The 113362-nt window shown below is 70.1% G+C and carries 107 protein-coding genes, 1 tRNA gene and 4 pseudogenes (2 of these 112 running past the window's edge); 63 read left to right on the top strand and 49 right to left on the bottom strand.

Annotated features, from left to right (window positions below):
* On the bottom strand, positions 1-733 hold the 5' portion of the coding sequence (locus KI388_RS15055; RefSeq protein ID WP_215087373.1) for a bifunctional oligoribonuclease/PAP phosphatase NrnA. The gene continues 812 nt to the left of window position 1, outside the view; only the first 733 of its 1545 coding nucleotides appear in the window; it begins with the start codon at positions 731-733; its stop codon lies off the left edge, out of view.
* Between the two features lie 73 nt (positions 734-806).
* Positions 807-3404 (bottom strand): dihydropteroate synthase, encoded by a 2598-nt coding sequence (gene folP, locus KI388_RS15050; RefSeq protein ID WP_215087372.1) that lies wholly within the window; start codon positions 3402-3404, stop codon positions 807-809.
* Positions 3405-3922: 518 nt separating this feature from the next.
* Here folP and KI388_RS15045 point away from each other — a divergent pair.
* From KI388_RS15045 to KI388_RS15030, 4 genes are all read left to right on the top strand, one after another.
* Positions 3923-4987, top strand: coding sequence for an ABC transporter ATP-binding protein (locus KI388_RS15045; protein ID WP_215087371.1), 1065 nt, complete (start codon positions 3923-3925; stop codon positions 4985-4987).
* Positions 4984-5739: an ABC transporter permease gene (locus tag KI388_RS15040; protein ID WP_215087370.1), complete on the top strand. Its 756-nt coding sequence runs from the start codon at positions 4984-4986 to the stop codon at positions 5737-5739. The genes KI388_RS15045 and KI388_RS15040 overlap by 4 nt, the downstream gene beginning before the upstream one ends.
* Before the next feature lie 105 nt (positions 5740-5844).
* Positions 5845-5988 carry a zinc ribbon domain-containing protein gene (locus tag KI388_RS15035; RefSeq protein ID WP_215088806.1) on the top strand — a complete coding sequence of 48 codons (144 nt, stop codon included), beginning with the start codon at positions 5845-5847 and terminating at the stop codon, positions 5986-5988.
* Between the two features lie 80 nt (positions 5989-6068).
* Positions 6069-7082, top strand: a complete 1014-nt coding sequence (locus KI388_RS15030; RefSeq protein ID WP_215087369.1) for an aldo/keto reductase — start codon at positions 6069-6071, stop codon at positions 7080-7082.
* 14 nt (positions 7083-7096) lie between these two features.
* Here KI388_RS15030 and hisH read toward each other — a convergent pair whose 3' ends face one another.
* The 7 genes from hisH to KI388_RS14995 form a co-directional block, all read right to left on the bottom strand.
* Positions 7097-7756 carry an imidazole glycerol phosphate synthase subunit HisH gene (gene hisH, locus KI388_RS15025; RefSeq protein ID WP_215087368.1) on the bottom strand — a complete coding sequence of 220 codons (660 nt, stop codon included), beginning with the start codon at positions 7754-7756 and terminating at the stop codon, positions 7097-7099.
* 90 nt (positions 7757-7846) lie between these two features.
* Positions 7847-8815, bottom strand: coding sequence for a phosphonate ABC transporter, permease protein PhnE (phnE, locus tag KI388_RS15020; RefSeq protein WP_215087367.1), 969 nt, complete (start codon positions 8813-8815; stop codon positions 7847-7849).
* The gene (locus tag KI388_RS15015; RefSeq protein WP_215087366.1) at positions 8812-9657 is read right to left on the bottom strand and encodes a phosphonate ABC transporter ATP-binding protein; all 846 of its coding nucleotides are present in this window, start codon (positions 9655-9657) and stop codon (positions 8812-8814) included. Before KI388_RS15015 ends, phnE begins: the two co-directional genes overlap by 4 nt.
* Positions 9658-9685: 28 nt before the next feature.
* Positions 9686-10693, bottom strand: coding sequence for a PhnD/SsuA/transferrin family substrate-binding protein (locus KI388_RS15010; protein ID WP_215087365.1), 1008 nt, complete (start codon positions 10691-10693; stop codon positions 9686-9688).
* 96 nt (positions 10694-10789) lie between these two features.
* On the bottom strand, positions 10790-11422 hold the full coding sequence (locus KI388_RS15005; RefSeq protein WP_215087364.1) for a uracil-DNA glycosylase: 633 nt from the start codon (positions 11420-11422) through the stop codon (positions 10790-10792).
* A gap of 49 nt (positions 11423-11471) precedes the next feature.
* A complete protein-coding gene (locus KI388_RS15000; protein ID WP_215087363.1) occupies positions 11472-12038 on the bottom strand; it encodes a DUF99 family protein in 567 nt (188 codons plus the stop codon).
* Positions 12039-12221 carry a DUF5786 family protein gene (locus KI388_RS14995; protein WP_007995123.1) on the bottom strand — a complete coding sequence of 61 codons (183 nt, stop codon included), beginning with the start codon at positions 12219-12221 and terminating at the stop codon, positions 12039-12041.
* Between the two features lie 134 nt (positions 12222-12355).
* Between KI388_RS14995 and KI388_RS14990 the strand changes: the two genes are divergently transcribed.
* The gene (locus KI388_RS14990) at positions 12356-12997 is read left to right on the top strand and encodes an MBL fold metallo-hydrolase (protein ID WP_215087362.1); all 642 of its coding nucleotides are present in this window, start codon (positions 12356-12358) and stop codon (positions 12995-12997) included.
* 235 nt (positions 12998-13232) lie between these two features.
* Here the strand turns inward: KI388_RS14990 and KI388_RS14985 are convergent, their stop codons facing one another.
* Both KI388_RS14985 and KI388_RS14980 read right to left on the bottom strand, forming a co-directional pair.
* Positions 13233-13382 carry a 50S ribosomal protein L40e gene (locus KI388_RS14985; RefSeq protein WP_048078454.1) on the bottom strand — a complete coding sequence of 50 codons (150 nt, stop codon included), beginning with the start codon at positions 13380-13382 and terminating at the stop codon, positions 13233-13235.
* 141 nt (positions 13383-13523) lie between these two features.
* Positions 13524-13793: a thioredoxin domain-containing protein gene (locus tag KI388_RS14980; RefSeq protein WP_006111654.1), complete on the bottom strand. Its 270-nt coding sequence runs from the start codon at positions 13791-13793 to the stop codon at positions 13524-13526.
* Positions 13794-13946: 153 nt separating this feature from the next.
* Here KI388_RS14980 and KI388_RS14975 point away from each other — a divergent pair, with 153 nt between their 5' ends.
* From KI388_RS14975 to hisE, 3 genes are all read left to right on the top strand, one after another.
* The gene (locus tag KI388_RS14975) at positions 13947-14108 is read left to right on the top strand and encodes a preprotein translocase subunit Sec61beta (RefSeq protein ID WP_004598786.1); all 162 of its coding nucleotides are present in this window, start codon (positions 13947-13949) and stop codon (positions 14106-14108) included.
* Between the two features lie 94 nt (positions 14109-14202).
* Positions 14203-14796 carry a pyridoxal 5'-phosphate synthase glutaminase subunit PdxT gene (pdxT, locus tag KI388_RS14970; protein ID WP_215087361.1) on the top strand — a complete coding sequence of 198 codons (594 nt, stop codon included), beginning with the start codon at positions 14203-14205 and terminating at the stop codon, positions 14794-14796.
* Complete coding sequence (gene hisE / locus KI388_RS14965; RefSeq protein WP_303646318.1) at positions 14793-15149, top strand: phosphoribosyl-ATP diphosphatase; 357 nt, start codon at positions 14793-14795, stop codon at positions 15147-15149. Before pdxT ends, hisE begins: the two co-directional genes overlap by 4 nt.
* A 4-nt stretch (positions 15150-15153) precedes the next feature.
* Here the strand turns inward: hisE and KI388_RS14960 are convergent, their stop codons facing one another.
* Positions 15154-15549 carry a hypothetical protein gene (locus tag KI388_RS14960; RefSeq protein ID WP_215087360.1) on the bottom strand — a complete coding sequence of 132 codons (396 nt, stop codon included), beginning with the start codon at positions 15547-15549 and terminating at the stop codon, positions 15154-15156.
* 165 nt (positions 15550-15714) lie between these two features.
* On the opposite strand from KI388_RS14960, the gene KI388_RS14955 reads away from it, so the two are divergent.
* From KI388_RS14955 to KI388_RS14940, 4 genes are all read left to right on the top strand, one after another.
* A complete protein-coding gene (locus KI388_RS14955) occupies positions 15715-18027 on the top strand; it encodes a hypothetical protein (RefSeq protein ID WP_215087359.1) in 2313 nt (770 codons plus the stop codon).
* Between the two features lie 121 nt (positions 18028-18148).
* Complete coding sequence (gene leuS / locus KI388_RS14950) at positions 18149-20881, top strand: leucine--tRNA ligase (RefSeq protein ID WP_215087358.1); 2733 nt, start codon at positions 18149-18151, stop codon at positions 20879-20881.
* A 70-nt stretch (positions 20882-20951) separates the two neighbouring features.
* Positions 20952-22385, top strand: coding sequence for a kynureninase (kynU, locus tag KI388_RS14945; protein WP_215087357.1), 1434 nt, complete (start codon positions 20952-20954; stop codon positions 22383-22385).
* 168 nt (positions 22386-22553) lie between these two features.
* A complete protein-coding gene (locus KI388_RS14940) occupies positions 22554-25514 on the top strand; it encodes a PAS domain-containing protein (protein WP_251133171.1) in 2961 nt (986 codons plus the stop codon).
* 92 nt (positions 25515-25606) lie between these two features.
* On the opposite strand, the gene KI388_RS14935 is transcribed toward KI388_RS14940, so the two are convergent.
* Positions 25607-25987: a hypothetical protein gene (locus tag KI388_RS14935; RefSeq protein ID WP_215087356.1), complete on the bottom strand. Its 381-nt coding sequence runs from the start codon at positions 25985-25987 to the stop codon at positions 25607-25609.
* A 136-nt stretch (positions 25988-26123) separates the two neighbouring features.
* Between KI388_RS14935 and KI388_RS14930 the strand changes: the two genes are divergently transcribed.
* The 3 genes from KI388_RS14930 to KI388_RS14920 all read left to right on the top strand — a co-directional run bounded on the left by KI388_RS14930 (position 26124) and on the right by KI388_RS14920 (position 31028).
* Entirely contained in the window at positions 26124-29039 is a 2916-nt protein-coding gene (locus KI388_RS14930; protein WP_215087355.1) for a DEAD/DEAH box helicase, read from the top strand.
* Between the two features lie 72 nt (positions 29040-29111).
* Complete coding sequence (locus KI388_RS14925) at positions 29112-30617, top strand: stage II sporulation protein M (protein WP_215087354.1); 1506 nt, start codon at positions 29112-29114, stop codon at positions 30615-30617.
* Between the two features lie 57 nt (positions 30618-30674).
* Positions 30675-31028 carry a hypothetical protein gene (locus KI388_RS14920; protein ID WP_215087353.1) on the top strand — a complete coding sequence of 118 codons (354 nt, stop codon included), beginning with the start codon at positions 30675-30677 and terminating at the stop codon, positions 31026-31028.
* A gap of 441 nt (positions 31029-31469) precedes the next feature.
* Here the strand turns inward: KI388_RS14920 and KI388_RS14915 are convergent, their stop codons facing one another.
* The 4 genes from KI388_RS14915 to KI388_RS14900 all read right to left on the bottom strand — a co-directional run bounded on the left by KI388_RS14915 (position 31470) and on the right by KI388_RS14900 (position 35832).
* Positions 31470-31859: a DUF6276 family protein gene (locus KI388_RS14915; RefSeq protein WP_215087352.1), complete on the bottom strand. Its 390-nt coding sequence runs from the start codon at positions 31857-31859 to the stop codon at positions 31470-31472.
* A gap of 141 nt (positions 31860-32000) precedes the next feature.
* Positions 32001-32705, bottom strand: coding sequence for a V-type ATP synthase subunit D (locus KI388_RS14910; RefSeq protein ID WP_215087351.1), 705 nt, complete (start codon positions 32703-32705; stop codon positions 32001-32003).
* A gap of 314 nt (positions 32706-33019) precedes the next feature.
* Complete coding sequence (locus KI388_RS14905) at positions 33020-33748, bottom strand: hypothetical protein (protein ID WP_215087350.1); 729 nt, start codon at positions 33746-33748, stop codon at positions 33020-33022.
* Positions 33745-35832 carry a DUF4198 domain-containing protein gene (locus tag KI388_RS14900; protein ID WP_251133170.1) on the bottom strand — a complete coding sequence of 696 codons (2088 nt, stop codon included), beginning with the start codon at positions 35830-35832 and terminating at the stop codon, positions 33745-33747. The genes KI388_RS14905 and KI388_RS14900 overlap by 4 nt, the downstream gene beginning before the upstream one ends.
* Before the next feature lie 179 nt (positions 35833-36011).
* On the opposite strand from KI388_RS14900, the gene KI388_RS14895 reads away from it, so the two are divergent.
* Entirely contained in the window at positions 36012-37169 is a 1158-nt protein-coding gene (locus tag KI388_RS14895) for a helix-turn-helix domain-containing protein (RefSeq protein ID WP_215087348.1), read from the top strand.
* A 51-nt stretch (positions 37170-37220) separates the two neighbouring features.
* Here KI388_RS14895 and KI388_RS14890 read toward each other — a convergent pair whose 3' ends face one another.
* The 8 genes from KI388_RS14890 to ahaH form a co-directional block, all read right to left on the bottom strand.
* Positions 37221-38642 (bottom strand): V-type ATP synthase subunit B, encoded by a 1422-nt coding sequence (locus tag KI388_RS14890; RefSeq protein ID WP_215087347.1) that lies wholly within the window; start codon positions 38640-38642, stop codon positions 37221-37223.
* Positions 38643-38644: 2 nt separating this feature from the next.
* Entirely contained in the window at positions 38645-40408 is a 1764-nt protein-coding gene (locus tag KI388_RS14885; RefSeq protein ID WP_215087346.1) for an ATP synthase subunit A, read from the bottom strand.
* Position 40409: 1 nt separating this feature from the next.
* Complete coding sequence (locus KI388_RS14880; protein WP_215087345.1) at positions 40410-40739, bottom strand: V-type ATP synthase subunit F; 330 nt, start codon at positions 40737-40739, stop codon at positions 40410-40412.
* Positions 40736-41782 carry a V-type ATP synthase subunit C gene (locus KI388_RS14875; protein WP_215087344.1) on the bottom strand — a complete coding sequence of 349 codons (1047 nt, stop codon included), beginning with the start codon at positions 41780-41782 and terminating at the stop codon, positions 40736-40738. Before KI388_RS14875 ends, KI388_RS14880 begins: the two co-directional genes overlap by 4 nt.
* Entirely contained in the window at positions 41779-42354 is a 576-nt protein-coding gene (locus tag KI388_RS14870; RefSeq protein WP_215087343.1) for a V-type ATP synthase subunit E, read from the bottom strand. Before KI388_RS14870 ends, KI388_RS14875 begins: the two co-directional genes overlap by 4 nt.
* Before the next feature lie 21 nt (positions 42355-42375).
* On the bottom strand, positions 42376-42630 hold the full coding sequence (locus KI388_RS14865; RefSeq protein WP_004598766.1) for a hypothetical protein: 255 nt from the start codon (positions 42628-42630) through the stop codon (positions 42376-42378).
* Positions 42631-42828: 198 nt separating this feature from the next.
* Entirely contained in the window at positions 42829-45042 is a 2214-nt protein-coding gene (locus KI388_RS14860) for a V-type ATPase 116kDa subunit family protein (protein WP_215088803.1), read from the bottom strand.
* 4 nt (positions 45043-45046) lie between these two features.
* Entirely contained in the window at positions 45047-45403 is a 357-nt protein-coding gene (gene ahaH, locus KI388_RS14855) for an ATP synthase archaeal subunit H (protein WP_215087342.1), read from the bottom strand.
* Positions 45404-45569: 166 nt separating this feature from the next.
* Here ahaH and KI388_RS14850 point away from each other — a divergent pair, with 166 nt between their 5' ends.
* Positions 45570-47297 (top strand): P-loop NTPase, encoded by a 1728-nt coding sequence (locus KI388_RS14850; RefSeq protein ID WP_215087341.1) that lies wholly within the window; start codon positions 45570-45572, stop codon positions 47295-47297.
* 70 nt (positions 47298-47367) lie between these two features.
* Here KI388_RS14850 and KI388_RS14845 read toward each other — a convergent pair whose 3' ends face one another.
* Positions 47368-48339, bottom strand: coding sequence for a transcriptional regulator (locus KI388_RS14845; RefSeq protein ID WP_215087340.1), 972 nt, complete (start codon positions 48337-48339; stop codon positions 47368-47370).
* 259 nt (positions 48340-48598) lie between these two features.
* Between KI388_RS14845 and KI388_RS14840 the strand changes: the two genes are divergently transcribed.
* Both KI388_RS14840 and KI388_RS14835 read left to right on the top strand, forming a co-directional pair.
* Positions 48599-50008 (top strand): tRNA(Ile)(2)-agmatinylcytidine synthase, encoded by a 1410-nt coding sequence (locus tag KI388_RS14840; protein ID WP_215087339.1) that lies wholly within the window; start codon positions 48599-48601, stop codon positions 50006-50008.
* 63 nt (positions 50009-50071) lie between these two features.
* Positions 50072-50425 (top strand): VOC family protein, encoded by a 354-nt coding sequence (locus tag KI388_RS14835; RefSeq protein WP_215087338.1) that lies wholly within the window; start codon positions 50072-50074, stop codon positions 50423-50425.
* Positions 50426-50461: 36 nt separating this feature from the next.
* Here KI388_RS14835 and KI388_RS14830 read toward each other — a convergent pair whose 3' ends face one another.
* Both KI388_RS14830 and KI388_RS14825 read right to left on the bottom strand, forming a co-directional pair.
* Positions 50462-50692, bottom strand: coding sequence for a hypothetical protein (locus KI388_RS14830; RefSeq protein ID WP_215087337.1), 231 nt, complete (start codon positions 50690-50692; stop codon positions 50462-50464).
* A gap of 102 nt (positions 50693-50794) precedes the next feature.
* A complete protein-coding gene (locus tag KI388_RS14825; protein WP_215087336.1) occupies positions 50795-50971 on the bottom strand; it encodes a hypothetical protein in 177 nt (58 codons plus the stop codon).
* Between the two features lie 93 nt (positions 50972-51064).
* On the opposite strand from KI388_RS14825, the gene KI388_RS14820 reads away from it, so the two are divergent.
* Both KI388_RS14820 and KI388_RS14815 read left to right on the top strand, forming a co-directional pair.
* Positions 51065-52225 (top strand): Xaa-Pro peptidase family protein, encoded by a 1161-nt coding sequence (locus KI388_RS14820; RefSeq protein ID WP_215087335.1) that lies wholly within the window; start codon positions 51065-51067, stop codon positions 52223-52225.
* 297 nt (positions 52226-52522) lie between these two features.
* Positions 52523-52825: a DUF5789 family protein gene (locus KI388_RS14815; RefSeq protein WP_215087334.1), complete on the top strand. Its 303-nt coding sequence runs from the start codon at positions 52523-52525 to the stop codon at positions 52823-52825.
* A 494-nt stretch (positions 52826-53319) separates the two neighbouring features.
* Here the strand turns inward: KI388_RS14815 and KI388_RS14810 are convergent, their stop codons facing one another.
* Together KI388_RS14810 and KI388_RS14805 are read right to left on the bottom strand one after the other, a co-directional pair.
* A complete protein-coding gene (locus KI388_RS14810; protein ID WP_215087333.1) occupies positions 53320-54555 on the bottom strand; it encodes a cation:proton antiporter in 1236 nt (411 codons plus the stop codon).
* Positions 54556-54637: 82 nt separating this feature from the next.
* Entirely contained in the window at positions 54638-55120 is a 483-nt protein-coding gene (locus tag KI388_RS14805) for a TrkA C-terminal domain-containing protein (RefSeq protein ID WP_215087332.1), read from the bottom strand.
* Between the two features lie 195 nt (positions 55121-55315).
* On the opposite strand from KI388_RS14805, the gene KI388_RS14800 reads away from it, so the two are divergent.
* The 4 genes from KI388_RS14800 to KI388_RS14785 all read left to right on the top strand — a co-directional run bounded on the left by KI388_RS14800 (position 55316) and on the right by KI388_RS14785 (position 58675).
* On the top strand, positions 55316-55780 hold the full coding sequence (locus tag KI388_RS14800) for a hypothetical protein (RefSeq protein WP_215087331.1): 465 nt from the start codon (positions 55316-55318) through the stop codon (positions 55778-55780).
* Positions 55781-55804: 24 nt separating this feature from the next.
* Entirely contained in the window at positions 55805-56743 is a 939-nt protein-coding gene (locus tag KI388_RS14795; protein WP_251133169.1) for an E3 ubiquitin ligase family protein, read from the top strand.
* Between the two features lie 109 nt (positions 56744-56852).
* Entirely contained in the window at positions 56853-58154 is a 1302-nt protein-coding gene (locus KI388_RS14790; protein WP_215087330.1) for a ribonuclease R family protein, read from the top strand.
* Between the two features lie 38 nt (positions 58155-58192).
* Complete coding sequence (locus KI388_RS14785; protein ID WP_215087329.1) at positions 58193-58675, top strand: hypothetical protein; 483 nt, start codon at positions 58193-58195, stop codon at positions 58673-58675.
* Between the two features lie 131 nt (positions 58676-58806).
* Here KI388_RS14785 and KI388_RS15525 read toward each other — a convergent pair whose 3' ends face one another.
* Both KI388_RS15525 and KI388_RS14780 read right to left on the bottom strand, forming a co-directional pair.
* Positions 58807-58935: a hypothetical protein gene (locus KI388_RS15525; protein ID WP_256441501.1), complete on the bottom strand. Its 129-nt coding sequence runs from the start codon at positions 58933-58935 to the stop codon at positions 58807-58809.
* A gap of 452 nt (positions 58936-59387) precedes the next feature.
* Positions 59388-59459: transfer RNA gene (locus KI388_RS14780), tRNA-Ala, on the bottom strand.
* 257 nt (positions 59460-59716) lie between these two features.
* Here KI388_RS14780 and KI388_RS14775 point away from each other — a divergent pair.
* From KI388_RS14775 to KI388_RS14765, 3 genes are all read left to right on the top strand, one after another.
* Positions 59717-60475, top strand: a complete 759-nt coding sequence (locus tag KI388_RS14775) for a DUF120 domain-containing protein (RefSeq protein WP_215087328.1) — start codon at positions 59717-59719, stop codon at positions 60473-60475.
* Positions 60475-61224, top strand: coding sequence for a 3,4-dihydroxy-2-butanone-4-phosphate synthase (ribB, locus tag KI388_RS14770; RefSeq protein WP_215087327.1), 750 nt, complete (start codon positions 60475-60477; stop codon positions 61222-61224). The genes KI388_RS14775 and ribB overlap by 1 nt, the downstream gene beginning before the upstream one ends.
* Positions 61225-61760: 536 nt before the next feature.
* On the top strand, positions 61761-62690 hold the full coding sequence (locus KI388_RS14765; RefSeq protein ID WP_215087326.1) for a branched-chain amino acid transaminase: 930 nt from the start codon (positions 61761-61763) through the stop codon (positions 62688-62690).
* Positions 62691-62765: 75 nt separating this feature from the next.
* On the opposite strand, the gene KI388_RS14760 is transcribed toward KI388_RS14765, so the two are convergent.
* The 3 genes from KI388_RS14760 to KI388_RS14750 form a co-directional block, all read right to left on the bottom strand.
* Positions 62766-64010, bottom strand: coding sequence for an RNA-guided endonuclease TnpB family protein (locus KI388_RS14760; RefSeq protein ID WP_215087325.1), 1245 nt, complete (start codon positions 64008-64010; stop codon positions 62766-62768).
* A 176-nt stretch (positions 64011-64186) separates the two neighbouring features.
* Positions 64187-64915, bottom strand: a complete 729-nt coding sequence (locus KI388_RS14755; RefSeq protein WP_215087324.1) for a DUF502 domain-containing protein — start codon at positions 64913-64915, stop codon at positions 64187-64189.
* A gap of 86 nt (positions 64916-65001) precedes the next feature.
* Positions 65002-65841 carry a proline dehydrogenase family protein gene (locus KI388_RS14750; protein WP_215087323.1) on the bottom strand — a complete coding sequence of 280 codons (840 nt, stop codon included), beginning with the start codon at positions 65839-65841 and terminating at the stop codon, positions 65002-65004.
* A gap of 142 nt (positions 65842-65983) precedes the next feature.
* Here KI388_RS14750 and KI388_RS14745 point away from each other — a divergent pair, with 142 nt between their 5' ends.
* The 5 genes from KI388_RS14745 (at position 65984) to KI388_RS14725 (ending at position 70473) form a co-directional block, all read left to right on the top strand.
* A complete protein-coding gene (locus tag KI388_RS14745) occupies positions 65984-66526 on the top strand; it encodes a CDP-2,3-bis-(O-geranylgeranyl)-sn-glycerol synthase (protein WP_215087322.1) in 543 nt (180 codons plus the stop codon).
* A 151-nt stretch (positions 66527-66677) separates the two neighbouring features.
* Positions 66678-66860 carry an HVO_0416 family zinc finger protein gene (locus KI388_RS14740; RefSeq protein ID WP_215087321.1) on the top strand — a complete coding sequence of 61 codons (183 nt, stop codon included), beginning with the start codon at positions 66678-66680 and terminating at the stop codon, positions 66858-66860.
* Positions 66861-66962: 102 nt separating this feature from the next.
* Positions 66963-67121 carry a hypothetical protein gene (locus KI388_RS14735; protein ID WP_166377302.1) on the top strand — a complete coding sequence of 53 codons (159 nt, stop codon included), beginning with the start codon at positions 66963-66965 and terminating at the stop codon, positions 67119-67121.
* A gap of 107 nt (positions 67122-67228) precedes the next feature.
* Positions 67229-69073, top strand: a complete 1845-nt coding sequence (locus KI388_RS14730; RefSeq protein WP_215087320.1) for an ATP-dependent helicase — start codon at positions 67229-67231, stop codon at positions 69071-69073.
* On the top strand, positions 69070-70473 hold the full coding sequence (locus tag KI388_RS14725; protein ID WP_215087319.1) for a M24 family metallopeptidase: 1404 nt from the start codon (positions 69070-69072) through the stop codon (positions 70471-70473). The genes KI388_RS14730 and KI388_RS14725 overlap by 4 nt, the downstream gene beginning before the upstream one ends.
* 10 nt (positions 70474-70483) lie before the next feature.
* Here KI388_RS14725 and KI388_RS14720 read toward each other — a convergent pair whose 3' ends face one another.
* Positions 70484-70825 carry a hypothetical protein gene (locus KI388_RS14720; RefSeq protein WP_215087318.1) on the bottom strand — a complete coding sequence of 114 codons (342 nt, stop codon included), beginning with the start codon at positions 70823-70825 and terminating at the stop codon, positions 70484-70486.
* Positions 70826-70970: 145 nt separating this feature from the next.
* Here KI388_RS14720 and KI388_RS14715 point away from each other — a divergent pair, with 145 nt between their 5' ends.
* Positions 70971-71600, top strand: coding sequence for a riboflavin synthase (locus KI388_RS14715; protein ID WP_215087317.1), 630 nt, complete (start codon positions 70971-70973; stop codon positions 71598-71600).
* Between the two features lie 28 nt (positions 71601-71628).
* On the opposite strand, the gene KI388_RS14710 is transcribed toward KI388_RS14715, so the two are convergent.
* Both KI388_RS14710 and KI388_RS14705 read right to left on the bottom strand, forming a co-directional pair.
* Entirely contained in the window at positions 71629-72336 is a 708-nt protein-coding gene (locus tag KI388_RS14710; protein WP_215087316.1) for a phosphoglycerol geranylgeranyltransferase, read from the bottom strand.
* Between the two features lie 89 nt (positions 72337-72425).
* The gene (locus KI388_RS14705) at positions 72426-73505 is read right to left on the bottom strand and encodes a tubulin/FtsZ family protein (protein ID WP_215087315.1); all 1080 of its coding nucleotides are present in this window, start codon (positions 73503-73505) and stop codon (positions 72426-72428) included.
* A 74-nt stretch (positions 73506-73579) separates the two neighbouring features.
* Between KI388_RS14705 and KI388_RS14700 the strand changes: the two genes are divergently transcribed.
* From KI388_RS14700 to KI388_RS15520, 12 genes are all read left to right on the top strand, one after another.
* Positions 73580-74233 carry a hypothetical protein gene (locus KI388_RS14700; RefSeq protein ID WP_215087314.1) on the top strand — a complete coding sequence of 218 codons (654 nt, stop codon included), beginning with the start codon at positions 73580-73582 and terminating at the stop codon, positions 74231-74233.
* Between the two features lie 7 nt (positions 74234-74240).
* Complete coding sequence (locus KI388_RS14695; RefSeq protein WP_215087313.1) at positions 74241-74705, top strand: hypothetical protein; 465 nt, start codon at positions 74241-74243, stop codon at positions 74703-74705.
* A 74-nt stretch (positions 74706-74779) separates the two neighbouring features.
* A complete protein-coding gene (locus KI388_RS14690) occupies positions 74780-76759 on the top strand; it encodes an ATPase, T2SS/T4P/T4SS family (protein ID WP_215087312.1) in 1980 nt (659 codons plus the stop codon).
* Entirely contained in the window at positions 76756-78555 is a 1800-nt protein-coding gene (locus KI388_RS14685) for a type II secretion system protein (protein WP_215087311.1), read from the top strand. Before KI388_RS14690 ends, KI388_RS14685 begins: the two co-directional genes overlap by 4 nt.
* Before the next feature lie 83 nt (positions 78556-78638).
* Positions 78639-79133: a hypothetical protein gene (locus tag KI388_RS14680; protein ID WP_215087310.1), complete on the top strand. Its 495-nt coding sequence runs from the start codon at positions 78639-78641 to the stop codon at positions 79131-79133.
* Positions 79134-79137: 4 nt separating this feature from the next.
* Positions 79138-79602: a hypothetical protein gene (locus KI388_RS14675; RefSeq protein WP_215087309.1), complete on the top strand. Its 465-nt coding sequence runs from the start codon at positions 79138-79140 to the stop codon at positions 79600-79602.
* Positions 79599-80306 (top strand): hypothetical protein, encoded by a 708-nt coding sequence (locus KI388_RS14670; protein ID WP_251133168.1) that lies wholly within the window; start codon positions 79599-79601, stop codon positions 80304-80306. The genes KI388_RS14675 and KI388_RS14670 overlap by 4 nt, the downstream gene beginning before the upstream one ends.
* Complete coding sequence (locus KI388_RS14665; protein WP_215087307.1) at positions 80300-83518, top strand: hypothetical protein; 3219 nt, start codon at positions 80300-80302, stop codon at positions 83516-83518. The genes KI388_RS14670 and KI388_RS14665 overlap by 7 nt, the downstream gene beginning before the upstream one ends.
* Positions 83519-83607: 89 nt before the next feature.
* Positions 83608-84033 (top strand): DUF5791 family protein, encoded by a 426-nt coding sequence (locus KI388_RS14660; protein WP_215087306.1) that lies wholly within the window; start codon positions 83608-83610, stop codon positions 84031-84033.
* Positions 84030-84932 (top strand): NAD-dependent epimerase/dehydratase family protein, encoded by a 903-nt coding sequence (locus KI388_RS14655; protein WP_215087305.1) that lies wholly within the window; start codon positions 84030-84032, stop codon positions 84930-84932. The genes KI388_RS14660 and KI388_RS14655 overlap by 4 nt, the downstream gene beginning before the upstream one ends.
* Positions 84933-85054: 122 nt before the next feature.
* The gene (locus KI388_RS14650; protein WP_215087304.1) at positions 85055-86230 is read left to right on the top strand and encodes a DHHA1 domain-containing protein; all 1176 of its coding nucleotides are present in this window, start codon (positions 85055-85057) and stop codon (positions 86228-86230) included.
* A gap of 97 nt (positions 86231-86327) precedes the next feature.
* On the top strand, positions 86328-86459 hold the full coding sequence (locus KI388_RS15520; RefSeq protein WP_256441500.1) for a hypothetical protein: 132 nt from the start codon (positions 86328-86330) through the stop codon (positions 86457-86459).
* A gap of 82 nt (positions 86460-86541) precedes the next feature.
* Here KI388_RS15520 and KI388_RS14645 read toward each other — a convergent pair whose 3' ends face one another.
* Positions 86542-87759: a proteasome-activating nucleotidase gene (locus KI388_RS14645; RefSeq protein ID WP_215087303.1), complete on the bottom strand. Its 1218-nt coding sequence runs from the start codon at positions 87757-87759 to the stop codon at positions 86542-86544.
* A gap of 184 nt (positions 87760-87943) precedes the next feature.
* Between KI388_RS14645 and KI388_RS14640 the strand changes: the two genes are divergently transcribed.
* From KI388_RS14640 to KI388_RS14620, 5 genes and pseudogenes are all read left to right on the top strand, one after another.
* The gene (locus KI388_RS14640) at positions 87944-88207 is read left to right on the top strand and encodes a helix-turn-helix domain-containing protein (RefSeq protein ID WP_004598708.1); all 264 of its coding nucleotides are present in this window, start codon (positions 87944-87946) and stop codon (positions 88205-88207) included.
* A 69-nt stretch (positions 88208-88276) separates the two neighbouring features.
* Complete coding sequence (locus KI388_RS14635; protein ID WP_215087302.1) at positions 88277-88666, top strand: hypothetical protein; 390 nt, start codon at positions 88277-88279, stop codon at positions 88664-88666.
* Positions 88663-90016, top strand: a pseudogene (mre11, locus tag KI388_RS14630) (DNA double-strand break repair protein Mre11). The gene KI388_RS14635 and the pseudogene mre11 overlap by 4 nt, the downstream one beginning before the upstream one ends.
* Positions 90013-92706, top strand: a complete 2694-nt coding sequence (gene rad50 / locus KI388_RS14625; RefSeq protein ID WP_215087301.1) for a DNA double-strand break repair ATPase Rad50 — start codon at positions 90013-90015, stop codon at positions 92704-92706. Before mre11 ends, rad50 begins: the two are co-directional and overlap by 4 nt.
* Before the next feature lie 30 nt (positions 92707-92736).
* Positions 92737-92931 carry a hypothetical protein gene (locus KI388_RS14620; protein WP_215087300.1) on the top strand — a complete coding sequence of 65 codons (195 nt, stop codon included), beginning with the start codon at positions 92737-92739 and terminating at the stop codon, positions 92929-92931.
* Positions 92932-93048: 117 nt separating this feature from the next.
* Here KI388_RS14620 and KI388_RS14615 read toward each other — a convergent pair whose 3' ends face one another.
* The 3 genes from KI388_RS14615 to KI388_RS14605 form a co-directional block, all read right to left on the bottom strand.
* Positions 93049-93516: a hypothetical protein gene (locus KI388_RS14615; protein ID WP_215087299.1), complete on the bottom strand. Its 468-nt coding sequence runs from the start codon at positions 93514-93516 to the stop codon at positions 93049-93051.
* A gap of 26 nt (positions 93517-93542) precedes the next feature.
* Entirely contained in the window at positions 93543-93980 is a 438-nt protein-coding gene (locus KI388_RS14610) for a hypothetical protein (RefSeq protein WP_215087298.1), read from the bottom strand.
* Positions 93981-94084: 104 nt separating this feature from the next.
* Complete coding sequence (locus tag KI388_RS14605) at positions 94085-94258, bottom strand: hypothetical protein (protein ID WP_215087297.1); 174 nt, start codon at positions 94256-94258, stop codon at positions 94085-94087.
* Between the two features lie 76 nt (positions 94259-94334).
* Between KI388_RS14605 and KI388_RS14600 the strand changes: the two are divergent.
* The 8 genes and pseudogenes from KI388_RS14600 to KI388_RS14565 all read left to right on the top strand — a co-directional run.
* Positions 94335-95318: pseudogene (locus KI388_RS14600) on the top strand (3'-5' exonuclease); the annotation flags it as partial.
* 169 nt (positions 95319-95487) lie between these two features.
* A complete protein-coding gene (locus tag KI388_RS14595; protein WP_215087296.1) occupies positions 95488-96396 on the top strand; it encodes a hypothetical protein in 909 nt (302 codons plus the stop codon).
* A gap of 441 nt (positions 96397-96837) precedes the next feature.
* A pseudogene (locus tag KI388_RS14590) lies at positions 96838-98480 on the top strand (DNA-directed DNA polymerase); the annotation flags it as partial.
* 133 nt (positions 98481-98613) lie between these two features.
* Complete coding sequence (locus KI388_RS14585; protein ID WP_215087295.1) at positions 98614-99540, top strand: ABC transporter ATP-binding protein; 927 nt, start codon at positions 98614-98616, stop codon at positions 99538-99540.
* A 52-nt stretch (positions 99541-99592) separates the two neighbouring features.
* Positions 99593-101023, top strand: a complete 1431-nt coding sequence (sufB, locus tag KI388_RS14580) for a Fe-S cluster assembly protein SufB (protein ID WP_215087294.1) — start codon at positions 99593-99595, stop codon at positions 101021-101023.
* 1 nt (position 101024) lies between these two features.
* Positions 101025-102238, top strand: a pseudogene (gene sufD / locus KI388_RS14575) (Fe-S cluster assembly protein SufD).
* Positions 102239-102393: 155 nt separating this feature from the next.
* The gene (locus KI388_RS14570; RefSeq protein ID WP_215087293.1) at positions 102394-102879 is read left to right on the top strand and encodes a ferritin-like domain-containing protein; all 486 of its coding nucleotides are present in this window, start codon (positions 102394-102396) and stop codon (positions 102877-102879) included.
* Between the two features lie 40 nt (positions 102880-102919).
* The gene (locus KI388_RS14565; protein WP_215087292.1) at positions 102920-103363 is read left to right on the top strand and encodes a metal-dependent transcriptional regulator; all 444 of its coding nucleotides are present in this window, start codon (positions 102920-102922) and stop codon (positions 103361-103363) included.
* A gap of 28 nt (positions 103364-103391) precedes the next feature.
* On the opposite strand, the gene prf1 is transcribed toward KI388_RS14565, so the two are convergent.
* From prf1 to KI388_RS14540, 5 genes are all read right to left on the bottom strand, one after another.
* Positions 103392-104642, bottom strand: coding sequence for a peptide chain release factor aRF-1 (gene prf1, locus KI388_RS14560; RefSeq protein ID WP_215087291.1), 1251 nt, complete (start codon positions 104640-104642; stop codon positions 103392-103394).
* A gap of 105 nt (positions 104643-104747) precedes the next feature.
* Positions 104748-105008, bottom strand: coding sequence for a glutathione S-transferase N-terminal domain-containing protein (locus tag KI388_RS14555; RefSeq protein ID WP_215087290.1), 261 nt, complete (start codon positions 105006-105008; stop codon positions 104748-104750).
* Between the two features lie 82 nt (positions 105009-105090).
* The gene (gene argS, locus KI388_RS14550; protein WP_215087289.1) at positions 105091-106899 is read right to left on the bottom strand and encodes an arginine--tRNA ligase; all 1809 of its coding nucleotides are present in this window, start codon (positions 106897-106899) and stop codon (positions 105091-105093) included.
* Positions 106900-107492: 593 nt separating this feature from the next.
* Positions 107493-108428, bottom strand: a complete 936-nt coding sequence (locus KI388_RS14545) for an NAD-dependent epimerase/dehydratase family protein (RefSeq protein WP_215087288.1) — start codon at positions 108426-108428, stop codon at positions 107493-107495.
* 81 nt (positions 108429-108509) lie between these two features.
* A complete protein-coding gene (locus KI388_RS14540) occupies positions 108510-108950 on the bottom strand; it encodes a DUF302 domain-containing protein (RefSeq protein ID WP_215087287.1) in 441 nt (146 codons plus the stop codon).
* Between the two features lie 157 nt (positions 108951-109107).
* Here KI388_RS14540 and KI388_RS14535 point away from each other — a divergent pair, with 157 nt between their 5' ends.
* The 4 genes from KI388_RS14535 to KI388_RS14520 all read left to right on the top strand — a co-directional run bounded on the left by KI388_RS14535 (position 109108) and on the right by KI388_RS14520 (position 112544).
* A complete protein-coding gene (locus KI388_RS14535) occupies positions 109108-110391 on the top strand; it encodes a M20/M25/M40 family metallo-hydrolase (protein ID WP_215087286.1) in 1284 nt (427 codons plus the stop codon).
* Positions 110392-110524: 133 nt separating this feature from the next.
* Complete coding sequence (locus KI388_RS14530) at positions 110525-110761, top strand: sulfurtransferase TusA family protein (protein ID WP_215087285.1); 237 nt, start codon at positions 110525-110527, stop codon at positions 110759-110761.
* Entirely contained in the window at positions 110758-111903 is a 1146-nt protein-coding gene (locus KI388_RS14525) for an FAD/NAD(P)-binding oxidoreductase (RefSeq protein ID WP_215087284.1), read from the top strand. Before KI388_RS14530 ends, KI388_RS14525 begins: the two co-directional genes overlap by 4 nt.
* 2 nt (positions 111904-111905) lie before the next feature.
* Complete coding sequence (locus KI388_RS14520; RefSeq protein ID WP_215087283.1) at positions 111906-112544, top strand: DUF1641 domain-containing protein; 639 nt, start codon at positions 111906-111908, stop codon at positions 112542-112544.
* 144 nt (positions 112545-112688) lie between these two features.
* Here KI388_RS14520 and KI388_RS14515 read toward each other — a convergent pair whose 3' ends face one another.
* Together KI388_RS14515 and KI388_RS14510 are read right to left on the bottom strand one after the other, a co-directional pair.
* Positions 112689-113276, bottom strand: a complete 588-nt coding sequence (locus tag KI388_RS14515) for a DsrE/DsrF/DrsH-like family protein (protein ID WP_215087282.1) — start codon at positions 113274-113276, stop codon at positions 112689-112691.
* A 2-nt stretch (positions 113277-113278) separates the two neighbouring features.
* A protein-coding gene (locus KI388_RS14510) for a sulfurtransferase TusA family protein (protein WP_215087281.1) crosses the window boundary here: on the bottom strand, positions 113279-113362 show its 3' portion. 162 nt of this gene lie beyond the right edge of the window; the window shows 84 of its 246 coding nt (coding positions 163-246); its start codon lies off the right edge, out of view — the gene reads right to left on this strand; the stop codon is at positions 113279-113281.

Genomic DNA, 113362 nt, shown 5'->3' with positions numbered 1-113362 from the left:
CGAACGACCGGAGGCCGATGTCGAGGAGGTTCACCATCGCCCGGTTCTCCTGATGGGCGATCTCCCCGCCGTAACAGGCGTCGGCGTCGACGCCGATCGAGTCCGCGATCCGCGCCAGCCCGAGCGCGCTCGCGATGGCGTCCGGGTCGGGGTTGTCGTGCGCGACGACCAGCAGCGGTCCCGAGAGCGCCCGGAGCGTCGCGAGCAGCCGGGCCGGCCGCTCGTCGTCCGGGGTCTGCGAGCGGTCGCCAGCGGGATTCGGGGCGGCGCCGCTCGGCTCGTCGGCGCCGCCCGCGCCGCCCGCGTCGACCGCACCAGCGCCGTCAGCCGCGTCGCCGTCGAGACCGATCGCCTCGCAGACGCGGTCGGTGACGGCCTCGACGGGGTCGACCACGCGGTCAGCGACCGCCGCGATCGCCGTCCGTTGCTCGTCGGTCGGCGCCGTCCCGAGGTACGCGACGATCATCGCCTCCGGGTAACGGGTCCGGGCCGCGTGCGCGGCGGCGACGTTACGGGCGGCGTCGTCGCTCGCGACCAACACGATCGCCGCCGAGTCGGGATACGCCTCGGCGTCGGTCGGGTCGGACTCGACGGTGGCGACGTTGCGGTCGCGCAGCGTCGACGCCCAGCCCGTGTCGTCGGTGATCGCCACCAGGTCGCCGCGCTCCTCGCGGGTGCGCTCGGCGAGGGCGTTCCCGACCGCGCTACAGCCGAGCAGCAGGCGCCGGGTCATACGCACGCGACGGGGTCGCGAGGCAAAACGCTGCCGTCGGCGCCCTCGACTCGACGGGCGGATTCCGACCGCGTCACTCCGACCTCTCCGCGACGTCGTCCGCCTCGCGGAGCGACCCGTTCGCCGCGGCGGCGACGTCGACCGCCGCGCGGTTCTCCGCGACGTCGTGGACCCGGACGATGTCGGCGCCGCGGTCGGCGGCGAGCGCGGTGCCCGCGACCGTCGCGTGCTCGCGGTCGTCCGCGTCGCGCCCGACGGCGCCGTACAGCGACTTGTGCGAGTGGCCGACGAGGACCGGGCAGCCGAGCGCCGCGAACTCCCCGCAGCGCGCGAGCAGTTCGAAGTCCTCCGCCGGCGACTTGCCGAACCCGATCCCGGGGTCGACGATGACGCGGTCGCGGTCGATGTCGGCCGTGTCCGCCAGCGCGAGTCGCTCGCGTAAGGCGTCGACGACCTCGCTCACCACGTCGTCGTACTCGGGGTCGGCGTCCGGGTCGACCGGCGCGTCGAGGCTGTGCATCACGATCACCGGACAGTCCGCGTCCGCGACGACCGACCGCATCTCGGGGTCCTCCAGCCCCGTCACGTCGTTGATGATGTCCGCGCCCGCGTCGAGCGCCGCCTCGGCGACCGCCGGCTTCCGCGTGTCGACCGAGACCAGCACGTCGCCGGAGCCGACCGCCGGTACCGACTGGATCGCCTCGATAGTGGGGACGACCCGGTCTATCTCCTCGTCGACCGGAACCGGCTCGGCGCCCGGGCGGGTCGACTCCCCGCCGACGTCGACGATGTCGACCCCCGCCTCGACCATCCGCTCGACGCCCGCGACCGCGTCGTCGAGGGCCGCGTGGCGCCCGCCGTCGTGGAACGAGTCCGGCGTGACGTTGAGCACGCCCATCACGGCGGTGCGGTCGGTCCACGGGAAGTCGGGGTCGTCGCCCGCGTCGCCCTCGCCCGCCCCGCCGATCCCGATTGCTCCGGCGAGGTCGCTCGCCACCCCGCCGAGTCCGCCGCGATCGGCCGCGTCGAGCCGGTCGACGAGCGCTCGGAGCTCCGCGACCGTCCCCGCGACGGTGACGGGCACCCGCTCGCCGCCGGCGCCGCGGTCCTCGTCCGCGCCGAGCCCGCCGAGCGCCGCGTCGCCGCCGACCGCCCGGGCCTCGCTCGCGACGCGCTCGGCGCGGTCGCCGCGCAGCCGGAGCGTGAGGACGCGGTGGTCGACGCCGTCACGGTTGGCCGCGACGCCCGTCGGCGGGACTCCGGCGGTGTCGAGCGCGTGGGCCGCGTCGTCGGCGCCGCGGACCGACCGCTCGCGGACCGTTCGGGTGTGCGCCGCGCGCGCCTCCGCGACCGCGAACAGCGAGCCGACGAGCAACACGCAGTCGTCCTCGTCCGCGGCCTCGACCGCGGTCGCGAGCGCGTCCGACACGTCGTCGCCGGCCGTCACGCGGTCGACGCCCGCGGCGCGCAGCGCGGCCGCGAGCACGTGCGGGTCCTCCGCACGGTCGATCGCGGGACGGCAGGTGATCGCCGTCGCCGCGTCGGGGAGCGCCGCCGCCGTCTCCGCGTGGTCCTTGTCGTGCATCGCGGCGTAGACGAGGTGGAGGTCGCCGTAGTCGTACTCGTCGAGCGTCGCCGCGAGCGTGCGGGCGGCCGCGGGGTTGTGCGCGCCGTCGAGGACGGTCAGCGGCGCCGTGTCGACCACCTCGAACCGCCCCGGCCACGTCGCCCGCGCGAGGCCGTCGCGCAGGGCGCGGTCGGGGAGGTCGGTCCCCAGCGCGGCCGCCGTCCGGTCCGCGAGCGCGACGGCGACCGCCGCGTTCGTCGCCTGGTGGCGGCCGACGAGGGGGATCCGGTAGGTCCCCTCGCGCTCGCCGGCGAGCGAGACCTCGGCGTCGGTGGCGCTGACGCGGCCCCCGTAGGTCGCCGCGAAGGCGGGCGGGTCGGCGGGATCGGCGTCGGCGGACTCATCGGCGTCGGCGGAGCTCCGCTCGTCCGCGTCCCCCTCGCCGGTCACGCGGGTCACCGGCGCGCCGGCCTCGCCCGCCACCTCGCGGACGACGTCTAGCGCCTCGCCCTCGCAGGCGGTCACGAAGGGCGCGTCGGAGCGGGCGATCCGGGCCTTCGTGCGGGCGATTTCGCCTATCGTGTCCCCGAGGACCGCGGTGTGTTCTAAGGAGACGTTCGTCACGGCGGTCGCGACGGGGTCGACCGCGCTCGTCGCGTCGTACTCGCCGCCGAGCCCGACCTCCAAGACCGCCACGTCGACGTCGCGGCGCGCGAACTCTCGGACCGCCATCGCCGTCACGACCTCGAAGAAGGTGAGCGGCTCGCCCGCGGCCGCCCGGTCGACCAGCCACGGGCGCACCTCCTCGACGAACGCCGCGACCGCGGCCTCGGTCATCTCCCGGCCGTCGACGCGGACGCGCTCCGCGAGCGCGGAGAGGTGCGGCGAGGTGTACAGCCCCACCGACAGCCCCGCCTCCCGCAGGACCGACTCCGTCATCCGCGCCGCGCTTCCCTTCCCGTTCGACCCGGCGATCTGGACGAACGGAACGTCTTCTTGGGGGTCCCCGAGGTGCGCTAACAGCGCCTCCACCCGCTCCGTACCGGGCTTGACCGAGAAGCGGCGGAGGTCGAAGAGGAACGCCGCCGCCTCGTGGTAGTACATACGCCGTGAATCGGGAGCGCGTCGCTTAGGGGTAACGGACCGGGACGGGGGAGGCGATCGCGCGGAGAGCGGGTGAGACTCGGTCGGTGTCGAGAGCGCAATCGTCGGCGCTCTGAGCGCGAGACCGGACTAGGTCGGTCTCGGAACCACGACGACGGCCGAAGTCCCAATCACCCGCTTAAAAACGGCTGACTGTGGACCAGCGGCGAACATCTCCAAAGCCCCAGCTGCGAGGCGGGCGCACGCTCGCTGCGCTCCTCACTCGTTCGCTGTGCTCACTCGTTGCGGTGCTTGTGTCGCCTGCGCCCGCCTCGCGACTGCCCCTTTGAGTCCCACCCCGCACGGCACCGCCCCGCACCTCACGCCTCCCCAGCCTCGCCGCTCGCTCCGCTCGCGGCGTCCCTCGCGCGTGCGACTCGCGCCCTGCGGGCGCTCGTCGGCACGCGCCGAAGTTGATTGATCGGGCCGTGTCGCCGCCGAAGAGCAACCCTTACGCGCACCGCGGCCGCAGTCGGGCCATGGACGAGACAGCGACCGACGCCGCGGTCGACGCGGCCGGGGGAGCCGCCGCGGCGGATCCCTCCGCCGGCCCCGCGGCCGACCCCGTTGTCGGCGGTGAGGGCGTTCGGAAGTCGTACGGCGACGTCGACGCGCTCGACGGGGTCGACCTCGACGTCGCGGCCGGCGAGGTGTTCGGGCTGATCGGCCCGAACGGCGCCGGGAAGACGACGCTGGTGCGCGCGCTGACGGGGACCACCGAGGCCGAGGGCGACCTGCGCGTCTTCGGGGAGCGGCCGCGGGACGTCGACCCCGCCCGGATCGGGCTGCTCCCGCAGTCGTTCGACCCGCCCGCGCGGCTCACGGCCCGCGAACTGGTCGACTACTACGGCGGGCTGTACGACGCGGCCCGCGACACCGAGGCGGTCCTCGAAGACGTGGGAATGGCCGACGACGCGGATGCCTGGTACGAGACGCTCTCGGGCGGCCAGAAGCGCCGGACCTGCGTCGCGACCGCCGTCGTCAACGACCCCGACCTGCTGTTCCTCGACGAGCCGACGACCGGGATCGACCCCGCCGGCCGGCGGGCGATCCACCGGCTGATCGAGCGGCTCGCGGCCGGGGGGACGACGGTCTTCCTCACGAGCCACGCGATGGACGAGGTCGAGCGGCTCGCGGACCGGGCCGCGCTGCTGCGCGACGGCCGAGTGATCGCGAGCGGGGCGCCGGACCGGCTCGTCGCGGAGCACGGCGGCGACCCGCGACTCGACGCCACGACCGCCGCGCCGGCGACCGACGGGGTCGTCGAGGCCGTCGCGGCCGGCGTCCGCGACCGCCTCGGGACCGATCCGACCGTCGAGGCGACCGAGGAGGGGCTTCGGGTGCGCGGCGTGCGGCCCGAGTCCATCGGCGCCGCGGTCGACGCGCTCGACGGCGCCGGGGTCGCGTTCGACTCGCTCTCGTGGTCGGAGCCGTCGCTGGAAGACGTGTACCTGCGGCTCACCGGCGAGGAGTACGCGCGCCGGGGAGACGGGGGAGCGCTGACCGAGAGCGCCGAGAGAGCCGATGCGGAGGGCGAGCGATGAGCCGCCTCGGCCGGATCCGGACGGAGGCGGTCGCGGCGGCGCGCTCGTTCACCCGGCGCCGGACGGCGGTGTTCTTCACGTTCTTCTTCCCGGTCATCCTCGTCGTCATCTTCGGCGCGCTGGTGCGGACCCAGCCGACCGGCGGCGGCCTCTTCGCGGAGCCGGCGGGCTACTACATCCCCGGCTACCTCGCGGTCGTCGTCCTCTTCACGCCCCTCTCGCGGGTCGGCTCCGAGATAGCGCGCCACCGCGACGGCGGGCGGTTCGAGAAGCTGGCGACCACGCCGCTCTCCCGCGCCGAGTGGCTGCTCGCGCACACGCTCGTCAACGTCGGTATCATCGGGGCCGCGAGCCTGCTCATCCTCGGTCTCGTCCTCGCGGTGACCGACGCGACGCTCGTCGTCTCGCCCGCGCTGGCCGCCCTCCCCGTCTTCGTCGCGGTCGCGGTCGGGCTGTTCTGCGGGCTCGGGGCGATCCTCGGCGCGCTCGCGGACTCGCAGGACGGGGTGATCGCCGCGAGCAACACGGTCGCGCTCCCCCTCCTCTTCCTCTCCGAGACGTTCGTCACGCCGTCGCTTTTGCCCGAGTGGTTCCTGCCCGCGGTCGCCGCCTCGCCGCTGACGTACTTCGCTCGCGGGACCCGAGCGATCACCTTCGAGGGCGGCGCGTGGGCCGCCGACCTCGCCGTGTTGACCGCGCTCGCCGCCGGGTTCCTCGCCGTCGGCGCGTACGCGGTGCCGCGGACGGAGTGACCGGGCGGCGCTCCGCCGGCCGCGGGACCGCGGCGGACGACGACGCCCCGGAACCGTCCATTTATGTTCACAGCCCGCGTGCCGCAGAAACGAGAGGCCAAGCCGTTGACCACCGTTCATTTCACTTGTCCGGACTGCGAACAGACCATCGAGGTCAACGACGCGATGCGGGAGACGATACTCGACGCCGGGTGTCCGGTGTGCACCGCGGCCGCGGCGGAGGAGCACTTCGCCGTTGCGTGCGAGTAGTCGCCCGGAGAGAGAGACGCGTTCCCACACCGCATCCGGTTGCTGAGGCTTTTTGCGTCGACCGCGAGTAGCGTTCGTCGATGACGCCTGAACTCGACGAGATCGATCTGGGAACCGTGCCGCTCGGCCGGACCGGCCTGCGGACGAGCGAACTCCAGTTCGGCACGTGGCGCTTCGGCCGCGTGACCGAGGCGGGGAACGTGGAGATCGACGAGGAGCGGGCCCACGAGCTGCTCGACGCCTACGAGACCGCCGGCGGGCGCTACATCGACACCGCCGACGTGTACGGCGGCGGCGACTGCGAGCGCTGGATCGGGGACTGGCTGGCCGAGCGCGACCGCGAGCGCTACACGGTCGCCTCGAAGGTGTACTGGCAGATCCGCGACGGCGACCCGAACAGCCGGGGCACGAACCGCAAGAACGTCCGCCACCGCGTCGACGCCCTCTTAGACCGGCTCGACACCGACTACATCGACGTCCTCTACATCCACCGCTGGGACGACGAGACGCCCGCCCGCGAGCTGATGAAGACGCTGAACGGGCTCGTCGAGTCCGGGAAGGTCCACTACCTCGGCGCCTCCACGCTCCGCCCGAACGCCTGGAAGGTCGCCCGGGCCAACGAGATTGCGCGCAGCGAGGGCTGGGAGCCGTTCACGGTGCTCCAGCCGCGCTACAACCTCGTCGACCGCGAGGTCGAGGGAGATTACTTGGAGTTCGCGCGCCAGCGCAACCTCGCCGTCTCCCCGTGGAGCCCGCTCGGGCAGGGCTTTTTGACTGGGAAGTACGACCGCGACGCTGACCTGCCGGACGACTCGAAGGCCGCCGAGTCCAGCCGGTTCCAGGAGGCGTACCTCACCGAGGCAAACTTCGACGTCCACGACGAGTTGGACGCCGTGGCCGACGAGGTCGGCGCCTCCCCGGCGCAGACCGCGCTCGCGTGGCTCGCGCACCGCGACGGCGTCACCGCGCCCATCGTCGGCGCCCGCACCGTCGACCAGCTCCGCGAGAACCTCGCGGCCGCGACGATCGACCTCTCGGACGAGCAGGTCGACCGGCTGACCGCGGCCAAGCCCGGCCCGTACGACGAGTTATAAAGAGACCCCGCGGCCTACCGCTCCGCGCAGTACTCGACGAAGTTCCGCAGAATCCGCAGCCCCGTCTCGCCGCTCTTCTCGGGGTGGAACTGCGTCCCGAACACGTTGCCGGCCTCGTTGGCGACGACCGCCGGGAAGTCGACGCCGTAGTCCGCGGCCGCGACGACCGCGTCCGGGTCGTCCGGCTCGGCGTAGTAGGAGTGGACGAAGTAGGCGTACTCGCCGTCGACGCCATCGACGATCGGGTGGTCGCGCGCGATTTCGAGCTCGTTCCATCCCATGTGGGGCACCTTGCGGTCCACCTCGAACCGGACGTTGGTCCCGGGCACCAGATCGAGCCCCGTCACCTCGCCTTCGCCTTCGTGGTCGGCCTCCTCGCTCGTCGTCAGGAGCATCTGCATCCCGAGACAGATCCCGAAGAGGGGCCGGCCGGCCTCGGCGTGGTCGGTCAGCGCCTCGCGCAGCGGGCCGGCGTTCTCCATCCCCTCGCGGAACGCGCCGACGCCCGGGAGGACGACGCCGTCGGCGGCCGCGAACGCTTCCGGGTCGTCGGTGATCTCGACGGCCGCGCCCGCCCGCTCCAAGCCGCGGGTCGCGGACCGGAGGTTCCCGAGCCCGTAGTCGACGACGACGACGTCCGCCAGCGTCTCCGCGGGCGGTTCGAAGGTGCTCATACCTCCTCTCGGAGGGGGACGAAAAAGTCGGTTTCCCTTGCGACAGCCGAGCCGCGCGGGCGGAGAGCGGGCGGACCGACCCCGCTCACCTCACTTCAGCGCCGCCTCGGCCATCCGCTGCGGGAAGCCCATGAGCAGCGCCACGATCCCCTGCGCCTCGTCGCCCTCGCGGAGCGTCGAGCGGATCCGCTGTGAGAATATCTCCACCGAGATGATCAACACGAGGATGACGAGGATCGTCGCCATCATGTTGGTGAACGCGAACAGCCCCTGCTGGACGGAGAGCACCTGTCCGAGCCCGCCGCCGCCGATGATGCCGAGCGAGACGGCGATCCGGACGTTGATCTCGAAGATGTACAGCGTCCACGCGATAAAAGGCGTCGTCACCTGCGAGAGCATCCCGAAGGTGATCGTCTGCGGCTTGTTCGCGCCGGTCGTCTCCATCGCCTCGATCGGGCCGTCCTCGATCTCCTCGAGTTCGTCGGTGAACAGCCGCCCGAGGTTGCCCACGGTGTCGGTCGCGATCGCGAGCGTCGCGGTGACGGGACCGATCCCGCCGAGCGGGATGTAGATGAGCCCCCACACCAGCGCCGGGATGGCGCGGATGGAGGACATCAGTCCGCGGAAGATGAAGTTGAAGGGGAACGGGGTGACGCGGCCGGAGCCGAGGATCCCGAACAGCAGCGCGAGCGGGAACCCCATGACCGTGCCGGCGAACCCCATCGCGAGCGTGATGCCGGCCTCACCGAGGAGCGGCGTCTCGCCGCCGAACCCGCCCCAGATGAGGTTCCGTTCCTGGATGAACGACCAGTAGGCGACGAAGCCGCTCGGGTCGATGAACGGGAACGACGACGCGAGGAACGGGAAGAAGTCGCGGAGCGCGTCGAGGAAGTTCGGGAGGTAGTCCGGGATGTTCGCCTCGAAGAAGCCGACGGACGTGAGCGCGTAGTAGAACACCGCCGCGAGGACGATCAGCCCCACGCCCATCACGAGGGCCTTGACGCGGCGGGCGAGCACGATCGCCTCGTAGCGGTCGCGGACGGCGTCGTCGTAGCTCACTGGCCCATCCCCCCGCTGGAGACGCCGCGCTTCGACGAGGCGTCGTCACCGGAGCCGCCCTCGGCGGCCGACTCGCTCTCGTCGTCGATGTCGCGGTCCTCGTCGGGCGCGAACATTCCCTCCGTGTCGATGTCCCCGTAGATCTCGTCGATAGTGTCCATGTCGAACTCGTCGCGGTAGCCGTCGAACACCTTCTTCCCGTCGCGGAGGCCGATGAAGCGCTCGCCGAACTTCCGGGCGAGGTTCACCTGGTGGAGGCTGATGACGGCCGTCAAGTCGCGCTTGCGCGCGGCGGTGCGAAGGTACCCCATCACCTGCTGTGAGGAGCCCGGGTCGAGGCTGGCGACCGGCTCGTCGGCCAGCAGGATCGTCGGGTCCTGTACCAGCGCCCGAGCGATGCCGACCCGCTGTTGTTGGCCCCCTGACATGCGCTTCGCGCTCTGTTGGGCCTCGTCGAGCAGGCCAACGGTTTCGAGCGCCTCCAGCGCCTGCAGCTTGTCCCCCTCGTCCTGTAGCTGGAGCAGCGAGTCGAGGAACGAGTTCCGGTTGAGCGACCCGGTGAGCGCGTTGGAGTACGCGGTCATCTGGTCGATGATGTTGTGCTGTTGGAAGATCATCGCGATGTCGTCACGGGGACTCGTGACGGGGTCGTCCCCCACTCTGATCTCGCCCTCGGTGGGGGTTGCGAGCGCGTTCATACACCGAAGCAGCGTCGACTTTCCGGACCCGGAGACGCCGAGAACGATGACGAACTCGCCCTGCGGAACCTCGAAGGAGACGTCGTCGAGCGCGACGGTCTCACCGAACCGCTTCGTCACCCCGTCAACTGTGATGCGACTCATTAGCTATGGGAGAAGGTTGAGAGGGTGGTTACGAAAGGTCTTCGAACTCGAGACCGAGCTCGTCGAGCACCGTCGCGATCGGGTCGTAGTCGTCGATGCTTCCCTCCTGAACGCCGGTGAACCAGAGCGGCTCCCCGTCGTAGTCGTCGCCGTGACTGAGGTCGTCCTCGGACACGTTCAGGATGGCCTCCTCGAGCTCGGACTTGACGGGGCTGTCCCAGCTGGACCGGGTCGCGAGCGGAGCCCGCGGGAGCGGGTCGGAGACGGAGAGCAGCTGGAGCTCGGTGCCGGACGACTCGATCTCGTCGCCGGCGCCCTCGTACTCGGCGGAGATGTCGACGAAGTCCTGCGACATCTCCTCGAACTGCGCCTGCGGGACGTAGGGAGCGGAGGAGAACGCGCCGGTCGTCGCCGCCATCACGTCGTCGCGCTCGACCATCTGTTCGCGCGCGGTGGTGTGGTCCGAGTACTCCGCGTTGAAGTCGTTCGCGTCGCCGTCGGGCGCGCTGCCGACGTCGAGACCGGCGTCCTGAAGGACGGTGAGCGGGACGAGCGTCCCGGACACCGAGAGGATGTCCCCCATGTAGATGAGCTCCCCTTCGAGGTCGGAGAGCGACTCGATTCCGCTGTCGGGCGTCGTCGTGATAGTCGAGAAGTACTGCGCCGCGCCGTACGCGATTCGGATGCCGACCACGTCGATCACGTCCTCGCCGGCGATGACGGCCGACGGGGAGATGTCAGCGATCTCGCCCTGGTCGTTCCGCATCGACTGGAGCGTCGCGGTGTAGCTCTCCGCGCGGTCGGCCTCGATCTCGACTTCGACCTCGGACTCGAGGTACTCGAACATCGGCTGGTACTGCTGTTCGATCTCGACGTCCGCCTCTGCGGGGTTCAGGATGAACTGGGCCGTCGGGGTCCCGTCGGTCTCGCCCGACGTGCCGCCGTTACCGGAACATCCCGCGAGACCGATCGCGCCGGCCGCGCCCGCTGTTTTGACAAACGTTCGCCGGTTCGCCGACCACCTGTTGTCGGACATACAGACTACACTTCCGCTCGGGTGACTAATCGTTTTCTATGTTTTCTATATAGATCGTGGACGACCGTCTCAGTCGGGCGGGCGCCGACCGACGGATCAGAACTCACCCAGCCGCGACTGACCGTCGGCGTCGTCTCCCGCCCGGTCCCCGACGCCGCTCAGCTCGGCGGCCCGGGCTATCGTCTCGAAGAAGCCGTCGCGCTGGCTGCGGTCGTACAGCGTCGCCGCCGGGTGGACGGATAAGAGCACCCGCCGCGACTCGCCGGCGAGGCGCGCGTCGACCACGTCGCCCGACTCCGCGGTGATCGCAACCGACCGGTCGAGGAGGTGTTCGCTCGGCACCTTCCCGAGCGTCACCAGCAGCTCGGGGTCGAGCCGGTCGATCTCCGCTTCGAGGTGGCCGCGGCAGTTCGCCAGCTCCTCGGTCGTCGGGTCGCGGTTGTCGGGCGGCCGGCAGCGCACGCAGTTCGTGATCCGCACGTCTGCCCGGGCGAGCCCGGCGTCGCGCAGCGCGTCGTCGAGCACGTCGCCGGACCGCCCCACGAACGGCTCGCCCTCCTCGTCCTCGGTGGCGCCGGGACCCTCACCGACGAACAGCAGGTCGGCGTCCGTCGGGCCGACGCCGTCGACGATCCGGCTCCGCGACTCGACCAGCGCGGGACACCGCTCGCAGGCAGACAGGCGGAGCTCCTCGTCGAGACCGGCGCCGTCGCCGCCGTGTTCGCTCATACGCGGGATCCGAGCGCGGTCGTCTAAGGTGCGTCGGTCGATCCGAAGCTCACTCGCCCGCCGCCGCCTCGCGGTGCGCGCTCGCCGCGAGGGCGGCGATCCGGAGCGGCTCGCAGCGCCGGAAGCCGTCGCGGGTGAGCCCCGTGACGGCCGCGGCGGCGCGCTCGGGGTCGACCCCGACGGCGCGGACGAAGCGGGGATCGCCGGACTCCGGAGAGTCGACCGGGACACGGGGCGGGAGCGACCGGTACGTCGCGAGGCGGTCGTGGAGCGCGTCGCCGTCGAACGCCTCGCGGAGCGCCGGTTCGAGCCCGGGGCTCGCCTCGTAGCTCACGGCGTAGACGGGGCGGTCGAGCGCCTCGCGGAGTCGGTGGAGGTCGAGGAGGTTGAACCACGCCGGCGCGACGCCCGCGCAGGCGACGTGGCGGACGTCCTCGCGGTCGAGCGCGCGCCAGCAGTCGACGACCGCGTCGGTCGCGTCCGTGCCGCCGACGGTGCACCGCGCGAACGCGAAGCCGTCGGGCGTCCCGTCGGCGCGGACAACGACGCCGGCCGCGCGGCTCGCGTCGCGGTCGTCAGAGAAGGCGACGCCGAGCGTGCGGCTCGGCGCGGTCACTCACGCGTCCTCGGACTTGATCTCTTGGAGCCGGTCGAGAAGCTCGTCGTTCGAGGCGCCGGGCTCGTAGTCGACGGACCCCTGATGGGTCTCCTGAGCAGCCCGGACGCCGTCGTCGTCGTCGAAGTCCGCGTCCAGGTCCTGATTCTCCTGTTCGGACTCATCGTAGCTGCCGAAGCCCATTTGTGTGTGTGATTAACAGGGGATGACTCATAAATCCACGGCCGCCGGCGGACCCGAGCGCGGCCGGAACCGGTGACGGGACCGGCCGCGGGGCCCGACTGTAGGCTTTTGTCGCTCCGCGAGCGAGTACGGCCATGGAGCCAATCGCCGTCACCGCGGACGCGGAGGAGTTCACCTGCAACGCGTACCTCGTCGTCGGGGACGCGACGACGCTCGTCGACGCGGGAACGATGCCCGGCGTCGACGACGTGATAGCCGACGCGCTCGACGACGCCGGCGCCGACGGACTCGACCGGGTCGTGGTGACCCACCAGCACTACGACCACGTCGAGGAGCTAGACGCCGTGGTCGACCGCTTCGACCCGCGGGTGTTCGCGTACGCCGACCACCCGCACCGCGACGTCGCGCTCGAAGACGGCGACGAGATGCTCGTCGGCAACGAACCCTGCGACGTCGTCTACACGCCGGGTCACGCCGACGACCACGTCTCGCTCGTCGGCGAGGAGCGACTCTACTCGGGCGACGTGGTCGTCTACAACGACGGCGCCTTCGACGACGGCTCGTTCGGTCGCACCGACATGGACGGCCAGTCGCGCGAGCGCCTGATCGAGAGCCTTCACGAGATTCTCGACCGCATGCCCGACACCACGGAAGCCATGTTCCCCGGTCACGGCGACGCCTACCGCGCCGCCGACGGCCCGGACACCGTCCGTGAGGTGATCGAGCGCGCGACGGAGCGCGCCGAGCGCCGCGAGCCGAAGTATCCCGACGAGTGAGCGGGGTCTATATTTAAAAGCGAGCGACGACGAGACCGACCGCCCACATCGGCGCGCCCCCGAGCGGCCGTTTTTAAACGGCCGCGAGGGGTCCGCGAGGGAGGCGGCGGCCCGGCGCGGCTCCGCCCGCGCCGGGACGCCCGCCGAGGCTGGGGAGGCGCGAGGCCCGCGCGCGGCTGGCCGTCGAACGGGAACGTGCGGGAGAAGGGCCGAAATCGGCCCGGAATCGCCCGGATTACGCGGCGCGGCGCTCGGTCGCCTTCGGGCGGAGGTTGGTGTAGCCGCACTTGCGGCAGCGCTCGGCCTCGGAGGCGTTGCGGGCGTTACAGCGCATACAGATCTGTCGGTCGAGCATGCGGCGTTCGGCGGCGTCGAATTTGGCCATACAGCTACTGGGCGTGCGGTGCTGTAAAAGGTTGCGAGACGCCGCGGCGGCCGGGTGCGCGTTTCCGCGCCGTCCGTCGACGCGGGACGGGAGGCGGAAGCGCCGGCCGCGGAGAAATCCGAGGGCGAGTGAGAACCGGGGTTAGGCGCCCGCTTCGGAGAGGGCGGCCTCGATGTCCTCGCGCTGCGTGACGCCGACGAAGCGGTCGACGACGCCGTCGTCGTTCTCGACGATGAGCGTCGGGAGCGAGCGGACCTGGTACTGGTTCGCCACGTCCTGCTCCTCGTCGACGTCGACCTTCTGGAGCTCGAACGCGTCGCCGAGGTCCTCCTGAATCTCCTCTAGGATAGGGTCTTGGGTCTTACACGGGCCGCACCACTCGGCGTGGAAATCCAGCAGTCGAACGGTCATAGTCGGCGTCAACTATCGCCGGCCCGCGCATAAGGGTTTCCCACTCGTGTGCGCGCGCGGTCAACGCGACCCGCCGACGGCGCGTCGAAGGCGGTCACGCCGCCGCGAGCGGCGAACGAAACGTTTAGAACGCGGCGCGGTCCAGAAACGGGTATGAGTGGTTCCAACTCCGGCGGGCTGATGTCCAGCGCGGGACTGGTCCGCTACTTCGAGAACGAGGACCGGAACGCCATCGCGATAGACCCCAAGACGGTCGTCGCGTTCTGCGTCCTCTTCGGCGTGTTCGTCCAGATCCTCTCGCTGACCGTCGCGTAGGCTCCCCGCGTCGCCCCGTTTCGCGACGGCGGGACCGAGGAGCGACCGACCGCGTAGCGCGCCCTTTTTCCACGCGCCCGCCCCACAGATCCGTATGAAAGCAGGCGTCATCGCCGTTCAGGGCGACGTGGCCGAGCACGCGGCCGCCGTCCGCAACGCCGCGGCCGCCCACGACGAGTCCGCGGAGGTCGTCGAGATCCGAGAGGCGGGGATCGTCCCCGACTGCGACGTCCTCCTCATGCCGGGCGGAGAGTCGACGACCATCTCGCGGCTGATCCACCGCGAGGGGATCGCCGCCGAGATCGAGGACCACGTCGCGAGCGGGAAGCCCGTCCTCGCGACCTGCGCCGGGCTCATCGTCTGCTCGAACGACGCGAAAGACGACCGGGTGGAGCCGCTAGGGCTGGTCGACGTCTCCGTCGACCGCAACGCGTTCGGCCGGCAGAAGGACTCCTTCGAGGCGGCGATCCCGGTCGACGGACTCGACGACCCGTTCCACGCCGTGTTCATCCGCGCGCCCGCCATCGACGACGCCGGCGACGGCGTCGAAACGCTCGCGACGGTCGACGGGCGCCCCGTGGCGGTTCGCGACGGCCCGGTCGTCGCCACCGCGTTCCACCCCGAACTCACCGACGACCCGCGGATCCACGACCTCGCCTTCTTCCCCGAGCGGGAGGTGGTCGCGTGAGCGAGCCGACCGAGGGCGACGGCGGGGCGGCGGTCGACCCCGAACCCGGCGAGGACCCGGACGTGCCGTCCGGGGCCGTCCTCGACGAGCTGTTCGCCACCATCGAGTCGCGGAAGGAGGAGCTTCCCGAGGGGTCGTACACCGCCTCCCTCTTCACCCACGAGAAGGGCGAGAACGCCGTCTTAGAGAAGATAGGCGAGGAGACGACCGAGGCCATCCTCGCGGCGAAGGACGACGACCGCGAGGAGCTGACCGCGGAGAGCGCGGACCTCGTCTACCACCTGCTCGTCCTGCTCGCGATGAAGGACCTCGAGGTCGACGACCTGCGCGAGGAGCTCCGAGACCGCTTTTAGTTCCTCAGCGTTCCCGTTCGAGTTCGCGGTCGATGTCATCGACCTCCTCGGTCTCCAACTCCTCGCCGATCCGGCGCTCGAACTCCGCCTCGCTGATCTGTCCCTCGACGTACTGCTGTCGGAGGCGGTCCTGCCGGCTGCTGCCGGTGTCGACCGAGGTCGACCCCGAACCGATCGAGTCGAGCGAGTCGAGCGACGCGTCGTCGTCGCTTCCGAAGAACCACGCTCCGGTCTTGAGCGCGACGTAGCCGATCCCGAGGAGGACGGCGAGCGTGACGATTCCGGAGACCACCGCGGTGGCGAGCCCGATGATCGCGGATATCACCGACAGCACGACGCTGATCCCGATCAGCACCGCGATCGCGATCGCCGCGTAGTAGAGGGCCTTCTTCCCGTCCATGCCCCGGCGTCGGGCGGCCGGCCGCAAATACCTTCTCCCGCGGCGGGGTCGGCGCGGTCGCGGCGGACCCCTCTCGCGGCCCTCAGGGGACGTGACAGACGAGTGAGAGTGTCGTCCCGTGGGGCGGCAGAAGCGTTATTCGTTCGGGTCTCGTCGCCCGAGAGGATGAATCGGGACGCCGACGCCGGGAGGGACGCGAGGGGGACCGATCCGGCCGCCACGAGCGACGGACCGCTGGGAGACCGGATCGACCGACGGACGGTGCTCGGCGCGCTCGCGGGCGCCGGGAGCGCCGCGGTCGCCGGCTGCGGCGGCTCGGGACCGGACGACGCCGCGACGACCGGCCTCGACGCGGACCGGCTCGACGAGCTGGCGGCGCGGTTCGCGCCGACGCTGTACTTCGACGCCGCGGAGCCGTGGTTCCCGACCGACCCGCGGCCGTACACGGCCGAGGAGGACGGCGAGACGGTCGTCGACGGGTTCGCGGCGTTCGACGGCTACCACGAGCGGTACGACGAGGCGGGCGAGCCGCCGGACCCGACAGTGTTCTACAACGGGATGCGGTACGAGGACTCCCCGCTCGCGGTCGTCCAGTTCTGGCTCTACTCCGCGTTCGACCAGTTCACCGCGAACTTCCATTGGCACGACTGGGAGGTGCTCCACGTGTTCGTCGACCTCGACACGGGCGAGCCGCAGCTGTACGTCGCCAGCTCGCACTCCCGGAGCGTCCCCAACAACGAGTTCCTCGACCCGGACCCGGACGTGGTCCCGCGAATCCTCCCCGAACTCGGCTCGCACTCCAGCACGCTCTCGGTGAACGAGGTCCCGGACGGGTTCCGTCGCGTCGGGGAGGAGGGCCTCCTCGCGGACATCACGAACACGACGATAGACACCGTCGAGGACCTCCTCGGTGTCCCGATCGCGTACGGGCTCCCTCGCGACGAAGGGGCGCGGCTCCCCTTCGTCGTCCCCGAGTACGAGGGCGAGCCGATCTACGACCACCCCGACCTCCCCGCCGTCAGCGAGGCGTCGCTCGTCGACGGCGCCCTGACGATCCGCTCGCTCGACGCGCTGCGCTCGCCGCCGACCGACCTCCCGCTCCGGGAGACGGGGCTCGCCTTCCGACACGCCGAGCGCCCCGACGACGGCGACGACGCCGCGCTCGCGGCGGAGGCGGCCGAGTCGGTCGTCGAGTACGGCCTCGTCGAGAGCGCCGAACTCGAGGACATCTCGGCGTTCACCGGCCCGCAGCTCAGCTACGAGTTCGCGGTCCCGCAGGCGGTCGAGGACGCCGTCGCGGGCCACATCACGACCACCGGCGTCCCGTGGGAGCAGCCCCGGTACGGGAACCCCGCGCTCGACGTCACGGCCGGGAACCACCGGTCGGAGCTCGCGGCCCGGTACGACGCCATCGCCGCCGAGGAGTCGTTCGGGGACGGCGCGGCCGGCGCGCTCGATTCCGTCGTCGCCCGCGTGACGCGGGCGACCGAGACCGACGAGGCGCCCGACGGCGAGGGGCTGACGACGACCGAGGCGGGCGTCGAGTCGTTCGTCCTGATCGAGAGCGACCCGGAGGCGCTCCCGACGTTCGCCGGCGGGGTCGCGGTCGCGAACGGCGTCCCCGAGGGCGACCACCGCTTCACGGTCAACGGCGCCGGGCGCGCGCCCCACAGCGAGGAGCTGACCGTCTCGTCCGACGACTCGGTGACGACTGCCGGCGTCGACGGCGAGATTCCGCTCGTCGCCCGCGAGAACGCGCGGAAGATCGAGCTGTCGGACGCGGAGAGCGACGTCGATCTGACCCGGACCGCGATCGAGGACGACTTCGCCGGCCGGATCTACGACTCCGCGATCGACGGGAGCGACGCCGCCTACGTCCACGCCGGCGGCGCGTACACGACCGAGGTCCGCGACGCCGACGACGAGGTGGGCGCGTACCGCGTCAACCCGGACCCGCTGGGGTCGGGAGGCGACGACTCGGACGACGGGGACGACGGCGAGGGCGGGGGCGACGGGGACGAGGCGCCCGGAAACGGCCCGATCCGGATCGAGCGGCCCGAGACCGGAGCGGCCCCCCTCGCCGGCTACGTCGCGGACGTGGCCGAGGAGACCCGCGCCGCTGTCGCGGCCGCGGCGGCGGAGAGCGACGACGATGACGACGGCGACGACGGCTCGGACGACGAGAGCGGGGGCGAGGGAGGCGGCTCCGGCGGCCCGTCGAACGCCGTCAACGGGCTGGAGCGGGCCCTCGCGGCCGCGGTCGACCAGGCGAGGCGGGCCGAGGAGCGCGCCCGCGAGGGCGACGCCGAGGGGACGGACCGGCAGCTGGCGAACGTGCTCGACCGGATCGCCCGGATCGAAGAGCGGCTGGCGGCCGCCCGAGAGGGACTCCCGCCCGGGCTCGCGAACGCGACCGGAAAGCGGGTCGAGCAGGCGACGAAGCGCGTTGAACAGGCGCGGGACTCCGGGAAGCTCTAGGGGCCCCGACCGGGGTGTCGGCGGCGGCGTCACCGCGCTCTCTCCCGGGAGGCCGCGTGTCACCGCTCACCAACGGATGGAAAGTTATACGACGCCGAGCCGACCACGAGCATATAAACAGATGTCTCAGGAGGGATACGACCACGCGACGGTCGAGGAACGCTGGCAGGAGGCGTGGGACGACGCCGACGTCTACCACGTCCCGGACGACGCCGCGGACCCGACGTACGTCCTCGGGATGTACCCGTACCCGTCCGGGAAGCTCCACATGGGCCACGTCCGCAACTACACGATCACGGACGCGTACGCCCGCTACCGCCGGATGCGCGGCGACGACGTGCTCCACCCGATGGGGTGGGACGCGTTCGGCCTGCCCGCCGAGAACGCCGCGAAGGAGCGGGATACCAACCCCCGCGACTGGACCTTCGACTGCATCGACACGATGCGCGGGCAGATGAAGTCGATGGGGTTCGGCTACGACTGGGACCGCGAGGTCACCACCTGCACGCCCGACTACTACCGGTGGAACCAGTGGCTGTTCCGCCGCTTCCACGAGGCCGGCCTCGTGGAGCGCCGCGACGCCGAGGTGAACTGGTGTCCCTCCTGTGAGACCGTCTTGGCCGACGAGCAGGTCGAGGGCGACGACGAGCTGTGCTGGCGCTGTGACACGCCCGTCGAGACCCGCGAGCTGGACCAGTGGTTCCTGAAGATAACCGAGTACGCCGACGAGCTGCTGGAGGCCATCGACGACCTGGAGGGGTGGCCGGACTCCGTCCGCCAGATGCAGCGCAACTGGATCGGTCGGCAGTACGGGAGCGAGGTCGACTTCGAGGTCGGCGAGGCGCGGAGCGCCTCGAACGGAGGCGGCGAGGGGACCGAGCCGCGGGAGTACGGCGCAGTTACCGCCTTCACGACCCGCGTCGACACGATCCACGGCGCGACGTTCTTCGCGATCGCGCCCGACCACCCGATAGCGGAGGAGCTGGCCGCGGAGGACGCCGACGTCCGCCGCTTCGTCGAGGAGGAGGCCGACCCCGACGGCGACGAGCCGAACGGCGTGGAAACCGGCCTCACGGCCACGAACCCCGTCACGGGCGAGGAGATCCCCGTCTACGTCGCGGACTTCGTCCTCTCGGACGTGGGGACGGGCGCGCTGATGGCGGTGCCCGCCCACGACGAGCGCGACCACGCGTTCGCGACGAAGAAGGACGTCGAGATCCGCCCGGTCATCGCGCCGGAACCCGACGACTGGGACGGGGAGACGGTCCCCGACGCCCCCGACGTGGAGGAGGAAGCGTTCACCGAGGACGGCGTCGTGATCGACTCCGGCGAGTACAGCGGGCTCGACAGCGAGACCGCCCGGGAGAAGATTACGGCCGACGTCGACGGCGCGAGCGAGGCGACCCAGTACCGCCTGCGCGACTGGGGCATCTCCCGGCAGCGCTACTGGGGGACGCCGATTCCGATCGTGAACTGCGACGACTGCGGCGCGGTGCCGGTGCCCGACGAGGACCTGCCCGTCGAGCTGCCCGAGTTCATCAACACGACCGGGAACCCGCTGGACGCCGCCGACGAGTGGCAGGCGACGACCTGCCCGGAGTGCGGCGGGCCCGCGACCCGCGAGACGGACACGATGGACACGTTCGTCGACTCCTCGTGGTACTTCCTGCGGTACGTCTCGCCGGACCTCGAGGACGCCCCCTTCGACCTCGACCGCGCGAACGACTGGATGCCGGTCGACCAGTACGTGGGCGGCATCGAACACGCCGTGATGCACCTGCTGTACTCGCGCTTTTTCACGAAGGTGTTGGCCGATGAGGAGGAGTTAGAACACCGCGAGCCGTTCACGAACCTGCTGGCGCAGGGGATGGTCCAACTGGAGGGCGAGAAGATGTCCAAATCGGTGGGGAACGTCGTCTCGCCGCAGCGGATCGTCGACGAGTACGGCGCCGACACCGCGCGGCTGTTCATGATGGAGGCCGCCCAGCCCGAGCGCGACTTCGACTGGTCTGAGGAGGGCGTCAGGTCCACCCACCGCTTTTTAACCCGCCTCAGCGACCTCGTCGAGGCGTTCGCCGCGGGCGAGGTGGCGCTCGCCGGGGACGGCGACGCCGGGGCCGCCGACCGCGATGAGATCGACGACTACGTGGCCGACGAGACCGACGCCGCGGTCGCCATCGCGGGCGCGGAGTACGACGACCTCACGTTCAACGTCGCGCTCCGCGAGGCGCAGGATCTCGTCCGCACCCTCCGGAGCTACCGCGAGTACGCCGACCCGCACCCCGCCGTCTTCGAGCGCGGCGTCGGCGTCGCGGTCCGCCTGCTCGCGCCGGTCGCGCCCCACCTCGCGGAGGAGCTATGGGAGACGCTCGGGCGGGACAGGTTCGTCGCGGAGGCCGAGTGGCCGACCGCGAGCGTCGACCGCGACACCGTCGAGAAGCGGCGCCGGCTGGTGACTAACACCCGCGAGGACGTGCGCGACATCGTCGACGTCGCCGGCATCGACGACCCCGAGCGGATCGACGTGGTCGTCGCGCCCGACTGGAAGTACGACGCCCTGTCGATCGCTATCGACAGCGACGCCGACAACCTGATCTCGGAGCTGATGGGCGAGAGCCACATCCGCGAGCGGGGGGACGCCGCCGCCTCGTACGGGCAGGACCTTCAGGCGAACCGCGAGGCGTTACGGGAGACGCTCGGCGGCGACGCCGAGTACGACGCGCTGCGCGCGGCCGCGTGGCTGATCGAGCGGGAGTTCGACGCGCCGGTCCGCGTCGAGCGCGCCGCGGACGCCGACGAGAGCGTGGTCGCCAAGGCCGAGCCGGGACGCCCCGCGATCGACATCGTCGAGTAGCGCTCGGTCGGATTTTTAAACTCCCGCCCGACCCCGGAAACGCTTAGTCGCCGGCGCGGCGCCCTCGTGTATGGACGATCCGTACGCTCCCGCGCGGGACGCGCTCGCGGGCGAGGGGCTCGGTTGGGAGGGCGACGGCGGGGGAGCGGCCGGCGACGCTGACGCCGATCCCGCCCGCCTCGCTGCCCGGCTCGACGAGGACGACCCGCTCTCCGGGTTCGCGGACCGGTACCGCGTGCCGGACGACCTACTGTACATGGACGGCAACTCGCTCGGGCCCGCGAGCGACGCGGCCCTCGCGAGCCTCGACCGCGTCGTCGACGAGTGGCGCGACCTGCTCATCGCGGGGTGGACCGACGCCGACCCGCCGTGGTTCGAGGTCGGGGAGCGGCTGGGCGACGCGCTCGCGCCGCTCGTGGGCGCGGCCCCCGAGGAGGTGGTCGTCGGCAACTCGATCACGGTGAACATCCACACGCTCGTCGGCACCTTCCTCGACGAGCTGCTGGCCGGGAACGGCCCGGACCGCGAGGAGTTCGAGGCCGCCGACGGGGAGTGGGCGCCGGACGGCGACCCCGACGCGGACCCCGCGGTCCTCGTCAACGAACTCGACTTCCCCTCCGACCACTACGCGATCCGGGCGCAACTGCGCCAGCGCGGGATCGACCCCGACGAGAAGCTCCGAGTCGTTCCGAGCCGCGACGGCCGGACGATCGACCCGCGAGACGTCGAGGCCGCGCTGGCGGCGCACGAGGATATCGGGGTCGTCTTCATGCCGACCGCGCTGTACCGCTCCGGCCAGCTGTTCGACGTGGAGCGGATCGCCGCGGCCGCCCACGAAGCGGGCGCGTACGCCGGCTTCGACGCGGCCCACTCCGCGGGCGCCGTCCCGCACGAGTTCGACGCGGCGGGCGTCGACTTCGCGGTGTGGTGTACGTACAAGTACCTCAACGCCGGCCCCGGCTCGATCGGCGCGCTGTTCGTCGCGGGGCGCCACCACGGGCTCACCCCCGCCCTCGCGGGGTGGTGGGGCCACGAGAAGGCGACGCAGTTCGAGATGAACGCCGCGTTCACCCCCGCCGACTCGGCGGGCGCGTGGCAGATCGGCACCCCGCCGCTGCTCGCGGCCGCGCCGCTCGAAGGCTCCGTCGAACTACTCCGGGAGGCCGGGATCGAGCGCTTACGCGAGAAGTCGCTCGCCTTGACCGACTTCCTCATCGCCCTCGTCGACGACCGGCTCCCCGAGGTGTCGGTCGGCACGCCCCGCGAACACGCCGGCCGGGGCGGTCACGTCGCCCTCGAACACCCCGAGGCCGAGCGACTGAGCGAGGCGCTCAGGGACCGGGGCGTCGTCGTCGACTTCCGCCCGCCGAACGTGGTGCGCGTCTGTCCGGCGGCCCCCTACACCTCCTTTGCCGACGTGCTGGAAGTCGTCGACGTGACCGAGGCGATCCTCGAATCGGGCGCACACGAGGCGTACGCGACGGGCGACGGCGGCGTGACGTAGCGGGCGCGGCGCCGTGAGGGGCCGCGAGCGGGGTCGACGGGCGGCCCGTTCCCCGCGTTGACATCCGCACTATTATTACTCTCAGTAACGTAAGGAAAAAGCAGCGAGATTATGGGAGGAGGTTCATCTACGAACGGTGCCGATCGGTTCGGATCTGACGGCGGCGAGGTGACAAGCGTTTACGAGGCGATGTTTCAGGAGGCTGACGACGCGATCTTTCTCGTTGACGTGGCGCGGACGGACGGCGAGTACGAGTTCACGTTCAGGCAGAACAACACCGCACACCAGCGACAGACCGGGCTGACCGAGGACGCGATGTTCGGGAAGACGCCGCGAGAGCTCCTCGGAGAGCAACAGGGGGCCGCGGTCGAGACGAACTATCGGCTCTGCGTCGAGCGGGGGACGACGATCGAGTACGAGGAGCAGCTCGAGTTCCCGGGGGGGACGACCGACTGGCAGACGAAGCTTACCCCGGTCGTCGACGACGGAACGGTGACGCGGATCGTCGGCGTCGCCCGCGACGCCACGGAGCGGAAGCGCCGGGAACGGGAGCTCCGCCGCACGCACCGCCGGTTCCAGACCGTGTTGGAGACGATGTCCGCGGCGGTGTTCCTGAAGGACACCGACGGGCGGTACCTCCTGATGAACCAGGCGTGCCGCGACGTGTTCGACGTGGACGAGGACCCGGTCGACATGACCGACGAGGAGCTCTTCCCGGAGGCCGTCGCGGCGCAGGCCCGGTTGGACGACCGCCGGGTCGTCGAGGACGGCGAACGGATCGAGATCGAAGAGACGATCCCGACGCCCGACGGAGAGACCGTTCGGCTGACGCGGAAGTCTCCCGTGTACGACGAGGAGGGGACGATCCGCGGAGTGTGCGGCGTCTCGACGGACATCACCGAGCAGCGGGAGCGGGAGCGGGCGCTCGAACAGCTCAAAGACCGGCTCGAACTCGCGGTCGAGGGGGCGCAACTCGGCGTCTGGGACTGGGACATGACCACGGACGAGGTCGAGTTCAACGACCAGTGGGCGGCGATGCTGGGCCGCTCGCTCGACGGGATCGAACCGCACCTCGACGCGTGGGAGCGGCGCGTCCACCCCGACGACGTGGAGTCGGCCGAGGCCGCCCTGTCGGAGCATATGGCCGGCGAGACGGAGTACTACGACGCGGAGCATCGGATGCGCACCGCGGCGGGCGAGTGGAAGTGGATCCGCACCGTCGGGAAGGTCGTGGAGCGCGACGAGGACGGCGAGCCGGTCCGAGCGGTCGGGATTCACCTCGACGTCGACGAGCAGAAGCGGCGGGAGAAGGAGCTGATACGGACGCGACGGCTCATCGAGCGGACGCAACAGAGCGCGTCGATCGGCTGGTGGGAGGTGGACCTGGTCGACGAGTCGGTGACGTGGAGCGACGAGGTGTACCGGATCCACGAGGTGCCGACCGACGAGCCGATCGATCTGGAGGACGCGTTGGACTTCTACCACCCGGACGACCGCGACACCGTCGAGCAGGCGTTCGGCCGGCTGACGGAGACGGGCGAGTCGTACGACCTCGAACTGCGGATCCTCACGGCGTCCGGCGGGACTCGATGGGTCAGGACCGTCGGTGACCCGCAGTACGATGAGACCGGTGAGATAGTCGGCGTGTTGGGGCTGTTTCAGGACGTCACCGATCGGAAGGAGCGGGAGCGGGCGCTCGAGGAGACGAAACAGCGCCTGACGGTCGCGCTCGACGCCACGAGGACCGGCGTCTGGGAGTGGGACCTGAGGACCGACGAGGTGATCTGGACCGAGTCGATGGAGCGGCTGTTCGGGCTCGAACCGGGAACGTTCGAGGGGACGTACGAGGCGTTCGCCGAGTACGTCCACCCGGACGACCTCCAGACGTTAGAGCGGGCGATCGAGCGGGCGAAGTCGACCGACGAGCCGCTCAAGACGGAGTACCGGATCCGGACCGCCGACGGCGAACAGCTGTGGGGCGAGGTGCGCGCCGAACTCGTCGAGTCCGAGGACGGCTCGCGGCGGCTGGTGGGCGTGTTCTCCGAGGTCACGTCGCGGAAGGAGTACGAGATGGCCCTCGAGGCGACGCGCGAGGAGCTCCGGAAGATCATCGACCTCGTGCCGGACCTGGTGTTCGTGAAGAACCGCGAGGGCGAGTACCTCCTGGCGAACGAGGCGACCGCGTCGGCGTACGGGCTGACGCCGGAGGAGGTCGAGGGGAGGTCCGAAGGCGATATCATCCCGGACGCCGACGACTCCGCGGCGTTCCGACAGGACGATCTGGAGGTGATCGAGTCCGGCGAACCGAAGGCGATCGGTGAGGAGACCCTGACGACCGCCGACGGGGAGACGCGCGTCCTCCAGACGACGAAGATCCCGTACGAGATCCCGGAGACCGGCGAGGACGCGGTGTTGGGATACGCCCGCGACGTCACCGACCTCAAGCGGTACGAGCGGACGCTCGAGGAGCAGCGCGACAACCTCACGCTGCTCAACCAGGTCGTGCGCCACGACATCCGGAACCAGCTGATGGTCGTCGAGTCGTACACCGACCTGCTCGCGGACGCGCTCGTCGACGATCAGAGCCAGACGTACGCCCGGACGGTCATCGAGGCGGCGAGGCAGGCGATGGAGATTACTGAGACGGCCAGAGACGTCACCGAGGTGTTGCTACAGGTGGGAGCCGACCGGTCACCGATGAACCTCCGGGCCGAACTCAACGCGCAGATAGCGCAGATCCGTTCGGATCAGGACCGGGCGACGGTGGCCGTGGACGGACCCATCCCGGACGTGACGGTGTTGGCCGACGAACTGCTGGAGGCGGTGTTCCGGAACCTGCTGACGAACGCGGTCGTCCACAACGACAAGGACGTGGCCGAGATAGCGGTGTCGACGCGGGTCTCGGCCGACACCGTCCGCGTGCGGATCGCCGACAACGGCCCCGGCATCGCGGACGACCACAAGGAGGACATCTTCCAAGAGGGCGAGAAGGGCCTCGAGAGCGGCGGGACCGGCGTCGGGCTGTACCTCGTCAAGACGCTCGTCGACAGGTACGGCGGCGACGTCTGGGTCGAGGACAACGAACCGACGGGCAGCGTGTTCGTCGTCGAACTGCCGGTCGCCAACTGAGCGGAGCGCTTGGGATCGTGTCCGGGCTTCGGAGGCGTCCGCCGACGGCGCCAGACCGGCCCGACGGTTCGGCCGCGCCGCTGCCGCTCCCGTCAGCCTCGGTCGGAGAACGGTATCGCGTCCCCGGTTCCCAGGTCGGACTCGTACACCGGTTCCGCGAGGAGCGCGACCCCGACGGCGACGGGGAACACGTACCGTTCGTACGCGGCCAACCAGCCGCCGAGGATCCCGGGGACTGCGAGGGCGATACCGACGGCGTACGCGGTGAATCCGACCCGCCAGAGCCGCCCGACGTTCAGGTCCGGATCCCGCCGGAGGAGCGCGACCGCGACGCAGAGCGCGAGGAGCGGACCGGCCAGCACCTCGGCGGACCTCGGGAGGGACGACGCCGCACCGGCGGCGATCCGCGCGAGGGTGCCGACGGTCAACAGCAGCGCGAACCACGTCTCGAACGCGCGGAACGGGGAGGGCATACGCGGGGTTGATCGGCCGCGGTTGAAATATTTTTCCGCCCGGTGTGTTTTCCAAAACAACCGGAACCGTCTTACAGCCGACCTCGCACAGCGACGGGCTTAATCGCCCGAGCGCCCAACGTCCAACGATTACATAATGGCGGAACAGTCGGGGATGGGCGCGTTCGCGCACCTCGGGAGCGAGGTCCGCGAGGCGCTCTCGGACCGGGGCTTTGCCACGCCGACGGAGCCCCAACGCGAGGCGATCCCGCCGCTCGCGGCCGGGCGGAACGCCCTCGTCTTGGCCCCGACGGGCACCGGGAAGACGGAGACCGCGATGCTCCCCGTCTTCGACGCGATCGTCGAGGCCCGGGATTCGCCCGGCGACCAGCCCCGCGACGGTATCTCCGCCCTCTACATCACTCCGCTGCGCGCGCTCAACCGCGACATGATGGACCGGCTGGAGTGGTGGGGCGACCGCCTCGACGTCGAGGTCGCGGTGCGCCACGGCGACACCACCCAGTACGAGCGGTCGAAGCAGGCCGACGACCCCCCGGACGTGCTGATCACGACGCCGGAGAGCCTCCAAGCAGTCTTGACCGGCTCGAAGATGCGGGTCGCCCTGGAGGACGTCGCGCACGTCGTGATCGACGAGGTCCACGAACTCGCCTCGGCCAAGCGGGGCGCCCAGCTCACGGTCGGCATGGAGCGGCTCCGCCGCGTCGCCGGCCCGTTCCAGCGCGTCGGGCTCTCCGCGACGGTCGGCGACCCGGAGGAGGTCGGGCGCTTCCTCGTCGGGACCGGGAAACGCGACCCGGACCGCCCCGGCGACCGCGGCTTCGAGACAGTGGAGGTCGCCGCCGGGACGCGGACCGACGTGCGCGTCCTCGACCCCGAGATAACCGACCGCGACGCGACGCTCGCGGGCGAGCTCGCGGTAGACGAGACGACCGCGAGCCACGTCCGGACGATCCGCGGAATCGTCGCGGACCACGAGTCGACGCTGATCTTCGTCAACACGCGCCAGACCGCGGAGGCGCTCGGGTCGCGGTTCAAGACGCTCGCTGAGAAAGAGCGTGAGGGGGGAACCGACGACCCCACCGAGATAGAGCTCCACCACGGCTCGCTCTCGAAGGAGGTCCGGGTCGACGTGGAAGACCGGTTCAAGTCGGGCGATCTGGACGGCCTCGTCTGTACCTCCTCGATGGAGCTGGGGATCGACGTGGGCCGCGTCGACCACGTCGTCCAGTACGGCAGCCCCCGCGAGGTCGCCCGCCTGCTGCAGCGCGTCGGGCGCGCGGGCCACCGCCGCGACCTCGTCTCCGAGGGGACCGTCGTGACGCAGGGCGGCGACGACACGCTCGAAGCGATGGCCATCGCGCGCCGCGCGGGCGAGGAGCTCGTCGAGCCGGCGAACATCCACCACGGGAGCCTCGACACGGTCGCGAACCAGATCGTCGGCCTCGTGATGGACGAGGGGGGGGTCCACGCCCGCGAGGCGTACGAGACCGTCACGAACGCCTACCCGTTCAGGGACCTCTCGGAGCCGCGGTTCCAGGAGGTCGTCCGCGAGCTGGACGGCAACCGCCTGCTGTGGCTCGACGAGGAGACGGACACCGTAGAGAAATCGGGGGGGACGTGGCAGTACTTCTACGCGAACCTCTCGATGATCCCCGACGAGTCCACCTACGAGGTGTACGACATGTCCTCGCGGCGGGGTATCGGGACCTTAGACGAGCAGTTCGTCGTCAACTTCGCCGGGCCGGGCGAGACGTTCGTCCAGCGCGGCGAGATGTGGCGGATCACCGAGGTCGACGAGGAGGAGGAGCGGGTGAACGTGACGCCGATCCCCGACCCGACCGGCGAGGTACCGTCGTGGGTCGGTCAGGAGATCCCCGTCCCGAAGCCCGTCGCGGAGGAGGTCGGCCGAATACGCGGCGAGGCCGCGGCCGCCTTGGAGGCCGGCTCCACCCCCGAGGCGGTCGCCGCCGACCTCGCGGATCGGTACCCGACCGACGAGGAGACGGTCGCCGCCGCGCTGAAGTCGGTCGTCGACCACGTCGAGGCCGGCCACCCCGTTCCCACGGACGAGCGGATCGCGATCGAGGGGAGCGCGCGGACCGTCGCGGTCAACGCCGCCTTCGGCCACGAGGTCAACGAGACGCTCGCGCGCCTGCTCGCGGCGCTCGTCGGCCAGCGCGCCGGCTCGTCGGTCGGGATGGACGTCGACCCGTACCGGATCGAGTTCGAGGTGCCCCACGATGTCGACCCGGGGACCTTCCGCGAGGTACTGGAGACGACCGACCCCGACCGCCTTGAGGCGTACCTCGAACTCGCCGTCAAGAAGTCGGACGCGCTGAAGTTCACGCTCGCGCAGGTCGCCGCGAAGTTCGGCGCCGTCAAGCGGTACAAAGAGGGTCGCGGGCGGTTCGGCGGCGACCGCCTGCTCGCCGCCCTCGAAGACACGCCCGTCTACGACGAGGCGCTCCGCGAGGTGTTCCACGCCGACCTCGCGGTCCGGGAGACGGCCGACCTGCTCGCTGGGATCCAAGACGGCTCCCTCGGCCTCGCGATCGCCCGGGAGCGCACCCCGCTCGGCACCGCCGGGCGCTCCGCCGGCACGGAGTTCCTCGTGCCCGACAACGCCGACGCCGACGTGATCGAGACGGTCAGAGAGCGGATTCAGGACGACCGGGTGATCCTCTTTTGTCTCCACTGCGCGGACTGGAGACACACGACGAAGGTCCGTCGCGTCCGCGACCAGCCCGAGTGTCCCGAGTGCGGGTCCACCCGGGTCGCGGCGCTCAACCCGTGGGACGACGAGACGGTCGCGGCGGTGCGCGCGAGCGAGAAGGACGACGAGCAGGAGCGCCGCACCGAGCGCGCCCACCGCGCCGCGAGCCTCGTCCAGACGCACGGCAAGCGGGCGGTGATCGCCCTGGCCGCCCGCGGCGTCGGGCCGCACAACGCCGCGCGGATCATCAACAAGCTCCGCGAGGACGAAGACGAGTTCTACCGGGACGTGCTCCGACAGGAGCGCGAGTACGCGCGCACGCAGTCGTTCTGGGATTAGCCCCGACTCCCGTCCGCGTCGGGGATCGGCTCGGACTCCCGTTTTTAAGTATCGGACGACCGAACCGACCCCATGGACCTCTCCGCCGCCGTTACGGCAACGACAGCGACCCTCCGTCGGCGCCCCGCCGACCTCCTCCCCTTCTACCTCCTCGGCACCGCGGTGCCGGTTATCTCCCGTCTCGGCGTGTTCGCCGCGCTGGCGGGAATCTACATCCATCTCGAAGTTACCGGACGGCTCGCGGCCGCCCGCGACGCGCTCGGCGGCGTCGAGCCGCCGCCGGAGACGCAGGACCCGGAGGCGCTCCAGGCGTGGGCCGAGGGGTTAGCGCCCGCGTTCGAGCCGCTGCTCACGCCGACCGTCGGGACCCTCTTCAGCGCCGGCGTGCTCGTGACCGTCGTCCTCGCGGTCCTCACGTACGCCGTCGTCTCGGCCGGACAGCTCTCGGCGGTCGTCGCCGGCCTCCGCGACGAGCGGGGGCTCGTCGGGGGGATCGCCGGCGCCCGCTCCCGCTGGGTCACGTTCCTCGGCCTGTACGTCGCGGAACTCCTCCTCTGGATCGGCGTCGTCGCGCTCGGGTCGGTCGCGGTCGGCGCGGCGTTCCTCGCGAACCCGTTCCTCGGCGCCGCCGTCGCGGTCGGCGCCCTGCTCGCTGGGTTCGTCGCCCTCGTGCTCGTCCGGATCCTCTTCGCGTTCGCGCCGGTCGCCGTCGTCGTCGACGACGCCGGCGTGGTCGCGGCCGTCGAGGGCGCGGGCGGCTTCGTGCGGTCGAACCCCGTCGACGCCGCCGCCTACCTCGTGGTCGCGATCGGCGCGCTGGTCGGCGTCGCGTCCGTCGCCTCCGCGGTGGCGTTCCTCGGCGGCGGCGCCGTCGTCGCGCTCGCCAGCGCGGTCGTCGTCGCGCCCGCGCTCGACCTGCTGAAGACCGTCCTCTACGGCGCCTACCGCGGGACGGTCGACCCCGTCTCGCCGCCCGAGGTGGGTCTCAGGGCCCAGTTTGTCGGCGGGCTCCGCCGCGGCTGGCGCGAACTGGGCGGGTTCGTGCGGTCGACGCCGGCGCACCACGCGCTCGCGCTCGCGACCGCGGTCGGGTTCGGCGCGGTCGGCTGGCTGGCCGTCGAGCCGTTCGTCGGGGCGGTCCCGACCTCGATCGAGGGACGGATCGCCGGACAGATCCCGCCCGTGGCGGCGCTGACGTACTTCGGCAACAACTGGGGAGTCGCGATCGCGACCGCCTTCTCCGGGGTCGGACTCGGCCTCCCGGCGCTCTCGTCGCTCGCGTTCAACGGCGTCGCGCTCGGCGCCACCGCCGCCTTGGAGGAGAACCTCCTCGCCCTCGTCGCGTTCGTGGTCCCGCACGGGATATTCGAGATCCCCGCGCTCGTCGTCTCGGGCGCACTCGGCGTCCACCTCGGCGTCGTCTCGTGGCGGACGTTCCGCGGCCGCGCGAGCCGCGAGCGCTTCGCGGACGCCTTAGAGACCGCCTTCTGGGTGACCGTCGGACTCGGGATCTTACTCGCCGTCGCCGCCGTCATCGAGGGGTTCGTCAGCCCGTACTACTGGGAGCCGTTCCTCTAGGCCGCGCCCGAGCGGCCTCCGCCCGCAGCCTTATTACTACGCACCCGAAGCGACGGTATGCAGCCGCTCGTCGCCGTCATCCTCGTCGGCGTCCCGCTCGCGTGGCTCGTCGGCTTCGCCGCCTACGCGTACGTCGACGCGCCCAAGTACGGCATGAACCCGCGCAAGTGGGCGCTCATCTCCTTTGCCGTCCCGCTGTTCGGCTTCCTCGCGTACGTCTTCGAGCGCGACGAAGTCGACTACGACCCAGAGACCGACCCGTACGCCGGCGGCGACGACGGCCGCACCGGCGGCTTCGCGGTTCACGAGTCCCGACAGGGAGAAAAGCGGCTCGGCCCGGCGGGGACGGAGGCGGAGGACGACGAGGACGCGGACGACGAGTGGAACGACCCGGACGGCGTCGACCTCTGACGGAACGACCGAGCCGGATCCCGGTCAGCACGGAGACAGGGGTAAGTGAGACGTTTTTAAATGGCTGTGAGGGGTGGCGTCAGTTGCTTATAAAGAACGATGCGGTGGCGCGTGCCTCCGAGCGCCCGCCGGGCGCGAGGAGCACGCGCGAGGGAGTCGGGCGGCCGGAGCGAAGCGGAGGCCGGCCGACGAGGCTGGGGAGGCGTGAGGCTGCGGTGCTGTGCGGAGCGGGGCGGGACTCAAAGGGGCAGCCACGAGGACGGCGCAGACGACGTAAGCACCGCAGCGAGTGAGCGGAGCGAACGAGCGAGGAGCGCAACGAGCGTGCGCCGTCCTCGCGGCTGGGGCTTTGGAGGTGTCGTCTGTCGACCGGGTAGCAGCGATTTATAAACGATCACCGTCAACGTCACCGTTCGACGAAAGCGATCAGTCGTAACGGTCCTAAATAGCGTCGTGGAGCGCCGCCCGCCGTCGGTCCAAGTCGAACGCGGCGTCGGGCGCGTCGAGCCGATCAAAAAACGCGAACGCGTCCGCGCCCGCCTCTTCCGCGTGGCGGACCAGCGCCTCGATCGACGCTCGGTTCAGCGCGAACGACTCCAGTTTGCCACAGCAGAGCGCCAGCGCGACGCCCGCCTCGCCGGAGGGGAACGCGGGGTCGACCGCCGACAGGTCCGGGTCGGCGGGGGCGTCGCCCTCGAACCCAGCCTCGGCGGCCGGAACGACGCGCAGACACCGGGTACAGATCGCGGCCGCGTCGGCCGGGGCGTGCTCGCGGAGCGCGGGCGGGGCGGCGAACGCGACCGCGTCGGCCTCGCAGTGTGGACAGGACACGCTCGGAGATAGGCGGCGCTCGGAACTTAAACGCGACCGTCTCCGGGGCGCGGTGAGAACGAACGACGAGCACAGAAACGACGACGACAGTCCAGAGGATCCGTAGCGAGAGAGCGGACGCGGCCGACGCGCGGCGATACCTCAGTCGGCGGGCTCCGGCTCCTCGGTCTCCGCGGCCGCGACCTCCGCGGCCGCCTCCTCGGCCTCCTCGGCGGCTTCCTCTTCTTCTTTTTTGGCCTTGATCTTCTTCATGCGGAAGATCTCCTCGCGCTCCTGCTCTTCGAGCTTCTGTTCGATGTACTCCTGATTCTCGTACAGCGTCGGGAGCAGCGTGAACTCCAAGGCGTTCACGCGGCGCTTCGTGGTCTCGATCTCCGTGAGCATCTTCTTCATCGCCGTCTCGACCTCGGCGGCGAGGATGATCTTCTCTAACAGCTCCTCGTAGGCGTCGGCCGCCTCGTCGATCCGTGCCGAGGAGCCGAGCAGGCCGTACCCGCGCTCGTCGAGGCTCTTTTGCACCTTCGAGGACTCGATCTGCGGGACCACGACGCCCATGATGTTCTTCGACTGGGTCGTGATCTCGGGGTGCTCTTTCAGCGCCGCGGCCGCGCCGCGGACGGCGACGTCGCCCTCCATCGCGCGGGCCATGTCGATCTTCCGCTGGGCCGTCTCGTAGTTCTCGGAGACCTCGGACCGGACGTCCTGCGCCTGGTCGAGGATGTCCATGAACTCCATGATGAGCCCGTCGCGCTTCTGTTCGAGCGTGTCGTGACCGCGCTCGGAGAGTTCGATGCGGTCCTCTATCGCCATCAGGTTCTTGCGCGTCGGTTTGACGTCCTTGGCCATCTTGGGGGAAGGTTCCGCTCCGAGGCGGTTAATTCTTTTCAGTCGTGACGTGTTGGCGGAGGGGAACGGCGCCTGTACGGCGTGGAATCCGGCTGCCGTCGAAGATGGCTGAAAAGTTCCGAAAGGATCGTGTGCCTCTGGCTGCTGCGGACGGTCGCTTCCGACGGCGGGTTCGGAGCGGCGACTCCCGCTCGGGTCCGGCGGGGGCGGCGGCGGGGACGCGACCCGGTGGGACCCGTGGCGATCCGTCGCGCGGATCGCGATATTCGTCGCGCGAGTGGTTCGCCCCGCGAGACTCGTTTCGCTCGCTCCGACTACGCTCGTCGCCAGCCGGCGTAGCCGAGCAGGCCGGCGGCGAGGAGCGCCAGCGTCGGAGCCAGCGGCGTCGGCAGCGAGCCGTCGGTGACGCCGCCCTCCGCAGGCGCGAGCGTAACCGAAAAGCCCGCCAGATCCGTGCCGGGACGCCACTCGGCGCTCGCGGCGCCGGTTCCGGATGCCGGGGTCGTCGCGTCCGCCTCGACCGTGGCGTCGGCGAGCGCGTAGCCGTCGGGCGCGACGAGCACGAACGGGCGGTCCGGCCGGAACGCGCTCTCGAACGGCTCGCTCACGACCAGTCGGTCCCCGTCGACCGCGGCGAGATTCGTCCAAGTCGCAGAGATCCGGACGACACCGGTCCCGCTCGTCGACTCGAACTCGGTCCCCACGTCGGAGACGCCCATCTCACGGTCCGTCTCGGTCGCGGTCCGGTCTGCGATCCGCGTCAGCCGGTCACCGAACCGGGCCGTGACGTTCTCCGGGCGATCGCGAAGCCCCTCGAACGCCGCCTCGTCGGCGGCGTCCGCGAGATCGTACGTCAACACGAGCGTGACCGTCGCGTCGCCGTCGGCGTCGAGCGCGACGACGAACGACGACCCCTCCTCGACCGCCGGCTCCGTTCCCGGCCCGTCGAGCGCCGCGGCACTCGGCGCGAGGAACGCGCCGATCACCGCGACCGACGCGACGGCGGCGGCGAGGGCGACGACTCGACCGCGGGAACGAATCACTCGTCGTCCTCCGCGTCGTCATCGTCGTCTTCCTCGTCCTCGTCGTCGTCCTCCGCCTCTTCCGCATCCTCCTCGTCGTCCTCGTCGTCGCTCTCGTCGTCGACGTCGGCGTCTCCCTCCTCGGCACCATCAGCGTCGTCCGCGTCGAACTCGATCTCGAGTTCGCCCTCGCGGTCACCGTCTTCGGTCTCGATCTCGGCCTCGTCGCCGTCGGCCGGGAGCGTCACCGCGATCCGTCCGTCCGCGTCGGTCGTTCCGGCGGACTCGCCGTCGACCTCGACGGTCGCGCCCTCGACGGACTCACCGTCGGCGCCGGTCACTTCGACCGTCACGGTCGCACCGGGAGCGGGGTCACCGGAGACGACGGCGACGGAGAGGTCGTCCGCGTCCCCGCCCTCGTCCTCCGCGTCCTCGCCCTCGTCCTCCGCGTCCTCTCGTTCGTCCTCTACATCCTCGCCTTCATGGTCCGCGTCGCGCTCGTCGACGTCGATGTCGCCGGCCGCGAGCGTGCCGTCCGCACGGACCTCGAACTCGAGATCGGCCTCGAACGCGCCCTTCACGAGCGCGACCTCGAACTCGTCGGCGTCGGCGGGCGCGTCGAACGAGAGTGTCCCGTCCGCGTCGGTCGTCCCGACGGACTCGCCGTCGACGGAGACGGAGACGCCCTCGACGCCCTCGCCGTCGTAGGTCACCGAGACGTCGACGGTCCCGTTCTCGACGGAGCCGTCCACGGAGAGGCGGTCACCGAGGTCGTCGTCGCGGTCGTCTTCGGCGTCGGAGCGGAGCGCGAGCTCCAGTTCGCCTTCGCGGTCGCCGTCCTCGACCTCGATGTCGACCCCGTCGTCGTCGGGCAGCGTCACCGTGACCCGCCCGTCGGCGTCGGTCGTCCCGGCGTCCCGATCGTTCAGTTCGACCGTCGCGCCCTCGACGGGCTCGCCGGCGGCGGTCACGCGGAGCGTCACCGTCGCGCCCGGGTCGGCCGTTCCGTTGGCGACCGAGACCGAGAGGGGGACCTCGTCGGCGTCGTCATCGTCGTCCGCCTCGCGCGGTTCCGTCTGCTCCTCGAACTCGAACACCTCGCCGGTCTGTCCGTCGACGCTCACCTCGGCCTCGCCGGTGGTCTCCGGGCCGAAGAAGGTGAACTCGAACTCGTAGTAACCGTCCTCGTCGCGGTCGGCGGACCGGAGCGTCCACTCGCCGTCGGCGTCGGTCGACAGCTGTGCGGTGGCCGCGGTGAGCGCCTCGCTTTGGGTCACGTTGAAGCTCCCGTCGCCGGGCTGGTCGCGCTCGATCTCGCGCGACCGCTCGCCGTCGTCGCTCTCGACCTCGATGGAGACGCCGCCGTCGACCTCCAGCGAGAACTCGCCGTCGCGCTCGCCGGTGTACTGCGCGAGCAGCGCGCTCGCCCCGGTTCCCGTCACGCGAGTGAGTCGCTCTCTGGCGTCCGCGTTCGCGCCCCGGTCGTAGCCCGCCGCGCGGAGCTCGATCCCGGAGGTGTCGCCGGCGCCGTCAGCGACCCGCTCGAAGCCGCGGTCGACGGTCCGGGCCTGTCCGGCGAGGACCGCGAGCCGCTGGGCGAACTCGCCGCGGGTTATCTCGCCGTCCTCGTAGGCGACGCGGGCCTCGCGCTGGTCGGTGACTATCTCGTCGGCGCGCTCGCGGAGCGTCGCGGACCGCTCCGCGAGGAGGGCCGCGCGCTCGGACTCGTTCGCGTCCTCGAGCGCCCCGTCGAGCGACGACGCCGCCACGTCGCCCGACACCTCGTCGTCGGTGACGGCGATGACCGTCGCGAGCTGCTGTCCGACCGTCGCCCGCGACGCGCCGTCGCCGCCGTTCGCGGCGTCGGCCGTCGCGTTCGAGCCGTCACCGTCCGTCGCGGTTCCATCGCTCGTCGTGTTTTCGTCGTCCGTCGCGTTCCCGTCCGTCTGTGCCGAGACGGTCGAGGGGTCAAGGCGCTCGGTCGCCGCGTCGGACGCGCCGACGTCCGCCTCGGCGGCGCCGGCCACTCCGAGCGCGCCGCCCGGGATAGAGCCCAGAACGAGCCCCAGCGCCAAGAGAACCGTCAGGAGTCGTGTGCCGTACATTACGGATACGCCGACGAGCGCTACCCACATATATCGGCCAGACCGTGGCGGTCGGTTGCGGACCGTTTCGCCGCGTTTCGCCTTGGTACCCGACCGTTGCACCGATTTGCGCCGGATTTCCCGGCCCCACCGCGAGACTATCTGTGGGTTTAATTCGACCGGCTGGAAACCGTACGCCAATGAGTCGACGCGATCGGGCGACGGTGTCGATCGCGACCCTCCTCGTCGCCGCCTGCTGTCTGGCGGCGGTCGCGGTCGCCGCTCCGGCGGACGCGCAGTCTGTCGGGGTCCCGCAGACCGACGACCAGCCCGCCCCGGACAACACGATCACGCGGATCGATCTGGCCGCGAACGGCTCGGCGACGTGGGAGATAACCCTCCGGACCCGGCTCGAAAACGACTCCGCCGTCGCGGAGTACGAACGGTTTCAGGGGGATTTCAGGTCGAACACCAGCCGATACCTCGACCCGTTTGCCGACAGGATGTCCGGCGTCGTCGCGGCCGCGAACGACTCGTCGGACCGCGATATGCGCGCGCTGGCGTTCGAGGCCGAGACCGGGATACAGGAGGTCCCGCGCCGCTGGGGGGTCGTCAGCTTCCGGTTCACGTGGACCGGCTTCGCCGCGGTCGACGGCGACGCCGTCGTCATGGGGGACGTCTTCGCCGGGGGGTTCTTTATCGACCGGGACGACGCGCTGGCCGTCTCGGCACCTGACGGGTACGCGGTCGAGTCGGTCGATCCGGAGCCGGACGACACGAGCGACGGGACGGTCGAGTGGCGCGGCCGCGAGGACTTCGACGACGGTCGACCGAGCGTCCGCGCCGTACCGACGACGGGCGACGGCGGTTCGCCGGTCGACGGCGACGACGGCTCCGGAACCGGGGTCAGCGAGGGCGGCCTCCCGGTCGGTGTGCTTGTACTCGCCGGTGTCCTACTCGCCGCGCTCGCCGGCGCGGCGTACGCGATCCGGACCGGACGCGTGTTGTCGGACCGAACGGCCGCCGCCGGAGGCGCGCCGGGAAGGCCGGGCGGAGACGACACGGGTGACCCGACGGCGGACGGCGAAAGCGTCGAATGCGCTGCCGCTGCCGCCGGCGGCGACGACACGGTCGGCGGAGCCGCAGCGGACCCGGACCTCCTCACCGACGAGGACCGCGTTCGGCGTCTCCTGCGCGAGCGGGAGGGCCGGATGAAGCAGTCGGCGATCGTCGACGAGCTCGGGTGGTCGAAATCGAAGGCGTCCCGCGTGCTCTCGGGGATGGCTGACGAGGGCGAGGTGGAGAAGCTTCGGATCGGCCGCGAGAACGTGATCGATCTGGTCGACCGCGAGGAGTAAGCCGCCGGCGCGGCCGCTGAGAGCGGGCGAAAAGTGGAAGAAAACGCCGACTCAGTCGGCCGCTTCGACGACTTCGCGCTCGGCGTCGTCCTCGCGGTAGTGCTCTTCGATGAACTCCTCGTCGATCCGGTTGAGGGCGTCCTTCGGCAGCATCGAGAGGAGGTCCCAGCCGATCGAGAGCGTCTCCTCGATGTCGCGGTTCGTCTCGAAGCCCTGATCGATGAACTCCGACTCGAACGCGTCCGCGAAGTCGAGGTACTTGTTGTCGAGCTCCGACAGCGCCTCGCGACCGACGATGTTCACGAGGTCGCGGAGGTCCTCGCCCTCCGCGTACGCCGCGAACATCTGGTCTTTCACGTCGGCGTGGTCCTCGCGAGTGAGCCCCTCGCCGATCCCGTCGTCCATCAGCCGCGACAGGCTGGGGAGGACGTTGATCGGCGGCTGCAGGCCCTGGCTGTTGAGGTCGGGGTCGACGTAGATCTGCCCCTCCGTGATGTACCCGGTCAGGTCCGGGATCGGGTGGGTGTCGTCGTCGCCCGGCATCGTGAGGATCGGGATCTGCGTGACCGAGCCGTCGCGGCCCTTGATCCGGCCCGCGCGCTCGTACAGCTGCGCCAGGTCGGTGTACATGTACCCGGGGTACCCGCGGCGGCCGGGCACCTCCTCGCGGGCCGCCCCGATCTCGCGGAGCGCCTCGCAGTAGTTGGTCATGTCCGTCAGGATGACGAGGACGTGGTAGTCCTTCTCGAAGGCGAGGTACTCGGCGGTCGTCAGGACCATCCGCGGCGTGACCGTCCGCTCGACGGCGGGGTCGTCCGCGAGGTTCATGAAGACCACGGAGCGCTCTAGGGCACCGGTGCGCTCGAAGTCCTCCATGAACTCGTTGGCCTCCTCTTGGGTGATCCCCATCGCGCCGAAGATGACGGCGAACTCGGAGCCGTCCTCGTCGTCGCCCTCCTCCTCTTCGGGCACGCTGGCCTGCCGCGCGATCTGCATCGCGAGCTCGCTGTGCGGCTGGCCGGAGCTGGAGAAGATCGGGAGCTTCTGCCCGCGCACCAGGGTGTTCATCCCGTCGATGGCGGAGACGCCCGTCTCGATGAACTCCTCGGGGTACTCCCGGGAGTACGGGTTGATCGCCGCGCCGACGATGTCCTGCCGCTCCTCGGGAACGATCTCCGGGCCGTCGTCGATCGGGCGGCCGGAGCCGTCCAGTACCCGCCCGAGGAGGTCCTCGGTGACGGGCATCTTCATCGTCTCGCCCAGGAAGCGGACGGACGCGTCTCTGTCGATGCCTGAGGTGCCCTCGAAGACCTGGATCGCGACCACGTCCTCCGAGGATTCGAGCACCTGCCCGCGCAGCGTCTCGCCCTGTGCCGTCTCGATCTCGACGATCTCGTCGTAACCGATCGCCTCGTCGACCTCGGCGTACACGAGGGGACCGCTGATCTCGGTGATGGTTTGATACTCTTTCATGGTCAGTAGAGGCTCCGGAGCTCCTCGGTGATCTCCGCTTTGAGATCCTCGACGTACTCCTCGTAGTCCTCTTGGACGCCGATACGGTTAATCCGCGGGGCCGACTCGATGTCGACGATCTCCTCGACCGGGACGCCGGCGTCGAGCGCGTCGAACGCCTCGTCGTTGAACTTCTGGATCGTCGTCAGCATGAGGTACGTCTTCTCCGGCGGACAGAACGTGTCGACCGGATGGAACGCGTTCTGCTGGAGGTACGCCTCGCGCAGGTAGCGCGCGACCTCTAAGGTGAGCTGCTGGTCGTCGGGCAGGGCGTCCTTCCCGACGAGCTGGACGATCTCCTGCAGCTCCGTCTCCTCGTCGAGCACGTCGACCGCCCACTGGCGCCGCTCGGCCCAGTCGTCGGCCACTTCGTCCTCGAACCAGGGGTCGAGCTGATCTTTGTACAGCGAGTAGGACTCGTTCCAGTTGATCGACGGGAAGTGGCGGCGCTCCGCCAGGTCCGCGTCGAGCGCCCAGAACGTCTTCACGATCCGCAGCGTGTTCTGGGTGACCGGCTCGGAGAAGTCGCCGCCGGGCGGCGACACCGCGCCGATCGCGGAGACCGAACCCTCGGTCCCGTTGATGTTCTCGAAGTAGCCGGCGCGCTCGTAGAACTGCGCCAGACGCGCGGCGAGGTACGCGGGGTACCCCTCCTCGCCGGGCATCTCCTCTAGCCGGGAGGAGATCTCGCGCATCGCCTCCGCCCACCGCGAGGTGGAGTCGGCCATCAGCGCCACGTCGTACCCCATGTCGCGGTAGTACTCGGCGATCGTGATCCCCGTGTAGATACAGGACTCGCGCGCCGCGACGGGCATGTTCGAGGTGTTCGCGATGAGCGAGGTGCGGGCCATCAGCGGGTTGCCGTTGGCCGGGTCCTCAAGCTCGGGGAAGTCCTCGATGACCTCGGTCATCTCGTTGCCGCGCTCGCCGCAGCCGACGTAGACGATGATGTCCGCGTCGGCGTACTTCGCGAGCTGGTGCTGGGTGACCGTCTTCCCGGAGCCGAACGGCCCGGGGATCGCGGCCGTCCCCCCCTTCGCGATGGGGAACAGGCCGTCGAGGATGCGCTGCCCGGACACCAGCGGCGTCCGCGGCGTCTTCTTGTCGTTGGCGGGGCGGGCCTCGCGCACCGGCCACTCCTGGTGCATCGAGACCTCCTCGCCGTTGTCGAGTTCGACGACCGTCTCCGTGACGTCGAAGCTGCCGGCCTCGGCGGCGACGACCTCGCCGCCCTCGTAGTCCGGCGGCACCATGACCTTGTGGTCGATGGTGACCGTCTCCTCGACGACGCCGACGATGTCGCCGGGCTCGACGACGTCGCCCGCCTCGACCGCCGGCTCGAACTCCCACTCCTCTTCGAGGTCGATACCGGGCGCGTCGACCCCGCGGTCGAGGTACGGACTGCCCATCTTGCCCTCCAGCACGTCCAGGGGACGCTGAACGCCGTCGTAGATGGCGTCCAGCATCCCCGGGCCGAGGTCGACCGACAGCGGCTCGCCCGTGTTCTCGACGGGTTCGCCGGGGCCGACGCCGGAGGTCTCCTCGTACACCTGAACGGTCGTGAGGTCGCCCTCGATCTCGATCACTTCGCCCATGAGCCCTTCGTCGCCGACGTAGACGACGTCGTTCATGCGGGCGTTGAGATCGCGGGCGGTCACGACCGGACCGCTCACGCTCTGAATGACGCCGTTGTCTGTCTCGGCGTCGGTTGTGTCTGCTTTGCTCATATTAGTCGTCTTCCTCCATCAGGTCGATGCCGATGGCGCGTTTGATCTGGTCGCGCAGCCCGCCGCTGCCGGCACCGGAGCCGCCCAGCGTCACGAGAACCGGCTCGATGCTCCCCTCGACCGCCTCGCGGGTCCCCCGCGAAAGGTGGTCGAGGTCGTCGTCGTACATCACGATGATGCCGACGCCCTCGTCGTCGAGCGTCCGCTCGACGGCGTCGTCGAGCTTCTCGTCTTTCTCGTCGTCCGGCACGTTCTCGAACGCCCGAACGCCGGCGAGGCGGAATCCGGTCGTGAACTCCGGGCTGCCGACGACCGCTATCTCCTGGCTCATGTTATCACCAGCTCCGATTCGATCTCGTCGGGCGAGAGGCCGGCCTCCTTCCCGCGGGCGATCGCCCGGATGTTCTCCGTCTCGCGCTCCTTCGCGAGGATGTACGAGATCACCGGGGTGACCGACACGGGGTGGATCGTGCCGAGCCGGTCGCCGTAGGCCAACAGCGCGCCGTCGATCGCGTGTTCGAACGCGATGAGGCTGTCCGCCTCCTCGAGCTCGCGCAGCGCCGGTCCGAGCTCGTCGCCGTACTGGCTGTCTCCGATGTACTCGACCAACTCGTCGAGGTTCTGCGCCAGCCGCGCGAGCGACGACCGGGTGAACAGGTCGCCGCCCTCGATGAAGTACGCGGCGGGGTCGATGTCAGCGCCCGAGCGGGCGAGCCGGAGCGCGTTCGTCGCGTTCCGGAAGTCGACCTCCGCCACGAGGAACGCCTCGTACTGCCGGGTCGGCTCGTCGCCGCCCAGCCCGGAGAGGAGCCGCTCGTAGAACGCGCGGTCGACCGCGTTCTCCAGCGGCACCAGCACGCCCGTCTCCTCGTACTCGGCGTACGCCTCGCGCAGCGGGTCCCCGTAGATCGTGTCCTCAAGGACCTCGATCACGCCGTCGATCGAGTCCGCCTCCAGCAGGCGGCGGATCCGGCGGTCGTCGAACTCGCCGGCGCGGATCAGGTCGACCTCGACGGCCGACTGCTCCGCGTCGGTGTAGACGCCGCGGATGACCGTCTTCACGTTCCACGCGTCGAACTTCCGGAGGTACCGGGCGATCAGGTCGTACAGCGACCCCTCGCTCCAGTCGAGGATCGCGTCGAACTGCTCCGCGAGGTTCCGGTTCAACGCGTACTCGATCAGGTCCACGCCGCCGTGGCGGCTCCCCAAGGCGTTGATCTCCTCGCCGTAGCTCGACTCCTCCATGAACCGGGCGATCTCCGCCGGTCCCATCCGGGTGAGCTTACGGTACTCCTCGTCCCCGAAGAGGTTACCGCGGCGGGCGCGAACCCGCGCGACGACGTACTCCGGGTTCGGGCTGCCGGCGGCGCTCATTGGTCGAACAGCCGCTGCGAGATGTTTTTCAACTCGTCGTCCCAGACGGACTCCAGGACCGAGTCGAACGTGTTGTTCACGCGAACGCGGGAGGTGTCGCTCTCCGCGACGACGCCGCCGAGGCAGTCGACCTCGCCGTCGACTTCGGCGTTGCGGTCCGCGACGAGCGCTTCGAGCAGCTCGATGTCCTCGGCACGGGTGTAGACGGCGACGTCCTCGTCGTCGAACTCCGCGAGGCTCGCGTCGAGTAGCGCCTCGGTGAGCTCGCGGCGGTCGTCGCCGTCGAGGGCCGCTATCGCCGCCTCGACGTCGTCGCGGACGTCCTCTAAGACGTCGCGGCGAGCGCCGAGCCGCTCCTGTTTGGCCTCGAGCTTCGCCGACGAGAGCGTCTGTTCGCGCTCCTGGTCGATCTGGCTCTCGGCTTCAGCGAGCCGCTCCTCGCGGATGCGCTCCGCGTCGGCCTCCGCGTCGGCGACGATCTCGTCCGCCTCGGCCTCGGCCTGTTCGCGGATCTCCTCCGCACGCGCGCGGGCTTCGTCTCGAACGTCCTCAACGACGGTTTCCAAACTCATTGGTTGAAAAACGCTGGAGAGTTACCCGACGATGAAGACGACGACGAGCGCGAGGATGACGATCGTCTCGGGAAGGACCGTCAGGATGAGCCCGTTGACGAAGAGGTCGTCGTCCTCGGCCATCGCGCCGACCGCGGCCGACCCGATACCGCGCTCCGCGTAGCCTGCGCCCAGCGCCGCGAGCCCGACGGCGAGCGCCGCCGCGGCGTTGGGGTCAGTCAGCGTTCCACCGGTCGACAGTACGAGGTTCCCGAGTTCGTTGGTAGCTTCAAACATTGGTAGTAGTTGCTGTTGCTCGTCTCCGAACGGTTGGTATTTGCCCCTACAGGAGTCATAAAGCTTCCCAAAACGACCGAACGGAATTCCGGGAGAACGGCGGGGAAAGCGGGCGCTATCCGCGTCAAAACCCGACGTGATTGCCGGGTTCGACCGCACGCGAAGCGGCGAGACCGAGCGGCGACCGACGGCGGGTCGTCAGTCGTCGCGAGTGTACTTCCGGTCGCGGCCGAACGGCAGGTACGCCCGACCGCCGCCCTCGTAGAAGTTCCCGAAGAACTCCACGTACTCGAGGCGGACCGCCTGAATGCCGGCGGACGTGACGCCGAGCAGCAGGACGACGATGTGGCCGACGACGGCCACGACGATGCCGCCCACGAGCGCGACGACGCCGACCGCGCCGATCGAGGCCGGGTCGAACGCCGTAGTGATCCCCGCGAAGACGAGCTCGTAGTCCGCGGTGTTTTGCACCTTGTCGAGGTAGTCGGCGCTGAAGATGAAGTGGAAGCTCCCGTCGCCGCCGTCGTCGATGTACGCGCCGAACGCGAGCAGGTTGACCGCCAGCGCCATCCCGCCCTTCGCGAGCAGGACGGCCATCAGCCGAGCGTACGAGATGACGTTGACGACGGGCGAGAGGAACTCCGCGAGCTCCGGCGGCTCACCGATCCCGAGCAGGACGAGCCCGAGCAGCGCGGCGACCGCGCCGGCCCAGCCGACCGCGACCGGGAACCCGCTGAACGAGACGGCGCCGAACGTCAGCACCGAGACCGCCTCGAACAGGAAGTCGGGCTTCGCGTTGGGGAACACCTGACTGAAGATCCAGATCCACGCGCCGTTGAGGATCAGCAGCCACGAGCCGGCCTCGTAGACGGCGTGTTTCACGTCGTGCTGCTGGAGCGTGCTCACGAACGAGAGCACGTGGCCGACGTTGAGGTGGACGATCCCGAACACGACGCTCACGACGAGGAACGACAGCCCCCAGTCGAGGTCGGCGGGCGAGAGGCCCTTCCCCTCGACCGGCCAGTGGATCCCGAGCAGCTGGTAGGCGTGGTAGCCGAACAGGTCGATGCCGTAGTAGATGCCGAACAGTATCGTGAAGCCGCCGGCCCACATCGCGACCGAACCCAGCTCGCGGAACGCGCCGTCGAACTTGGTGTACATGAAGACCCCGATGGCGGCGTACAGCACGCCGTACCCCACGTCGCCGATCATGAACCCGAACATCGCCGGGAACGTGAGGAAGACGAGGAGCGTCGGGTCGAACTCGGAGTACTTCGGTCGGCCGAACGCCTGAACGAGCAGTTCGAAGGGGCCGGCCGCGCTACCGTTGCTCTGGACGACCGGCGGGTCGTCGGTGCCGTGCCCCGCGTGGCCGCCGTCGGTGGCCGCCTCGCGCTCGGCGGTCGCGTCCTCGGCGTCGTCGGTGACGCTCGGCGTGGGGGCGCCGCCCGCGCCTCCCTCGTCGACCGGCTCGGCGTGGTGGTCGCCGTCGGGAGTGAACGAGGCGCGTTCGTGCTCTTCGACCTCGACGCGGTCGCCCACCGCGTCGACGACCGCCGCCTCGAAGTCGGGGTAGGTCTCGGTCGGCACCCACCCTTCCGCGACGAAGGCGTTCTCGGTCGTCGCAAAGGAGAGCGGCGCCTCCTTCTTCTCGGCCTCGATGGTGAGCTGTTCCTCGGCGCGAAGCAGGAAGCCGGCCGCCTCCTCTTTCACCGACTCCAGCTCGGTCTCGATCCCGGCGAGTTCGTCGCGGAGGTCGGCCTGCTCGGCTTCCAGCTCCGCGACGTACTCGTCGGGGCTCGCGTCCGCCTCCGGCACGTCGAGCAGCGCGATGTCGACGCCGACGAGCGCGTCCTGAACGACTCCCTCCGCGTGCGAGTCGGTCGGCCGCGCGACGATGGCGACCACGTCGCCCCCGACGAAGACGTCGAAGGCGTCGATCGAGTCGGCGTCTCCGAGCGCCGCCTCGACGGCGGCGGGCTTGGCCTCGCCGACGACGACCTCGACCGAGTCGTAGCCGCGCAGGTACTCCAGGTCGATCCCGAGCTCCGCGAACGGCTCCATCCGGTCGATCTCCTCCTGCCGGTCGCGGATGGCGTCCTGAAGCTCGTCGCGCTGGTCGTTGAGCTCGTTGACCCGCTCGCGGACGCGCTCAAGCTCGGAAACGAGCTCGTCGTCGTCCAGCGACCGGGCGACCTCGGCGTCGTCCTCGCTGACGTCGAGGATGCTCTCGAGCGACCGGACCGTCACGAGCCGCTCGTTGACGGTTTCGGCGCCGTCGAGCGAGGTCCCCGGCTCGAACCCCTCGTATCGCTCGTCGTAGTCGGTGACGTGCAGGGAGTGGTGGGCGTACGCCGCCTCGATGACGTCGTCGATGACGCGCTTCGAGCCCGTCACCGACACCCGGCTCATCTGCTCAGGCCTGAGCATCCACCGCCTCCTCGGCCTGGTCGTGAACCGCCGCCTCGAACTGCTCGACGGCGTAGTCGACGGCCGATTCCACACGGTCGCGGGCCTCGCGTTCGAGCTCGTCGCGGTCGGAACGCCCCGATTCGAGGATCTCCTCGCGCCGCTCCTCGATCTCCGCGCGGGCCGTTTCGAGCCGCTCTTGGGCCTCGGACTCCGCCTCCTCTTCGGCCTCCGCGCGGATCTTGTCCGCGCGCTCCCGAGCCTCCGCGAGGCGCTCCTCGGCGTCCGACTCCGCCTCCGCGATGATCTCGTCCGCCTCCCGTTCGGCCTGCTTGATCGAGTTGAGCACCTCTGGTCTCGCCATGCTACTAATCGCCTGAAACTCTAGAAGCGACGTATAAGGTGTTTGCGAAAGCCCGCGGGGGTTCGGCGGCGATTCCCGGGGGATTCCGGCGGAACTCGGCCTGCGCGTCGGCCGGCTCCGGGCGTCGCCGCCTACATTTAAGTAGCAGTCGCCGGACCCACACCGTATGGCAACGGTGTATGCGATCGCGTCGGCGAAGGGTGGCGTCGGGAAGACCACCACGACCGCCGCGCTGGCGACGATTCTGGCGGATTCGGGCGCCGACGTCGTCGCGATCGACGCCGACCTCGGGATGGCGAACCTCGCGGGCGCCGTCGGGGTGACGCCCGGCGAGACCACCCTCCACGACGTCCTCGCCGGCGCGGCGGAGCCGGCGGCGGCGGTCCGCGAGGGACCGGCCGGGCTCCGGGTCGTTCCGGGGGCGACCGACCTCGACGCGTACGCGGCCGCGGACCCGTCGGAGCTCCGCCGAGTCGTCGGGGCGTTCGACGGCGCCGACTACGTGTTCGTCGACGCGGGGGCGGGGCTGTCGCACGACTCCACGCTCCCGCTCGCGATAGCCGACGAGACGCTGCTCGTCTCGACCCCGGAGCGGAGCGCCCTCGGCGACACCGAGAAGACGCGACAGCTGACCGAGCGGCTCGGCGGCACGGTCGCCGGCGCCGCGATCACCCGCGTGACGGACGACACCGACGAGGTCGTCACGGCCCTGCTCGACGCCACGGTCCTCGGGCGGATCCCGGACGACGGGGCCGTGGCGCGGGCAGCGGCAGCGAACCGTCCCCTGCTGGCCGTCGCGCCCGACGCGCCGGCGACGCGGGCGTACCGCGACCTCGCCCGGGCGCTGACCGGCGCCGACGTCGACGGCGCGGGACTCGACGAACCCGCGGCCGACGCGGCCGGCGGCGCCGGAGCGCGCGGAGTCGAAACCGAGGCCGAAGGCGGGGGCGACGACGAGGAGAGCGGGGACGGCCGCGAGAGCGGCGGTGACGGGGGCGACGGCGAAGACGACGAGGAGAGCGAACCGGAGACGGCCGACGACGACGCGGTGATCGTCGACGACGGGCCGGGAACGGCTGCGGGCGACGCGGCCGGCGGCGACCGCTCGGAGGCGGGCGGAGAGGAGGCGGTCGTCGAACGCGACGACGAGGAGGGAACCGCCGAGGACGACGAGTCGGACGGCGGCGGGACCGACGGAGACGAGGACATCATCGTCGCGGACCCCGACCCGACCGGGGTCGCGGAGCCGGGCGACGGCGACGACATCATCGTCGCGAGCGAGGACGAGGCCGGCGAGAAAGCGACGGACGCCGGCGGCGACGCCGACGGCATCGTCACCGGCGACGACGATACCGAAGTCGACGACGATACCGGGGTCGACCGCGACGAGGGTACGGTCGACGGTGTCGGTAGCGAGGTCGACGGGGAAGGTGTCGACCCCGGCGACGAGGACGGTATCGAGGTCGACGATGGCGATACCGAGACCGAGGAGGACGATACCGAGACCGAGGAGGACGATACCGAGACCGAGGAGGAGGGTACCGATTCCGGCGAGGAGGGTGTCGACCGCGACGACGACGACCCGGCCGATGACGAGGGGGACGCGATCCCCGGCGCGGACGAGACGGCGCGCGAGGCGGCCGCCGAGCGCGACGAGGAGGCGGAGCCGACGGGCCGAGAGCCGGCCGATTCGAGCGGGGCCACGGAGGACGTCGACGAGGAACTGGCCGGCAGCATCCCGTTCCGCGACGACGACACCGGAACGATGAACACCGTACTGGCGGAGGAGGACGCCGAAGAGGGGGCGGACGGCGAGAGCCGGGCCGGCGAGGAGTCGTCGGACGAGGACGACGACGAGGACGGCGGGTTCTTCAGCCGACTGCTCGGTCGCTGAGACCGGCTAACGGGGAGGCGTTTTTCATGAAAGAACGGACGCGCGAACCCGTCGGACCGCGGCGGCGCGGTCAGGCCTCCGAGGGGGCGCGGGCGCGGTCGCGGATCAGCTCGCGGATCTCCTCGGGGTCGGTGACCGCGGCGAGCTCCTCACAGGAGACGAGGGCGGTGCCGTCGACGGACTCGCGCTTCTCGTCCTCCTCGGTGAAGTACACCGAGCGGGTCTGCGCCACTTCGCCGATGGAAGACATGATCCGGGCGCGCTTCTCGGCCGCGGCGGTGAACGCCGAGTGGCCGGTGAGCACGCGGCTCGCCGGGCTGTCCTCGTCCTCCGAGACGGCCTTGAACGGGGCGCGGGCGGTCGGGTGGACGGTGAAGCCGGCGCTCGTGAGCACGTGGAGGACGTGCTCGTCGTCGGGGTCGGCCTCCGGGGCCGACGGCGTCGGGTCCGAGTCGCGGACGTCGTCCGCGCCGTCGAGCACGTCGACCGGGCTGGAGAACGGCTGGTCGAACAGCTCCTCCAGCTGGATCGCCACCTCGATGGAGGCGTTCATCCCGTCCTCGTACTTCGAGACGGTGCGGCGAGAGACGCCCAGCTCGTTCGCGAGCCGGCCGAGCGACCAGCCGCGCTCCTCGCGCTCGTCGGCCAGCAGGTCGCCGTCGAGGCTGACGTACAGCCCGCCGGGGGCGGCGTAGATGAGCGGGGGCATCCCCTCGACGAACAGGTCGTAGGCGGTGTCCGGGTTGATCACCGGCACGCCGTGTCTGAAGTAGACGACGCCGGGTTTCAGCTCCTCGTCGCGGGTGCGGACCCCGATCACCATCGGCGTCCCTCGGAGGTACTCCCCGAGCCGGCGCATCTCCGCGCCGGTCTCTGCGTCGAGCGCGTCGACGTTGCCGAGGATCTTTAACAGGAGGAGGTCCTCGTCGCGCCGGGCCGCCACGTCGAAGCTCTTGGGCCGGACCGCACACCGGTCGCTGACGAGGAAGCCCGCGTCCTCCAGCATCGCGGTGACGTTCTCGATGAGCGCAGTCCGGGACATAGCCGGAACAAGCGTCTCGGCGTATATATGCGTTGTGTCGTCCGTTTCCCGACGAAACTGCCGCCCGCCTGCGATTTTCGCCGTTCGGAGCGGGAAACGGTTAAATACTCGACCGGCGTCGAATCGCGTTGATTGGAGGCGGGGTCGATCCGAGGCGGGTCGATCCGAGGCGGGGGCGACCCGTGGCAGGTCGATCCGAGGCGGGGGCGACCCGGTCGCCCCCGAAAGGGGCTTGACCCGCCGCCGCGAACCGCGTCGCATGCCGATCGTCGCCGTCGACGACACCGACTCCCGCGAGCGCGGGATGTGCACGACGTACGTGGCGACGCGGATCGCGGAGCGCCTCGCGGACGCCGGCGGCCGGGTTCGGCGGCGGCTGCTCGTCCGCCTGAATCCGGCGGTGAAACACAAGACGCGGGGGAACGCCGCGGTCGCGCTCCACGTCTCCGGCGTCGACGCGGGAGGGGCCGAGGCGGTCGCCGTCGAGGCGGTCGAAGAGTTCGCCGCCGCGTCGGACCCGCGGACCTCGCCGGGCGTCGTCGTCGCCGGTCTCGACGCCGCCGGCGACCCGTTCGACGCGACCGGGTCCCCGATCCCGGAGGCGGTCGCCGCGTTCGCGCGGCGCGCGCTCCGGGAGCGGCTCTCCGTCGCGGAGGCGGTCGGGTTGGCCGACGAACACGGGTTCCGACACGCCGCCGTCGGCCCGGCGGGCGGGGCAGACGCGACCGAGGCGGTGGCGGGACGCGGGCGGATCGGCGCGCTCGCGGCGGTCGGCGCGACGGCCGCGTTCGACGACTGGACCTTCGAGCGGATCGCCTACCGCGAACTCGACCGGTGCGGGACGCCCCGCGAGGTCGGCGTCGAGAGCGTTTTCGCCGCCGCAGAGGAGGGGTACCCGACGGTCTGGGACACCGTCGACCGCGAGACCGGCGCGGCCGTCTGCGTCCCCAACGCTCCCGGCCCGATCCTCTACGGGATCCGGGGCGACGACGCGGACGCGTGTCGGGCGGTCGCGGCCGCCGTCGACGGCGAGCGCGTCGACCGCGCCGCGACGTTCCTGACGAACCAGGGCACCGACGCCCACCTCGCGCCCGGGCGGATCGGGGACCTCCGCGACGGCGCCGGCTACCGCGTCGTCGGGGTGGTTGCGAGCGCGACGGAGACGAAGCGGGGGGGTCACGTCCACGTCGAGGTCGCGGGCGACCGCGGCGCGGTCGGGGCGGGTTCGGGCGAGGCGGGTTCGGGCGAGGAATCCGACGCCGACCGCCTCCGCGCCGTCGCGTTCGCGCCCACGGGTCGGTTTCGGGACCGCGTCCGGGCGCTCCGACCGGGCGACCGCGTCACGCTCTGCGGCGAACACGAGGTGCGGGACGACGCGGACGGGCCCGAAAGCACCCTGAAACTGGAGAAGTTCGCCGTCCGCGACCTCGTCCGGACCGCACCCGCGGTGCCGGCCTGTCCCGAGTGCGGCCGCTCGATGTCCTCTGCGGGGAGGGATCAGGGATACCGGTGTCGCGACTGCGGGACGAGCGCGCCGGGGAAGATCGAGGAACCGATCGAGCGCGACCTCGAGGCGGGGTGGTACGAGGTGCCGCCGAGCGCGCGTCGCCACGTCGCGAAGCCCCTCGTCCGCGGCGGGTTCGACGCGCCGACGCACCCGGAGCGGTGAGTCTAGCCGGAGCGGAGAGGGCCACCCGGAGCGGTAAAGTGGTCGCCGCGCGAGCGGACCGACGTGACCGGAATCGTCTTCCACGCGACGGAGCGGCGCGACGCGGTCGTCGAGTTCTACCGCGAGCGGCTGAACGCGACGGTGCGACTCGAACAACCCGACTGCACGATATTGGAGTTCGACGGCTTCCTGTTCGGGTTCTGCGAGCGCGAGGCGGCCGACGACTGCGGGATACTGACCTTCGTCTACCCGGACCGCGAGGAGGTCGACGCCGCCGCCGAGCGGCTCGGGGAGGCGGTCGTGACGGAACCGCGAGAGAACGAGACGTACGACATCTACCAGTGCTTCGCTCGGGATCCCGAGGGCCGGACCGTCGAGTGTCAGGTCTTCGTAGGCGACGGCGTCGACATCGAGTAGCGCGTCCGGCTACTCGTCGGGGTCCCCAACGTCGCGCTACTCGTCGGTCTCCCGAGCGTCGCGCCACTCGGCCGCCCGGTCCTCGGCGGCCTCGCGGTCGTCGAAGCGTACCCGCTCGTAGGCCGACTCGTCGGTCGCCTGCTCCATCACGTCGAGGCGGACGACGAAGCCGCCGGCCGCGCGCTCGCGGAGCCTGACCGTCGCGTACCCGTCAGATCGCTCCCACTCGGTGACCGTACCGTCGTCGCGCTCTAGCGACCAGCTCATGTCCCGCCGGACGGGCCCCGCGGCTAAAGCGGTGCGGTTCCGGGGGCGCGGCGCCCCGCGAGCGAACGGGGTCGGCCGGGCTCAGTTGAGGGTCCGCCGGGTTCAGTCGCCCGCGCTGGGCGAGCGGTCCGCGCTCGCCGTTCCCTCGGCCTCCGGCGTGGCCGCGTACCCGCACACCGGGCAGACGACGTAGCCGAGCGAGTCGTACGGCACCGACGTCGAGGGGGCGGTCACGTCGCACTCGGGACAGTCGAACGTCGCGGCGTTCTCGGTCGACATGGTACCGGATAGCGTCCGATCGCCCCTAGTTATGCGTCGCTTGCGGTCCCCTCAACGCCATCCTACTTATATACCGAGACCGAACCCCGGCCCGTGACCGACGACGCACACGCGGGCGGGTCGGCGGAGAGCGGGTCGACGCGACCGCACGAGCGACGACGCGAACGGGCCGCGAACCGGCTGGACGCGGTCGGCGCGGCGGGGCTGGTGGCGTTCCCGAGCCGGAACCTCCAGTACCTCACCGGCTTCGCGGAGGAGCCGGGCGAGCGACACTTCTTCCTCGTCGTGCCGGCCGCGAGCGCCGCAGAGTCGGAGCCGGCCCTGCTCGTGCCCGCGCTGTACGAGACGCAGGTGCGGGAGGCGACGACCGTCGCGGAGGTCCGGACGTGGAGCGACGGCGACGACCCGGTCGCGGCGACGCGCGACCTGCTCGCGGACAGGGGGCTCGACGCGGGGCGGCTCCTCGTCGACGACGCGATGTGGGCGACGTTCACGCAGGACCTCCGCGCGGCGGCGCCCGACGCGACGTGGGGGCTGGCGAGCGAGGCGCTCGCGGACCTCCGGGTGCGGAAAGACGAGAGCGAGTTGGCGGCGCTGCGCGAAGCCGGCGAGGTCGCGGACGCCGTCGTCGGGGACCTCCGCGAACTGGGCGGCGACGCCGTCGGCATGACCGAGGCCGCGCTTGCCGACTGGGTCGCGGACCGGCTGGCCGAGCGGGGGGGTCGCGGGGTCAGCTTCGAGACGGTCGTCGCGGCGGGCGAGAACGGCGCGAAACCCCATCACGGCCACGGCGACCGCGAGATCCGGGCGGGCGAGCCGGTCGTCCTCGACTTCGGGACGCGCGTCGACGGCTACCCCTCCGACCAGACGCGGACGCTCGTCTTCGACGGGGAACCGACCGAGGCGTACGCGGAGGTCCACGAGGTCGTACGGGAGGCGCAGGCGGCCGGGGTCGAGGCGGTCGGACCCGGCGTCCCGGCGTCAGCCGTCGACCGCGCCGCCCGCGAGGTGATCGAGGCGGCGGGGTACGGCGACGCGTTCGTCCACCGGACGGGCCACGGCGTGGGGCTGGAGGTCCACGAGGAGCCGTACCTCGTCGCCGGCAACGACCGCCCGCTGGAGCCGGGGATGGTCTGCTCCGTCGAGCCGGGAGTCTACTTGGAAGGGCGCTTCGGCTGTCGGATCGAGGACCTCGTCGTCGTCACCGAGGACGGCTGTGAGCGGCTGAACCGCACCGACCGCGGGTGGGAGTGACGCGCCGAGACCGGCGGCTCGCGGTCGAGTCGAGCGAAGGGTGCGACGGAGAAACGCGGAGACCGGTGCGTCGACGACCGACGCGCGAGTACGGGAGTCGTGTGCCTGCGCCCCCAACCGGAAATTACGGCCGCATAATATAACGGTATTACCGAATTATTTTGGGTGTGTTCGCGGAGTCGGACCGAGGGCGCGTGGGCGTCCGGGGGGCGCCGGGCGTCGTCGGGGGACGCGGGGCTCGGCGAGCGGCCGAGCGGCATCGAAACCATTAGTGTCGCCCGAGCGGAACCGCGAGACATGAGCGACACCGATGCGGACGAGGAGGGCGAGGAGGCCGAGGCGGGGCCGGCCGTCGAACTCGGTGAGGGACCGGACGTGGCCGGCGAGCCGGTCGCCCGCGTCGCGTCGCGGCTCACCTGGCCCGCGACGCGCAGCGACGTTCGCGAGCAGGAGGGCGACGCCGAACTCCGGACGCCCGACGGCCCCCGCGTCCTCGACGACGTGCTCGCGGACAGCGAGGTGCCCCTCTTCGAGAGCCGGAGCGATTTCGTCCAAGAGGTCGAAGACATCGTCGGCCGCGGCCCGGTCGCGACCGAGTAAGCGTCGAGCGCGACGATTCTTTTTATAACCATCCGCCGAGGCGACGAGAACTACTTATAAATCGGCGGTCGGCGCGTGCCTGCGAGCGGCCGGTAGGCCGCGAACCAGCACGCGCGAGGGAGCCAGTCGCCGGAGCGAAGCGGAGGCGGCTGACGAGGCTGGGGAGGCGTGAGGTGCTGTGCGGGGCGGGACTCAAAGGGGCAGTCGCGAGGACAGCGCAGGCGTTCACGAGAGCGAAGCTCTCGTGAGCCAATCAGAACGCTTTGCGTTCTGATGACGACGTAAGCACCGCAGGAGCGAGTGAAACGAGCGACGAGGAGCGTGGTTCGAGAGAGCGAAGCTCTCTCGTCATCCCGAAAATCTCCGATTTTCGGGCGACAGCGAGCGTGCGCTGTCCTCGCGACTGGGGCTTTGGAGTGGTTCGTCGTCGATCCGTTGACGATTACTTATAAATGAACGAACAGAGAGTCGAAGCCGATCCCTGCGCCGAAATCCTATCCACCCATCCCGCCCTCAGCCGATCCGTCGCGGTCCAGCCACGAGGTCGCGACCGCCTCGAACGGCGCGGAGTAGCCCATCAGCGTCGTGCCCAGCACCGCCATCACGAGGACGTAGCCGACCGCGAACGCGTTGATCGTCCCCGCCAAGGCCGGGTCGAACGTCCCCGCGTTCGCGCCGGTGACCGCGACCGTGGCGATGATCAGCGAGAACTCGCCGCGGGTGGTCATCCCGAGACCGACCCGCGTCGACCGGCGGGCGTCGAGGTCGAACGCGCGCCCCGCGAGGTAGCCGGTGACGACCTTCGTCGGCGTGGTCACGACGACGGCGAGCGCGACGAGCGCCGCGACGTCCGCGAACAGCGCGGGGTCCGTGACGAGTCCGATCCAGAAGAAGAACACCGCGGCGAACAGGTCCCGGACCGGCTCTAGGACCGTCTCGATCGTGTGCGCCTGCTCGGTCGGGGCGAACGCCATGCCGACGAAGAAGGCCGCGACCGCCTCGCTGACGCCGAGCGCGAGCGCCGCGCCGGCGACGAAGGCGACCGCGGCCACGGCGCGCAGCGCCACGAACTCCCGGTTGTCGGTCGCGACGATCCGGTCGAAGACCGGGGTCCCGAACCGCACCACCGCGAGCAGCCCGAGGATGAATCCGAGCGCGATACCCACGTCGGTCGCGGCCGCGCCGACGTCGCCGCCGCCGAGGACCAAGGCGGACGCGACCGAGAGGTAGACGGCGATGAAGAGGTCTTCGTACACCAGCGTGCCGAGCATCGGCTCCGCCTCGTCGTTGGCGATCCAGCCGAGGTCGATGAGCGACTTCGTGATCACCGCCGACGAGGAGATGTAGACGATCCCCGCGATCAGGAACGCCGGGAGGAACGCGCCGAAGACGAGCCGGCCGAGGACGAGGCCGACCCCGAAGTTCGCCAGATCGATCGTGCCGGCGATCCCGATCGGGCGCCAGCGGGCGAAGAGGCGGTCGAGGTTGAACTCAAGTCCCAAAAAGAAGAGGAGGAAGACGATCCCCAGCTCCGCGCCGAGGGAGATGAACTCCGTCTCGGGGACGTAGACGGTCCCGACGGTCGGGAACGCGAGTCGACCGAGGACGAACTCCCCGAGCAGCATCCCGACGAGGATGTACGCGGGGATCACGGACTGGCCGAGGCGGTTCGCGACCGCGCCGGCGACCGCGACCGCGACGAACATGACGCCGACGTCGAGCAGCGCCACTACCGGTCACCGCCGGGAGGGCCGACGACGGTGGTGCCCGGGGCGACCGCGGCTCCGGCACTCGCCGCGCCGTGCCGACCGGTCATTCGGTGAGGATCTCCTCGAACGCCGCGCAGTCCTCGGGCGTGCCGACCCCGATCAGGGTGTCGCCCTCGCGGAGGGTGGTCTCGGCGTCGGGGCTGTCGAGCACCTCGTCGCCGCGCTGGATCGCGACGACGGCGAGTCCGGTCCGGTTGCCGATGTCGGCGCTCGCCAGCGTCTCGCCGACGAGCGGCGACCCCGGGGGAAGCTCGTACCACTCCAAGAGGATCCCGCCCGGCAGCGTCGTCTCTTGGGTGTCCGGTTCGACCGGCTGGAAGTACGCCCCCTCGATGATCGAGCCGATCGTCCGCGCGAGGTCGTCCGAGAACTCGAACGCCTTCTCGGAGTCGGCGTCCGGGTCGCTCCGCCGGAACACCTCGCGTTTCCCGGTGTTGTGGATGACGACGACCATCTCCTCGCCGCCGCCTAACTCGATCTCGAACTTCTTCCCGACCCCCGGGAGGTCGGACTCGGTGATCGTCATACGGGCATCAGCCCGCCCACCGTAATATGTCTGTACGTCGGTCGACGAGAGTCGCGTCCGCGATCGGTCCGAGGCCGCGTCAGTCCGGGATCGCGTCGGTCCGAGGCCGCACAGTCGGAAACCCCGTCCGACGCGCGTCGGCTACGCGTCCGGCGCGCACCAAACGCTAAGTGGGGAGAGATCGAGAGAACGGGTATGTGGGGCTCGCGCGGAGGCCGGGACCGGCGGACGGTGGTCTGTATCGCGTGCGGGGACTCTGTGTTGCGGGAGGACGCGCGCGAGTACGACAAGGAGGGCGACCGCTGGAACCGGCGCGACAAGGAGTTCGAGTACCTCTGTGCCGACTGTGACGACGAGATATCACACCAGCCCCGCGACGGTCTCGAATCGCTGATCTGCTCGATCGAGTCGGGCGAACTGTCCACTGAGGAGTTCCTCGGCCGCTACGTCGACGCCGTGACGGGAGACGACGATCGGACGGACGGCGAGGGGCGGACCGGCGGCGAGGGGCGGACCGGCGGCGAGGAGCGGGGAACCGACGCCCGGGATCGCTCGGAGTACGGACGGTCCGACCGCGACCGCTCCGATGGCGGCCGCACCGACCGCGACCGCTCCGACGGTAGCCACACCGACCGCGACCGCTTCGATCGCGACCGATAATTCTACCCGTCGCGGCTCGGTACCGTGACCGTACGCATGACCGCCCTCCGCTCGGTAGCCCCCGCTTCCGATCCCGTCCTCTCCGCTTTCGACCCCGCTCCCGCTGCTTTCGACTCCGCTTTCGCCGCCTTCGACTCCGCTTTCGCCGCGATCGGCGCCGTCGACTCATCTCTCGCCGCGATCGGTACGGTCGACCCCGTCCCGACCGCGATCGGCGCCGCCGCCCTGATCGTCGGCCTCGCGTTCCTCGGGTACGGCGCGAGCGGGACCATCGACGCGCTCCGGGTCCTCCGGACGACCGCGACCGATCCCGCCGGTCTCGACGGCGCGGAGCGTCGGATTCGGGTCACCGGCCGGGCGGCGGCGATCGACCGCGAAACGCTTCCGTCGCCGTTCGGCGGCGACCCGTGTCTCTGCCTCGACTACGACGTCTCCGAACTCCGCAGCCAGGGGAAGGGGCAGTCGTGGGTCGCGATCGACGGCGGGGAGGCCGGAGTCCCCTTCCGCGTCGAGGACGGCGGGACCGGCGTCCGGGTCGACCCCGCGGCGGCGGCGTTCTCGCTCGACGTCGACGCGAAGATCAAGCTTGACGCCGGCGAGGAGCCGCCGGAGCGCGTCCGCGGGTTCATCGACGCGGTCGACGAGGTCGACGCCGCGGAGACCGGCTACGAGGTCGGGCCGCTCACGATCGGCGACGACCCGCGACGCCGGTACGTCCAGCGGACGCTCCGCCCGGGCGACGAGGTGACGGTTGTCGGGGACAGCGAGGCGTTCCCGGACGCGCCCGTCGGGGAGGTGAAATCGCGGATCGCGGACGGGTCGCCGTTCGTCGTCTCGGACGCGGGCGCGCGACGGACCGCGCTGCGTCTGGTGGGCGCGTCGGCGGTTCCGCTCGTCCTCGGTACGGTCGCGCTCGCGGCCGCTGGACTGGCGCTGTCGCCCGCGGTGGCGGCGCTCGTCTGAGGCCGCGGGGTGGCGGCGCCCGCCGGCCCGACGGGCGTTCGGCCGGGGGTCGAGGGGTCGTTTCCCGCCGCCCGACAGGCCTTTCTAACGGACCCGCGTTGGTGGAGGTATGTCAGACGACGAGCCGAAGCCCGGGTCCGCCGAGGACCAGGGCCCCGTGACGATCACGCCGGCGCTCGCGGACCGACTCGCGGAGAAGCGCGAGGAGCTGTTCGAGGAGTTCGAGATCCGCGACGAGTTCCCGAGCGAGGTCCTCCGCGAGGCGGAGGCGCGGACGGAGGGCGTCTACGACGAGATCGAAGCCGAGATCGACGAGCGCGAGGACCTCCGCGACCTCACGACGTGGACCACCGACCCGGTCGACGCGCAGGACTTCGACGACGCCATCTCGATCAAACGCGAGGAGGGGGCCTACCGGCTGTGGGTCCACATCGCGGACGTGACCCACTACGTCACCCCCGACACCGCGATGTGGGAGGAGGCGGTCGACCGCGCCAACACCGTCTACCTGCCCGACTACACGATCCACATGCTCCCGCCGGTGCTGGCCGAGACCGTCTGCTCGCTCGTCCCCGACGAGGACCGCCTCGCGCACACGGTCGAGATGGAAATCGACGAGGAGACGCTCTCCTTCGAGGACATCGACATCTACAAGTCGGTGATCAACTCCGACGAGCGCCTCACCTACTCGGAGTGTGAGAACCGCCTCGAAGACCCCGAGTTACCGCTGAGCGAGGAGAATCAGCTCGCCTTCGAACTCGCGGACCGCATGCACGAGCAGCGCAAGGCGGACGGCTCGCTCGTCTTAAACCCGCGCCGCGACCGCGCGCACACCATCATCGAGGAGTCGATGCTGAAGGCGAACAAGGCGGTGACGCACACGCTGATGTGGGACCGCGGCGTCGAGGCGATGTACCGCGTCCACCCGCAGCCGACCCCCGACCAGTGGAACGAGGCCTTAAAGGAGATCCAGGAGCTGGACGGCGTCTCCATCCCCGGCGACGCGTGGGGCGACGACCCGCGGAAGGCGGTCAACGCCGCCCTCGAAGAGTCGCCCGAGCGCCAGCTCAACAAGATCCAGCGCGCCGTGCTGAAGGTGATGCCGCGCGCGAAGTACATGAATGACCCGTTCGGCGGCCACCACGCGCTCAACTTCGACATCTACGGCCACTTCACCTCGCCCATCCGCCGGCTCTCCGACACGATCAACCACTGGATCGTCCACGAGAACGACGTGCCCGAGAACCTCCTCGAGCTCTGCGACCACGCCAGCGACAAACAGAAGGACGGCGAGACCGCCGAGCGGCTCTACAAGCAGTTCCTTCAGGAGGAGGGACTCGACCCCCACGCGGTCAACAACCGCGGCGTCGAGGTCGTCGAGGACTCCGAGGAAGCGAAGCACACGACGTGAGCCGAGAGATATAGGCCGGTGCGGCCACAAGGCATGGTATGGACGCGCACGACCACGGCGGCGACTCGGACCGACACCGGACGAACGCGCTCGAGCCGACCGGCGACGCCGGGCGCGACGCGGAACGCGCGGCGACTGTCGGCGGCTTCACAGGGGCCGTCCTCGGCGCTCGCGGCGGGCCCGTCGGCGCGGGAATCGGCGCCCTCCTCGGCGGCTCGACCGGCTACGCGGTCGGATACGCGCTGAGCGAGCTGGAGGCCGCCGCCGAGACCGACCACGACGACGGGTCCGAGCCGGCGACAGAACCGGACGAGGGCGGAGCGAGCGGGACGGACGACGGCCCGGTGACGATCCGGGTCGAGGACGAAAGCGGCGACGACCGCAGCGAACACGGCGAAGGCGACCACGAGGAACACGACGCGGACGGCGACCGCGATGACATCGAAGACGGCGAACACGGCGAAGGCGACCACGAGGAACACGACGCGGACGGCGACCGAGACGACGAGCACGGCGCCTGACGCGTCGCCGCCGCGAGGCGAGGCTCGATTGGTTGCGAGAACGGTCCGATCGAGTGGTTGACGTATCGCATCGTCTATCCGCGGGAAGACGCCGGACCTCGCCGCGTGTCACGGCCGGGTCGCGCCGGACGCTACAGCGACGACGTGTACAACAACAGTCCGACGGCGATAAGCGAGACGAGCAGAATCCACCCGACCATGATGACGCCCATCTGCCGGTGCGTGAGGTTCGTTCCCTCGAGTATCTCGGAGACGCCCATACGAGAGCCAACTTACTCGGAGTATATAAGCGGACTGGGTCCGCCAGCGGTCGTCGACGCCGGAGAGCGATCCGGTCGTCACCGGCGATCCGGTGGACTTCGGCCGGATTCCGGGCGCGGAACTGCGCGAACACGGAGACGCCTCTCGCGGCGCAAAAACATGGACTCGCGGGGGTCCCGTGAGCGTCAGCGAACGGGACCACGCGAGGGAACGACTGAACGACCGAAGGGAGTGAAAGAGTGGACTCGCGGGGATTTTGAACCAGAACCAGACGTGCTCGCTCGCTTCGCTCGGTGCGCGCGACTGGTAGGGTTCAAATCCCGCTCGTCACAGTTTGCGCCGCTCGCGAGGTTGCTCGCGGCGCAAAAACATGGACTCGCGGGGGTCCCGTGAGCGTCAGCGAACGGGACCACGCGAGGGAACGACTGAACGACCGAAGGGAGTGAAAGAGTGGACTCGCGGGGATTTGAACCCCGGGCCTCTTCCTTGCGAAGGAAGCGATCTGCCGCTGATCTACGAGCCCGCATCACGAGACAATCGCCGTTCGTATTTGTACCTTACCTTTCGATGACCGGTGCGGGAGTGGCTCTCACCCGGGAGCGAACGCGTTCGGTTGACCGCCGGAAACGCCGCGAATCCGGCCGGCACCGACGGGGTTAGGTATCCGGCGCGAAAACCTCAGAGTCAAGCGGATGTCGGTCCGGTCCGCAGCCAAATAACGCATCTGAGACGCATCCCAGATTCGTTACCCTTTTGACCGCGGACGACCGACTACGGAGTATGTCAGACGCGACGGCGACCGACGCGAACGCCGACGTGGACCCGGCCGCGCTCGCGGCCCTCAAACACGTCGGGCTGGTCGGCGGCCTCTCCGAGACGAAGGTGTCGTGCGCGGCGCTTGGCGACCGGCTCGACGCCTCCACGCAGACCGCCTCCCGACGCCTCCAGACGCTCGAATCCGCGGGCTACGTCGAGCGCGACGTGGTCAGCGACGGGCAGTGGGTCCGCGTGACGGACGCGGGCGAGGCCGCGCTCCGCGCGGCGTACGCCGACTACCGCCGGCTGTTCGAGTCGGACGTCGAGCTGGCGCTCCGCGGCGCAATCACCGGCGGGATGGGCGAGGGGCGCCACTACATCACGCTGCCGGGCTACGCCGAGCAGTTCCGCGAGCGCCTCGGCTACGACCCGTTCCCGGGCACGCTCAACGTGAACCTCACCGAGGAGAGCGTCCGCCGGCGCGGCGAGATGGCCGGCATCGACGCCGTCCCCATCGACGCGTGGGAGGGCGAGGACCGAACCTACGGCGCCGCCACCTGCTACGGGGTCACCCTCGTCGCGGGCGACGAGCGCTACGAGGAGGTCCACGCCATCGTCCCCGACCGCACCCACCACGACGACGACCAGCTGGAGCTGATCGCGCCGGACCGCCTGCGCGACGCGCTCAACCTCGAAGACGGCGACGGCGTGGAGGTCCGCGTCGAGCCGACGAGCCGCGCCGACGAGCCCGACTCGACCGCGGTCGAGACGGAGGTCGCCTGATGCGCGCCGACGTCGACGCCGATCCGGAGACGGGCACGGGCGCGGCCGGCGAGACCGACGCCGCCGAGGCGGACGCCGCGGAGACCACCGACCCCGTCGAGCGCGCGCTCGACGCGTTCCGCGCGGGCGACCCCGTCTGCGTCCACGACTTCGCGGACCGCGAGGGCGAGACGGACATCGTCTACCCGGCGGGCGCGGTGGACGAGGCCGCGGTCGCGCACATGCGCAACGACGCCGGCGGGCTGGTCTGCGTGGCCGTGAGCGACGCGGTCGGAGACGCGTTCGACCTGCCGTTCCTCGCGGACGCGCTCGATCACCCCGCGGTCGACGACGACCCCGACTACGACGACCGCTCCTCGTTCTCGCTGCCCGTGAACCACCGCGACACGTTCACCGGGATCACGGACGCGGACCGCGCGAAGACCATCGTCGAGGTGGCGAACGCGGCCGGCCGCGTCCGCGACGATCCCGCCGGCTACGGACCGGAGGACTTCGCGGCCGAGTTCCGGGCGCCCGGCCACGTCCACGTGCTGCGCGGCGACCGCGACGGCCTCGCGGGGCGGACCGGCCACACCGAACTCGGCCTCGCGATGGCCGAGGCCGTGGGCGCCGCGCCCGCCGCAGTCGTCTGCGAGATGCTGGACGACGAGACCGGCGACGCGCTCGCGCCCGCGGACGCCGCCGCCTACGCGGCCCGCCGCGACATCCCCTACGTCGAGGGCGCGGCCCTCGTCGAGGCGCTGAAGTAGAACCTCTCACGCTGCTGTCGGCGCGCGCCTCCGAGCGGCCGTTTTTAAACGGTCGCGAGGAGCGCGTGCGGGGTCACCGGCGCGTAGCGCCGGCTGCCAGAGGGACCTTCGGTCCCTCGCTGGAGTCAGTCGCCCGGAGCGAAGCGGAGGGCGACCGACGAGGCTGGGGAGGCGTGAGGTGCTGTGCGGAGCGGTGCGGGGCGGGACTCAAAGGGGCAGCCGGGAGGACGAAACACGACGATGTAAGCACCGCAAGGAAGGAGCGGGAGCGACTGACTGAGGAGCGCAACGAGTCGCGCGAGTCCTCCCGGCTGGGGCTTTGGAGGTGTTCACCGTGGAATCGTCGATCACGTATTACAGAGCGACTGGGGCTTTGGAGGCCCTCACCGCCGATCCGCAGTCTGTTATTTATAACTGAGCGGCCGGGCCTTCGGAGTGGTTCGCCGTCGCTCCGTCACCAGAGTCCGACCTCGCTTCCTCGCGACAGCCTCGGCCGGTTGTCACAGTTTTAAGCCCGCCGGCCGCAACCGGGTACTATGGGATTCGACGAGATGGACGTCGACACGATCTGGAAGAACGGGGAGTTCCTCGACTGGGAGGACGCGACGACCCACGTTCTGACCCACGCGCTCCACTACGGGAGCGGCGTGTTCGAGGGCGTTCGCTGCTACGACACGGATCGGGGACCGGCCGTCTTCCGCTGGGACGAACACCTCGACCGACTGTTCGACTCCGCGAAGATGTACGACATGGACATCGAACACTCGCGAGAGGAGATCACCGAGGCCACCCTCGAGCTCCTCGACCGGCAGGACCTGGAGTCCTGTTACATCCGGCCGATCGCCTACTACGGCTACGACTCGCTGGGCGTCTCGCCCGAGGGGTGCCCGACCGACCTCGTGCTCGCCGCGTGGCCGTGGGGCGCGTACCTCGGCGAGGAGGCGCTCGAGGACGGCGTCGACGTGATGGTCTCCTCGTGGCGGAAGCACGCCTCCTCGCAGGTGCCGACGAACGTGAAGACGACGGGCCTCTACGTCAACTCCATGCTGGCGGGCGAGGAGGCGCGCCGGAACGGCTACGTCGAGGCCATCGTCCTCAACAAGGAGGGCAACGTCGCGGAGGGGCCCGGCGAGAACGTCTTCATGGTCAACGACGGCGAGATATACACCACCGGCCCGGCGCAGTCCATCCTCGAAGGGATCACCCGCGACACCGTGATCACCCTCGCGGAGGAGCGCGGCTACGAGGTCCACGACGAGGCCGTCATCTCCCGGGGACAGCTGTACACCGCCGACGAACTGTTCTTCACCGGCTCCGCCGCGGAGGTCACGCCGATCCGCTCGGTCGACGACACCGAGATCGGCGCGGGCACCCGCGGCCCGGTGACCGAGGAGCTACAGAGCGCCTTCTTCGATCTGGTCGAGCGGCGGACCGACGACCACGACGAGTGGTTCACCTACCTGTAAACTACCCTACCCTACTCCCTCGGCGCTGTGCGCCTCGGTCCTTGAGGGTAGGGCTTTGACGTGGACTCCCGGCAATCAGTCCCCAGTAATAGGCTGGTGACTCTCACCGTTCAACGTCCCACCATTTATACGCACGTCTACTGGTGCGTCTCCGTTCCCCGACTTGGGCGAGGAACGGAGGCTGTGTGTCTGTTTCCGGGCGTATCGCACCCCGATATTCTTCGCCGCATTGTAGTCCGCGTTGACCTCATACCCGCATTTCTGGCACTCGAAGTGTTCTCCTTGGCGGTTCGCTTCGTGCGTAAAGCCACAGTCCGTCCGAGAACACCGTTGGGACGTGTGGTTCGGCTCAACCTCTTCCACAGAAACTCCCTGCTCTGGTGACTTATAGGAGACGTACTCGGCGAGGCGTCGGAACGCCCACACGTGGTGCCACTTCGCGTCCGGAAGCCGCTCGCGGATGTCCGTTAGGTCCTCGAACACGATCACGTTACAGTCGTGTTCGACGGCTTCCGAAACGATCTCGTTGGCAACCGTGTGGATGTACTGTTTCCGCCACGCTTCTTCGCGCTTTCCGAGCCGAAGCAGCGCGTTGTGTGCGGCCTGGGTTCCGCGCTGTTGCATCTCACCACGCCGCTTCTCGAACTCGCGGCACCAATGGTCGTACTCGTCTCCCTGCCAGAACGTGCCGGTCGAAGCTGCTGCGAGGCTGTTGACCCCAAGGTCGATACCGAGGACTGTTTGGTGCCCGGAATCTGCCGAAACCTCGGGCTCGTCGTCATCGTACTTCCGGGTCGTAATGTGGAAGTAGAACTCGTCGGCCGCCTTGTCGTATTGGAGTGTACTAGCCCGGAACTCGTACTCTTCGGAAAGAACGTACTGTTCGTAGGGCGTTGGGCTATCTGCCGGGAGTTCAAAGTCGCACTCAACACGCCCGTTGACGGTTGAAAGCGAGACTTTGTTTCGGTAGAATGTGGCGCTTCGCTTGTCATAGAGCATACTCCACGAGGTGAACTCCGGTCGACTCACGCGCTTGCCCTGTTTCCACCGTTCGACACACCCTGTCGTTGCTTGGACGGCACGTCGGATGGCCTCTTGGACGAGGTTCGCGGTGAGTTCCGTTTCCTCTCGCAGTTCCGCATAGAGCGCATCCCGTGCGGTCGCGTTCGCCGTAACGCAATTCGTGTAGGAGCGATCGTCCCAACAGAACTCGGCGGCACGGTTTGCACAGTGAAGGAACTGGCGAGCTGACTCGTGGAGGTCGTCGCGTCGCTCATCGGGAACGATGAGTTTGACCGGCGCGGTTCGGCGCACCTCCATACTTCAGATGAAGAGCTATCGGTTCTTATTATTTGGGAGTCAGGTGGCCAGAGTATGCCGGTTGTGTCGTACCATGTCGGTTTCCTCTCCGACCTACTCGCTCGCTTCGCTCACCCCTTGAGGTCGGAGGCTCCGCCTTGTATAATGCTGAGTACGCCTCGCCGAACGCGAGCGCCTCACTCACCGGAGCCGCTTCCCTCGGCCGCCGACCCGTCTCCGTCGGCCGGGGTCCCGTCGCCCGGGGTCCCGTCGGTCCGGACGTGTCCGTACCCGTCGGGCGTGTCCGCGCCGTCGCCCTCGGTCGGGGCCTCCTCGTGGACGGGGACCTGATGGGCGGACTCCGCGAACCCGGCGGAGAGGACCCGCGTCATCCCCTCCTCGACGGTCTCGCCGGTCTCCTCGACGCGCTCCGGCTCAACCTCGATGACGAAGCCGGTGGTGATGTTCGGCGCGGTCGGCATGAACAAGACGATCTTCCCGTCGCGGGTCTTCTTTCCGGTCCGGAAGGCGGTCATCCGGATCCCCGGCCACGTCTCGATGTACACCGGGCTCTGAAGCTCGTCGGTGCCGGAGATGGCCGTCTCGATCGCGAGCTTCGAGGCGTTGTACACCACCCGGAGCGCGGGGATCCGGTTTATCGTGTCGTCCACCGCCGACTCCGCCAGCCGGCCGAGGGTGGTCCGCATGAAATAGCCCACCGCGAGCACGACGGTCGCGAACACCGCGAACGCGATAACGACGCGGGAGACGGGCTCTAGCGGGGTCGGAATGATGTTGGGTTGGAGGTCCTCGATGAGCGGGATCGACGCGATGTACTGGTAGATCCAGCGGAGGACTAACAGGAGAACGAGGAGCGGCGCCAGCACGATGAGCCCGCTGGCGAAATCGCGTTTCCACGTGGACATCTATCGCGTTGGTATGTGTCGGCAATCCTTAAAGGGGCTTCCACGCGCCGGCGACGCGCGGCCGACTGCGGTCGATCGCCGCCCGATTACTGCCCCAGAACCGCCCGGACCGCGAACGTCAGGTTCTCCTTGCGCTCGCGGACGCGCCGGTAGAAGTACGAGAGCCACTTGCCGCCGTACGGGGCGTACTGGTACACGTCGACCCCCTGCGCGGCCAGGTCGCGCTGGGCGTCCTCCCGGACCCCCATCAGCATCTGGACCTCGTAGTCGGCGCCGTGGTCGCGCGAGAGTCGGTCCGCCAGCGAGATCATCTCCGGGTCGTGGCTGCCGACCGCGACCCCGCGGTCGCGGCGCTCGAAGAGGAGCCGGAGGTCGTCGCGGTACGCCTCGTCGACGTCCGCCTTTTCGGTGTACGCGATCGACGACGGCTCGTCGTACGCGCCCTTCACGAGCCGGATTTTTCCCGGAACATCGATCAGGCGGTCGAGGTCGTCGGCGGTGCGTTTCAGGTTCGACTGGATGCACTGGCCGACGCTCCACGGGTAGTCGGCGGCGATGGACTCGAACGCGTCGAGAGTGGCGTCGGTGGTGTCGGCGTCCTCCATGTCACACCAGACGAACGCGTCGAGTTCGTCGGCGCGCGCGACGATCTCGCGGTAGTGTTCCTCGAACAGGTCGGCCGAGACGTCCATCCCGATCTGGGAGGGTTTCACCGAGACGCAGGCGTCGAGCCCGCTGCCGGCGATGTCGTCGAGCAGTTCGAGGTACGCGTCGGTGTCCGCGCGGGCCTCCGCGGGGTCGGCGTAGTGCTCGCCCAGCAGGTTGAGGATGACCGCGACGCCGTCCTCGTTCGACGCGCGAGCGTGGTCGAGGGCCGCCGGGACGCTCTCGCCGGCGACGAACCGCCGGGCGATGGGGGGAATCATACTGACTGTTCCGGACGGGGCGAACTTTACTGTTGTCGACCCGGCGGCGGTGACCGCAAGACCGCGCACGGAGCGGCCGACGCGCGGTCCCCCCGGCGGCGGATCCGGGGTTTATAACATCCCGGGCGTCGCCCGTGAGGACATGATCGGTGCGCTCGTCGCGACCGCGTTCTGGGCGATGCTCCCGGCGTACGTCCCGAACAACGCCGCGGTGTTGGCCGGCGGGGGACGCCCGATAGACGGCGGCCGCGAATGGCGCGGCGCGCGGCTGCTCGGCGACGGGAAGACGTGGCGCGGCACCGCGGTCGGCACGCTGGTGGGAGTCTGCCTCGCGCTCGCGCTCAACGCGCTCGCGGAGCCGGCGAGCGCCGCGCTCGGCGTCGCCCTCCCGACGTTCGCGCTCCCGGCCGCGTTCGCGCTCGCGTTCGGCGCGATGTGCGGCGACATCGGCGCCTCCTTCCTCAAGCGGCGGTCCGGCCGCGAGCGCGGCGCCGCGTTCCCCGGACTCGACCAGCTCGACTTCGTCGTCGGCGCGCTGGGACTCGCCTTCCTCGTCGACGCCGACTGGGCGCTGGCGACCTTCACCCCTCGCGTCTTGGCGGTCGTCCTCGTGATGACTCCCGTCCTCCACGTCGTCACGAACGTCGCGGCCTACGCGCTCGGCGTGAAGAACGAGCCGTGGTGAACGGGACGTGAGTTCCGTTCTCGTCGGTGAATCATCTGTGAGGTTTCGTATCCTCGTTGTTTTTCGCAGGAACTGATCGCTCTTCCGCGTAATTCCCGCTGACGAGAACGGCAGAAAGATATATATGTTGGTGTGGCATAGCGTGTCACGCATGTCCAGTAGCGCACCCGGCTCGGACGACGACGTGTTCGACGAGTTCCTCTCCGACCACGGTCACGAAACCGAAATCGTAGACTGGGAGCGATCGTATAACAAGCTCCAGTGTCCCGAGTGCGGTGCGCTCCACGAGGAGGGAACGGCGCGGTGTTCGGTCTGCGACTGGCGACCGAACTGACGCCCGCGGGCGTCGAGGCGTTTTACTTCGCCGCGCTCCCCGAATTTTCTTTCCGTCATACTCCCCGGTAGTATTATGTGGAATTACCCGATAGTGACTACTATGCCGACCTGTCAGAACTGCGGCTCGTTCGTCACGACAGATTACGTTCGGGTGTTCACGCCGAACGAGGTCGATCGGCCCCGCGTCTGTCCGGCCTGCGAGGACCTGGTCCGCGACGGCGCCGACGTCCGGGAAGCGCGCGCGACGCGGAGCACCTGACGGCCCGGTGGCGCGATGAGGCACCGGTTCGTCGCGGTCGGAGGGCGGCTCGCATCGACGATCGTCGAGCCACGGCGTTTAAGGAGAACCGGAATCTCGACGTAACAATGACCGATACTACGGTGACGCGGCTGTTCGGGGGGCCGGGCAGCGGGAAGACGACCGCGCTCTTGGACCGCGTCGAGGAGATACTGGAGACCGAGGACGCCGACGTGCGCGACGTGCTCGTCGTCTCGTACACGCGCGCGGCCGCCGCCGAGATCCGCGAGCGGCTCGCGGAGCGGCTCGACATCTCGCCGCGCAGCCTCCAGGGGAACGTGAGCACGATGCACGCGAAGGCGTACGAGCTGCTCGACCTCTCGCGGGGCGACGTGGTGGGCGAGGACGACAAGGAGTCGTTCTGCGAGGAGTACGGCATCGAGTTCGAGGACCAGCACGGCGGCGCGGGCCGCCGGACCGCGCGGTCGACGACCATCGGCAACAAGATCATCGCCACCTCGCAGTGGCTCCAGCGCACCGAGCGCGACGTGGCCGACTGGTACGACGTGCCCTTCCAGTGGAACGTCGAGGAGGTCCGCCTCCCGCCCGAGGAGGACCCGAACGCTCAGGAGGGCAACAAGTACACCCCGACGTGGCCCTCCGACGACGAGCGGATCGACATCCCGGAAACGATCCGAGCGTGGCGCGCGTACAAGGGCGACAACGACCTCGTCGGCTTCGCGGACATGCTCGAACGGGTCGCGCAGCGCTCGCTCGTGCCGAACGTCGACTACCTGATCATCGACGAGTTCCAGGACATCACGACGCTCCAGTACAACGTCTTCGAGGAGTGGCGGCCGCACATGGAGAAGGTCCTGATCGCCGGCGACGACGACCAGGTCGTCTACGCGTGGCAGGGCGCCGACCCCGACCTCCTCTTGGACACCGACGTCGACGAGGACGTTGTGCTCCCGAACTCCTACCGGCTCCCCTCGGAGATCCTCAACGTCGTCAACGCGGAGATCCGCCACATCGACAAGCGGCAGGAGAAGGACCTCCACCCGCGCAAGGAGGGCGGGACCGTCGAGGCGATCCAGTCGCCCTCGATGATCGAGCTCGTCCGGAACGTCCGGTACACCGTCGAGGACGACGAGGGCGACATCATGTGCCTGTTCCGGGCGCGCTACCAGATGTTCGACTTCATCGACGAGTTCATCGACCACGGCATCCCCTTCTCGATGCTCACCGACGGGCGGATGTGGACCGACCGGGTCCAAGACTACGTGAGCGCCATCGAGAAGGCGGAGGCCGGCGACCCCGTGAACGGGCTGGAGGCCCGGCGGCTGGCCGACATGCTTCAGGACTCCGCGTTCGGGACCCACGACCGCGACGAGTTCTACGACTTCCTCGACGACCGCGAGGAGGCGGCCGACGCCGACGACGTCTCGCTGATCGAGGTCTCGGCCGACACGCTCGACGACTACATCCCCTTCATGCCGGACACCGCGAGCGCCGACGACATGGTCCGGAAGGTGACGAGCTTCCAGCGGAAGTCGATGGGCGCGTACTTCGCGGGCGACTACCAGGGGACCGACCCGACCCGCGTCCGCGTCGGCACCATCCACTCCGCGAAGGGCCGCGAGGCCGACCACGTGTTCGTCGCGACCGACCTCACGGAGAAGGTGGTCGAGCAGATGGCGGCCTCCATCGACGACCCGACGGACGTCGACGGCGTCGAGGAGTTCACGAAGTCGACCAGCCCCGTCCCCCTGCTCACGGACAACGAGCGCCGCGTCTTCTACGTCGGGATGTCCCGCGCCCGCGAGCGGCTCGTGATCATGGAGAGCCTGATCAGCGGCGCGCCGACGCTCCCGATCAGCGTCCTGCTGTTCGACGAGCTCCGCGAGGAGCCGGCACAGGAGCTCGTCGAGGAGGTCCAAGCGGAGCTGGCGGTGCCCGAGCCGGAGCCGTGAGCGGGAGAGAGCCGGTCCCCCACGAGCCGGCCGGTGGCGAACTCCGCCCGCTTCGGACCGACCTCCGCCCCGTCGTCAAGGCGGTCAGCGAGGCCGACGCGGCCGCGTTCATCGCCGTCGGTGACCGCTTCGACGACGGCCTGCGCTACCTCACGCGCTTTTCGGGACCGGACCGGCCGTCCGCGCTGGCCGTCGTTCCCGGCGACGGAGCGGCCGCCGAGAGCGACGGGTCGGACGCCGACGCCCCCGCGGGGCGCGCGGTCCTCTGTGCCCCCGCGCTGTTCCGCGAACAGGCAGAGCGGGAGTTCGTCGCAGGCGCGCGAGACTCGGCTCCCCAGTCGGCGGACGACACGGGGGACGACGCCGACGGCGGGTTTCACGACGGGGTCGTCCGCGAGGTCCGGACGGAGAACGTCGGAGACCACGCCGGCGAACGCGCGGCCGCGGTCGTGGCCGACCTCATCGACGGCGGCGAGGAGGACGAGACCGGAACCGCCGACAGAACCGTACTCACCCCCGCGTCGCTCCCCCACGACGCCGCGGTGTACGTCGAGCGCGCGGGCAACGAACTGGCGTCGACGGACGCCGTCGCGGCCGCCCGGACGCGCAAGACGCCGGCGGAGGTCGACCGGATCCGGCGCGTCCAGCGCGCGGCGGTCGCCGGTCTCGCCCGCGCCGAGGCGGTGCTCGCGGAGAGCGAGGTCACCGATGAGAGCGACGAGAAGGCGGCTGACGACGGGACCGCCGACGGCCGGCGGCCGCCGCTCCGCTGGGCGGACGACCCGCTGACGACGGAGCGGCTCCGCCGCGAAGTGAACGCCGCGCTCGCCGGTCGCGGCGTCCGCGACGCCGGCAACACGGTGATCGGGGCCGGGCCGTCCGCGGCCGACCTCCACTACGTCGGCAACGACCCGATCCGGCCGGGCGAGACGGTTCTTCTAGACGTCTCCCCGCGCGGCCCGGACGGCTACTACGGCGACGTCACCCGGACGTTCATCGTCGACGGCGACGGCGGCTGGGAGCGCCGGGCGTACGTCGCGGTCGAGGCCGCCCGCGAGGCCGCGCTCGCGGAGGTCGAACCCGGCGTGCCGGCCAAGACGGTCCACGGCGAGGCGGCCGCAGAGCTCACCGCTTACGGCTTCGACCCGACCGCGGGCGAGGGCGAGGCCGGCTTCACCCACGGCACCGGCCACGGCGTCGGGATGAGCCTCCACGAGGGGCCGTCGCTGTCGGGCGTGGGCGAACTGCGGCCGGGCCACGTCGTGACGATAGAGCCCGGCGTCTACGACCCGGACGTTGGCGGCGTCAGACTGGAGGACCTGATCCTCGTCACCGACGACGGGTACGAGCTACTGGCGGAGTACCCGTTCGGGATCGCTCCCGGTCCGGACTCGGACTGAGTTCCGTCGGCTACCGTCCCGTCTCGTCGGCGCCGTCGACCGCCGCGGCGTCCGTCGATTCGGACTCGCTCGCAGTCCCGGAATTCCCGTCCACGCTCGCCGCGCTCTCGTCCGCGTCCGTCGAACCGCCGCGCAGCTGTCGGGGCAACAGTCCGGAGAGGAACTTGCGGGCGATCCGCGCCGGGTCGAGGAAGTACTGCGGGAGGACGACCATCGCCGCGGCGACGACCAGCAGGCCGACGCCGAGAGCAACTTCGCCGGCGAACAGCCGGACGAGCGCGTAGTTCGCCAGCGGCAGCGCGAAGACGAGCGACGCCGCCAGCCCGATCATATCCAGCAGTCCGAGGCGCATCGGCTCCTCGTTGACTCCCGGGGGGCAAAAGGGACCCGGCGAGCGGCCCGCCGTCGCCCGGCCGCGGCGCGTCAGGCGACCGGACGTGGTTCCCGACCGCGCCCGGACCCAGAACCGATATCCGTCGCCCGCCCCCAGTTCGGGTATGTTCACCGGCATCGTCGAGGGCACGGGCGCGGTCCGGGAGCGGACTGAGACCGACGACGGGCTCCGGCTTCGGATCGGCGTCGACGGGTTCGACGACCTCCACCACGGCCAGTCGATAAGCGTGAGCGGGGTGTGTCTGACCGTCGAGGAGTACGGCGACGGCGCCGACGCCACCGACGCCGACGGCGGCGAGTGGTTCGAGGTGTTCCTCGCGAGCGAGACGGTCGCGAAGACGTACCTCGGGGCGGTCGGGGAGGGCGACGCGGTCAACGTCGAGCGCGCGATGCCCGCCGACGGGCGGTTCGACGGCCACGTCGTTCAGGGCCACGTCGACACCGTCGCGGAGGTGACGGGGATCGAGCGCGTGGGCGAGGACTGGCGGTTCACGTTCGAGATTCCGGAGGGCCACGACGACTACCTCGTGGACAAGGGGTCGGTGACGCTCGACGGAATCTCGCTGACGGTCGCGGAGAAGCGCGACGGGGAGTTCGACGCCGCGATCATCCCGACGACATACGACCTGACGACGCTCTCGGAGAAGTCGGTCGGGGACCCGGTCCACCTCGAAGCCGACGTGATCGCGAAGTACGTCGAGAACATGTTGAACGGGTACGCGGGAGCGGACTGAGGAGGGGAGCCGGCTCGCGGGGGTGCCGTTAGTCGTCGTGCGCGTCCTTCGCGCCCTTCACCGTCTCGCGGACGGCGTCGACGCCCTCGTCGTGGAGCAGGTCGCCCACGACGATCACGTCGCTGTGGGCGGCCATCTCGTTGGCCGACTCGTAGTCGTGAATCCCGCCGCCGTAGAAGAGGGTGGCGTCGTCCAAGGCGTCGTGGGCGGCCGCGACCTTCTCAGGGTCCCCGAAGGTGCCCGAGTACTCGACGTACACTATCTCCTGGCCGAACATGCGCTCGGCCACCTTCGCGTACGCCCCCACGTCGTCGGCGGTGAGGTCGCAGTCGGCCTCCGTCAACTGGGCGACCGACGCCTCGGGGTTCATGACGATGTACGCCTCGGTGTGGGTCCGGCTCCAGTCGAGGTCGTCGATCCGGACCCACTCCTTGTGCGCGCCGGTGATCCAGAAGGGGCCGCCCGCGTTGAACACGGTCGGGATCAGGTAGCCGTCGAGCGCCGGCGAGTCGATCACGACGCCCGGGTTCGACGGCTCCTGATACAGCGGCACGTCGTACTCCGCGGCGGCGTCGACGACGCGGGTCATCTTCTCCGCGGTGACGTCGAGGGTCCCGCCGATCTCGATCGCGTCCGTCCCGGTCCGGCAGACGTCCTCGAAGGTCTCGCCCGGTCGGAGGTCCTTGTCGGGGTCGACCTTCAGGACGTGGTCCCAGTCGTCCCACGGGTTGGTCATCGGGCGAGAGTCCGCCGGGCGAGACCAAAAAGGTGCGGAACCTGTCCCGAGAGCGGACGACGGCGGTACCGCTGGGTGCGGCCGACCCCTCAGAGCAGGTCGTCGATCTCGTCGTTCTCGAACGCGGCCGCCGGGTCGGGCGTCTCCTCGCGCTCGTCGCGGACCGCCTGCCGGGCGCGTTCGAGGAACGCCTCGACGCGCTGGGAGCGCTCGACGCCCGCGAGCAGCACCAGGGCGGCCATCCGGTCGGAGTCGAGCGGGAAGTCGCCGCCGCGGACCTGCATCGACCCCGTCTCCTCTTGAAGCCACTTGCGGGCCTTCTCCGCGCCCTTCCGGGAGATCCGGTCGGGGTCGCCGGCGACCGCGACGAGGGCGGCGTCGGCGTCGGTGGCGCTCGGCAGCGAGAGGCCGGTCATCACCGCGCTGCGGACCGCGCTCGTCACCGTGGTGACGTTCTCCTGCGGGTCCTCGGCCGCCGGCGCGGACGCGAACCCGACCGCGGCCATCCCGCCGGCCCGGAGCGTGTTGATCACCTCGCTCGTGTCGACGACGGACTCCGCGACCCCCTCGACCGCCTCGCCGGCGGCCAAGAGGAGCCCGATCCGCTTCGCCATCGAGGCGTTGATCGCCTCGTAGCCGCCCTCGACGGACTCCCCCGCGGAGCGCCACGCGTCGTTGTCGAGCAGGATCGTCGCGTCCGCCTCGCGGACCAGCGTCTTCAGCGACCGGCCGGCGTTCACCTGATACATCGTTCCCTCGTCGCGACCGGGGAGAATACCGATCGCGTAGACGGGGACGTCGTACACGCGGTTCAGCTCGCGGACGAGGACCGGTGCGCCGCCGGAGCCGGTCCCGCCGCCGAGCCCGGCGACGACGAACACCGCCTCGGCCTCCGCGGTGACCTTCGGCGCCAGCGCGTCGAGCACTTCGACGGCGTCCTCGTGCATCACTTCCGCGCCGAGTTCGTTGTCGCCGCCGACGCCGTGACCGTTGACGCGTGACTGCCCGACGAGGACCGTTTCGAGCGGGAGGGGATCGAGGTCGGCCGCGGCCGTGTTGACCGCGAGCGCGTCGAGGACCGCGCCGTAGCCGGCGTCGGCGTCGAACTGCGCGAGGGCGGTCGTCAGCTTGCCGCCCGCCTGTCCGACGCCGAGGAGGACTGCTTTCATGCGGGGACGTACCAGTCCCCTCAACAATATCCTTTCCCCGAGGTTTAAGAGTGAAAGCGCGGCCAACCGGTCGCATGACCGATCACACCGGGAACGCCGAGCGGCCGAGAGGGAGATCCGACTCGGCTTCGACGGGAGCGAACGGATCGGGCGCCGGGATCGAGTCGCGGCTCCGCGCCGTCGAGCGCGCGGTCGCCGGGGGCGACGCGCGGCCGGCCGACGTCGCCGCCGACGCGGAGGCGACGGCCGAGCGCGAGCGGCTCGAATCGCGGCTCGACGACCTCGAAGAGCGCGTCGCGGAGCTAGAGGCTGCGACGCAGGCGATCCGCGGGTACGCCGGGGCGGTCAGGGCCGTCAACAGCGAGGTCGAGCGGCGGGCCGACCTCGCGCTGGCGCGGGCGACCGAGGCCGAGCGAGAGAGCGACCGAAGCGTCGAAAGCGACGGCGTCGGTCGGAGCGCGGGCGACGAGGGTCGCGCCGCGCCGTCAGAGAGCGCCGCGCCGTCAGAGAGCGCCGCGCCGTCAGAGAGCGCCGCGCCGTCAGAGAGCGCCGCGCCGTCAGAGAGCGCCGCGCCGTCAGAGAGCGCCGTGCCGTCGGAGAGCGCCATCGACGCCGCGCTCCCGGGCGACCGACCGGCGTCCGGATCGATGGCCGACAGCGACGGGAACGAGGGCGACGACGGGGCGTGGGCGGCGGGCGCGCTGGACCGGCTCCGCGAGTCGCTGTGAGCGCGCCGTGATCCGGGTAGTTCTCACCGTCCTCGTCGCGGTCGCGCTGCTGACGGCGTCGATGCCGGCGGTCGAGTCGGCGCGGACCGCGACGACGGCGGAGCGGGTCGGCGCCGAAGCCGATCGGCTGGAGCGGGCGATCGGCGGCGTCGTGGCCGGGTCGACACCCGTGAGCGACCCCGCGATGGCGGCGCAGACGACCGTCATCGTCCGAGTTCCGACCGGGTTCGCCGCGGCCGACCTCGACCGCGTCGCCCTCGCTGAGTCGGCGGAGCGGCCGGACGGCGTCGCGCTCGCGTGGCGGATCGACGGCGGTCCGGCGCGGGAGTTCCGGATCGGAACGGGTCCGGCCGAGGCGGCCGTCGACCTCGTCGACGCGCCGGTCGAACTCCGGCCGGGCGGAGCGAGCCGCGTCCGCGTCCGATACGTCGACGACGGCGGGCCGACGATCCGGATCAGTCGCGTCGGGTGAGGCGTGGAGAGGAGGGTCGGGTCGGACCACCGAGCGGGCGATTATTTATAACCGATGCCGCGGCCACCGCCGCCATGAACCTCGATCTCACCGGGCGGATCGCCGGCGACGCCGGCGGGACGCCGCTCCGCGTGCTCCCGTGGACCGGCGCGGACCCCGACGCGTGCCGGTGTGAACCGACGTTTCGCGAGCCCGTCGGAACGGGCGTCGAGGACCGGAGCGTTCTCGACGTCGACGCGGACGACTGTCCCGGTCGCGGCGACCTCGCAGCCAGCGCGGACTGCCTCGCGACCGTCGTCGCGGCGCTCAGCGACCGCGACGTCGACGTGATCAGAACTCGACACCGCGGCCGAGAGCGCTCTTACGCCGACAGTGCGGCCGATCTCTTGGTCGCGGCCGGACGGTTCCGCGAGCGGATCGCGTTCCACGAGGAGCGGCTGGCCGACCGGGTGACCTGCGACCCGATCGGTGCGGCGAGGGAGGCGAGCGGACGCGCGGGGCCCGCGGAGCGAATCGCGACCGAGACGGGGCTGTTGTCGGCGGTCGCGGACGTCACGGGCGGACCGGTCGAGGCCGACGGAGACCGCGGGGTAGCGGAGAGCCTTCGGGCGCACGTCGGCCCGACGGCGGCGACCGCGCGCGTCGCAGCCGCGCCGCCGCCGGGCGCGACGCTGACCGACCGCTGGACGGTGTCGACCGGGGCGACAGTGCGGCTGTACGAGGGCGACGACTCGCTGCGGACGTACCACCTCACGCCGCCGACCGCCGACCTTGACGCCGAGAGCGTGACGACGCTGGCCGCCGCCCGAGAGCGGCTGCTCGACGATCCGGCCGGCGGAGACAGGGCGCCCGGGCGGGCGGTGCGGGCGGCCGCCGACGGCGACGAGCCAGTCGCAGACCTCACCGAGATCCTGCGGCGACACACCCACGGCTACGGCGCGTTCGAGCACGTCTTCGCCGACGAGCGGGTGAGCGACGCGACGGTGACGGCGCCAGTCGCGGAGAACCCCCTGCGCGTCGTCCTCGACGGGGAGCGCTGCCGAACGAACGTGCGGCTCCCACCGGAGGGGGCCGCCACGCTCGCGTCGCGGCTGCGTCGGTCGAGCGGTCGGGCGTTCTCGCGGGCGACCCCGACGCTCGACGCGACGATCGAGTCGGAGACCGGTCGGGTCAGGGTCGCCGCGGCCACGGCGCCCGCGAGCGACGGCCTCTCGTTCACGTTTCGGCGGGGCGATCCGGAGGCGTGGACGCTCGCGCGGCTGGTGTCCGTCGACACGCTCACGCCGGCGGCGGCCGGCCTGCTGTCGGTCGCCGTCGAGCGCGGCGTGACCGGCCTGATCGCCGGGGGGCGGGCGGCCGGGAAGACGACGGCCCTCGGGTCGCTGCTCTGGGAACTGCCTGCGGAGACGCGGGCCATCGCGATCGAGGACACGCCGGAGCTCCCAGTAGAGGCGCTCGCCGACGCCGGCCGGGACGTCCAGCGCCTCCGTGTCGGGGACGGGGCGGAGCTGGCGCCGGCGGACGCGGTGCGGACGGCGCTCCGCATGGGCGGCGGGGCGATCAGCGTCGGCGAGGTGCGCGGCGAGGAGGCGCGGGCGCTGTACGAGGCGATGCGCGTCGGCGCCGCCGGCGAGACAGTGCTCGGGACGATCCACGGCCAGGACCCGGGGGCGGTCGAGGAGCGCGTCGTCACCGACCTCGGGGTGGCCCGCTCGTCGTTCGCCGCGACCGACGTGATCGCGGTCCTCGACTCCCACCGCGTCGAGTCGATCGTCGAGGTCGGCGGCCGCGACGGCGGCGTGAGCTTCGATCCGCTGTTCGAGCGGACGGAGCGGGGGCTCGTCGCAACGGGCCGGATCGACCGCGGCGAGAGCCGGCTTATCGACGGGCTCGCCGGGTCGGACGAGTCGTACGCGGCGGTTCGAGATGCCGTCGACCGTCGGAGCGAGCGGATCAGCGAGGCGGTTCGAGCGGGGCGGATCGCCCCGAGCCGGTACGCCGGGGGCGACGAGCGCGACGACGGGAGCGCCGGCTCCGACGGAGGGGGACGATGACGGAGGACTCGTGGGGACTCTCGGGCGAATCGACCGCGTCCGACGAGCTCCGACGTGCGGTCGCGTTCCTCGGGTGGGACCGCTCCGCGGAGCGCGTCGTCGCCCTCGGCTATTGGGGCGGCGTCGCCCTCGGCGGGGTCGTCACGGTCGTCGTGGCGGCCGTCGCCGGCGCGGCCGCCGCGGCATCGGCAGGGTTGGCCGCCGCCGTCGGCGCGGTACACGCGATCCACCGAGCGCCGGTGTGGCTCGCCTCGCTCCGGCGGACGCGGGCCCTCGGCGCGGCGCCGGGACTCGTCGGGCGACTCGTGTTGCGGATGCGGCTCGACCCCTCGACGGAGCGCGCGGTGGAGTTCGCCGCCCGGACGGGCGACGGCCCGCTGGCCGCGGCGCTCTCTCGGCACGAGCGCGGGAGCGCGGACGGTCCGACGAGCGGCCTTCAGGCGTTCGCGCGGGAGTGGCGCCCGTGGTTCCCGGCGATCGACCGCGCCGCGGCGCTCGTCCGGACCGCGGCGACCGCCCCGGCGGAACGCCGCGGACGGTGTCTGGACCGCGCGCTCGACGCGACGATATCGGGGACGACGGACCGGCTCGCGTCGTTCGTCGGCGCGGTTCGGGGACCGATCTCCGCGCTGTACGCGTTCGGCGTGTTGCTCCCCTTGGCGCTCATCGCGCTGCTGCCCGCGGGCGCCGCCGCCGGCGTCGCGATCGGCCCCGAGATCGTCGCCGGAGTGTACCTCGTCGCGCTCCCCGGCGGGCTGATCGCCGCCTCGGCGTGGCTGCTCTCGCGTCGGCCGGTCGCGTTTCCGCCGCCGGAGATCGACGGAGGGCATCCGGACGTACCGGACCGGCGCGGGCGGGCGCTGCTCGTCGGCTGCGCCCTCGGCGCCGCGGCGGCCGTCGTCGTCGCGCGGGCCGTCGCGGCGTGGGCGTGGCCGGTCGCCGGGGTCGGCGTCGGCGCCGGGAGCGCGCTGTTCGTCCTCGCTCGACCGCGGCGGGCCGTGCTGGCCGACGTCCGCGAGGTCGAGCGGGGCCTCCCGGACGCGATGACCGTGATCGGCGGCGACGTGGCGGAGGGCGTCGCCGTCGAGACCGCGGTCGCGAACGCGGGCGAGCGGCTCGACGGCGCGACTGGAGACCTGTTCGAGCGCGCCGGGCGACGCAGCGACACGCTGCGGGTCGGCGTCCGCGAGGCGTTCCTCGGGCGGGGCGGCCCGGCGGCGGACGTCCCGTCGCCGAGGCTCCGCGGTGCGGTCGCGTTGCTCGCGGTCGCCGCGCGGGAGGGGCGACCCGCCGGCGACGTGCTGTTGGAGCTCGCGGACCAGCTGGAGTCGCTCCGCGACCTCGAACGCGACGCCCGGCGCCAGCTGGCGACCGTGACGGGGACGCTCTCGAACACCGCGGCGGTGTTCGCGCCGCTCGTTGGCGGGGCGACCGTCGCGCTCGCGACGGGGATCGACGCCACGGACGTCGGGAGCCTCGGGGCCGGCGCGGCCGCGGGCGCCGACGCGCTCGGTGGCAGCGGTCTGGGCACGGAAGGCGGCATGACGGCCGGCGGTGGCGGCGCGGCCGGCGGCGGACGCGGCGGGCCCGGCGGCGCGGGAGCGCTGTCGGTCCCGGTGCTCGGGCGGATCGTGGGGACGTACGTGCTGCTGCTCGCCGCGCTCCTCACCGGGCTGGCGACCGGCTTGGAGCGCGGGTTCGACCGGACGCTGGTGGCGTACCGCATCGGCATCGCGCTGCCGACCGCCACCGGGACGTTCCTCGTCGCGTTCGCCGGGGCCGGACTCCTGTTTTGAGGGGTCGCCGCCGGAGACCGGACGGCGAGCGGACCGCCCGCTTCCGGCGATAGTTTATATGCGAAGCCGCGGCCAGCCGGCCCGTGTTCGAGACGAACCTCGACGCCACGTACGCGTGGCTCGGCCTGGCCGTGGTGAGCGTCGCGACCGCCGGGGTGGCCGCGTCGTTCCCCGCCTCGCCGCCGCCCGACGCCGACGGCGTCGCGCGCACCGTCGACTCGGTTGCCGACGGAGAGTATCCCGCGACGGCCGAACACGGCATCGCGGCGGACCGGCTTCGACTCACGGACGGCTCCGTCTCGCTTGACGGTGACGGCGGAACGGCACACGCAGCGCTCACCGCCCCGCAGATCACACCGGTGGTGCGGCCGGGAGCGGCGCCGAACGCGACGACTGACGCGCGGCTTCGGCGCGTGCTCGACGGCGTTCCTCCCGACGCCACGTTCGACGACCCGGCGTCGTTCGCCGCGGCGGCCGAGCGCGCGAGGGCGGCCGACGCGGAGTGGGTCCGAGCCCCGGACCGACTCACGGTCCGGCGGGTTCACTACGGGGACGTCCGCGTCACGCTCGTCGGGTAAACCCGTGACGCGAGATCGAACGACCACGGATGCGCCGGAGGCCTGCGGGGGCCCCACCGCCCAGTTCTCGACTGCCGACCGCGCGGCCGTCGAACCGATCGCCGCGCTCGTCGCGGTGCTCGTCGTCGGCCTCGCGTTGGGGCTGTACGCCGGCGCGCTCGGCGACGCCGCGCCCGATCGGTCTCGGGAGGCTGCGGAGTCGGCGCTCGACCGCGTCGAGCGAGCGACCGCCGTCGGGGGCGTCGTCGACCCGACCCGGATGCGGAACGTCAAGGTCCCGGGGACGGCGGCCGCGGTCGAACTGGAGGCGGACGGCGAGCGCTGGCTGGCGGCGTCGGGTCCGGACGCCCCGGGACCGCCGAGAGTCCGATCGGCGGAGGCGGTCGCGGTCGCGGAGCGCCGGGTTACGGTCCGGGTGGCGCCCGGAGAGAACGTGCGCGGAACGCTTCGGGCGGTGGTGTGGCGGTGACCAGCACCGTCCTCGACGTGACCCTGCTGCTCCTCTGCGTCTCCGCCAGCGTCGTCGCGCTCGGCGCGAGCGACGCAGGGGGGCCCGGCCACCAGAGCGCAAGCGACGCGGCGGACCGGCTCGTCACCGAGACCGCGACCGTGGCGTACTCCGACGCCGACGCGCCGAACGGGACGCGGCGCGTCCACGCGACCCGCGCGGAGCTGCTCGCGCTGCTCGCCGGTCGGGACGCGGATGGGGCGTTCGCCCGCAGGGCGACGGAGGCCGTCCGGACGGGCCTCGGACCGCGGACGCGGGTCGACGTGACGGTGGCGGAGGCCGGTGGATCGACCGCGGACGGTCACGGCGGTCCGGCAGAAGACGACGGCTCGTCCGATCCGATCACGACCGCGACGGCGACGAACGTGGACGGGTTCCCCGCGTTCCAGGCGGACGACGGGTCCCGTCCCGAGTGGATGGAGGAGTCGCCGTATCCCGGACCGATAGCCGATCACGCGGTACCGGACTGGGGAGTCGACGAGAGGAGTTCGAAGAGCGAGGCGACCGATCCCGCGAACCCGGTCGCCGTCGGCCCCGAGCCGCCGCGGAACGCGGACGTGACCGCCGCGGTCGTCGGACAGCCGATACCGGCCGAAATCGGCGGCGACATCGGTGCGGCCGGGTCGTCGGGACGTTCCGTCCGGATAATCGTCCGGAGGTGGTGAGCGTGGGACGAGGACCCCGCGAGCGGTCGCGGAAGGGGGGACGTTCCCGGACGTTCACCGTCGACGAGCGGGCGCGAGTCCCCTTCGCGCTCGTCGGCGTGCTGTTGCTCGTGACGAGTTCGGCGTACGCCGCGGGCCTTGCCGAGCAGGGGCTCGTCGGTGAGGACCGCCGCGTCGAACGCGCGGTGGAGCGAGTCGACGCCGACGCCACGGCTGCGCTCAGGAGCGCGGCGCGGGAGGCGGCCCACGACGCGGCGGCCGACCCGGTAACACGCGCGCCGGACGGGTCGGGGTCGCGGGCGGTCCGCGAGGGGTCGGCCTTCGAGGACGCGTTCCGGATCCGGCTCGCGATCGCCGGGGCCGAGGCGCTGCGCGCGGTCGAGAGCGACGCCGGCGCCGTCGAGGCGAACGCCTCACTGCCGGCCGTCGCCTCGGCGGACGACCTCGTCGCCGCGCGCGAGCGGGTCCGGATCGAACCGGTCGCAAACGGGACTGCGGTTCGCGTCTCGTTCGACAGCGTCGCGACGACCGCGACGCGGGACGGCCGCACCGTCGTGAACCGGACGCGGCGGCGGACCGTCACCGTCGCCGTCCCGACGCTGGCCGCCCACGAGCGGACCGAGCGATTCGAGGCGCGGCTCAACCGCGGACCCGTCGAAGGAGCGGGACTCGGCCGGCAGATCACCGCGAGCCTCTACGCGATGGCGTGGGCGCGAGGCTACGGCCAGTACGCCGGGGCGCCCGTCGAGAACGTCGTCGCGAACCGGCACGTGGAGCTGTCGACCAACGCCGGTATCGTGCGCGTCCAGCGGGACGTGTTCGGAACCAGCGATCCCGACGCGCGCGGCGGCGTCGCCCGCGCGACCGCTCAGACCGGCGTGACCGATCTGCTGTCACCGACTGGCGTCCGCGAGGCCTCTTGGACGGACGCCGTCCTCGGAGCGCCGACACCGACGAGAGAGAGCGACGGAGAGGGTTCGACGTCCGCCGGAGACCGGACCGCGAGCGAGGACGCGGCGTTCGGTCCGTCGGCGGACCCGACGAGCGAGACCGCGTCGGTTGAGGTCGGGCAGGCGGCCGACCGGGCCGTGGCCCGGGTCCACGGCGACCTCTCGGAGATCGTGCGACGGAGCCATCGCGTCGAGGCGACCGCGTCGACCGAGACCACGAGGGTCCGCGACGGGGGACGCCTGACGCCGGGCCGTCCCCGATCGCTGCTCTCGGAGCCCTGGCGGCGGGTCGACGAGTCTCGGACAGAGCGGGTCCGCGTCGCGGGCGGAAGCGACCTCGGTTCTGGGACCGACGGCGAGACGGTGTCGGCCGGCGAGTCGGTGTCGTTCGGCGGCGCGACCCGGGAGGTCGTCGTTGAGCGCGCGGCGACCGCGACGTGGGAGCGACGGGTCGTCGAGCGGGGACCGAACGGAACGGTTCGGAACGTGAGCGTCGACCGCACCGTGACGCGGGACGAGGCGACGGACCGGTACCGCGTCCGGGTCTCGGTGACCGGAACGTACGCGCCGCGGGACGACGCGCCCGACAGGCCGACGGCGACGTTCGGCGCCGCGGACGGCCGCGACGTCGACGGGCCGGACCTCTCCGACGCGCCGGCCGCCGCGAGGGCGGAGCTGAACGTCGAGACGGACGGCGACGTCGACCGGCTGGCGCGCGACGCCGTCGAGGGCGGGGACGAGACGCGGTCGACGGTCGTGTACGGCGACCGCTCGCAGGCGGACCGCGACCGGATCGCGGCGGACGTCGCGTCGCTGTCGGAGCGCGTCCGCGACCTGGAGACCGAGGCGTCGATGACCGACGCCGCGGCCGGCGAGTCGACCCCGTACCGGGACCTTGCGGCGACCGTGCGAGAGCGGCGGGACGCGCTCCGCGACGCGCCGCGACGGTACGAGGGCGCCGTCGAGCGGGGACAGATCGCCGCTCGCGTCGCGTACCTCGACGCCGTGATCGGGGAACTCGAGTCGGCCGCCGAAGAGCGGAGCGCAGCGACCGAAGGGGTGTTAGACCGGGTGAACGACGCGTTCGGCGGACCGCCGGTGGGGCAGGTGATCGCCAGCCGCGAGGCCGCCCGCGACCCCGGGACCTACGCCGTCGGGGACGGGGGACCGGGCGGCGAGGTCACGTTCGCCCCGGAGGGGTCGCCGGGATACCTCCCGCGGACGGCGGTCGACGGCGAGCGCGTCGAGGGCGTCGACGGCACGACGACGCGGCCGCTCGCGACCCGGAACGTGAACTACGTCACCCTCCCGTACAGCGACGTCTCCGGTGGGATCGCGGACCGGATCCTCGGCACCGACGACACGGTCCGTCTCGGCGTCGCTGGACGCTCGCTCCTCGCGGCGGACGAGGCGCTCGCGGCCGACGGCGATGACGACCTCCGGGCCGACCGGCGGGCGCTCGCCGGCCGGATCGACGCCTCGCTGCGGCGCGTCGACGACGCGCTCGCGGAGCGGCTCGCGGACCGGACCGACCTCTCGCGCGAGCAGCGGCGAGCCGCGCTGGAGAGCGCCGCGTCCGCGTACGACTCGGTGGGTGAGCGGGCGGTGGCGGTCGGTGAGGGCGAGTACCCGGACCGCGTCGCGAGCGAGGCGGCGCGGGTCGGCGCGCTGTCGAGGACCGAGCGGATCGGACTCGCGGCGCACCTCCGCGTCGAGGCGCGGACGGCGGCCGGGCGCGACGCGGTCCGCGTTCCGGCTCGTTTCGTCGACGCGACCACGACCGCGTCGCGGGCGGTCCGCCGAGACGAGGTCGAGTCGGCGATCGAAGGCCGCGCGAAGGAGGCGGTCGGGTCGGTGCCCGACGACCGGGTCCCGAAGCCGGTCCGGAGCGTCGGGGCCGGGCTGCCGGTGACGCCGGTTCCGGGATACTGGGTGGCGACGGTCAACGCGTGGAACGTGGAGGTCCGCGGCGAATACCCGCGGTTCGCGCTTCGCGCGAACGTGGGGACGCCCGACCGTCCCTTCGAGTACGTCCGAGAGTCCGGCGGGGTCAGCGTCGACGTGAACGGCGAGTCGGTCGCGCTCGGCGCGACGGAGCCGGTCGCGTTCGAGACGCGGACGGTCGTCGTCGTGGCCGTCCCCGCCGGGCCGCCGGGCGTCGGGGACGTCGACGGAACGCGCGAGGAGACGTCTGGCGGCTGGCCGTGTCCCGGACCGCTGACCGCGTCGCCCGGGGAGGCCGACGCGTGTACCGGGACGTGAGCGGTCGGGTGGTGGACGGCGGCGAGGACGGAGCCGAGCGCGACGCGCCCGACCGCAGGCGTTTTGAGACGCGGCGACCGAGTGGCGGTATGTTCCACGAGGTCGTCGACGCCGACGAGCCGGCCGCGGCGGACCTGCTCGCCGCCTTCGAGACGCTGGTTTCAGAGGCGGCGGCGGGCGTCGAGAGCGATCGGCTCGTCAGCGAAATCGGGCTGAGCGAGGCGGACGCGGCCGCCCTCCGCGACGGAGACGTCGCGGCGCTCACGCTCGCGGACGGCGCTGCCGTCCTCGCGGCGGCGAACCCGGACCGCGGCGCCGACGGGATGGTGGCGGAGGTCCGCGACCACCTGTTGATGGGGATGGCGACCGCGGTCCTCGACGTCGACGCGATCGCCGCGAAGATCGACGCCGACCTCACCGGGCAGGAGGTCCAACAGGCGTTGGAGGGGCGGACCGCGATGACGCTCGGACAGCTGGCCGAGATCCTCGCGGTCATCGAGCGCCGGAAGCCATGAGGGTCGTCGTCGTCGGCTGCGGCTACGTCGGGCTGGCGCTGGCGGCCCAGCTCGACGCCCGCGGCCACGCGGTGACCGGCGTCCGGCGGTCCGACGCCGGACTGGACGCGGTCGACGCCGTCGGCCCCGACGTCGAAGCCGTGGCCGCGGACGCGACCGACCCCGAGTCGCTCGACCGCCTCCCGGACGCGGAGGCGGTCGTCTTTGCGGCCAGTTCCGGCGGTCGCGGCGCCGACGCGGCGCGGGAGGTGTACGTCGACGGGCTGGCGAACGTCGTCGACGAGTACGGCTCGCGGGCGTCTCCGCCCGACCGGCTGGTGTACACCTCCTCGACGGGCGTGTACGGCGACCACGAGGGCGGCTGGGTCGACGAGGAGACGCCGCTCGAGCCGACCACGGAGAAGACTCGCGTCCTGGCCGAGGCCGAACGGATCGCGACGGAGCGCGCGGCCGACGCGGGGATCGACGGGACTGTCGTCCGGTTCGCGGGGCTGTACGGGCCGGAGCGGTACCGGCTAGAGCGGTACGTTGAGGGGCCGGTGACGGCCGGTTACCTGAACATGGTCCACCGCGAGGACGCGGCTGGGTCGGTCCGACACCTGCTGGAGACGGACCGCGCGCGGGACCGGGCCGTCCTCGTCGTCGACGACGAGCCGGTCGACAAGCACGCGTTCGCGGACTGGCTCGCTGACGCCTGCGGCGTCCCGCGACCGGAGAAGCGGTCGAAAGAGGAGCGGATCGCGGCCGGTGACCTCTCCGCGGCCGCGGAGCGCCGGATCCGGACGAGCAAGCGGTGTTCGAACGCGCTGCTCCGCGACCTCGGCTACGAGTTCGTCCACCCGACGTTCCGGTCCGGCTACCGCGACGCCGTGCGCGCGTACCGAGCCGCGACCGAGTAGCGCGGCTCCGCGGGACGGGCCCGAGGCGACGCGGCATCACTCGCTCGCGTCCGTTTCCGTCGGTTTCACTCGGTCGGAACGGCGACGAAGCTTCATGTGTCGGGAGCGAGTGGCCACAACCCATGCGAGCCATGAGCGCGGCCGACGACCGGCTCTCGCAGGCGCAAGCCGTGCTCCGGGAGAACCCGGAGATCGCCGTCGGCGCGGCGCTCGTCGCCCTGATCACCGTCGCGGTCGTCCTGATCGCGCTCCGCGCCCGACGGACGCCGGGCGTCAGGTTCCGGCGGCTGCTGGCCGGCGAAGAGGAGATCACGGTGCTGATGCACCCGAACCCGGACCCGGACGCGATGTCGGCGGCCGTCGGCGTGGCGTCGCTCGCGGACCAGGTCGACGTCGACGCGACCGTCCAGTACCCCGGGCAGATCCGGCACCAGGAGAACCGGGCGTTCCGGACCGTTCTCGACCTCGAACTGGAGCCGATAGAACACGTGAGCGACCTCGCGGCCGAGTCGGTCGTGCTGGTCGATCACAACGAGCCCCGCGGGTTCGCCGGTGCCGACGGCGTGTTGCCGACGGCGGTCGTGGACCACCACCCCGGAGACGGGGCCGGCGAGTCGTTCACCGACGTCCGGACCGACTACGGCGCGACCGCCTCGGTCGTCGCGGAGTACTTTCAGGACAACGACGCGGTCCCCGTCCCGCCGGACAAACACGCGAGCGAGACGGGGAGCGACCTGACCCTGTCGACGGAGACGGCGACGGGGCTGCTGTACGGAATCTTGGCCGACACGAAACACCTCACCGTCGGCGCTAGCGAGCCGGACTTCGCGGCGGCGGCGTACCTCTATCCGGGGGTCGATCAGGACCGGCTCGACCGGATCGCGAACCCCGCGGTCGACGCGGAGGTGCTGGAGGTGAAAGCCCGGGCGATCGCGGGACGGCGCGTCGAGGGGTCGTTCGGGGTCGCGGACGTCGGCGGGGTGAACAACGTCGACGCGATCCCGCAGGCCGCGGACGAGTTGATCCAACTGGAGGGCGTCAGCGCGGTCGTAGTGATCGGGGAGCGTGACGGGACGGTCCACCTGTCCGGACGGTCGCGAGACGACCGGGTCCATATGGGGAACGCCATAGCTGCGGTGCTAGAGGACGTCGACAACGGGAACGGCGGGGGCCACTCGCGAATGGGCGGCGGGACGATCGAACCCGAGGTCGACCCGACGGGAGAGGGAGAGTCGGGGACCGTCGACCGCGACGCGCTCGCGGACGGCCTGTTCCGGGCGATGGCCGGCGACGTGTGAGCCGGGCCGGGGACGCGCGACGGGGGTCGTCCGTCGACCGACGCGGTCGCGACGGGTCCGAGCGCGGATTTAAGTCCCGAGACGGGGAGAATGCGGTATGGACATCGCTGACGCGGTCGACGACGGGTGGCTGACGCTCGTCGGGGTGGGCGCCGGCTACGGGATCGCGGTCGGGCTGGTGTTCCTGCTGTTCTTCGTCGCGCCGTACCTGGCGGTCGCGGCGCTGTAGCGGGAACGTCTCGACCGCGGAAAGGTAGGTGAAAACGGCGACCGGCGGACGGAATCGGGAGCGGCGAACGGTCGAGAGCGAATCAGGCGAACGCCAGCGAGTCGTCGGCGTTCGTCTCCTCGTCCTGCTGGAGCTTCTCGTGGGCTTCGAGGAAGTCGTCGAGCGTGACCTCCGTGCGGTCGTCGCGGATGGCGAACATCCCGGCCTCCGTACAGATCGCCTTGATGTCGGCCCCGGACGCCTCGGGCGTCAGCTCGGCCAGCTCCGCGAAGTCGACCCCGTCGGCCAGATTCATGTTGCGGGTGTGGATCTGGAAGATGATCTCGCGGCCCTCGGTCTCCGGCTTGGGCACCTCGATGAGGCGGTCGAAGCGGCCGGGACGCAGGATAGCGGGGTCGAGCATGTCGAAGCGGTTGGTCGCGGCGATGATGCGGACCTCGCCACGCTCGTCGAAGCCGTCCATCTCGGAGAGCAGCTGCATCATCGTCCGCTGCACCTCGGCGTCGCCCGACGTTTTCGAGTCGGTCCGCTTCGAGGCGATCGCGTCGATCTCGTCGATGAAGAGGACGGCGGGCTGGTTCTCGCGGGCGACCTCGAACAGGTCCCGGACCAGCTTCGCGCCCTCGCCGATGAACTTGTGAACCAGCTCCGAGCCGGCCATCTTGATGAACGTCGCGTCCGTCTCGTTGGCGACGGCCTTCGCGAGCATCGTCTTGCCCGTCCCGGGCGGCCCGTACAGCAGGACGCCGCTCGGGGGCGTTATGCCCACGTCCTCGAACATGTCGGGGTGTTCGAGCGGCATCTCGACGGTCTCGCGGACCTCCTGCATCTGGTCTTCGAGCCCGCCGATGTCGGCGTAGGTGACGTCCGGGGAGTGCTCGACCTGCATCACGCGGGCGCGGACGTCGGTCTCCTTCTCCAGCTTCTTGACCACCGACAGCGAGTTGTTGACCGCGACGCGGTCGTCGGGGTCGAGCTTCTCGCGCAGTTCGTCGGTGATCTCGGTGAGCGCCTCCTGGTTGTTGCCGTGCTGTTTGATGACGGCGCCGTCGGGCGTGATCTCTTGGACCGTCGCCACGAACAGCGGGGACTGTTTCAGCTTCTTGTTCTCGTGGGTGAGCCGTTCGAGCTTCTGCTGGTACTTGTTGTTCTCCGCGTTGGCGTCGAGGAGTTTGTCGCGCATCTCCTCGTTTTGGGACTCTAAGACGTCGAGCCGCTCCTGTAAGGAGTCGATCTTCTCCTGTTTCGACGCCGATCCCTCGTCGTAGGGCATGTCGACGTCATCGACCGTGTCGCTCATTGTGTTTATTAAGGCGTCTCGCGGATAAGAGGCTTCGGGTGGGGGAAGAAAGAAGCCAGTTCAGGCGGCCGCAACCGCGGACGGCGCCCGTCCCGGTCCGGGATTCGGCCGCTGTTTAATTCTCTACAGTAATCAAGCTGGATAGTAAATATTATTATCCAGCATGTCAACGATCGGGATACGCATGAGCACGACCGACGCCGTCACCGCTGATGACGGGACCGCGGACCGCTGGGCGGCCGTTCGCGACCTCCCCCCGAGCGCGAAGCTAGTCGCGAAGGTACTGGACTACAACGACACGCTCACGCAGAGCGAACTGGCGGAGGAGACGCTGCTCCCGCCGCGGACCGTCCGGTACGCGCTGTCGCGGCTCGAAGAGGAGGGCGTCGTCGACTCCCGGTTCTCGTTCACGGACGCGCGCAAACGCCTGTACTCGCTGGGTATCTAAACGGGAGCGCCGACCTCGGGGCGGCGACCGAGCGCGACGGTTTATTCCCGATAGCGCGCCAGTCGACCCGTGGTCTCGACTACCGCCGTCAAGCGGGCGCTCGCCGCGCTCGCGACGCGCACCGACACCGCGAGACGCCCGTACGTCGCCGTGATCGACGAGGCGGACGCCGCGCGAAGCGACCTCCGGCGCGCGGCCGGGTTCGTCGACGCCGTCGGACTCGACCGGCTCGCGGACGCGGTCGACGCCGCCGAGCGCGCGGGCGACGAGGGCGCCGCCGAGCGCGGACGCGAGGCGCTCGACGCGTACCGAGATTTCCGGCGCGCCGCGGCGGGTGAACGAGAGGAACGCGGCGGCGGGGACCGCGACGACGGCCCGGACCGCGACGACGCCCGGGACCACTTCCGCTCCGGCCCCGGAATCCCTAAGCCGGACACCGGCCAAGACGCGGACAGATGACACGGGTGATACACACCGGCGACACCCACGTCGGGTACTCGCAGTACCACTCGCCGGTCAGGCGCCAGGACTTCCTCGACGCGTTCGAGGCCGTGGTCGACGACGCGGTCGACGACGGCGTCGACGCCGTCGTCCACGCGGGCGACCTCTTCCACGACCGCCGCCCCGAACTGGGCGACCTGATGGGGACCATCTCCGTCCTCCGTCGGCTCGACGAGGCCGGGATCCCCTTCCTCGCGGTCGTCGGCAACCACGAGTCGACGCGGGGCGGGCAGTGGCTCGACCTCTTCGAGCGCCTCGGCCTCGCCACGCGGCTCGGCGACGAGCCGGTCGTCGTGGGCGACACCGCCTTCTACGGGCTCGACCACGTCCCCGTCTCGCGGCGCGACGACCTCGACTACGCGTTCGCGGACCACGACGCCGAGTACGCGGCGCTCGTCGCGCACGGCCTCTTCGAACCGTTCGGCTACGCCGACTGGGACACCGAGACCGTGCTGACCGAGAGCGACGTCGCGTTCGACGCGATGCTCCTCGGGGACAACCACACGCCGGACACCGCGCGGGTCGCGGACACGTGGGTCACGTACCCGGGGTCGACCGAGCGCGCGAGCGCAAGCGAGCGGGAGGGGCGCGGCTACAACCTCGTCGTCTTCGACGCCGACGCGGCCGGCGGCGACGACCGCGTCGAGATCCGGCGCCGCGCGCTCGACACGCGCCCGTTCGTCTTCGTCGCCGTCGAACTGCGCGAGGGTGAAGGCGAGTCTCGAGTCCGCGAGCGCGTCCGCGAGTTCGACCTCGCGGAGGCGGTCGTCCACGTCGAGATAGCCGGCGAGGGCGACCCGGTGACGCCGGCGGCCGTCGAGGAGTTCGCTACCGACGAGGGGGCGCTCATCGCGCGCGTCACCGACCGGCGCGAGGTCGACGCCGACGGCGAGGTGGACGTGAGCTTCGCTGACCCCGAGGACGCGGTCCGCGACCGGCTGGACGAGATGTCGCTCTCGACCGCCGCGCGCGACGTGGAACGCGCGGTCCGCGACGACACCGTCCCCGACGCCAACGTCCGCGAGACGGTGAAACGCAGAGTGGAGGAACGGCTCGACGAGGAGGCGGACCTCGGCGCGTTCGAGCCGGTCGAGACGGACGCAGAGACGGGCGAGACGGGCGACGACGCCACCGCCGTCGACGCCGACAGCGACGTATCGGACGACGAGACCGCCGGTGGTGGGAGCGACGAGCCGGACCCTGACGAATCGGACCGACGAACCGGATACCGAGTCCGACCCCGCGGAGGCGGCTGACCCCGACTCGGCGTCGACCGACGGACAGGTCTCCATGGAGGACTACCTGTGAAGTTCGACCGCGTCCGCCTCGCGAACTTCAAGCCGTACGGCGACGCCGACCTGCGGCTGACGGAGGGGGTCACGGTGATCCACGGGCTGAACGGCAGCGGGAAGTCGTCGCTGTTGGAGGCCTGCTTCTTCGCGCTGTACGGGTCGAAGGCGCTCGACGGCACCCTCGAAGACGTCATCACGAACGGCGAAGAGGAGACGGAGGTCGAACTGTGGTTCACCCACGACGGCGTCTCCTACCGCGTCGAGCGCCGCCTCAAGTCCTACGACGGCCGGATCGACCACCAGTGTGAGCTCGAATCGACCGACGGGAGCGACGTGAGCCGCGACGGCGCGCGGGCGGTCCGCGAGTTCGTCACGGAGCTACTGCGGATGGACGCCGAGGCGTTCGTCAACTGCGCGTACGTCCGACAGGGCGAGGTGAACAAGCTGATAAACGCCACGCCCCGCGAGCGGCAGGACACGATAGACGACCTGCTCCAGCTGGGGAAACTGGAGGAGTACCGCGAGCGCGCCGGCGACGCCCGGCTCGGCGTCGAGGACGTGATGGAGAATCGCCGCGGGCGGCTCGACCAGCTCGACGAGCAGATCGCCGCGAAGGAGGACCGCGACCTCCACGCGCGGCTCAACGAGCTGGAGGGCGAGCTCGGGGAGGTCGCGGACGAGATCGACCGGTACGAGAGCCAGCGGGAACGGGCGAGGGAGACGCGCGAGGCGGCCGCGGAGACGCTCGAGACCCACGCGGAGAAGCGGGAGAAGCTGGAGGCGGTCGAGACCGAAATCGACGAGATCGAGGAGTCGATCCGAGAGGCCGAACGCGAGCGCGACGACCTCCGCGACGCCGTCCGCGAGGCCCGCGAGCGGATCGACGAGATCGAGGCCGAGATCGACGACCGGCTCGACGACGCCGGGCTCGACGCGGCGAGCGAGGCTGCGATAGCCGAGCGACGCGGAGCGCTCGACGACCGGGAGGCCGAGGTCCGCGAGGCGCTCGACGACGAGCGGGTGAGCGCCGAGGCGTTCCGAAACCAGGCGACGAACCTCGCCGGAAAGGCGGACGACCGCGTCGAGCGCGCCGAGGCGGTCGAGTCGGAGGCCGGCGATCTGGCGGCGGAGGCCGAGGCGGCGGCGGACGACGCCGACGAGCGCGAGTCCTCGGTCGCGGAGCTCCGTGAGGAGGCGGAGACGCTCCGCGAGCGGTTCGCGGCCGCCGACGCCGACGTCGACCGCGACGGCGTCGTCGACGAGCGCGACCGCCTCCGGGAGGGACGCGGCGAGGTCCGCGAGCGGATCGCGGAGCTGTCGGCGGATCTGAAGAACGCCCGGGAGCGCGTCGCGGAGGCCGAGGAGCTGCTCGCGGCCGGAAAGTGTCCCGAGTGCGGCCAGCCGGTCGGGGACTCGCCGCACGCCAGCGGGATCGAGGAGGACCGCGAGCGGGTTGCGGAGCTCGAAGGCGAACTTGAGGACGCCCGCGAGCGCGAGGGCGACCTCGACGAGCGGATCGCGGAGCTGGACGAGCTCGCAAGCGCGGCGGACCGGCTCGACGGGATCGACGAGCGGGTCGACGCCCTCGAAGAGCGGGTCGAGGAGAAGCGATCGGAGGCGGAACGGAAGCGAGAGGCCGCCGAAGCGAAGCGCGAGCGCGCCGCCGAACTCCGCGAGGAGGCCGAGGAGACCCGGGAGGTCGCCGCGGAGAAGCGCGAGCAGGCCGAGGAAGCCGCGGCGCGCGTCGAGGAGCTGGAGGCGTCGCTGTCCGAGGTCGACGACGCCCGCGAGGCGGTGACCGCGGTCGAGGAGCGCCTGTCCGCGGTCGCGGAGGCGGAGACCGAAAACGAGCGTCGCCGCGAGCGGCGCGAGAACCTGACGGAGGTGAACGACGAGCGGCGCGACCGGCTCGCGGACAAGCGGGAGCGCCGCGACGAGCTGGCGGACGCCGTCGACGAGGCCGCGGTCGAGAAGGCGGAAGGGCGGAAGGAGGACGCAGAGCAGTACCTCGAGAAGGTCGCCGGCGAGCTCGACCGCCTCGGCGAGCGGCGGGAGGAGCTCCAGAACGCGATCGGCGGGGTGAAAGGCGAACTGCGGGAGCTAGAGGAGCTCCGCGAGGAGCGCGAGGCGCTCGGGGAACGGGTCGAGGCGCTCGAAGGCCTCCACGAGGAGACGAGCGAGCTGGAGTCGATGTACGGCGACTTACGCGCGGAGCTCCGCCAGCGCAACGTCACCGAACTGGAGCGCACACTCAACGAGACGTTCGAGCTGGTCTACGGCAACGACGCCTACTCGCACATCGAGCTCGACGGCGAGTACGTCCTCACCGTCTACCAGAAGGACGGCGAGCCGCTCGACCCCGAGCAGCTCTCCGGCGGCGAGCGCGCCCTGTTCAACCTCTCGCTGCGCTGTGCGATCTACCGGCTGCTCTCCGAGGGGATCGAGGGGGCGGCGCCGACCCCGCCGCTCATCCTCGACGAGCCGACGGTGTTCCTCGACTCCGGCCACGTCTCGCGGCTCGTCCGACTCGTCGAGGAGATGCGCGGCTTCGGCGTGCGCCAGATCGTCATCGTGAGCCACGACGACGAGCTGGTCGGCGCGGCCGACGAGCTGGTCACCGTCGAGAAGGACCCGCGCTCGAACCGCTCGACCGTTCGCCGAGAGGACGCGGCGGACCTCGACGTCGCCGAACTCGCGGGCGACTGAGTGCCACCGGTGCGACAGCTCCTTTTATAAATGGTAGACGACGGGAACAACGGTGAAGCCCGCGGCGACACCGCCGGCGATGAGGGGACGACCGAGACCTTCGCGTCGGCGCGTGCCTGCGAGCGGCCGCCGGCGGCCGCGAGGAGCACGCGCGAGGGAGTCGGGCGCTCCGAGGCGACCGAAGGGAGCCCGAAGGACGCGCCCGACGAGGCTGGGGAGGCGTGAGGCTGCGGTGCGGTCACGGTCGGGTGGGGCTTTGGAGCTGTTCGCCGTCGGTCTAGAATCAACTATTTATAACCGAACGGCCGAAGACGGCCACAGATCGCGGTTATAAGCGATGTATCAGTCGCCGTCGCCCACGTCAACCCCGTCGCCCTCGTCCGCCGACCCGCCCCGCAACAGCCCGAGCGCCTCGACCGCGACCGGGGTCGCCTCGTAGCCGCGTCGGCCGGCGACCTCGGTCTCCTCGACCAGTCCCGCCGCGCGGAACTCCGTGATCGTCCCGTGGAGGTCGGACTCGCACATGTCGGCCGCGTCGAGGAGGTCGATAGCGGCGATCGGTCCCTCGTCGACGACCACCGCGAGCAGGCCGAGCGACCGGTCGTCGCGGACCGCGCCGAGCGTCCGCCGGACCGGTTCCGGCACGCCCGAGGCCGCGGTCGCCAGCGGCGACTCGCCGTCCACGGCGCGGAGGTCGTCGTTGTCGACGTACCGCTCCGCGCCGGTGGCCGGGTCCCGGACGCGGCTCGACTCGGCGGACCGTTTCACGAGGAGGTACGTCCGTCCCTCGTCGTCGCGAACCGTTTGCATGGTCGAAGAGGCGGGGGCGTCGGACATTACGCTTCCGGCGGCGCCGCGTCGGAGTCGGACTCCGGATCGCTCGCCCGTCCGTCGGGGTCCGGATCGCTCGCCTGTCCGTCGGCCTCGTCCGTCTCGTCCCGCGACCGCTGCCACGCCCGGTACGTCTGGTAGGTTCGAACGCCGGCGAGGAGGCCGCCGACGAGCAGGGCCGGCCCGACCCGCGACCAGCCCTCGAAGTACCACACCATCGGCCCGAGCGCGACGAGGAGGACGGCGGCGTTGGCATAGATGACGGCGACGACGAACGCGCGGAGCGTCCCCTGGTCCACGTCGCTCGCGCCCTCGAAGTCGCCGCCGTCGTCGAACGACTTTACCGACGGCGCTTCGGGGATGTCGGGCGTCATCTCCCGCTCCGCGTCGGAGCTCTCTCCGACGGAGATCTCGCCCTCGTCGTCCTCGTCGAGGCTGAACACGCCGGGACGTACGCCGCGCCGGGGCAAAGGGGTTCCGGGGCCGCGGGCGTGGCTGGAGAGCGTTCGGGAGGAGGGAGAGCGTGGGGACCGCCGTCGGGCCGCGGTCAGAGCGCGTCCGCGAGCCGCACCGTTCGGCTCGCTTCGACCCACGCGAGGGGGTTGGTCGCGTCGAAAAGCACCACGTTCCCGTCGTCTTCGTACACCTCCACCTCGGCGTCGACCGCGTCGGAATCGGCCGGACGAGCCACCCGGGGTTCGGAACGTGGGTCCGAAGACATAGACCGTGGTAAGTCATCACACATTAAATGCCTTTCCGTGGCGGGAGACCTCGCCGGGTGAGGCCGAAAGGCGGGTATGACTCAGTCGGGGCTGTCGGACTTCTCGTCGAGCGGAGACGCGAGCGACGGGAGCGACGGCGACACGGAAACCGAGCGGGAGGACCTGGCCGCACAGGAGGCGGCCGTCGTCGCCGGCGGCGGGCGCGGCCGCGTCAGCGACGTCGTCGACGTCGACGAGGCGAAGTTCCCGGAGTCGACCGGGACCGTCGAGCTGATGATCAGCCAGATCGACTACGCCGTCGAGGGGTACGGCAGCGACGAGTACCCGGTCGTCCACGTGTTCGGCCGGCGACCGGCAGAGCACGTCGACGGGGACGCCGACCACGATGTCGTCGAACACCTTCGGGTGCTGGGCGTGGAGCCGTACTTCTACGTCCCGACGGCCGACCTCGACCGCGACCCCGTCGAGGAGTACGACGTGGTGATCGGGACGCGCGAGGAGGACGCTGACGGCGAGCCCTACGAGAGCATCCGCGGCGAGCCGCTCACCCGGATCGTCACCCGGACGCCCCGCGACGTGGGGAACATCCGCGACGACTTCGCGACCAGCTTCGAGGCGGACATCCTCTTCCCGAACCGGTTCCTGATCGACAACGGATCAACGGCGGGATCCGCGTCGAGGAGCGGCGGCTTGACGACGGCGAGGGACGATCCAGGTCCACGAGGGGCACCTCGAACCGGCCGACGTCGACGCCGACCTCCGCGTGAACACCTTCGACATCGAGGTCGACGACCGCCGAGGCTTCCCAGAGGACGGCGAGGAGCCGATCATCTGTCTCACCAGCCACGACTCCTACGACGACGAGTACGTCGTCTGGCTGTACGACGCGCCGGAGGCCGAAGTGCCGCCGCCCGAGGACCTCCCCGACTACGAGGGGATCGTCGACGAGGGCGAGGAGCTCGACTTCAAGGTCCGCACCTTCGAGGGGAGGCCGCGATGCTCGACGCGTTCGTCGAGTACATCGACGAGACGGACCCGGATCTCTTTACGGGGTGGAACTGCCTACCGGGATAGTCAAATTCTCAAAGCGGACGGGACCGAGCAACGGATCGAGGACGTGTCTGTCGGAGACGAGATCATAGGGCGACGAACAGCAGACGACGACCGCCGAGGTCACGAACAAGTGGGAAAGCGAGAAGGATATTCTTCGATATAGACTCGCCGTGTGATGGTCGGTGACGACGATCAAGTCGACTGGAAGAAGGGAAGCGAGATCGACGTCGGGGACTATCTCCTCAAGCCGCGAAAATTGAACGTCGACTTGGAGTGTGTCCCGACCCTGAGTGACCTCATCCCAGTCGAATGCCAGCGGTTCGGAAGTAGAGAAGCGATCAAATCGTTCAAATCTGAACTTCCTTACGGCGCCGTTTCGGAGCTCGCAGAGGAGTTTGATCTCGCCACAGGAACCTTACATCACCCGAAGACAGATGTCTGGACTCCGGAGCGCTGTCTGGTCGCGTCTGACCGGTACGACGTTGCGCTCCCTGACGGCGGGCGGGAGTACCGTCGCACGCGGAACGACCTCGACAGGGAACTTACCGACCACGAGATGTATCTCGCGGGACTAGTTCTCACGGACGGAACGATGTCGTCCGATGACGGAGTCCGTTTCTACAACACGCGCGAGGAGTTACACGAACAGTTCCCCGGTGAAACGCATCTCGAACCCGATGGAAAGGGATGCTACAAGCAGAACGTACTGGACTACGCCCGGATGTACGCGTTCAACGGGCTCGGGATTCCGTTCGGTAGTAAAAACGATGGGGAAGTCGATCTCTCGACGGTTTTCGAACTTCCAGAATCGCATATAGAACGGTTCTTGGCGGGAGTCATCGACGGAGACGGGAACATCTCATCTTCGGTGACCGTTGCGGCCGAAAATCGGTCTATCGGAGAGTGGTACGTGAAGCTATTCCGCCGACTCGGCATCTACGCAGAACAGCGTGAGAACGTGGTTCGGGTCCCGGACGCAGAGCGTGAGATCCAGCGGCTCAGGGATCGGGTCCTCCCGCATCTCTCTCACTCAGAAAAGCGAGAGGCGCTAAAAGCGCTGGACGGCACATCTCATCTTCGGTGACCGTTGCGGCCGAAAATCGGTCTATCGGAGAGTGGTACGTGAAGCTATTCCGCCGACTCGGCATCTACGCAGAACAGCGTGAGAACGTGGTTCGGGTCCCGGACGCAGAGCGTGAGATCCAGCGGCTCAGGGATCGGGTCCTCCCGCATCTCTCTCACTCAGAAAAGCGAGAGCGCTAAAAGCGCTGGACGGCGGAAAGAGTGGACGAGCGAGAACATCCCGTACGCACTCTTCGAGGCTGACACGGGCACTGACGAGAAGCGGATCGGGCGGGACAAACACCGCCGCGGAATTAATCTCAAACGGCACGAAACGACTCTCGAAGAGTGGCCCGAGTACGTGTTTGTGGAGGTTGAGGACGTGGAGCGTGCCGGGACGGAGACGACCTACGACATCGAGACGACCACGCACAATTTCTTCGCAGATGATTGCCTCGTCCACAACTGTGAGGACTTCGACGTCCCGTACTTCTTCGACCGGATGGAAGAGATTGATCCGGGAAGCGAGTATAATCTCTCGGTGGATAGATTCTCCCGGATCGGCGAGGTGTGGCGCTCCGGCTGGGGCGGTCCGGACGTGAAGGGACGGGTCGTCTTCGACCTGCTGTACGCCTACAAGCGGACGATGTTCACCGAGCTGGAGTCGTACCGGCTCGACGCGGTGGGTGAGCGCGAGCTCGGCGTCGGCAAGGAGCGCTACACGGGCGACATCGGCGACCTCTGGGAGCAGGACCCGGAGCGCCTGCTGGAGTACAGCATCCGCGACGTGGAGCTGTGCGTCGAGATCGACCGGAAACAGGACGTGATCGCCTTCTGGGACGAGGTGCGTACCTTCGTCGGCTGTAAGATCGAGGACGCGCCGACGCCGGGCGACACCGTCGACATGTACGTCCTCCACAAGGCGTTCGGGAAGTTCGCGCTCCCGACGAAGGGCCAACAGGAGTCGGAAGACTTCGAGGGCGGCGCCGTCTTCGACCCGATCACGGGCGTCAAGGAGATGGTGACGGTCCAGGACCTGAAGAGCCTCTACCCGATGTGTATGGTGACGATCAACGCCGGCCCCGAGACGAAGGTCGATCCCGACGAGTACGACGGGGAGACGTACGTCGCGCCCAACGGGACCCACTTCCGGAAGCAGCCGGACGGGATCATGCGCGAGATGGTCGACGAACTGCTCTCCGAGCGCGAGGAGAAGAAGGCGCTCCGGAACGACCACGAGGCAGAAGAGCTTAATTATCAGGTTGCTTATGGTGATACCGACTCCGTTATGCTTTCTCTATGACATGTCGAAGGAGGAGGCGATCGAGACCTCCTTCGAGATAGAGGACCACATCAACGGGCGGTACGACGACTTCGCGCGCGAAGAACTCAACGCCGACGAACACCGCTTCCAGATCGAGTTCGAGAAGCTCTACCGGCGGTTCTTCCAGGCGGGTAAGAAGAAGCGGTACGCGGGCCACATCATCTGGAAGGAGGGAAAAGACGTCGACGACATCGACATCACCGGCTTCGAGTACAAGCGCTCGGACATCGCGGGCATCACGAAGGAGGTCCAGCAGAACGTCATCGAGACGATCGTCACCGGCGACGACATCGACGAGGACATGGAGGAGGTGAAAGCGTACCTCGTGGACGTCATCGCGCGCGTCCTCGACGGCGACGTCGACGTAGCGGAGATCGGGATCCCCGGCGGGATCGGCAAGAAACTGGACGCCTACACACGCCGACCGCGCAGGTCCGCGGCGCGAAGTACGCGAACATGATGCTCGGCACCAACTTCGGGAGCGGGTCGAAGCCGAAGCGGCTGTACGTCGAGAAGGTCCACCCCGACTTCTGGGCGCGGATGGAAGACGAGGAAGGGCTCGACCCGCAGCGCGACGCCCTGTACGGGGAGTTCAAGCGCGATCCGGACGTGATCTGCTTCGAATACGCCGACCAGGTGCCGGAGGAGTTCGAGGTCGACTGGGAGAAGATGCTGGACAAGACGCTGAAAGGGCCGATAGAGCGCGTAATCGAGGCGCTCGGCATGTCGTGGAGGAAGTGAAGACAGGCCAAGAGCAGACCGGACTCGGCTCGTTCATGTAGGCGGGTCGTCCGAGAGAAACCAGTTTTCGATCGTCGAAAAATTTCTTGACGGATTCGAGAGTTTTGAGGGGGAGATGCGTAACCATTAACCCCCTCAACCCCCACTATCGAGATACGAGGCACGAGAATACATATGGCTACTCTCGAAATCAACGATCTTCACGCACGAGTGGCAGAAGAGGGCGGCGAACGCATCCTTCTCGGGGTCGACCTGACCGTCGAGTCCGGCGACATCCACGCGCTGATGGGGCCGAACGGGTCGGGCAAGTCGACGCTCGCGAAAGTGATCGCCGGCCATCCCGCCTACGAGGTCACCGGCGGCGAGATCCTGCTCCACCTCAGCGAGGAGGATGTCTCCGACGTCGACGTCGACCTCGAGGAGGAGGACTACCACTGGGAGCTGCTGGACCTAGAGGCGAACGAGCGCGCCGCGCTCGGCATCTTCCTCGGCTTCCAGTACCCCGCCGAGATCGAGGGCGTCACCATGACGAACTTCCTTCGTCAGGCCTTGAACGCCAAGGCGGACGAGCGCGAAGAGCTGTTCGAAGACGAGGAAGACGAGGAGGCGGAAGCCGACGACGAGGACGACGACGAGGGGTACGAGACCTCCCCGATGGAGGGTCCCGCAGACGACGGCGATATCGGCGTCGCGGAGTTCCAAGAGATCCTCTCGGAGAAGATGGAGCTGCTCGACATGGACGAGAAGTTCATGCAGCGCTACCTCAACGCCGGCTTCTCCGGCGGCGAGAAGAAGCAGAACGAGGTCCTCCAGGCCGCGATGTTGGAGCCGAGCGTCGCCGTGCTCGACGAGATCGACTCCGGGCTGGACATCGACCGCCTGAAGGACGTCTCGAAGGGGATCAACGCGCTCCGCGACGAGCAGGGCACGGGCATCCTCCAGATCACCCACTACCAGCGCATCCTCGACTACGTCGAGCCGGACCACGTTCACGTCATGCTCGACGGCGAAGTCGTGAAGAGCGGCGGCGCGGAGCTGGCCGAGAAGCTCGAGGACGAGGGGTACGACTGGGTCCGCGAGGACGCGTTCGAGGCGGCGTAACCACAAATGGTCACGCAACAGGAATAAAACGGCAAACACGTAACACAATATCATGAGTTCACAACAGGACGACCTCAAGGAGACAGACACCGAGGCCCGCTTCGAGTTCAAGAAGGAGGAGAAGTCCGCCTTCAAAAGCGAGAAGGGTCTCACCGAGGAGACGGTCCGCGTCATCTCGGAGGACAAGGACGAACCGGAGTGGATGCTGGAGCGCCGCCTGCGCGCGTTAGAGCAGTTCCAGGAGATGCCGATGCCGACCGACTGGCCCGGCCAGCCGGACCTCTCGGAGATCGACATCGACGAGATCGTGCCGTACATCCGGCCGGACATCGACAAGCGCGGCGGCGCAGACGACTGGGAGGACCTCCCGGAGGAGATCCAGGACACGTTCGACAAGCTGGGCATCCCGGAGGCCGAGAAGAACGCGCTCTCGGGCGTCGGCGCGCAGTACGAGTCCGAGATCGTCTACCAGAACATGCAGGAGCGGTGGGAGGAGAAGGGCGTCATCTTCTGTGACATGGACAAGGCCGTCCAAGAGCACGAGGAGATCGTCCGCGAGCACTTCATGACGAAGTGTGTCCCCCCGAGCGACAACAAGTTCGCCGCGCTTCACGGCGCCATCTGGTCCGGCGGCTCGTTCGTCTACGTCCCGGAGAACACCACCGTGGAGATGCCGGTTCAGGCGTACTTCCGGATGAACTCCGAGGGGATGGGCCAGTTCGAGCACACGCTCATCATCGCGGAGGAGGGCTCCGAGGTCCACTACATCGAGGGCTGTTCCGCCCCGAAGTACTCGGCGTTCAACCTCCACTCGGGCGGCGTCGAAGTGTTCGTGGGCGAGGACGCCCACGTCCAGTACTCGACGGTGCAGAACTGGTCGAAGAACACGTACAACCTGAACACCAAGCGCGCCATCGCGGAGAAGGGCGGGCGCATGGAGTGGATCTCCGGCTCGATGGGGTCGAAGGCGACGATGCTGTACCCGTCGACGATCCTCAAGGGCCGCGGCGCCTCCGACAACCACATCACCATCGCCTTCGCGGGCGAGGGTCAGGACATCGACACCGGTGCGAAGGTGTACCACAACGCGCCGGAAACGAAGTCGACCGTCGAGTCGAAGTCGATCGCGAAGGACGGCGGCCGCACGAACTACCGCGGGCTCGTCCACATCGCGGACGGCGCGGAGAACTCCTCGACGGCCGTCGAGTGCGACGCGCTGATGTTCGACAACGAGTCGACGTCGGACACGATGCCGTACATGGAGATCAACGAGTCGAAGGTCGACGTCGCCCACGAGGCGACCGTCGGCAAGATCGGCGATGAGGACATCTTCTACCTCCAGTCGCGCGGGCTGGACGACGACGACGCGAAACAGATGATCGTCTCCGGCTTCATCGAGCCGATCACGGAGGAGCTGCCCATCGAGTACGCCGTCGAGCTCAACCGGCTCGTCGAACTCGAGATGGAGGGCTCGCTCGGATAACATGAGCACGCAAGCAATCGAGAGCCTCTCGGAGGACACGGTACGACGCATCGCAGACGAACGCGACGAGCCCGAGTGGCTCTTGGAGACCCGCCTGAACGCGCTTTCGGCGCTGGAGACCGCGGAGCTGCCCGACGTCATCCAGACGCCGGGGCGCCGCTGGACCGACCTGGAGGCGCTGGACTTCGAGGCGCTCGTCGACCCGCTGAACCAGGCGGACGAGACCGAGCGGACCGCGGGCGACGACGAGGTCGTCGTCCTCCCGTTCACCGAGGCGCTCGCCGAGTACGGCGACGTCATCGAGGCGAACTTCGGCTCCGTCCTCGACCCCGATCACAACTACCTCACGGCGCTTTCGGTCGCGCTCTTTACCACCGGCACGTTCGTCTACGTCCCGAGGGCGTCGACGTCGAGGACGTGACGGTGCGCGCGGAGATGAACTCTCGCTCGCTGTTCAGCCAGACGCTCGTCGTGGCCGAGGAGTCGTCGTCGGTGACGATCCTCGAGTCGATCGAAACGGGTGAAAGCGAGGTCGCAGACGACCGGTACTTCTCGAACCTCGTCGAGGTCGTCGCGGGCGAGAACGCCAACGTCCAGTTCGGCTCGCTCCAGAACCTCGACGACGACTCGTACACCTACTCGCTGAAGCGCGGCGTGACCGACACGTACGCGACGGTCGACTGGATCGAGAGCAACTTCGGCTCGAAGCTCACGCGCTCGGACATCGAGACCGAGCTCAACGGCGACGGCTCCGAGAGCCAGATCGTCGGGACGTTCTTCGGCACCGACGACCAGCACTTCGACATCAACGCCCGCGTGTGGCACCAGGCGGAGCAGACCACCGCCGACCTCGTCACACGCGGCGTGCTCGACGACGTCGCCCGCTCCGTCTACGAGGGGGTTCAGGACGTCGGCGAGGACGCGTGGAACACCTCCAGCTACCAGCGCGAGAACACGCTGATGCTGTCGGACGACGCGGAGGCGGACGCGTCCCCGAAGCTGATCATCCACAACCACGACACCGAGGCGTCCCACTCCGCGACGGTGGGCCAGGTCGACGCGGAGGACCTGTTCTACCTTCAGAGCCGTTCGATCGACTCGCGGACGGCGCGGAACATGCTCGTCGAGGGCTTCTTCGTGCCCGTCTTAGAGGAGATCGCGGTCGACGAGTTCCGCGACGACGTCGAGGAGCTCGTCTTGGAGCGCCTCCAGTAGGCGGTCGGCGCTCACAGCTGTTCCGCCAGCCGAACGGATTTTTCGGCCCGTCTCACCCGCGGAGCGAGCGGCCCGCGAGGGGAACCGCTTAAGACCGACGGCACCCGAGACGGAGGTATGCGAACCCGCGTATCGTGCCGTCTCGGGTGGTCGCGGTGAGCGTGAGTCAGCGGGTCGCCTCCGACGACCAACTCGCGCGACTGCTCCAGATCGGAATCGTGCTCGAAGAGGTCGTCGAAGCGCGAACGCACCGCCACTACCAGCAGTTGGACGCCGAACTCGACGAGGAGGTGGAGACGCTGCTGGCCGACGCCGCCGAGGAGTCGGCCGACCACCGAGAGCGCTTGGAGACGCTGGTCGAGGGGCTCGGCGTCGACAGCGTCCCGTTCGGAGAGATCGAGTCGCTGGTCGACGCCCGCTACGGGCGGACGCGACCGGAGGACTTCGACGACGTGTTGTACGACCAGCTGTGTAACGAGGAGACGGCGTACAAGTTCTACGACGACCTTATCGAGGCGATAGAGGGGTCCGAGGCGACGTTCTCGATCGACCGCGAGGAGCTGGTCGCGACCCTGACGACGATCCGCGACGAGGAGGCCGAGGGAGTGCGCGAGGTCACGGAGGTCATGGAGCGCCGATGAACCGGACAGACGAGCCGACGAGCGCCGACGGAGGACAGCCGTGAACACCGCAGATCAGTACCTCAAGACGATATACGTCGTACAGGACAGCGAAGACGGGCCCGCCTCGACCGGGTCGATAGCCGACGCGCTGGGCGTCAGCCCGGCCAGCGCCAACGAGATGATCGGCAAGCTCGAGGAGCGCGGCCTCGCGGAACACGAGAAGTACAAGGGGGTGAAGCTCACCGACGACGGTATCGTCCGGGCCAGAGACGCCCTCCAGACCTACTGTATCATCGAGCGGTTCCTCGCGAACGTCCTCGCGGTGGAGGACTTCCAGGCCGAGGCCCGCGAACTGGAGGCCGTCATCGACGACACGGTCGCGGAGCGGCTCGACACGATCATCGACCGCCAGCCGGAGTGTCCAGACTGTTTCGACCCGGAGACGGACGCCTGCGCGTGCCTGGAGATAGCGCCGGCGTCGGTCGAGCCGGAAAAGCAGTAAAGCGGTCGTAGAGTCCTTTTTCGAAGCCTTAGACGCCCGTCGAGTAGCGCAGGATACCCGCGATGCCGCCGAACGCGTCGAGCAGCTGTTCGCCCTTCTCGAAGTCCGTCGAGATGAACTTCGTGTCCGTGCCGCGCTGTTCCGCGATGGCCATCAGGTGCTCGATGACGTCCTCGCGCTCGTCGACCGCGGCGGCCTCGCCGCACTCGCTACACTCGTGGTCGGGCGTCGAGTGTCGCGAGTCGATCACCTCGTACTCCTCGTGGTCGTTCGGGCACTCGTAGACGACGACGTCGGAGCGGAGGTCCTCGGAGATGAGCAGGCGGTCCACCGACCCCATGATGAGGTTCCGGCGGGTCTGCTCGAACCCGTAGGTCGCCTCCTGGCCGGTGTTGAGCTTCTCGAAGAACTCCTCCATGTTGCGTTTGTCCTCGACGATCTCTTGGTCCGCGAGCGCCTCGCTCGCGTTGTCGACGAGGTCCTTCAGCCCGGACTCGTCGGTGTAGGCCACGTCGAACTTCCCCAGCACCTTGTCCTGTAGCTCGTGGTGGAGGTAGTCGCCGTCGAGGAACTCGTCTTTCGTCGGGGAGGGACCGCCGACCAAGATACCGTCCAGTTCGTGGCGCTTGTCGACGAACAGGTCGTTGGCCATCCCCGCGACCTCCTGATAGAAGTTGTCGATGGCCTCTAAGCGCAGGCGGGCGAACCGCTGTGCGGACTGACCCCCTTTCCGCTGTTTGCCGGGGACGAGCGAGGAGGCTGACTTGACGGCCTCGACGCGTTTCCCCTTCAGCCAGCCGACGTTCGCCTCGCGGCGGTCCAAGACGATGAGCCCGAACAGCCCGGAGTCTTCGAGCATGTGTTCGAGCGGCTCGGTGAGGAACTCCGAGTCGCAGTGGTACCGGAACGACTCGACGGGCTGTGGCGGCGACTCCAGCGTCCGAGTGACCATGTCGGTCTGGCCGCCGCCCGCGTCGATGGCGCCCGAGAAGAGCACGATGCCGTTCTCGGGCGGGAAGGTGTCGTAGTAGCGGAGTCGGTCCTTGATCGACGTCAGCGCGTCTTGGACGGCGGTCCGGGTCTGCTTGGATTTGATGTTCGACGCCTCGCTGTGTTCCTGGGTGACGTGGGCCACCACGTCGGAGATCTGCCTGTCTTCGGGGATGTAGATGGTGACGAGTTGGGTGCCGGAGCCCTCGAAGTCTTTGAGCTCCTCGATGACCTTGCGGAACTCGTACTTCCGGCGGTCCTCGTTCGCCTCCTGTGCGTCGCTGCTCATTACCAATAGTTCGCCCCCGTGCGGGTAAGTAAGCTTTGACCTCCGGGCTGTGCCCGGCGAGACGCCCCGAGTCGGCCGCGAGCGGGCCCTGCGAGGCGGGAGCGTTCAGGCGTGGTGCTCTTCGAGGTACTCGACGATGTCGTCGCTCTCGTACATCGTTACCCCGCGGTCGGTGTCGACGAGGTACGGGATCTGGTCGTCGCCGACCGCGGTGAGCTCGCCGTGGGTCACCTCGTTGGTGACATCGCCGCCGACGTCGCCGGGCAGCCGCGGGTTGTGCGCGACGTAGGAGACGCCGAGCTCGGAGAGCGTCTCGCGGACCGTCGCGCTGTGCGGGCAGCCTTCCGACTGGTAAAGCTCGAGCATCGCTCGGCGGTACGGCCGCCGGGACAAAACAGTTTGCGGGGACGGGAGACGCCGTCCCTCGGAGTCGCGTCGTTCGGCCGGCCTACATCGACTCCGGCGCCTCGACGCCCAGCACGTCGAGCGCGTTCGCCATCGTGTGCTTGGCGGCCGCGACGACCGCGACCCGGGCGTCGCGCAGCTCGTCGGTCTCGGCGGTCACGACCGGGCACTCGCGGTAGAAGGCGTTGTACGCGTCCGCGAACTCGCGGGTGAACGTCGCGATCGTGTGCGGTTCGAGGTCGTCGGCCGCCGCTTCGATCGCCGCCGGGAAGCGGGCGACCTCGCGGAGGAGGTCTCGGGCCGCGTCGGTCTCTAAGGCGCCCGCGTTCACGTCGAGGGCGTCGGGGTCGACGTCGCCGTCGGCGCCTTCCGTCACGCCCGGTACGTCGACGCCCTCGGCCGCGGCCTCACCGAGGATGCCGGCGCAGCGCGCGTGGACGTACTGGACGAACGGGGCCGACTGGGCCTCGAAGTCGAGCGCGTCCTCCCACTCGAAGGTGATCGCCTTCGCGGGCTGTTTCGAGACGATGTCGTACCGGACCGCGCCGATCCCGACCTGATGGGCGATGCGCTCGACGTCCTCGTCGGTGAGGTCGTCGTCGCGGATGCGGTCGTCCATGCGGGACTCGACCGCCTCGCGGGCGCGGTCGATGGCCTCGTCGAGCAGGTCGTCGAGCATCACGCCCGTCCCCTGCCGGGTCGACATCTTCCCGTCGGGGAGGTTGACGTACGAGTAGATGACGTGGCCGAGGCGGTCGGTGTCGTTGCCGAGGAGTTCGAGGGTCGCGTCAAGCTGGTCGGCCTGCAGCTTGTGGTCCTCGCCGAGGACCGTGACGGCGCGGTCGTAGGTGTCGAACTTCCACTCGTGGTGCGCTAAGTCGCGGGTGGTGTAGAGGCTGGTGTCGTCCGAGCGCAGGAAGACGAGGTTCTTGTCGATCCCCCACTCGTCGAGTTCGAGCTGCCAAGCGTCCTCCTCGTAGACGGCGTGGTCCGTCTCCTTGAGCCGCGCGGCGATGTCGTCCGTCGAACCGTCGCGCATGAACCGCGTCTCCTTGACGAACTCGTCGAACTCCGCTGGGAGGCGGCCGAGGCACGCCTTCATCCCGCCGAGGACGGTGTCGACGACCTCGCCCACGCGCTCGTACGTCTCCTCGTCGCCCGCCTCCAGCCCCTGAAGGATCGACTGGATCTCCGCTTCCGCGGCCTCGACCGCGTCGGCGTCGGCCTCCTCCAAGAACGAGTTCCCCTTGCGGTAGTAGCGCACGAGGTCGTACTCCGCGCGGTCGCGGGCGGGCTCCGCGTCGAGGTCGGCCTCGTCGAACCGCTCGTAGGCCCACGTGAACACCGCCATCTGCCGGCCGGCGTCGTTGACGTAGTAGTGGCGGTCGACGTCGTAGCCCGCGTACTCCAAGAGGTTCGCGACCGCGTCCCCGACGATGGGGTTGCGTGCGCGCCCGACGTGGACCGGCCCGGTCGGGTTCGCGCTGGTGTGCTCGACGACGACGCTCGTGTCCCGGTCGGGGAGCGCGCCGTAGTCGGCGTCGACGGCGGCCGCGTCGAGCGTGTCCGCGAGGTAGCGCTCGTTGGCGTGGAAGTTGACGTACGGTCCCGCGGTGTCGACGCTCGCGACGTAGTCGGCGCCCGAGACCGAGACCGCCTCCGCGACCGTCGCCGCGACGTTCGGCGGCGCGTCGCCGACCTCGCCCGCGAGCCGGAAGGCGACGCTGGAGGCGAGCGTCGCGTCCATGTCGTCGGGCGGGCGTTCGATGCCGAGGTCGTCGGTCGGGAGGTCGAGCGAGTCGAGCGCGTCCGCGAGCGCCGCCTCGACCGCCGACCGGAACTGCCTGAACATACCGTCCGTTCGACGGGCGGGATAAAAGGCCCTTCCGAACCGGCTCGAAACGGAAGACGGGAAATCGGTGGGGCGAAACGTGAGACCCTACGAACCGCGGTGGCGCGTGCCTGTGAGGCCGCATCGCGGCCGAACAGCACCGCGCGAGGGAGTCAGTCGCCGGAGCGAAGCGGAGGCGACTGACAGGGCGAGAGCGAAGCTCTCGCTTGCAGCCGGACGTAGTCCGGCGACGAGGCTGGGGAGGCGTGAGGTGCTGTGCGGAGCGGTGCGGGGCGGGACTCAAAGGGGCAGCCGGGAGGCGGGCGCAGGCGTTCACGAGAGCGGAGCTCTCGTGAGCCAATCAGAACGCGAAGCGTTCTGATGACGACGTAAGCACTGGAAGGAGCGAACGGAGCGAGCGACTGAAGCGCGCAACGAGCGTGCGCCCGCCTCCCGGCTGGGGCTTTGGAGGAGTTCACCGCAGATCTCTGGTTAGCCATTTATAACCGAGCGGCTGGGGCTTCCGAGGTGACCACGGTCGACCGCAATCAACGATTTATAAATAATCACTCTGAGCGGCGATTAGGGAGGTTACAGCGTCCGTCTGCCACTACTTATGAGACGATTTCGTCGATCAGCTCCCGCGCACTCCGCCGCACGGCCTCGTCGCTCTCGATGGACGGCTCCCAGCCCAGCGCCGAGAGCTTCTCGATCGACAGCCGCATCTTCGGCACGTCGCCGGTCCAGCCGCGGTCGCCGCCGGTGTAGCTGTACGCCGGCTCCACGCCGAGTTCCTCGCTCACGAGGTCGGCGATTCGGGTCACGGAGGTGGTCGTCCGCGTCCCGAGGTTGTAGACGTTCAGGTCGTCGTCCGCGTGCTCGACGACGTGCTGGATGGCGTCGACGCACTCGGAGACGTGCATGTACGACTTCTCCTGGCGGCCGTCTCCGAGAATCTCCAGTTCCGTCGGGTCCTCGTCTAACTTCTCGATGAAGTCGGGGATCACGTTGCCGCGCTGGTGGGGACCGACGATGTTCGCGAAGCGGAACACCCACGACCGGATCCCGTAGGAGTGCGCGAACGTCGAGATGAGCGCCTCGTCCGCGAGCTTCGCGGAGCCGTACACCGAGATGGGCGCGAGCGGCGCGTAGTCCTCGGGCGTCGGCCGGGGGGCCTCGCCGTACACCGTCGACGAGGAGGTGAACGCGAACCGGTCGACGCCGACCTCGCGCATCCGTTCTAAGACGTTGTACGTCATCGCGGTGTTGTCCTCGAACAACGCGCGGTCGTCGTCGTAGTTCGTGTCGGTGTACGCCGCGAAATGGAAGACGACGTCGAGGTCGTCGGTGACCGCGCGGGCGACGTCGCCGGCGTCGGTCAGGTCCGCCTCGACGAACTCGGCCCCGTCTGGGACGCGGTCGCGAGCCCCCTTCGAGAGGTCGTCGGCGACGCGGACGGCCGCGCCGCGGTCGAGCAGACTGGCGGCGAGGTGGCTGCCGACCAAGCCCGCACCGCCGGTCACGAGGACGTGCGAATCGGCGAGGTTCATACCGGTCCGTCGGCGGTCGCGGATAAGTACGTGTGGGATCCCGACGAGAACCGAGCGGCACGGGAACCGAGCGGCACGCGACTAGAGGTTCGCGAACGCCTCGTCGACGAGTTCGCCGGTGTCGGCGACGATGTCCGCCATCTCCTCGTCGTCGGGGGCCATCCCGACGAGGCGGGCGATACGCATGATCGAGACGTGGTAGACGCGCTGTTTCCCGGGTTCCTCCTCCCAGACCACGACGTTACAGGCCATCAGGGCGCCCAGCCTGTTCTCGCTCGCGTCGAGCGCGCGGTCCGCGACCTCGGGGTTGCACGCGCCGAGGACGTAGTAGGGGTCGCGGCCCGCGTCGACCTTCTCGTTGAGCATGTCCGAGGGGGAGAACTCGACCGGGACGCCGAACCCGGCGTCGGTGAACACCTCGCGGACGTGTTCGATCGCCGCCTCGTGGCCCATTTCGAGGGTCGTCTGCTGTTCGCCGATGTCGTCCGGGTCGATCTGGCTCGGGTCGATTGGGAGCGTCATTCGTGTTTTATATTGGGATAACACGACATAGATTTTCGTATTTGGATCCGAGAGACCGGTTTTCAGCCGGCCGAGTCGGACTGCGAGGATTTCGGCCGGAATAGTATTGTGTATAATTTACAAAATAAATAAATCGGTGGAGAGCGAACGGGGCGGTATGGACGAGGACACGGGACCGTCCCGAGCGGCGACGACCGCCGACGGTCCCGCCGAGTACGTGCGAGCCAACCGCGAGGAGTTGGTGTCGCTGGCCCTCGATCTGCTCGCGGTCGACACGTCGAACCCGCCGGGGGACACGCGCGAGATCGTCGCCGCGATCGAGCGGTTCCTCGACCCGCTTCCGGTGGAGGTCGAGCGGTTCGCCGTCGACCCCGCGAAGCCGAACCTGCTCGTTCGGGTCCCCGGCGCGTCCGACCGCACGCTGCTGTACACCGGGCACCTCGACACGGTGCCGTTCGACGACGACGCGTGGACGCGCGATCCGCTCGGCGAACGCGCCGGCGACCGCGTCTACGGCCGGGGTGCGACCGACATGAAGGGCGCCGTGGCGTCGATGCTGTTCGCGGTGCTGGCCTTCGCGGCGACCGACGCCGACCCGCCCGTCGACCTCCTGTTCGCCTTCGTGAGCGACGAGGAGGTTGGCGGCGACGCCGGGCTCCCGGCGCTGCTTGAGGGCGGACGGCTCGGCGCGGACGCGTGCGTGATCGGGGAGCCGACCTGCGAGGAGAGCCGTCGCTCCGTCACGGTCGCGGACAGGGGCAGCATCTGGTTGACGCTCGAGGCGAGCGGGGAGAGCGCCCACGGCTCCCGTCCGGCGCTCGGCGTCAACGCGATCGATCGCCTCTACGACGCCGTCGAGACGATACGCGAGCGGTTCGGGACCGAGCGGCTGGCGGTCGGCGCCGAGATGGAGCCGATCGTCGAGGAGTCGGTCGAGTACTACGCCCCGTCGATGGGGGAGACCACTGCCCGAGACCTGTTCCGGTATCCGTCGGTCAACCTCGGCGTCATAGCGGGGGGCGACGCGGTGAACACGGTCCCGAAGTCCGCGCGCGCCGAGGTCGACGTGCGACTGACGGCGGGGGTCCACACGCCCGACGTGCTCGCGGGGATCCGCGAGTGCGTCACCGACTGCGAGGGGGTCACGATCGCCGACGTCTCGTGGAGCGTCGGCACCGCCGAGGCTCCGGACAGCCCGCTCGTCGAGGCGGTCGCGTCGACGGCGGCGGCCGTCACGGGAGACCGCGTCTTCAGGCGGAGCGCCACGGGCGGCGGCGACGCAAAGACGCTCCGGAACGCCGGGATCCCGACCGTCGAGTTCGCGCTGGGGACCGACACCGTCCACGCGCCCGACGAGTACGTCCCGGTCGACGCGCTCGTCGACAACGCCGTCGTCTACGTCCGACTCCCGGCGACGTGGCGGGCGGAGATCGATCGGTAGCCGACGCCGTCGGGGGACGAGCCGCGCGTCGGTCATCGGCCGGTCCGCGCCGAGAGAGTTTGTATTTTGGAAAAATGGGAATTCAATACAATACTAATACGACACGCCCGCAACTGTCGCGTGTGAGACTGCCATGACCGACATCGAACCCGACGACACCGTCGACGCCAGAGGCGCGGCGTGCCCCGGCCCCCTGATGGACCTCATCGGAGCGATCCGAGGCGCCGAGTCCGGAGACGTCGTTCGGCTCCTGAGCGACGGCGACGGGTCGCTCACCGACGTTCCGGAGTGGGCCGAGGAGGCCGGTAACGAACTGCTCGCCGTCGAGGAGCGCGACGACCACAACGCGTTCTACGTGGAGAAAGCATGACCGAGCGGATCGTCATCCTCGGCGGCGGCACCGGCGGATCGGTGCTCGCCAACGACCTCGCCGACCGGCTCGAACCCGAACTCGACGCCGGCGACGTCGAGGTCACCCTGATCAACGACGGCCCCGACCACGTGTACAAGCCGGTCTGGCTGTACGTGCCGTTCGGTCAGCGCGAGCCGGCTGACGGCCGCCGCGCGCTCGACGCGCTCGTCGACGACGCGGTCGACCTCCGGATCGACCGCGTGTCCGAGGTCGACACCGACTCCCGGCGGCTCCGGTTCGACGGCGGGGGGCCGTCGATGGAGTACGACCACCTCGTGTTGGCGACCGGGTCGACGCTGGAACCCGATCAGATCCCCGGCCTCGCGGAGGGCGGTCACGACTACTACAGCGAGTCGGGCGCGGTCGACCTGCGCGACGAGCTGCTGGAATTCACCGAGGGCGAGATCGTGTTGAGCGTGATCGGGACGCCCCATATGTGTCCGGCGGCGCCGCTGGAGTTCGTCTTCATGACCGACGACTGGTTCCGCGAGCGCGGCCTGCGCGAGGACGTCGAGATCACCTACACCTACCCGATCCAGCGCGTCCACGGGAACCCACACATCGCCGAGTGGGCCCGCCCCATCATGGAGGAGCGCGACATCGACGTGGAGACGTTCTTCAACGCCGAGTCGGTCGACCCCGACGCGGAGACGATCGCGTCGATGGAGGGGACCGAACTCGACTACGACCTCCTCGTGTCGATCCCGCCCCACGGCGGCGTCGACCTGATCGCGGAGGCCGGGCTCGGCGACGACGGCTGGGTCGACGTCGACAAGCACACGCTGGAGGCCGAGGCCGCGGAGAACGTCTACGCGCTCGGGGACACCGCCGACACCGGCGTTCCGAACGCGGGCAGCGTGGCGCACTACCAGGCCGGCGTCGTCGGCCGGCGCCTCGCGAGCGAGGTCCGAGACCGCCCGGCGACGGCGACGTACGACGGCAAGACCCTGTGTTTCATCGAGACCGGGATGGACGCGGCCTCGTTCGTCGAGTTCGACTACGAGAACCCGCCGTCGCCCGCGCCGCCCTCCGAGAAGCTTCACTGGTCGAAGCTGGCGTACAACGAGTCCTACTGGCTCACCGCGCGGGGGCTGCTCTGACCATGTCCGAGACGGAAGTCTCCGACCCGGCCGACCTCGAGGCGGCGATCGCGGAGAACCCGGAGGCGGTCGCCGCGTTCGTGGAGCGGCTCGACGCGGTCAACGAGCTGCTGGACGTGCTCTCCTTGGGCGAGGGCGCGCTCTCCGACGAGATGGTTCGCGAGCTCTCGGCCACGGGGTCGACGCTCGCGGAGTCCGCGGACGGCCTCGCCACCGACGAGACCGTGGCGCTGGCCGAGAGGGTGGGCGAGAACGGCGACGAGTTACGGGAGGCGCTCGACACGCTGCTTACGCTCCAGCGGAGCGGCACGCTCGACGAGCTGGCCGAGCTCGCCGAGGTCGGCTCGCTGGCGACCGCGGCCCTCGACGACGAGATGGTGACGTCGCTGGCCGGGACCGGCGCCGCGCTCGGCGAGGTGGCACAGACCGCGGCCGACGACGACACCCGCGACGGCGTCGAGACGCTGCTGAAAAGCGTCGGTGAGGCGGAGCGAGAGCCCCCCGAGCGGGTCGGTGCCGTCGGGCTGCTCCGCGGCGTGCGCGACCCGGAGGTCCAGTACGGGCTGGGCTACCTGCTGGCGGTGGCGAGCGCGATCGGTCGCGAGCGTGCCGGGCGCGAGCGGAGCGAGGGATCGCGCTAGCGGGGGCGACGCGCCGCTCCGCGGCGCGAGCGGGCCGAGTCGGTCGTGGTCACTAGTGGTTTTTGTGTTGTATCGAGGGTGTCGGGAGCGACGCCGCCGGCGACGACGCGGGCAAAACAGAACCGGGGGCTCGTTCCGCGGCGCTTAGACGAGGAGCTGGATGTCCGCCTCGGCCATGTCCTGAAGCGCGGTCGCGGCGCCGACGCCGGTGGTGACGCCGTCGTAGAACTCGTCCTCGTCGTAGTCCATCAGATCGATGGTCATCTGACACGCCTGGAACTCCACGCCCATGTCGAGGCTCGTCTCGAGGAGCTCCTCGACCGTGGCGGTGTCGTTGTCCGCGATCCGCTTTTCCATCATCCTCGTCGTGACGCGGTCCATCCCGGGGAGCGCGGCGACCGCGTTCGGGACGGGCATGTTGGGGTTGCCGACGGAGCTGAGCTTGAGGTCCTTCGAGCGCGCCTCGTGGAGGATGTCGAGCCCCCAGAACGTGTGGAAGACGGTGACCTCGTAGCCGAACGCGGCCGCGGTGCTGGCGAGGATGAGCGGCGGGTACGCCATGTCGAGCGTCCCCTTCGTCGCGATGATGCTCATCTTCTTGGCGCCGTCCTCGTCGGTGGCCGCGGCGAGCGCGCCCTCTAGCTCGTCGACCCGCGCGGCCAACTCCGCGCGCGAGGGCGCGTCGTCCGCCGACGCGTCGGCCTCGTCTCCGGGCGGCGTGTCCGTGCGCATCGTCACGCCGTCCTGCGGACGTAGTGTTTGTACACGTCGTCGCCTTCCGCCTGATCGAGGAGTTCGACGCCCTCGGTACCCGCCGC

This window comes from Halorubrum sp. 2020YC2 (assembly GCF_018623055.1).
Classification (GTDB): Archaea; Halobacteriota; Halobacteria; order Halobacteriales; family Haloferacaceae; genus Halorubrum.
This window is presented reverse-complemented; position numbering and strand designations above follow the sequence as displayed.

Excerpts from the sequence above, each read along its gene's own strand:
- KI388_RS15525 (WP_256441501.1), bottom strand. The coding sequence starts at position 58,935 with ATGGGCGTCTCCGAGATACTCGAGGGAACGAACCTCACGCACCGGCAG.
- KI388_RS14650 (WP_215087304.1), top strand. The coding sequence starts at position 85,055 with ATGCGAGCCATGAGCGCGGCCGACGACCGGCTCTCGCAGGCGCAAGCC.
- KI388_RS15045 (WP_215087371.1), top strand. The coding sequence starts at position 3,923 with ATGGACGAGACAGCGACCGACGCCGCGGTCGACGCGGCCGGGGGAGCC.
- KI388_RS14645 (WP_215087303.1), bottom strand. The coding sequence starts at position 87,759 with ATGAGCGACACGGTCGATGACGTCGACATGCCCTACGACGAGGGATCG.
- KI388_RS14760 (WP_215087325.1), bottom strand. The coding sequence starts at position 64,010 with ATGGAGGTGCGCCGAACCGCGCCGGTCAAACTCATCGTTCCCGATGAG.
- KI388_RS14740 (WP_215087321.1), top strand. The coding sequence starts at position 66,678 with ATGTCCAGTAGCGCACCCGGCTCGGACGACGACGTGTTCGACGAGTTC.
- KI388_RS14620 (WP_215087300.1), top strand. The coding sequence starts at position 92,737 with ATGGTAGACGACGGGAACAACGGTGAAGCCCGCGGCGACACCGCCGGC.
- KI388_RS14840 (WP_215087339.1), top strand. The coding sequence starts at position 48,599 with ATGCCGATCGTCGCCGTCGACGACACCGACTCCCGCGAGCGCGGGATG.
- folP (WP_215087372.1), bottom strand. The coding sequence starts at position 3,404 with ATGTACTACCACGAGGCGGCGGCGTTCCTCTTCGACCTCCGCCGCTTC.
- KI388_RS14975 (WP_004598786.1), top strand. The coding sequence starts at position 13,947 with ATGAGTGGTTCCAACTCCGGCGGGCTGATGTCCAGCGCGGGACTGGTC.
- KI388_RS14900 (WP_251133170.1), bottom strand. The coding sequence starts at position 35,832 with ATGTACGGCACACGACTCCTGACGGTTCTCTTGGCGCTGGGGCTCGTT.
- KI388_RS14520 (WP_215087283.1), top strand. The coding sequence starts at position 111,906 with ATGTCCGAGACGGAAGTCTCCGACCCGGCCGACCTCGAGGCGGCGATC.
- KI388_RS14990 (WP_215087362.1), top strand. The coding sequence starts at position 12,356 with ATGGAGCCAATCGCCGTCACCGCGGACGCGGAGGAGTTCACCTGCAAC.
- KI388_RS15040 (WP_215087370.1), top strand. The coding sequence starts at position 4,984 with ATGAGCCGCCTCGGCCGGATCCGGACGGAGGCGGTCGCGGCGGCGCGC.
- KI388_RS14790 (WP_215087330.1), top strand. The coding sequence starts at position 56,853 with ATGTCAGACGACGAGCCGAAGCCCGGGTCCGCCGAGGACCAGGGCCCC.
- KI388_RS14700 (WP_215087314.1), top strand. The coding sequence starts at position 73,580 with ATGACCGATCACACCGGGAACGCCGAGCGGCCGAGAGGGAGATCCGAC.
- KI388_RS14640 (WP_004598708.1), top strand. The coding sequence starts at position 87,944 with ATGAGCACGACCGACGCCGTCACCGCTGATGACGGGACCGCGGACCGC.
- KI388_RS14890 (WP_215087347.1), bottom strand. The coding sequence starts at position 38,642 with ATGAAAGAGTATCAAACCATCACCGAGATCAGCGGTCCCCTCGTGTAC.
- KI388_RS14765 (WP_215087326.1), top strand. The coding sequence starts at position 61,761 with ATGGGATTCGACGAGATGGACGTCGACACGATCTGGAAGAACGGGGAG.
- KI388_RS14910 (WP_215087351.1), bottom strand. The coding sequence starts at position 32,705 with ATGGCCAAGGACGTCAAACCGACGCGCAAGAACCTGATGGCGATAGAG.
- KI388_RS14540 (WP_215087287.1), bottom strand. The coding sequence starts at position 108,950 with ATGACGCTCCCAATCGACCCGAGCCAGATCGACCCGGACGACATCGGC.
- KI388_RS14535 (WP_215087286.1), top strand. The coding sequence starts at position 109,108 with ATGGACGAGGACACGGGACCGTCCCGAGCGGCGACGACCGCCGACGGT.
- KI388_RS14655 (WP_215087305.1), top strand. The coding sequence starts at position 84,030 with ATGAGGGTCGTCGTCGTCGGCTGCGGCTACGTCGGGCTGGCGCTGGCG.
- kynU (WP_215087357.1), top strand. The coding sequence starts at position 20,952 with ATGGACGATCCGTACGCTCCCGCGCGGGACGCGCTCGCGGGCGAGGGG.
- KI388_RS14880 (WP_215087345.1), bottom strand. The coding sequence starts at position 40,739 with ATGAGCCAGGAGATAGCGGTCGTCGGCAGCCCGGAGTTCACGACCGGA.
- KI388_RS14750 (WP_215087323.1), bottom strand. The coding sequence starts at position 65,841 with ATGATTCCCCCCATCGCCCGGCGGTTCGTCGCCGGCGAGAGCGTCCCG.
- KI388_RS14555 (WP_215087290.1), bottom strand. The coding sequence starts at position 105,008 with ATGCTCGAGCTTTACCAGTCGGAAGGCTGCCCGCACAGCGCGACGGTC.
- KI388_RS14735 (WP_166377302.1), top strand. The coding sequence starts at position 66,963 with ATGCCGACCTGTCAGAACTGCGGCTCGTTCGTCACGACAGATTACGTT.
- KI388_RS14955 (WP_215087359.1), top strand. The coding sequence starts at position 15,715 with ATGAATCGGGACGCCGACGCCGGGAGGGACGCGAGGGGGACCGATCCG.
- KI388_RS14930 (WP_215087355.1), top strand. The coding sequence starts at position 26,124 with ATGGCGGAACAGTCGGGGATGGGCGCGTTCGCGCACCTCGGGAGCGAG.
- sufB (WP_215087294.1), top strand. The coding sequence starts at position 99,593 with ATGAGTTCACAACAGGACGACCTCAAGGAGACAGACACCGAGGCCCGC.
- KI388_RS14830 (WP_215087337.1), bottom strand. The coding sequence starts at position 50,692 with ATGAGCTGGTCGCTAGAGCGCGACGACGGTACGGTCACCGAGTGGGAG.
- KI388_RS14865 (WP_004598766.1), bottom strand. The coding sequence starts at position 42,630 with ATGTTTGAAGCTACCAACGAACTCGGGAACCTCGTACTGTCGACCGGT.
- KI388_RS14585 (WP_215087295.1), top strand. The coding sequence starts at position 98,614 with ATGGCTACTCTCGAAATCAACGATCTTCACGCACGAGTGGCAGAAGAG.
- argS (WP_215087289.1), bottom strand. The coding sequence starts at position 106,899 with ATGTTCAGGCAGTTCCGGTCGGCGGTCGAGGCGGCGCTCGCGGACGCG.
- KI388_RS14705 (WP_215087315.1), bottom strand. The coding sequence starts at position 73,505 with ATGAAAGCAGTCCTCCTCGGCGTCGGACAGGCGGGCGGCAAGCTGACG.
- KI388_RS14745 (WP_215087322.1), top strand. The coding sequence starts at position 65,984 with ATGATCGGTGCGCTCGTCGCGACCGCGTTCTGGGCGATGCTCCCGGCG.
- KI388_RS14870 (WP_215087343.1), bottom strand. The coding sequence starts at position 42,354 with ATGAGTTTGGAAACCGTCGTTGAGGACGTTCGAGACGAAGCCCGCGCG.
- KI388_RS14815 (WP_215087334.1), top strand. The coding sequence starts at position 52,523 with ATGAGCGACACCGATGCGGACGAGGAGGGCGAGGAGGCCGAGGCGGGG.
- KI388_RS14845 (WP_215087340.1), bottom strand. The coding sequence starts at position 48,339 with ATGTCCCGGACTGCGCTCATCGAGAACGTCACCGCGATGCTGGAGGAC.
- KI388_RS14755 (WP_215087324.1), bottom strand. The coding sequence starts at position 64,915 with ATGTCCACGTGGAAACGCGATTTCGCCAGCGGGCTCATCGTGCTGGCG.
- KI388_RS14530 (WP_215087285.1), top strand. The coding sequence starts at position 110,525 with ATGACCGACATCGAACCCGACGACACCGTCGACGCCAGAGGCGCGGCG.
- KI388_RS14515 (WP_215087282.1), bottom strand. The coding sequence starts at position 113,276 with ATGCGCACGGACACGCCGCCCGGAGACGAGGCCGACGCGTCGGCGGAC.
- KI388_RS14985 (WP_048078454.1), bottom strand. The coding sequence starts at position 13,382 with ATGGCCAAATTCGACGCCGCCGAACGCCGCATGCTCGACCGACAGATC.
- KI388_RS14885 (WP_215087346.1), bottom strand. The coding sequence starts at position 40,408 with ATGAGCAAAGCAGACACAACCGACGCCGAGACAGACAACGGCGTCATT.
- KI388_RS14720 (WP_215087318.1), bottom strand. The coding sequence starts at position 70,825 with ATGCGCCTCGGACTGCTGGATATGATCGGGCTGGCGGCGTCGCTCGTC.
- KI388_RS15005 (WP_215087364.1), bottom strand. The coding sequence starts at position 11,422 with ATGAGCGAACACGGCGGCGACGGCGCCGGTCTCGACGAGGAGCTCCGC.
- ribB (WP_215087327.1), top strand. The coding sequence starts at position 60,475 with ATGCGCGCCGACGTCGACGCCGATCCGGAGACGGGCACGGGCGCGGCC.
- KI388_RS15030 (WP_215087369.1), top strand. The coding sequence starts at position 6,069 with ATGACGCCTGAACTCGACGAGATCGATCTGGGAACCGTGCCGCTCGGC.
- KI388_RS14925 (WP_215087354.1), top strand. The coding sequence starts at position 29,112 with ATGGACCTCTCCGCCGCCGTTACGGCAACGACAGCGACCCTCCGTCGG.
- KI388_RS14825 (WP_215087336.1), bottom strand. The coding sequence starts at position 50,971 with ATGTCGACCGAGAACGCCGCGACGTTCGACTGTCCCGAGTGCGACGTG.
- KI388_RS14545 (WP_215087288.1), bottom strand. The coding sequence starts at position 108,428 with ATGAACCTCGCCGATTCGCACGTCCTCGTGACCGGCGGTGCGGGCTTG.
- KI388_RS14775 (WP_215087328.1), top strand. The coding sequence starts at position 59,717 with ATGTCAGACGCGACGGCGACCGACGCGAACGCCGACGTGGACCCGGCC.
- KI388_RS14730 (WP_215087320.1), top strand. The coding sequence starts at position 67,229 with ATGACCGATACTACGGTGACGCGGCTGTTCGGGGGGCCGGGCAGCGGG.
- pdxT (WP_215087361.1), top strand. The coding sequence starts at position 14,203 with ATGAAAGCAGGCGTCATCGCCGTTCAGGGCGACGTGGCCGAGCACGCG.
- KI388_RS14935 (WP_215087356.1), bottom strand. The coding sequence starts at position 25,987 with ATGCCCTCCCCGTTCCGCGCGTTCGAGACGTGGTTCGCGCTGCTGTTG.
- KI388_RS14980 (WP_006111654.1), bottom strand. The coding sequence starts at position 13,793 with ATGACCGTTCGACTGCTGGATTTCCACGCCGAGTGGTGCGGCCCGTGT.
- KI388_RS14710 (WP_215087316.1), bottom strand. The coding sequence starts at position 72,336 with ATGACCAACCCGTGGGACGACTGGGACCACGTCCTGAAGGTCGACCCC.
- KI388_RS14715 (WP_215087317.1), top strand. The coding sequence starts at position 70,971 with ATGTTCACCGGCATCGTCGAGGGCACGGGCGCGGTCCGGGAGCGGACT.
- KI388_RS14960 (WP_215087360.1), bottom strand. The coding sequence starts at position 15,549 with ATGGACGGGAAGAAGGCCCTCTACTACGCGGCGATCGCGATCGCGGTG.
- KI388_RS15520 (WP_256441500.1), top strand. The coding sequence starts at position 86,328 with ATGGACATCGCTGACGCGGTCGACGACGGGTGGCTGACGCTCGTCGGG.
- KI388_RS14660 (WP_215087306.1), top strand. The coding sequence starts at position 83,608 with ATGTTCCACGAGGTCGTCGACGCCGACGAGCCGGCCGCGGCGGACCTG.
- leuS (WP_215087358.1), top strand. The coding sequence starts at position 18,149 with ATGTCTCAGGAGGGATACGACCACGCGACGGTCGAGGAACGCTGGCAG.
- KI388_RS15010 (WP_215087365.1), bottom strand. The coding sequence starts at position 10,693 with ATGTCCGACAACAGGTGGTCGGCGAACCGGCGAACGTTTGTCAAAACA.
- hisH (WP_215087368.1), bottom strand. The coding sequence starts at position 7,756 with ATGAGCACCTTCGAACCGCCCGCGGAGACGCTGGCGGACGTCGTCGTC.
- KI388_RS14800 (WP_215087331.1), top strand. The coding sequence starts at position 55,316 with ATGTGGGGCTCGCGCGGAGGCCGGGACCGGCGGACGGTGGTCTGTATC.
- KI388_RS14785 (WP_215087329.1), top strand. The coding sequence starts at position 58,193 with ATGGACGCGCACGACCACGGCGGCGACTCGGACCGACACCGGACGAAC.
- KI388_RS14850 (WP_215087341.1), top strand. The coding sequence starts at position 45,570 with ATGGCAACGGTGTATGCGATCGCGTCGGCGAAGGGTGGCGTCGGGAAG.
- KI388_RS14685 (WP_215087311.1), top strand. The coding sequence starts at position 76,756 with ATGACGGAGGACTCGTGGGGACTCTCGGGCGAATCGACCGCGTCCGAC.
- KI388_RS14805 (WP_215087332.1), bottom strand. The coding sequence starts at position 55,120 with ATGACGATCACCGAGTCCGACCTCCCGGGGGTCGGGAAGAAGTTCGAG.
- KI388_RS15015 (WP_215087366.1), bottom strand. The coding sequence starts at position 9,657 with ATGAGTCGCATCACAGTTGACGGGGTGACGAAGCGGTTCGGTGAGACC.
- KI388_RS14615 (WP_215087299.1), bottom strand. The coding sequence starts at position 93,516 with ATGCAAACGGTTCGCGACGACGAGGGACGGACGTACCTCCTCGTGAAA.
- KI388_RS14895 (WP_215087348.1), top strand. The coding sequence starts at position 36,012 with ATGAGTCGACGCGATCGGGCGACGGTGTCGATCGCGACCCTCCTCGTC.
- KI388_RS14860 (WP_215088803.1), bottom strand. The coding sequence starts at position 45,042 with ATGAGCCGGGTGTCGGTGACGGGCTCGAAGCGCGTCATCGACGACGTC.
- KI388_RS14920 (WP_215087353.1), top strand. The coding sequence starts at position 30,675 with ATGCAGCCGCTCGTCGCCGTCATCCTCGTCGGCGTCCCGCTCGCGTGG.
- KI388_RS14525 (WP_215087284.1), top strand. The coding sequence starts at position 110,758 with ATGACCGAGCGGATCGTCATCCTCGGCGGCGGCACCGGCGGATCGGTG.
- KI388_RS14995 (WP_007995123.1), bottom strand. The coding sequence starts at position 12,221 with ATGGGCTTCGGCAGCTACGATGAGTCCGAACAGGAGAATCAGGACCTG.
- KI388_RS14605 (WP_215087297.1), bottom strand. The coding sequence starts at position 94,258 with ATGTCTTCGGACCCACGTTCCGAACCCCGGGTGGCTCGTCCGGCCGAT.
- KI388_RS14875 (WP_215087344.1), bottom strand. The coding sequence starts at position 41,782 with ATGAGCGCCGCCGGCAGCCCGAACCCGGAGTACGTCGTCGCGCGGGTT.
- ahaH (WP_215087342.1), bottom strand. The coding sequence starts at position 45,403 with ATGGCGAGACCAGAGGTGCTCAACTCGATCAAGCAGGCCGAACGGGAG.
- prf1 (WP_215087291.1), bottom strand. The coding sequence starts at position 104,642 with ATGAGCAGCGACGCACAGGAGGCGAACGAGGACCGCCGGAAGTACGAG.
- KI388_RS14690 (WP_215087312.1), top strand. The coding sequence starts at position 74,780 with ATGAACCTCGATCTCACCGGGCGGATCGCCGGCGACGCCGGCGGGACG.
- KI388_RS14595 (WP_215087296.1), top strand. The coding sequence starts at position 95,488 with ATGGTCGGTGACGACGATCAAGTCGACTGGAAGAAGGGAAGCGAGATC.